97 protein-coding genes and 2 tRNA genes (1 of these 99 cut by a window edge) are annotated in these 115343 nt (G+C 72.1%); 37 read left to right on the plus strand and 62 right to left on the minus strand.

Annotated elements, in window-relative coordinates; all coding sequences use genetic code 11:
• Positions 1-47 precede the first annotated feature (47 nt).
• From ACR3IO_RS12935 to ACR3IO_RS12975, 9 genes are all read left to right on the plus strand, one after another.
• A complete protein-coding gene (locus ACR3IO_RS12935) occupies positions 48-980 on the plus strand; it encodes an ABC transporter ATP-binding protein (protein ID WP_434071621.1) in 933 nt (310 codons plus the stop codon).
• Positions 977-1786, plus strand: a complete 810-nt coding sequence (locus ACR3IO_RS12940) for an ABC transporter permease (protein ID WP_434071622.1) — start codon at positions 977-979, stop codon at positions 1784-1786. The genes ACR3IO_RS12935 and ACR3IO_RS12940 overlap by 4 nt, the downstream gene beginning before the upstream one ends.
• A gap of 39 nt (positions 1787-1825) precedes the next feature.
• Positions 1826-2839, plus strand: a complete 1014-nt coding sequence (locus tag ACR3IO_RS12945; protein WP_434071623.1) for a sensor histidine kinase — start codon at positions 1826-1828, stop codon at positions 2837-2839.
• Positions 2840-2863: 24 nt separating this feature from the next.
• Entirely contained in the window at positions 2864-3064 is a 201-nt protein-coding gene (locus ACR3IO_RS12950) for a hypothetical protein (RefSeq protein ID WP_434071624.1), read from the plus strand.
• Positions 3061-3696: a response regulator gene (locus ACR3IO_RS12955; protein WP_434071625.1), complete on the plus strand. Its 636-nt coding sequence runs from the start codon at positions 3061-3063 to the stop codon at positions 3694-3696. The genes ACR3IO_RS12950 and ACR3IO_RS12955 overlap by 4 nt, the downstream gene beginning before the upstream one ends.
• Before the next feature lie 56 nt (positions 3697-3752).
• A complete protein-coding gene (locus tag ACR3IO_RS12960; protein ID WP_434071626.1) occupies positions 3753-4403 on the plus strand; it encodes a TetR/AcrR family transcriptional regulator in 651 nt (216 codons plus the stop codon).
• Complete coding sequence (locus ACR3IO_RS12965; protein WP_434071627.1) at positions 4400-6106, plus strand: MDR family MFS transporter; 1707 nt, start codon at positions 4400-4402, stop codon at positions 6104-6106. Before ACR3IO_RS12960 ends, ACR3IO_RS12965 begins: the two co-directional genes overlap by 4 nt.
• A 299-nt stretch (positions 6107-6405) precedes the next feature.
• Positions 6406-8103 (plus strand): long-chain-fatty-acid--CoA ligase, encoded by a 1698-nt coding sequence (locus ACR3IO_RS12970; protein ID WP_434071628.1) that lies wholly within the window; start codon positions 6406-6408, stop codon positions 8101-8103.
• 49 nt (positions 8104-8152) lie between these two features.
• Positions 8153-9784 (plus strand): bifunctional phosphatase PAP2/diacylglycerol kinase family protein, encoded by a 1632-nt coding sequence (locus tag ACR3IO_RS12975; RefSeq protein WP_434071629.1) that lies wholly within the window; start codon positions 8153-8155, stop codon positions 9782-9784.
• On the opposite strand, the gene ACR3IO_RS12980 is transcribed toward ACR3IO_RS12975, so the two are convergent.
• Positions 9750-10421, minus strand: a complete 672-nt coding sequence (locus ACR3IO_RS12980) for a LuxR C-terminal-related transcriptional regulator (protein ID WP_434071630.1) — start codon at positions 10419-10421, stop codon at positions 9750-9752. The two genes, ACR3IO_RS12975 and ACR3IO_RS12980, sit on opposite strands and share 35 nt — an antisense overlap.
• Positions 10414-11583: an ATP-binding protein gene (locus ACR3IO_RS12985; protein ID WP_434071631.1), complete on the minus strand. Its 1170-nt coding sequence runs from the start codon at positions 11581-11583 to the stop codon at positions 10414-10416. Before ACR3IO_RS12985 ends, ACR3IO_RS12980 begins: the two co-directional genes overlap by 8 nt.
• Before the next feature lie 127 nt (positions 11584-11710).
• On the opposite strand from ACR3IO_RS12985, the gene ACR3IO_RS12990 reads away from it, so the two are divergent.
• On the plus strand, positions 11711-13435 hold the full coding sequence (locus tag ACR3IO_RS12990) for a PspC domain-containing protein (RefSeq protein ID WP_434071632.1): 1725 nt from the start codon (positions 11711-11713) through the stop codon (positions 13433-13435).
• Between the two features lie 8 nt (positions 13436-13443).
• On the plus strand, positions 13444-13884 hold the full coding sequence (locus ACR3IO_RS12995; protein WP_434071633.1) for a hypothetical protein: 441 nt from the start codon (positions 13444-13446) through the stop codon (positions 13882-13884).
• A gap of 128 nt (positions 13885-14012) precedes the next feature.
• On the opposite strand, the gene ACR3IO_RS13000 is transcribed toward ACR3IO_RS12995, so the two are convergent.
• The 5 genes from ACR3IO_RS13000 to ACR3IO_RS13020 form a co-directional block, all read right to left on the minus strand.
• Entirely contained in the window at positions 14013-15275 is a 1263-nt protein-coding gene (locus ACR3IO_RS13000) for a UDP-N-acetylmuramate dehydrogenase (RefSeq protein ID WP_434071634.1), read from the minus strand.
• 1 nt (position 15276) lies between these two features.
• On the minus strand, positions 15277-15714 hold the full coding sequence (locus ACR3IO_RS13005) for a MaoC family dehydratase (protein ID WP_434071635.1): 438 nt from the start codon (positions 15712-15714) through the stop codon (positions 15277-15279).
• A complete protein-coding gene (locus ACR3IO_RS13010; protein WP_434071636.1) occupies positions 15714-16160 on the minus strand; it encodes an FAS1-like dehydratase domain-containing protein in 447 nt (148 codons plus the stop codon). The genes ACR3IO_RS13005 and ACR3IO_RS13010 overlap by 1 nt, the downstream gene beginning before the upstream one ends.
• Positions 16161-16344: 184 nt before the next feature.
• Entirely contained in the window at positions 16345-17787 is a 1443-nt protein-coding gene (locus ACR3IO_RS13015) for a basic amino acid/polyamine antiporter (RefSeq protein WP_434071637.1), read from the minus strand.
• Positions 17788-17967: 180 nt separating this feature from the next.
• A complete protein-coding gene (locus ACR3IO_RS13020; RefSeq protein WP_434071638.1) occupies positions 17968-18582 on the minus strand; it encodes a TetR/AcrR family transcriptional regulator in 615 nt (204 codons plus the stop codon).
• 232 nt (positions 18583-18814) lie between these two features.
• On the opposite strand from ACR3IO_RS13020, the gene ACR3IO_RS13025 reads away from it, so the two are divergent.
• Both ACR3IO_RS13025 and ACR3IO_RS13030 read left to right on the plus strand, forming a co-directional pair.
• The gene (locus tag ACR3IO_RS13025; RefSeq protein ID WP_434071639.1) at positions 18815-20092 is read left to right on the plus strand and encodes an MFS transporter; all 1278 of its coding nucleotides are present in this window, start codon (positions 18815-18817) and stop codon (positions 20090-20092) included.
• Entirely contained in the window at positions 20089-21744 is a 1656-nt protein-coding gene (locus ACR3IO_RS13030; RefSeq protein ID WP_434071640.1) for an amidohydrolase, read from the plus strand. The genes ACR3IO_RS13025 and ACR3IO_RS13030 overlap by 4 nt, the downstream gene beginning before the upstream one ends.
• A 191-nt stretch (positions 21745-21935) precedes the next feature.
• On the opposite strand, the gene ACR3IO_RS13035 is transcribed toward ACR3IO_RS13030, so the two are convergent.
• From ACR3IO_RS13035 to ACR3IO_RS13090, 12 genes are all read right to left on the minus strand, one after another.
• The gene (locus ACR3IO_RS13035) at positions 21936-23498 is read right to left on the minus strand and encodes an APC family permease (RefSeq protein ID WP_434071641.1); all 1563 of its coding nucleotides are present in this window, start codon (positions 23496-23498) and stop codon (positions 21936-21938) included.
• Complete coding sequence (locus ACR3IO_RS13040) at positions 23495-24382, minus strand: universal stress protein (protein ID WP_434071642.1); 888 nt, start codon at positions 24380-24382, stop codon at positions 23495-23497. Before ACR3IO_RS13040 ends, ACR3IO_RS13035 begins: the two co-directional genes overlap by 4 nt.
• A 3-nt stretch (positions 24383-24385) precedes the next feature.
• Positions 24386-25750 carry a flavin monoamine oxidase family protein gene (locus tag ACR3IO_RS13045; protein WP_434071643.1) on the minus strand — a complete coding sequence of 455 codons (1365 nt, stop codon included), beginning with the start codon at positions 25748-25750 and terminating at the stop codon, positions 24386-24388.
• A gap of 114 nt (positions 25751-25864) precedes the next feature.
• A complete protein-coding gene (locus ACR3IO_RS13050) occupies positions 25865-27337 on the minus strand; it encodes an NAD-dependent succinate-semialdehyde dehydrogenase (protein WP_434071644.1) in 1473 nt (490 codons plus the stop codon).
• A 55-nt stretch (positions 27338-27392) separates the two neighbouring features.
• Positions 27393-28694 (minus strand): Glu/Leu/Phe/Val family dehydrogenase, encoded by a 1302-nt coding sequence (locus tag ACR3IO_RS13055; RefSeq protein ID WP_434071645.1) that lies wholly within the window; start codon positions 28692-28694, stop codon positions 27393-27395.
• Positions 28691-30049, minus strand: coding sequence for a 4-aminobutyrate--2-oxoglutarate transaminase (gene gabT / locus ACR3IO_RS13060; RefSeq protein ID WP_434071646.1), 1359 nt, complete (start codon positions 30047-30049; stop codon positions 28691-28693). Before gabT ends, ACR3IO_RS13055 begins: the two co-directional genes overlap by 4 nt.
• Before the next feature lie 176 nt (positions 30050-30225).
• Positions 30226-32115 (minus strand): ABC transporter permease, encoded by a 1890-nt coding sequence (locus ACR3IO_RS13065; protein WP_434071647.1) that lies wholly within the window; start codon positions 32113-32115, stop codon positions 30226-30228.
• A 3-nt stretch (positions 32116-32118) separates the two neighbouring features.
• Positions 32119-33285 carry a hypothetical protein gene (locus tag ACR3IO_RS13070; RefSeq protein ID WP_434071648.1) on the minus strand — a complete coding sequence of 389 codons (1167 nt, stop codon included), beginning with the start codon at positions 33283-33285 and terminating at the stop codon, positions 32119-32121.
• Between the two features lie 147 nt (positions 33286-33432).
• On the minus strand, positions 33433-34557 hold the full coding sequence (locus tag ACR3IO_RS13075) for an ABC transporter ATP-binding protein (protein ID WP_434071649.1): 1125 nt from the start codon (positions 34555-34557) through the stop codon (positions 33433-33435).
• 86 nt (positions 34558-34643) lie between these two features.
• On the minus strand, positions 34644-36161 hold the full coding sequence (locus tag ACR3IO_RS13080) for a DHA2 family efflux MFS transporter permease subunit (protein ID WP_434071650.1): 1518 nt from the start codon (positions 36159-36161) through the stop codon (positions 34644-34646).
• Positions 36162-36196: 35 nt separating this feature from the next.
• Entirely contained in the window at positions 36197-37813 is a 1617-nt protein-coding gene (locus ACR3IO_RS13085) for an LVIVD repeat-containing protein (protein ID WP_434071651.1), read from the minus strand.
• Positions 37814-37938: 125 nt separating this feature from the next.
• On the minus strand, positions 37939-38904 hold the full coding sequence (locus ACR3IO_RS13090) for a LysR substrate-binding domain-containing protein (RefSeq protein WP_434071652.1): 966 nt from the start codon (positions 38902-38904) through the stop codon (positions 37939-37941).
• 84 nt (positions 38905-38988) lie between these two features.
• Here ACR3IO_RS13090 and ACR3IO_RS13095 point away from each other — a divergent pair, with 84 nt between their 5' ends.
• The 11 genes from ACR3IO_RS13095 to ACR3IO_RS13145 all read left to right on the plus strand — a co-directional run bounded on the left by ACR3IO_RS13095 (position 38989) and on the right by ACR3IO_RS13145 (position 50194).
• On the plus strand, positions 38989-40500 hold the full coding sequence (locus tag ACR3IO_RS13095) for a 2-hydroxymuconic semialdehyde dehydrogenase (RefSeq protein WP_434071653.1): 1512 nt from the start codon (positions 38989-38991) through the stop codon (positions 40498-40500).
• On the plus strand, positions 40497-41378 hold the full coding sequence (locus ACR3IO_RS13100) for a 2-keto-4-pentenoate hydratase (RefSeq protein ID WP_434071654.1): 882 nt from the start codon (positions 40497-40499) through the stop codon (positions 41376-41378). The genes ACR3IO_RS13095 and ACR3IO_RS13100 overlap by 4 nt, the downstream gene beginning before the upstream one ends.
• Complete coding sequence (locus tag ACR3IO_RS13105) at positions 41375-42376, plus strand: acetaldehyde dehydrogenase (acetylating) (protein WP_434071655.1); 1002 nt, start codon at positions 41375-41377, stop codon at positions 42374-42376. Before ACR3IO_RS13100 ends, ACR3IO_RS13105 begins: the two co-directional genes overlap by 4 nt.
• Positions 42373-43503 (plus strand): 4-hydroxy-2-oxovalerate aldolase, encoded by a 1131-nt coding sequence (gene dmpG / locus ACR3IO_RS13110; protein WP_434071656.1) that lies wholly within the window; start codon positions 42373-42375, stop codon positions 43501-43503. Before ACR3IO_RS13105 ends, dmpG begins: the two co-directional genes overlap by 4 nt.
• On the plus strand, positions 43500-44324 hold the full coding sequence (locus ACR3IO_RS13115) for a 2-keto-4-pentenoate hydratase (protein ID WP_434071657.1): 825 nt from the start codon (positions 43500-43502) through the stop codon (positions 44322-44324). Before dmpG ends, ACR3IO_RS13115 begins: the two co-directional genes overlap by 4 nt.
• Entirely contained in the window at positions 44321-44782 is a 462-nt protein-coding gene (locus ACR3IO_RS13120) for a RidA family protein (RefSeq protein WP_434071658.1), read from the plus strand. Before ACR3IO_RS13115 ends, ACR3IO_RS13120 begins: the two co-directional genes overlap by 4 nt.
• Positions 44779-45303, plus strand: coding sequence for a 3-hydroxyanthranilate 3,4-dioxygenase (locus tag ACR3IO_RS13125; RefSeq protein ID WP_434071659.1), 525 nt, complete (start codon positions 44779-44781; stop codon positions 45301-45303). Before ACR3IO_RS13120 ends, ACR3IO_RS13125 begins: the two co-directional genes overlap by 4 nt.
• Before the next feature lie 5 nt (positions 45304-45308).
• Positions 45309-46301: an amidohydrolase family protein gene (locus ACR3IO_RS13130; protein ID WP_434071660.1), complete on the plus strand. Its 993-nt coding sequence runs from the start codon at positions 45309-45311 to the stop codon at positions 46299-46301.
• Between the two features lie 85 nt (positions 46302-46386).
• Positions 46387-47661: a kynureninase gene (gene kynU / locus ACR3IO_RS13135; RefSeq protein WP_434071661.1), complete on the plus strand. Its 1275-nt coding sequence runs from the start codon at positions 46387-46389 to the stop codon at positions 47659-47661.
• A gap of 118 nt (positions 47662-47779) precedes the next feature.
• Entirely contained in the window at positions 47780-49372 is a 1593-nt protein-coding gene (locus tag ACR3IO_RS13140; RefSeq protein WP_434071662.1) for a PucR family transcriptional regulator ligand-binding domain-containing protein, read from the plus strand.
• Positions 49373-49423: 51 nt separating this feature from the next.
• Positions 49424-50194 (plus strand): SGNH/GDSL hydrolase family protein, encoded by a 771-nt coding sequence (locus ACR3IO_RS13145; RefSeq protein WP_434071663.1) that lies wholly within the window; start codon positions 49424-49426, stop codon positions 50192-50194.
• A 54-nt stretch (positions 50195-50248) separates the two neighbouring features.
• On the opposite strand, the gene ACR3IO_RS13150 is transcribed toward ACR3IO_RS13145, so the two are convergent.
• Positions 50249-50740: an FBP domain-containing protein gene (locus ACR3IO_RS13150; RefSeq protein ID WP_434071664.1), complete on the minus strand. Its 492-nt coding sequence runs from the start codon at positions 50738-50740 to the stop codon at positions 50249-50251.
• Between the two features lie 469 nt (positions 50741-51209).
• Between ACR3IO_RS13150 and ACR3IO_RS13155 the strand changes: the two genes are divergently transcribed.
• Complete coding sequence (locus tag ACR3IO_RS13155; RefSeq protein ID WP_434071665.1) at positions 51210-52373, plus strand: hypothetical protein; 1164 nt, start codon at positions 51210-51212, stop codon at positions 52371-52373.
• An 82-nt stretch (positions 52374-52455) separates the two neighbouring features.
• On the opposite strand, the gene ACR3IO_RS13160 is transcribed toward ACR3IO_RS13155, so the two are convergent.
• The 5 genes from ACR3IO_RS13160 to ACR3IO_RS13180 form a co-directional block, all read right to left on the minus strand.
• Complete coding sequence (locus ACR3IO_RS13160) at positions 52456-52953, minus strand: FBP domain-containing protein (protein WP_434071666.1); 498 nt, start codon at positions 52951-52953, stop codon at positions 52456-52458.
• A 34-nt stretch (positions 52954-52987) separates the two neighbouring features.
• Positions 52988-54061 carry a phosphate ABC transporter substrate-binding protein PstS gene (locus tag ACR3IO_RS13165; RefSeq protein WP_434071667.1) on the minus strand — a complete coding sequence of 358 codons (1074 nt, stop codon included), beginning with the start codon at positions 54059-54061 and terminating at the stop codon, positions 52988-52990.
• Between the two features lie 53 nt (positions 54062-54114).
• Complete coding sequence (locus tag ACR3IO_RS13170) at positions 54115-55473, minus strand: aminotransferase class V-fold PLP-dependent enzyme (RefSeq protein ID WP_434071668.1); 1359 nt, start codon at positions 55471-55473, stop codon at positions 54115-54117.
• A gap of 158 nt (positions 55474-55631) precedes the next feature.
• The gene (locus tag ACR3IO_RS13175) at positions 55632-57038 is read right to left on the minus strand and encodes an NtaA/DmoA family FMN-dependent monooxygenase (RefSeq protein ID WP_434071669.1); all 1407 of its coding nucleotides are present in this window, start codon (positions 57036-57038) and stop codon (positions 55632-55634) included.
• Positions 57039-57135: 97 nt separating this feature from the next.
• Positions 57136-58248: a fatty acid desaturase family protein gene (locus ACR3IO_RS13180; RefSeq protein WP_434071670.1), complete on the minus strand. Its 1113-nt coding sequence runs from the start codon at positions 58246-58248 to the stop codon at positions 57136-57138.
• Between the two features lie 451 nt (positions 58249-58699).
• Here ACR3IO_RS13180 and ACR3IO_RS13185 point away from each other — a divergent pair, with 451 nt between their 5' ends.
• Together ACR3IO_RS13185 and ACR3IO_RS13190 are read left to right on the plus strand one after the other, a co-directional pair.
• Complete coding sequence (locus ACR3IO_RS13185) at positions 58700-60307, plus strand: stealth family protein (RefSeq protein ID WP_434071816.1); 1608 nt, start codon at positions 58700-58702, stop codon at positions 60305-60307.
• Between the two features lie 296 nt (positions 60308-60603).
• Entirely contained in the window at positions 60604-61644 is a 1041-nt protein-coding gene (locus ACR3IO_RS13190; protein WP_434071671.1) for a hypothetical protein, read from the plus strand.
• 128 nt (positions 61645-61772) lie between these two features.
• On the opposite strand, the gene ACR3IO_RS13195 is transcribed toward ACR3IO_RS13190, so the two are convergent.
• Positions 61773-62717: a phosphodiesterase gene (locus tag ACR3IO_RS13195; protein WP_434071672.1), complete on the minus strand. Its 945-nt coding sequence runs from the start codon at positions 62715-62717 to the stop codon at positions 61773-61775.
• Positions 62718-62878: 161 nt separating this feature from the next.
• On the minus strand, positions 62879-63457 hold the full coding sequence (locus ACR3IO_RS13200; protein ID WP_434071673.1) for a hypothetical protein: 579 nt from the start codon (positions 63455-63457) through the stop codon (positions 62879-62881).
• Between the two features lie 266 nt (positions 63458-63723).
• Here ACR3IO_RS13200 and ACR3IO_RS13205 point away from each other — a divergent pair, with 266 nt between their 5' ends.
• Positions 63724-64008, plus strand: a complete 285-nt coding sequence (locus ACR3IO_RS13205; protein ID WP_434071674.1) for a hypothetical protein — start codon at positions 63724-63726, stop codon at positions 64006-64008.
• A gap of 134 nt (positions 64009-64142) precedes the next feature.
• On the opposite strand, the gene ACR3IO_RS13210 is transcribed toward ACR3IO_RS13205, so the two are convergent.
• Positions 64143-64526, minus strand: coding sequence for a DUF2809 domain-containing protein (locus ACR3IO_RS13210; protein WP_434071675.1), 384 nt, complete (start codon positions 64524-64526; stop codon positions 64143-64145).
• Positions 64527-64531: 5 nt separating this feature from the next.
• Positions 64532-66466, minus strand: coding sequence for a DEAD/DEAH box helicase (locus ACR3IO_RS13215; RefSeq protein ID WP_434071676.1), 1935 nt, complete (start codon positions 66464-66466; stop codon positions 64532-64534).
• Between the two features lie 181 nt (positions 66467-66647).
• Between ACR3IO_RS13215 and ACR3IO_RS13220 the strand changes: the two genes are divergently transcribed.
• Positions 66648-68333, plus strand: a complete 1686-nt coding sequence (locus ACR3IO_RS13220; protein ID WP_434071677.1) for a DHA2 family efflux MFS transporter permease subunit — start codon at positions 66648-66650, stop codon at positions 68331-68333.
• Positions 68334-68363: 30 nt separating this feature from the next.
• On the opposite strand, the gene ACR3IO_RS13225 is transcribed toward ACR3IO_RS13220, so the two are convergent.
• Entirely contained in the window at positions 68364-69389 is a 1026-nt protein-coding gene (locus ACR3IO_RS13225; protein ID WP_434071678.1) for a tocopherol cyclase family protein, read from the minus strand.
• Between the two features lie 125 nt (positions 69390-69514).
• Here ACR3IO_RS13225 and ACR3IO_RS13230 point away from each other — a divergent pair, with 125 nt between their 5' ends.
• Positions 69515-70525: a DUF2804 domain-containing protein gene (locus tag ACR3IO_RS13230; protein WP_434071679.1), complete on the plus strand. Its 1011-nt coding sequence runs from the start codon at positions 69515-69517 to the stop codon at positions 70523-70525.
• 51 nt (positions 70526-70576) lie between these two features.
• On the opposite strand, the gene ACR3IO_RS13235 is transcribed toward ACR3IO_RS13230, so the two are convergent.
• Positions 70577-73207 (minus strand): MMPL family transporter, encoded by a 2631-nt coding sequence (locus ACR3IO_RS13235; RefSeq protein WP_434071680.1) that lies wholly within the window; start codon positions 73205-73207, stop codon positions 70577-70579.
• Between the two features lie 107 nt (positions 73208-73314).
• On the opposite strand from ACR3IO_RS13235, the gene ACR3IO_RS13240 reads away from it, so the two are divergent.
• Positions 73315-73884, plus strand: coding sequence for a TetR/AcrR family transcriptional regulator (locus ACR3IO_RS13240; protein WP_434071681.1), 570 nt, complete (start codon positions 73315-73317; stop codon positions 73882-73884).
• Positions 73885-73960: 76 nt separating this feature from the next.
• Here the strand turns inward: ACR3IO_RS13240 and ACR3IO_RS13245 are convergent, their stop codons facing one another.
• Positions 73961-74482, minus strand: a complete 522-nt coding sequence (locus ACR3IO_RS13245) for a MarR family winged helix-turn-helix transcriptional regulator (protein ID WP_434071682.1) — start codon at positions 74480-74482, stop codon at positions 73961-73963.
• Positions 74483-74505: 23 nt separating this feature from the next.
• On the opposite strand from ACR3IO_RS13245, the gene ACR3IO_RS13250 reads away from it, so the two are divergent.
• The 4 genes from ACR3IO_RS13250 to ACR3IO_RS13265 all read left to right on the plus strand — a co-directional run bounded on the left by ACR3IO_RS13250 (position 74506) and on the right by ACR3IO_RS13265 (position 77415).
• On the plus strand, positions 74506-74793 hold the full coding sequence (locus ACR3IO_RS13250; protein ID WP_434071683.1) for a hypothetical protein: 288 nt from the start codon (positions 74506-74508) through the stop codon (positions 74791-74793).
• 162 nt (positions 74794-74955) lie between these two features.
• On the plus strand, positions 74956-75363 hold the full coding sequence (locus ACR3IO_RS13255; protein ID WP_434071684.1) for a group I truncated hemoglobin: 408 nt from the start codon (positions 74956-74958) through the stop codon (positions 75361-75363).
• A gap of 4 nt (positions 75364-75367) precedes the next feature.
• Positions 75368-76576: a globin domain-containing protein gene (locus ACR3IO_RS13260; RefSeq protein ID WP_434071685.1), complete on the plus strand. Its 1209-nt coding sequence runs from the start codon at positions 75368-75370 to the stop codon at positions 76574-76576.
• On the plus strand, positions 76573-77415 hold the full coding sequence (locus ACR3IO_RS13265) for a DivIVA domain-containing protein (RefSeq protein ID WP_434071686.1): 843 nt from the start codon (positions 76573-76575) through the stop codon (positions 77413-77415). Before ACR3IO_RS13260 ends, ACR3IO_RS13265 begins: the two co-directional genes overlap by 4 nt.
• 81 nt (positions 77416-77496) lie before the next feature.
• On the opposite strand, the gene ACR3IO_RS13270 is transcribed toward ACR3IO_RS13265, so the two are convergent.
• The 7 genes from ACR3IO_RS13270 to ACR3IO_RS13300 all read right to left on the minus strand — a co-directional run bounded on the left by ACR3IO_RS13270 (position 77497) and on the right by ACR3IO_RS13300 (position 85919).
• Positions 77497-78180, minus strand: a complete 684-nt coding sequence (locus tag ACR3IO_RS13270) for a ThuA domain-containing protein (protein WP_434071687.1) — start codon at positions 78178-78180, stop codon at positions 77497-77499.
• Between the two features lie 220 nt (positions 78181-78400).
• Complete coding sequence (locus tag ACR3IO_RS13275) at positions 78401-80437, minus strand: PQQ-binding-like beta-propeller repeat protein (RefSeq protein WP_434071688.1); 2037 nt, start codon at positions 80435-80437, stop codon at positions 78401-78403.
• Between the two features lie 35 nt (positions 80438-80472).
• On the minus strand, positions 80473-81480 hold the full coding sequence (locus ACR3IO_RS13280) for a hydroxyacid dehydrogenase (RefSeq protein WP_434071689.1): 1008 nt from the start codon (positions 81478-81480) through the stop codon (positions 80473-80475).
• A complete protein-coding gene (locus tag ACR3IO_RS13285) occupies positions 81477-82445 on the minus strand; it encodes a carbohydrate ABC transporter permease (protein WP_434071690.1) in 969 nt (322 codons plus the stop codon). Before ACR3IO_RS13285 ends, ACR3IO_RS13280 begins: the two co-directional genes overlap by 4 nt.
• Positions 82445-83374 (minus strand): carbohydrate ABC transporter permease, encoded by a 930-nt coding sequence (locus ACR3IO_RS13290; protein ID WP_434071691.1) that lies wholly within the window; start codon positions 83372-83374, stop codon positions 82445-82447. The genes ACR3IO_RS13285 and ACR3IO_RS13290 overlap by 1 nt, the downstream gene beginning before the upstream one ends.
• 56 nt (positions 83375-83430) lie before the next feature.
• Positions 83431-84729 carry an ABC transporter substrate-binding protein gene (locus ACR3IO_RS13295; RefSeq protein WP_434071692.1) on the minus strand — a complete coding sequence of 433 codons (1299 nt, stop codon included), beginning with the start codon at positions 84727-84729 and terminating at the stop codon, positions 83431-83433.
• A 101-nt stretch (positions 84730-84830) separates the two neighbouring features.
• Positions 84831-85919 carry a substrate-binding domain-containing protein gene (locus ACR3IO_RS13300; RefSeq protein ID WP_434071693.1) on the minus strand — a complete coding sequence of 363 codons (1089 nt, stop codon included), beginning with the start codon at positions 85917-85919 and terminating at the stop codon, positions 84831-84833.
• Positions 85920-86081: 162 nt separating this feature from the next.
• On the opposite strand from ACR3IO_RS13300, the gene poxB reads away from it, so the two are divergent.
• Positions 86082-87815 (plus strand): ubiquinone-dependent pyruvate dehydrogenase, encoded by a 1734-nt coding sequence (poxB, locus tag ACR3IO_RS13305; RefSeq protein ID WP_434071694.1) that lies wholly within the window; start codon positions 86082-86084, stop codon positions 87813-87815.
• A gap of 63 nt (positions 87816-87878) precedes the next feature.
• On the opposite strand, the gene ACR3IO_RS13310 is transcribed toward poxB, so the two are convergent.
• The 10 genes from ACR3IO_RS13310 to ACR3IO_RS13355 all read right to left on the minus strand — a co-directional run bounded on the left by ACR3IO_RS13310 (position 87879) and on the right by ACR3IO_RS13355 (position 100335).
• Positions 87879-88058 (minus strand): hypothetical protein, encoded by a 180-nt coding sequence (locus ACR3IO_RS13310; protein WP_434071695.1) that lies wholly within the window; start codon positions 88056-88058, stop codon positions 87879-87881.
• A gap of 110 nt (positions 88059-88168) precedes the next feature.
• Positions 88169-88975 carry a siderophore-interacting protein gene (locus tag ACR3IO_RS13315; RefSeq protein WP_434071696.1) on the minus strand — a complete coding sequence of 269 codons (807 nt, stop codon included), beginning with the start codon at positions 88973-88975 and terminating at the stop codon, positions 88169-88171.
• Positions 88976-89031: 56 nt separating this feature from the next.
• Complete coding sequence (locus tag ACR3IO_RS13320) at positions 89032-89487, minus strand: YdeI/OmpD-associated family protein (RefSeq protein WP_434071697.1); 456 nt, start codon at positions 89485-89487, stop codon at positions 89032-89034.
• The gene (locus tag ACR3IO_RS13325; RefSeq protein WP_434071698.1) at positions 89484-92879 is read right to left on the minus strand and encodes an ATP-binding protein; all 3396 of its coding nucleotides are present in this window, start codon (positions 92877-92879) and stop codon (positions 89484-89486) included. The genes ACR3IO_RS13320 and ACR3IO_RS13325 overlap by 4 nt, the downstream gene beginning before the upstream one ends.
• Before the next feature lie 83 nt (positions 92880-92962).
• Positions 92963-95884 carry an FG-GAP repeat domain-containing protein gene (locus tag ACR3IO_RS13330; RefSeq protein WP_434071699.1) on the minus strand — a complete coding sequence of 974 codons (2922 nt, stop codon included), beginning with the start codon at positions 95882-95884 and terminating at the stop codon, positions 92963-92965.
• Positions 95884-98442 (minus strand): S8 family serine peptidase, encoded by a 2559-nt coding sequence (locus ACR3IO_RS13335; RefSeq protein ID WP_434071700.1) that lies wholly within the window; start codon positions 98440-98442, stop codon positions 95884-95886. Before ACR3IO_RS13335 ends, ACR3IO_RS13330 begins: the two co-directional genes overlap by 1 nt.
• A gap of 228 nt (positions 98443-98670) precedes the next feature.
• The gene (locus tag ACR3IO_RS13340) at positions 98671-99456 is read right to left on the minus strand and encodes a hypothetical protein (protein ID WP_434071701.1); all 786 of its coding nucleotides are present in this window, start codon (positions 99454-99456) and stop codon (positions 98671-98673) included.
• Positions 99456-100004 (minus strand): hypothetical protein, encoded by a 549-nt coding sequence (locus tag ACR3IO_RS13345; RefSeq protein ID WP_434071702.1) that lies wholly within the window; start codon positions 100002-100004, stop codon positions 99456-99458. Before ACR3IO_RS13345 ends, ACR3IO_RS13340 begins: the two co-directional genes overlap by 1 nt.
• A 137-nt stretch (positions 100005-100141) precedes the next feature.
• Positions 100142-100215 (minus strand) — tRNA-Met (locus tag ACR3IO_RS13350).
• Between the two features lie 48 nt (positions 100216-100263).
• A tRNA-Thr gene (locus ACR3IO_RS13355) sits at positions 100264-100335 on the minus strand.
• A 270-nt stretch (positions 100336-100605) separates the two neighbouring features.
• Between ACR3IO_RS13355 and ACR3IO_RS13360 the strand changes: the two genes are divergently transcribed.
• Positions 100606-103392 (plus strand): BTAD domain-containing putative transcriptional regulator, encoded by a 2787-nt coding sequence (locus ACR3IO_RS13360; protein ID WP_434071703.1) that lies wholly within the window; start codon positions 100606-100608, stop codon positions 103390-103392.
• An 18-nt stretch (positions 103393-103410) separates the two neighbouring features.
• Here ACR3IO_RS13360 and ACR3IO_RS13365 read toward each other — a convergent pair whose 3' ends face one another.
• From ACR3IO_RS13365 to ACR3IO_RS13425, 13 genes are all read right to left on the minus strand, one after another.
• Positions 103411-104736 (minus strand): zinc ribbon domain-containing protein, encoded by a 1326-nt coding sequence (locus ACR3IO_RS13365; protein WP_434071704.1) that lies wholly within the window; start codon positions 104734-104736, stop codon positions 103411-103413.
• Positions 104733-105296, minus strand: a complete 564-nt coding sequence (locus tag ACR3IO_RS13370) for a phage tail protein (RefSeq protein WP_434071705.1) — start codon at positions 105294-105296, stop codon at positions 104733-104735. Before ACR3IO_RS13370 ends, ACR3IO_RS13365 begins: the two co-directional genes overlap by 4 nt.
• 1 nt (position 105297) lies before the next feature.
• A complete protein-coding gene (locus ACR3IO_RS13375; RefSeq protein WP_434071706.1) occupies positions 105298-107241 on the minus strand; it encodes a putative baseplate assembly protein in 1944 nt (647 codons plus the stop codon).
• On the minus strand, positions 107238-107651 hold the full coding sequence (locus ACR3IO_RS13380; RefSeq protein ID WP_434071707.1) for a GPW/gp25 family protein: 414 nt from the start codon (positions 107649-107651) through the stop codon (positions 107238-107240). Before ACR3IO_RS13380 ends, ACR3IO_RS13375 begins: the two co-directional genes overlap by 4 nt.
• A 10-nt stretch (positions 107652-107661) precedes the next feature.
• A complete protein-coding gene (locus ACR3IO_RS13385) occupies positions 107662-109524 on the minus strand; it encodes a VgrG-related protein (RefSeq protein WP_434071708.1) in 1863 nt (620 codons plus the stop codon).
• On the minus strand, positions 109511-110263 hold the full coding sequence (locus ACR3IO_RS13390; RefSeq protein ID WP_434071709.1) for a LysM peptidoglycan-binding domain-containing protein: 753 nt from the start codon (positions 110261-110263) through the stop codon (positions 109511-109513). The genes ACR3IO_RS13385 and ACR3IO_RS13390 overlap by 14 nt, the downstream gene beginning before the upstream one ends.
• Positions 110264-110287: 24 nt before the next feature.
• Positions 110288-110731, minus strand: coding sequence for a phage tail protein (locus ACR3IO_RS13395; protein ID WP_434071710.1), 444 nt, complete (start codon positions 110729-110731; stop codon positions 110288-110290).
• 63 nt (positions 110732-110794) lie between these two features.
• Positions 110795-110941 carry a hypothetical protein gene (locus ACR3IO_RS13400; RefSeq protein ID WP_434071711.1) on the minus strand — a complete coding sequence of 49 codons (147 nt, stop codon included), beginning with the start codon at positions 110939-110941 and terminating at the stop codon, positions 110795-110797.
• Between the two features lie 110 nt (positions 110942-111051).
• A complete protein-coding gene (locus ACR3IO_RS13405; protein WP_434071712.1) occupies positions 111052-113451 on the minus strand; it encodes a hypothetical protein in 2400 nt (799 codons plus the stop codon).
• A gap of 4 nt (positions 113452-113455) precedes the next feature.
• Positions 113456-113614 (minus strand): DUF6760 family protein, encoded by a 159-nt coding sequence (locus ACR3IO_RS13410; protein WP_434071713.1) that lies wholly within the window; start codon positions 113612-113614, stop codon positions 113456-113458.
• Positions 113611-114045: a hypothetical protein gene (locus ACR3IO_RS13415; RefSeq protein WP_434071714.1), complete on the minus strand. Its 435-nt coding sequence runs from the start codon at positions 114043-114045 to the stop codon at positions 113611-113613. The genes ACR3IO_RS13410 and ACR3IO_RS13415 overlap by 4 nt, the downstream gene beginning before the upstream one ends.
• Positions 114045-114491, minus strand: coding sequence for a phage tail protein (locus tag ACR3IO_RS13420; protein ID WP_434071715.1), 447 nt, complete (start codon positions 114489-114491; stop codon positions 114045-114047). The genes ACR3IO_RS13415 and ACR3IO_RS13420 overlap by 1 nt, the downstream gene beginning before the upstream one ends.
• Before the next feature lie 49 nt (positions 114492-114540).
• Positions 114541-115343, minus strand: partial view of a phage tail sheath family protein gene (locus tag ACR3IO_RS13425; RefSeq protein WP_434071716.1) — the 3' portion only. 766 nt of this gene lie beyond the right edge of the window; the window shows 803 of its 1569 coding nt (coding positions 767-1569); its start codon lies off the right edge, out of view — the gene reads right to left on this strand; it ends in the stop codon at positions 114541-114543.

The following is a 115343-nucleotide window of genomic DNA, read 5'->3' on the forward strand; positions in this document are numbered from 1 at the left end:
CCGGTCGAGGGCTGTTGCGCCGCCGCCGAAGAGGGCAGGCTCGAAGCATGGACACTCCACGTACCGACGACGCGGTCCGCATCCGCGGCCTCCGCAAGGTCTACGGCGGCGTCGCGGCGGTCGACGGCATCGACCTCGACATCCGCCACGGCGAGACCTTCGCGCTGCTCGGCCCGAACGGCGCCGGCAAGTCGACCACGGTCGAGATCCTCGAGGGCTATCGCTCCCGCACCGCGGGCGAGGTCAGCGTGCTCGGCGTCGACCCCGCGCACGGCGGCCTCGACTGGAAGTCCCGCATCGGCATCGTGCTGCAGACCGGCGGCGAGACGGGCCTCCTCACCGTGCGCGAGGTCCTGCGGCATTTCGCGGGGCTCTACCCGAACCCGCGCCGGGTCGACGACGTGATCGCGGCCGTCGGCCTCGAGGCCAAGGCGAACACGCGGGTCGCCAAGCTCTCGGGCGGGCAGCAGCGTCGCGTCGACGTCGCGCTCGGCATCGTCGGCCGCCCCGAACTGCTCTTCCTCGACGAGCCGACCACGGGCTTCGACCCCGAGGCGCGCCAGCAGTTCTGGGAGCTGATCCGGTCGCTGAAGGCCGAGGGCACGACGATCCTGCTCACCACGCACTACCTCGACGAGGCGGCGCGGCTCGCCGACCGGGCTGGGGTCATCGCAGCAGGGCGCCTGCTCGACGTCGGCGGCATCGACGAGATCGGCGGCGCCGAGGCCCGCGTGCCGTTCGTGCGCTGGAACGACGCCGCGGGGCGGCCGCACGAGGTGCGCACCCACGAACCCGGCCGCGTCGTGGCATCCGTCGTCGCGGCGATCGGCGCCGAACCGCAGGGCCTCGAGGTGATCCGCCCGACGCTCGAGGACGTGTACCTGGGGCTCGTGCGCAGCGCCGGACTCGACGCCGACGGCGATGCCGTCACCACCACCGCGGCCGGCACGGCCGCCGACGCCGAGGAGTCGGCCGCATGAGCACCAACGTGATGACCCAGGGCACCTCGCGCATCAGCGTCGAGACCAGGATGTACTTCCGCGCGCCCGACACGCTGTTCTTCACGTTCCTCTTCCCGTTCGTGATGCTCGCGATCTTCTCGGCCGCGTTCAGCGCCTCGGGCGAGGTCGGTCCGCCCGGGTCCGAGATCTCCGTGGCGGCCCTGTACCTGCCCGCGATGCTCGCGTCCGGCATCTTCCTCTCGGGCGTGCAGAACCTCGCCATCGACATCGCCCTCGAGAAGTCCAACGGCACCCTGAAGCGCCTGGGCGGCACCCCGCTCTCGCCCGTGGCGTACTTCCTCGGCAAGATCGGGCAGGTGTTCGTGACCGGAACGCTGCAGGCGGCGCTGCTCATCCTCGCCGGCTGGCTGGTGCTCGGCATCGCCCTGCCGACCGAGCCGTCGAAGTGGCTGACGTTCGCGTGGGTGTTCGTGCTGGGCCTCACGACCTGCGCCCTGATCGGCATCGCCCTGTCGGCCCTGCCCAGGTCGGGCAAGAGCGCCGCCGCCGTCGTGATCCCGATCGGCCTGATCCTGCAGTTCATCTCGGGCGTCTACCTGCAGTGGAACATGCTGCCCGACTGGCTGCAGAACATCGCGAGCATCTTCCCCCTCAAGTGGATCGCGCAGGGCATGCGCTCGGTGTTCCTGCCCGACGGCTGGGAGGCGCTCGAGCAGAACGAGTCGTGGAACCTAACGGGCGTCGCCATCGCGCTGCTCGTCTGGCTGGTGCTGGGGCTGGTGCTCAGCCGGCTCACGTTCCGCTGGATCCGCCGCGATGCCTGATGCCCTCCCCGTTCCGGAGCCGTGTGGGAGCCTGAGCGCATGGTGAACCGGCGATGGTGGGATGCCGCGGCGCTGGCGGTCGCGCTCGTCACGGTGCTCGTCGGGCTCGTCGACCCGCCGTACGGCGCCGACGACGCGGCCACGTGGGCGGTGACCGCGATGTTCCTCCTCGCCTACGCGTTCTACCTGCGGGGTCGCATCGGCGGTGACGACAGCCCCCGGCACTACGTCGCGATCGTCCTCGTGCTCACGGCGCTCTCCATCGCCGGCACGGCGGCGGAGCCCTCGTTCGCGATGCTGCAGGCCTTCGCGTACCCGTTCCTCTGGATCACGGCGCCCGACACCCGCCGGGCGATCATCGGCAACGGCGCCCTCGCGACGGGCATCGTCATCGGCTACGTGCTGCACTTCGGCGTCGCGGGCATCCCCACCGGGCTCACGGTCGGCGCCCTCTCCCTCGGCTTCAGCCTCGCCCTCGGCCTCTGGATCACGCGCATCGCCGAGTACGGCGACGAGCGCGCACGCCTGCTCGCCGACCTGCAGGCCACGCAGGGCGAGCTGGCCGCGCTGCACCGCGATGCCGGGGTCGCCGACGAGCGCGGTCGGCTGGCCCGGGAGATCCACGACACGATCGCCCAGAGCCTCACCGGCCTCGTGCTGGTCGCCCAGCGGGCCGAGAACCGGCTCGCCGACGTCGAGGGCGCCGCCGCGGCATCCGCTCGAACGGATGTCGAGCTCATCGAGCAGATGGCGCGCGAGGCACTGACCGAGGCGCGCGGCCTCGTCGCCACGCTCGCCCCCGTCGCGCCCGAGGGCGGGCTCGCCGACGCGCTCGACCGGCTCGGGGCCTCGTTCGAACGCGAGACCGGGGTCCGCGTGCACGTCCGGTCGACGGTCGCGGGGCTCGATCGCGAGCTCGAGGTCGTGCTCCTGCGCTGCGCCCAGGAGGGGCTGGCGAACGTGCGCAAGCACGCGCGCGCGGCGCACGCCTGGATCGGCGTGGACGACCCCCCCCGCGGCGCGGGGCTCAGCCCGTCTCTTCTACACCCCTGACGCTGCCCGGGCGGGTCGGGCGAGTTGGGCGGGTCGGGCGAGTTGGGCGGGTCGGGCGAGACCGGGACGGGCGGCCTCGGCGACGGCGGCTTCGGGCTCGGCGGGCTCCGCGACCGCGCCGCACTCGTCGGCGGCGACTTCGCGTTCGGTCCGGCCGACGGCGGCGGCGCGCTGCTCCGCGTCACGGTGCCGCGGAGGGCCGCTGCCGGAGGGGAGCCCGCGTGAACGAGATCCGCATCGTCGTCGCCGACGACCACCCCATCGTGCGCGCGGGCATCGTGGGGCTGCTCGAGTCCGCGCCCGACCTCGTCGTGGTCGGCGAGGCGGCCGACGGCGCCGAGGCCGTCGAGCTCACCCGTGCCCTGCGGCCCGACCTCGTGCTCATGGACCTGCGGATGCCGGTGGTCGACGGCGCCGCCGCCACGGCCCGCATCCTCGCGGAGGCGCCGGGCACGCGCGTGCTCGTGCTCACCACCTACGAGACCGACGAGCACATCCTCGGCGCGATCGAGGCGGGCGCGAGCGGCTACCTGCTGAAGGCCGCCCCGCAGGCGGAGATCCTGGCCGGCATCCGGGCCGTCGCCTCGGGCGAGACCGTGCTGGCGCCGTCGATCGCGGCGAAGCTCGTGTCGCGGGTGCGCGCCGATTCGTCGGCCGCGCCCGCGCCCGCCCTGTCGCCGCGCGAGCTCGACGTGCTGCGACTCGTCGCCGCGGGCCGCTCGAACCCCGAGATCGCGCGCACGCTCGTCATCGGCGAGGCGACCGTGAAGACGCACCTCGTGCACGCCTTCGAGAAGCTCGAGGTCGGCGATCGCACGCGAGCCGTGACGAAGGCGATGGAGCTCGGGTTGCTCTGAAACCCGGCTGTCGTTCGACTTTGCACTTTGCGCTGAATAGTGCAGAATTGCACTTCGTGACCGAAAGTGCAAAGACTCAACCCGGCCTGCGCGAGCAGCGCATGAGTCGCACCCGCCGCGACCTCTGCCATCGCGCTCGCCAGCTCACCGTCGAACGCGGCCTCTCGGGCTTCACGATCGAGGAGCTCTGCGCCGACGTCGGCGTCTCCCGCCGCACCTTCTTCAACTACTTCCCCAGCAAGGAGGACGCGGTCGTCGGCCACGACGCCGACGGCATCGACGAGGCCGCCCTCGCCGCCTTCACGCGCGGCGACGACGATGCGCCGACCCTGCTCGACGCGCTCGCCGAGCTCGCCATCGCGACCGTCGCGGCCTGGGACGACGAGCACGACGCCATCGATCCGCACGCCCTCATCGAGCGGGAGCCCCACCTGCTCCCGCACATGATCGGCGCGGGCCGACAGCTCGAGCAGCGCATCATCGCGGCGATCGAGGAGCGCGAGCACCTCCCGGCGGGCGACCCCGTCGCACGCACCGCCGCGGTCGTCATCGGCTCCCTCGTCGGCAACGCCGGGCAGCGGTTCTTCTCGAACCCCGCCACCGGCCGCGAGGACTTCGCCTCGATCCTCCGCGACTCCGTCGCCGCCACCCGTGCGGCCTGCACCCCGAACCCCGACTCGACCCGAACCCCCGAAAGCGCCCCATGACCACTGCACGGACCAAGCCGACGAGCGGCCCGCTCGTCCTCACCCAGCGACGGATCTGGATCATCTTCTCGGCGCTCATCGCCGGGATGCTGCTCTCCAGCCTCGACCAGACGATCGTCTCGACCGCCATGCCGACCATCGTCGGCGAGCTCGGCGGCGTCGAGTACCAGGCGTGGATCACCACGGCCTACCTGCTCGCGACCACCATCGTCATGCCCATCTACGGCAAGTTCGGCGACGTGCTCGGGCGGCGCAACCTCTTCCTCATCGCGATCGCGCTCTTCACCGTGGCATCCGTCGGCGCCGCGTTCGCCCCGACCTTCTGGGCCTTCGTCGCGTTCCGCGCCATGCAGGGCCTCGGCGGCGGCGGGCTCATGATCCTCTCGCAGGCGATCATCGCCGACATCGTGCCGGCTTCCGAGCGCGGCAAGTACATGGGCCCGCTCGGCGCCATCTTCGGTCTCTCGGCCGTCGCCGGCCCGCTGCTCGGCGGCTTCTTCGTCGACCACCTCACGTGGCAGTGGGCGTTCTACATCAACATCCCGATCGGCATCGCGGCCTTCACGATCGCCTGGTTCACGCTGACGCTGCCGAGCAAGAAGGCCGAGAAGAAGATCGACGTCCTGGGCGTCATGCTGCTCTCGGCCGCGACCGTCTGTCTCATCTTCTTCACCGACTTCGGCGGCAGCTCCGACCACGGCTGGGACGCCATGGAGACCTGGGCCTGGGGCGTCGGCCTGCTCGCCGCCGCGACCGCGTTCGTGGTCGTCGAGGCCCGCGCCGACGACCCGGTCATCCCGCTCTCGCTGTTCAAGAACCCGGTCTTCGTCAACGCGACCGCCATCGGCTTCACGCTCGGCATCGGCATGTTCTCGGCCATCGCGTTCGTGCCGACCTTCCTGCAGATGTCCTCGGGCGCCTCGGCGACCGCATCCGGCCTGCTGATGCTGCCGATGATGGCCGGCATGATGGGCACCTCGATCTGGTCGGGCATCGCGATCTCGAAGTCGGGCCGCTACCGCGCCTACCCGATCGCGGGCACGCTCGTGACCGCGGCGGCGATGCTCGCCATGACGACCCTCTCGGCCGACACTCCGATCTGGCTGATCTGCATCTACCTGTTCGTGTTCGGCGCCGGCCTCGGCCTCATCATGCAGGTCGTCGTGCTCGTGGTGCAGAACGCCGTGCCGCCGACCCAGGTCGGCACCGCGACCAGCACGAACAACTACTTCCGCGAGGTCGGCGCCTCGCTCGGCGTCGCGATCTTCGGTGCGATGTTCGCGACCCGCCTGTCGGAGAACCTCACGAAGATCTTCACGGATGCCGGCGCGAGCGCGGCCCAGGCCGGCGACGCCATGTCGACCCTCGACCCGCAGCGGCTCTCGGAGCTGCCCGACCCGGTGCGCGACTCGATCGTGACGGCCTACGCCGACTCGCTCGCCCCCGTGTTCTGGTACCTGATCCCGTTCATCCTCGCGGCGTTCGTGCTCGCGCTGTTCCTCAAGCAGATCCCGCTCTCCGACGAGGCGGGCATGGTCGCGCGCGGCGAGGCCATCACGGGTGACGAGGCGGATGCCGCGGAGCGCGCCCTGCGCGACGGCATCGTGGTGACCGGCCCGGCCGACGACGAGCCGGTCTCGACCGCGACCGGCAGCACGCCCGCGCAGGGCGGCACGCCCGGCACCGCGCCCCGCGAGGGCTGATCGCGGGCTGACGCCGGGCTGACGACTCCGGGCGCGCTCCGACACGGGCGCGCCCGGTCCCCGTTCGCGGTGCAGGAGATCGGGACCCATCCTCCGTGTGGAGCGGGACGGGGCCCGATCTCCTGCAGAATTGAGGGCTCGAACGACGGATGCGGGTGCGGGCGCGGATGCGGCCCCGCAGCTACGGATGCGGAGGCGGATGCGGATGCGCCTACGCTGGGAGGTGGCATCCGCATGCGCCGCGGCAACGACGGCTGCGACCGTGGTCGACGCGTGCAGGGTGGCCTCGAGAGGCTGGCATGACGTACGAACACCGCCCCTGGCTCGCGCACTACGCCGAGGGGGTGCCGCCCGAGATCGACGAACCGAGCGAGACCCTCGTCGACATGATCGACGCCGCCGTGAAGCGCTACCGGCGCAACACGGCGCTCGAGTTCTTCGGCGCCGAGACGAGCTACCGCGAACTCGGCGAGCAGATCGCCTCGGCGGCCGAGGGGCTGCGCCGGCTCGGCGTGAAGGCCGGCGACCGCGTCGCGCTCGTGCTGCCGAACTGCCCGCAGCACGTCGTCGCGTTCTACGCCGCACTGCGGCTCGGCGCGATCGTGGTCGAGCACAACCCGCTCTACACGCCGCCCGAACTGCGCCACCAGTTCGAGGACCACGGCGCCCGCGTCGCGATCGTCTGGAGCAACGTCGCCGACACGGTCGCCGAGTTCCCGAGCGACATCCGGCCCGACCACATCGTCGCGGTCGACGTGTCGAAGGCCCTGCCGTTCGGCAAGCGACTGGCGCTGCGCCTGCCGATCCCGAAGGCGAGGCGCTCGCGCGCCGCACTCGCGACCCAGCCGCGGGCTCGCGGACTCCTGGCCTGGGAGCACCTCACCTCGCGACGCGCGCTCGCCAAGCGGCATCCGCGCCCCTCCCTCGACGACACCGCCGTGCTGCAGTACACGAGCGGCACCACCGGAACGCCGAAGGGCGCCGTGCTCAGCCACCGCAACCTGCGGGCGAACGCGATGCAGAGCCGCGCGTGGGTGCCCGGTCTCGACCTCGGCGGCGAGACGTTCTACGGGGTGCTGCCGCTGTTCCACGCCTACGGCCTGACCCTCTGCCTCACGACCGCGATGAGCATCGGTGCCCGGCTCGTGCTCTTCCCGACGTTCGATCCGAAGCTCGTGCTCGACGCGGCGCGTCACTCGCCGCCGACGTTCCTCCCGGCGGTGCCGCCGATCTACGACCGGCTCGTGCGCGCCGCCGAGCGCCGGCCGCAGGCGCTGGCGAGCATCCGCTTCGCCATCTCGGGCGCCATGAGCCTGCCGATCGCGACCGTCGACCGGTGGGAGAGCGCGACCGGCGGGCTGCTCGTCGAGGGCTACGGCATGACCGAGAGCTCGCCGATCACGCTCGGCAACCCGATGGGTCCGACGCGTCGCCCAGGCACCGTCGGGGTGCCGTTCCCCAGCACGGAGATCCGCGTGGTCGACCCCGACCAGCCCGACGTCGACCGACCGGCGGGCGAGCCCGGCGAACTGCTCGTGCGCGGCCCGCAGGTCTTCCAGGGCTACTGGCGGCGGCCTGCCGAGACCGCCGAGACGCTGCTGCCCGGCGGATGGCTGCGCACCGGCGACATCGTGCACGTGTCCGACGAGGGGTTCGTCACGATCGTCGACCGCGTGAAGGAGCTCATCATCACGGGCGGCTTCAACGTCTCGCCGTCGGAGGTCGAGGCGGCCCTGCTCGCGCACCCCGACGTGCGCGGCGCCGCGGTCGTCGGCCTGCCCCGACCCGACGGCGGAGAGGCCGTCGCCGCGGGCGTCGAGCTCCGCGAGGGCGCGGTGTTCGAGGCATCCGCGCTCCGCGACTTCTGCCGTACGAGCCTCACGCCCTACAAGGTGCCGAAGCACATCGAGGAGTTCGACGAGCTGCCCCGATCGCTCATCGGCAAGGTGCTGCGCCGACAGGTGCGCGACGCGATGCTCGAGCGGCAGGATCGCTGACCTGCCGATCCCGCCGCTGGTGGGCCGTCGCCCCGCGTACGATGACGACGTGGTCTCCCAGAGCGCACGCGTCGCCGTCCAGCGCACGAGGATCCTGCCGGCGTGGGTTCGGCGAGCGGATGCCGCGACGACACGCGCCGTGAACGCCGGACCCAGCCACCCCGTGGCCGACCGGTTCTGGTCGCGCGTCTCGGGGTTCGCCGACCGCGGCGTGCTCTGGTGGACGATCGCGGGAGCGCTCGCCGTGACCGGTCGCCGCCGGGCAGCCGCGCGCGGGCTCGGTTCGCTGCTCGTCGCGAGCGCCCTCACCAACCTGATCGCCAAGCGGGTCTTCGGCGGCGACCGGCCGTTGCTCGCCGACGTGCCGATCGGGCGACGCCTTCCGAAGCCGCCCGTCACGCCCTCCTTCCCGTCGGGCCACTCGGCGAGCGCCGCGGCCTTCGCGACCGGCATCGCGGTCGAGTCGCCGCGCGTCGGCATCGCCCTGGCTCCGGTCGCCCTCGGCGTCGCCTACTCGCGCCTGCACACGGGGGCGCACTGGGTGTCCGATGTCGTCGGAGGGCTCGCGCTCGGCGCCGGGGTCGCCGCACTCGGCACCCTCGTCGCGCGTCCGGGCACCCCCCGCGAGCGCGACGGTGCCACCCCGACCGGCGCCGACCGCCGCCTGCCCGCCTCGCCCGAGGGGGCGGGCGCGTTCATCGTCGTGAACCGGTCCTCGGGCACGAGCGTGGTGCGCAGCGACCCGGTGCGGGTGCTCGAACGGCGGCTGCCGCTCGCCGAGCTGCACCTCCTCGACGACGGCGACGACCCGCGGACGGTCGTGCGCGCCGCGCTCGCCCGCGACGAGCCGCCCTCCATCCTCGGCGTCTGCGGCGGAGACGGGTCGGTCGCCGCCGTGGCCCACGAGGCCAGGACCGCCGGGGTGCCGCTCCTCGTCGTGCCCGGCGGCACGTTCAACCACTTCGCACGCACGGCGGGCGCGGCATCCGTCGACCTCGCCGTCGATGCGCTGCAGCGGGGCGAGGGCGTGCGAGCGGATGTCGCCGAGCTCCGCTTCGCCGGCGGTTCCCCGATCACCGTGCTGAACACCGCCTCGGTCGGCATCTACCCCGACTTCGTCGCCGAGCGCGAGCGCCTCGAGGGCAGGTGGGGCAAGTGGCCCGCCGCTCTCGTCGCCGCGGCGCGGGTGCTCCGGCATTCGGCTCCGGTGACCGTCGTCGTCGACGGTCGCCGGGCCCGCGTCTGGACGCTGTACGTGGGCGTCGGGCGGAACGAGCCCGGCATCGCGGCGCCGATGCAGCGCCGGCGCCTCGACGACGGCACGCTCGACGTGCGGGTGCTGCACGCCGGCACCCGGGCGCGGGCCGTCGGCTCGCTCGCGTTCGGCCGGCGCACGAGTGCGGTGCTCCGACGCCTGCGACTGCTGCCGGAGCGGCTCGAGTCGTTCACCACCGAGTCGATCGACGTGCTCGTGCGTCCGCGGCAGGGGCAGCCGCCCGGATTCGCGCACGACGGCGAGGTGTCGATCGCGGCGCCCGCCGAGGCATCCGCCCGCACCGCGGTGCCCGGATACCGCACGACCGTGCGCGTGCTGCCGGCGGCGCTCGACGTCTATCGGCCGGCCGGTGGCACCCCCGACACCGGCATCACAGCAGGCGGCGGGCGTTCGCCCACGCCGTGAGCTCGTGCCGGCTCGAGAGCTGCAGCTTGCGCAGCACCGCCGACACGTGGGTCTCGACCGTCTTCGTCGAGATGAAGAGCTCGGCCGCGACCTCCTTGTACGAGTACCCGCGGGCGATGAGGCGCATGACCTCCTGCTCGCGCGCCGAGAGGCGGTCGAGCTCGTCGCTCGCGGCGGCCGTCTCGCCGACCGCGGCGCCGAACGCGTCGAGCACGAACCCCGCGAGCTTGGGCGAGAAGACCGCGTCGCCGCCCGCGACCGCGTGCACGGCACGGCTCACGTCGGCCCCCGACGAGCCCTTCGTGATGTAGCCGCGGGCGCCGGCTCGGATCACGCCGACCACGTCTTCGGCCTTGTCCGAGACGCTGAGCGCCAGGAAGCGCGTGCCCGGCACGGATGCCGCCGCTCGGCGGATCACCTCGGCCCCGCCGCTCGTGCCCGCCGGCACGCCCACCCCGGGCAGGTGCACGTCGAGGAGCACGACGTCGGGCGCAGCATCCGTCACCGCCGCCACCGCGGACTCGACGTCGTGCGCCTCGCCGACGACCTCGATCGAGGCGTCGAGGTCGGCCTTCAGCCCCGAGCGGAAGATCGAGTGGTCGTCGACGATCACCACGCGGACTGGCGCGTCAGCCACGACCGGCCTCCGCCCCGACCCGCTCGGCGGGGTACCTCAGGCGCACCTCGGTGCCGACGCCCCCGGCGCCCCGACGCACCTCGGCCGAACCGCCGGCCCGGCGCATCCGCCCGATGATCGACTGGCGGACGCCCAGCCGATCGCCCGGCACGTCCTGCAACTCGAACCCCTCGCCGCGATCGCGCACGAACACCTCCACCGTCTCGGGCGACGACTCGACGTACACCGACACCTCTCCTCCAGCATGCCGTGCGGCGTTCAGCATCGCCTCGCGCGCGGCCGCCGCGACCTCGCCGCTCGCGCGCTCGCGCGGCTCCCCCACGACGACCACGTCGATGGTCACCGGGTAGTCGATCTCGAGCGCAGCGGCGAAGTCCCGGAGGTCGGTGCCGAGGTCGCTGTCGGCCGGCGCATCGCCGTCGAAGAGCCAGTCGCGGAGTTCGCGCTCCTGCGCGCGGGCAATGCGGGCGACCTCGCTCGACGCGCCGGCCCGGTTCTGGATGAGGGCGAGGGTCTGCAGCACCGAGTCGTGCAGGTGCGCGGCGATCTCGCTGCGCTGCTCCTCCCGGATGCGCTTGGTGCGCTCCTCCGCGAGGTCCTGCCAGGCCGTGACGAGGGTCGGCGCGTAGACGAGGCCGATGCCGAGCACCGCGGCGAGCGCGGCGGCGAAGGTCGGCACCGGATGCCAGTGCGCGTTCTGCCCGAAGACGAGCGCCACGGCCGTGACCAGCAGCAGCGCGGTCGCGACGAGCCGGATCGTGAGCTCGTGCCGGGGCCCGCGCTCGGGCTCGGGTCGGTCGATGAAGCTCGCCCACGCGCCGGATGCCACGGCGAGCACGACCCCGGCGAGCACGGCGCCGAACCACCAGCGGAGACCGGCGTCGTCGCTGTCGGCCACCCGGGCGCTGGTGACCCAGGCGGCGATCAGGCACACGGACGAGGCCACGACGAGGATCCACGCCACGGGCGCACGTCGGCTGGGCCGCTCGTCGCCCGGCGCCCACGGCGTCAACGCCCAGAGCCACAGGTAGAGGAGCAGGCCCGCACCGGCGGCGAGGCTCGTCGCCACGAACGCGGCGCGCACGAGCGGCACGGGCCAGCCGAGGTGCTCGGCCAGGCCCGCCGCGACCCCGGTGGCCACGCAGGCGCGCGGCCTGGTCATCCGTGGCTCCATGCCTGCCATCCAAGCAGACCCCGCGCGCGTCGCCGCGGCCCCGACGCCGGGATCAGGGTCGAATCAGGGACTCACCCCATGGCGGGGCATCCGTCGCCGCTGCCAGCATCGAGACATGGAGACGAACCAGACCGACCCGACGACCGACCCAGCGCCGGAAGACGTGCAGGGGGACTCCGCGCCCGCCGGCCCGCCGGCCGACGGTGCGGTCGGTTCGGCTCCGTCCACCGGTGGTCCCGGCGCGGCGACACCCGCGCCGGACACCGGCCCCGGCTTCTACGCGTGGCTGCGGCGCCTCGGCCTGCCGCGTCGCGCCGGCTGGCTCGGCGGCGTGTGCGCGGGCATCGGCGCCCGCCTCGGCATCGACCCGATCATCGTCCGCGGCATCGTCGTGGTCGTCGCGGTGCTCGGCGCCCCGCTCGTGCTGCTCTACGCGGTCGCCTGGCTGCTGCTGCCCGACAGCGAGGGCGAGATCCACCTCGAGCGCCTCACCCGCGGCATCGTCGACCCGGCCGTCGTGGGCATCGCCGTGATGGGCGTGCTCGGCTTCATCCCGCTCGTGCAGGGCGGATGGCTCGGCTGGCAGTGGTGGGACGAGTGGCCTTCCTTCGCCGACCCGATCTTCGGCTTCAACCTCATGGTTCCGCTGCGCATCCTCTGGACGCTGCTCGTCGTCGGCGGCATCGTCGCCCTCGTCATCTGGCTCGCCCGGCGAAGCTCCCAGAACCCCCCGGCCGGCAGCGGCGGCACGCGAACGGCTTCCGCGGCCGACGCTGCCCGGTCGGGGTCCGCGTTCGCCGCGACGGGCGGTGCGGGCCGGCCCGCCACCGATGCGGATGCCGCGCCAGGGCCACTCGCGACCGACGACGCCCTCGCGGGCGACGGGGCCGCCGCGGCATCCGGTGTCGCCGCGGCATCCGATGTCGCTGCGGCATCCGCCACGGGTGCGGCATCCTCCGGCCGGACCGAGGAACCGCCCGTGCCCGCGGTGGGCGCCGACGCCGCGGCGATCGCCGAGTGGCGCGAGCAGCACGAGGCGTGGCGTGTCGCCCACGGCGAGTGGAAGTCCGGTCAGGACGAGGCCGCCCGTGAGGCGAAGGCGCGCGCCGCGTCCGAGAACCGCGCGAAGGCCCAGGCGCTCGCCGCCGAGGCCGACGCGGCGAGGGCCGCCCGCCGCGCCGCCCGCCCCCGCGCGAGCGCCGCGTTCGTGTTCACCGTGCTCGGCCTCGGACTCGTCGCGGGTTCCATCGCCGCCCTGTGGGCGCTCGGCGACCCCGGCATCGCGGCCTTCGCCGTGCCCGTGGCACTCGCTGTGGCGACGCTCGCACTGGCGCTCGGCATGATCGTCGCGGCACTGCGTCGGCGACGCAGCGGGGCACTCGCGTTCTTCACGCTGACCACGCTGCTGGCGATGCTCGTCGGTGCGGGCGCCGCGTCCTTCGCCCAGCAGGGGCAGCTCATCCCGCCGAGCACGAGCATCGACGTCACCGAGTCGCAGCGCCTCGTGCAGCCCATCGGCGACGCCTACGTGACCGTGTACCCGACCGCCATCCGGCCCGCGCCGACCATCGAGCTCGACCAGGGCATCGGCGACACGTGGATCACCGTGCTCCCCGACGCCGTGCTGCTCCTCGACGCCTCCGAGGCCGACCGCATCGAGGTCACGGTCTTCAGCCAGGACGGCGCGGCGAGCTCACCGCAGCTCGAGGGACTCGACCGCGACGCCCTGCTCATCGGCGGCTCGAACGGGGTCGACGCACCCCGGAGCGGCGAGCAGGTCGACGCCCGCCTCGAGCTCGCGCAGCGCGCGGGCACCGTCCACGTCCAGATCCAGGAATGAGCGAGCCCATGTCAGATGCACGAGAGACCACCGGCCCGACCGAGCCCGTCACGCCGACCCCGCCCGCGTCTTCCGAGACCGTCGGCCTCGGGCCCACCGGTCCCGGGACCACTGGCTCCGATGACGCCCGCGCGACGGCGACGACCGCCCTGATCCCGCCCGCAGCGGAGACCCCGGCATACGCCGGGCCCGCGGCCCGCACGAGCCCGCGAGCATCGCGACCGACCGTGCGCTGGGGCGCCCTCGTCTGGGCCCTGATCTTCGCCTCGATCGCCGCCGTGACGCTGTGGCTCATCGTCGACGCCGAGCGCCGCGCCGATGCCGACGCCTGGCTCGCGGACCTGAACCCGTTCGCGGCCGGCCTCTACGCGCTCATCGTCGTGGGCGTCGTCGTCGCGCTCTTCGGCATCGTGGGGCTCATCCGTCGGGGCGAGCGCGCCCGCTCCTGACGCGCGCCTGACCGTCACCGACGGAGCGAAACGCCTCGAGACCCGGCAGGACGCTCTCGAGGGCCCGCCGACCGGTACGGCGGCGGCACTGCGAGCATCTCAGCCGAGGTGCCCGAGCGCGGTGGCGCCTAGAACTCGAGGCCGACGACGACCGGCTCGGGGTGCAGCAGGATCCCGAACTCGGACTGCACCCGCGACTGCACGAACCGGGCGAGCTGGGCGACCTCCTCGGCCGAGGCTCCGCCGCGGTTCGTCAGCGCGAGCGTGTGCTTGCTCGACACCGCGGCGCGGGATCCGGGCAGCCGGAACCCGCGCGAGATGCCCGCATGCTCGATGAGCCACGCGGCCGACAGCTTCACGAGCGTCGGCCGGGGCCCGGCATCCGTCGACGTGTCGGATGCCCCGAGCGAGGCCTGGAGGGCGAGGAACTGCTCGAGCGGCGACTCCTCGAGGGCGTTCGCGAGCGGCACGACCTCATCGCCGGGGTCGGCGTCGAGGTACCAGCGGGGCGCCTCGGCGGGGAGCGCGCGAGCCGTGTGCTCCCCCACGATCGGGTTCGTGAAGAACGAGCCCGCGCTGGCCGTGTCGGCGTCGGCCGGGTCGAGCACCATGCCCTTCGACGCGCGCAGGGCGAGCACGCTCTCGCGCACGCGGGCGAGCGGCACCCGGTCGCCGAGGTCGACGTGCAGCGCACCCGCGAGCTGCGGGTAGGCGACCGGCCGACTGAGCGTCTCGCCGAGCACCGCGCGCTCGGCGGCGGTGTCGTGCAGGTCGAGCTCGATCGAGACGACGATGCCGCGCAGGCCCTGCTTCAGCACCGAGGTGCGGTAGCCGAGCTCGAGCTCGTCGGCCCCCATGCGGCGAGGGGTCTCGGCCCCCTCCTCGAGGAACTCGATCGCGACGAGCGTGGACTCGAGCTCCTGCCCGTAGGCGCCGATGTTCTGCACGGGCGCGGCGCCGACGCATCCGGGGATGCCCGACAGCGCCTCGATGCCCCCAAGACCGCGTTCGACGGTCCAGGCGACGAGGTCGTCCCAGACCTCGCCCGCCTGGACGCGGATGCGAGCGGATGTCGCGCCCGAGCCCGCCGCCGCGCCGTCGCCATCGGAGCCGTCGCCGTCGGAGCCGTCGGAGTCCTCGGAGGGCAGCACCTCGATGCCCGTCGTGCGGATGCGGATGACCGTGCCGTCGAACCCCTCGTCGCCGACGAGGAGGTTGGATCCGCCGCCGAGCACCATCCACGGCTCGCCGTCGGCCCACGCCTCGACGGCCAGGTCGACGAGGTCGCGCTGGGTCGACGCGGTCACGAGACGTCGGATCGGGCCGCCGACCCGCAGCGTGGTGAGGTCGGCGAACGTCGGGTCGGGAGTCGTCGTCTCAGTCGCTGCCATGTCAGTCGAGGGCGACGCGGACCTGCGCCTTGCCGAGCACGGTGTCGTCGCCGAGCTTCACGGTGAGGTCGACGCGGGCGACGCGGGCCTCGGCGTCGAGCTGGCCGACCTTCGCGCTGACCGTGACGGTCGCGCCATCGGTCGGGTCGACCACGACGGGCCGCGTGAAGCGCACCTGGTAGTCGGCGACCCGGCCGGGGTCGCCGGCCCAGTCGACGACCGGCTGCACGGCGAAGCCCATGGTGAGCATGCCGTGCGCGAGCACGCCGGGCAGGCCCACGGATGCCGCGACGTCGTCGCGGTAGTGGATCGGGTTGAAGTCGCCGGAGGCCCCGGCGTAGCGCACGAGCGAGTCGCGCGTGAGCGGGAACTCGCGCTCGGCCACGACGTCGCCGACGGCGAGCTCATCGAACACCGGGGTCACGGACACGGGAGCCATCACTCATCACCTCGAACCACGAGCGTCGAGATCGCCGTGACGACGTGCTCGCCCGCCGCATCGGTCACGTCGGTCTGCGCGGTCACCATCGAGTGGGGGCCGAGCGTCTTCACGCTCGCGACCGTGAGGGTCGACGTGAGCAGGTCGCCCGCGACGATCGGCCGGGTCGACGTGAAGCGCTGGTCGCCGTGCACGACCCGCGAGAAGTCGATGCCCGCGTCGGGCTCGGAGAGCAGCTGCGCGAGCGTGTGCTCCTGCACGACGACCGCGAAGGTGGGCGGCGCCACGACGTCGGCGTAGCCCGCGGCCTGCGCGGCCTCGACGTCGAGGTTGATCGGATTCGTCGCGAACACGGCACGCGCGAACTCGCGCACCTTCTCACGACCGACGAGGTACGGCTCGGCCGGCGGGAAGACCCGCCCCTGCAGCTCGGGGTTCACTGGCACCCGGCCAGTCTATTCGGCGAGCGGATGCCGCACTCGGGCGACGGCTCGGCGCCGCCACGCCGTCACTCGACGCCGAGCGGTCACTTCCGGCTGGATCACGCAGGCCGGAAGCAGCCGAACGTGACCTCTCGCGTGCGGTGGACGGCGCGGCGCGGCGGCCGGGCCGGCGCGGCCGGCGCGGCGCTCAGATGCCGACCCAGCCGGTCGCGAGCGCGACCCCGGCCGCGATCGCACCGCCGAAGGCGACGACGAGCACGACGACGTCCCAGCCCGAGGCGATGAACGGCCGCCCGTTCTCGCGACGGGCGACGAAGTAGAGCACGGTCGCCGGGGCCTGCACGATGAGGGAGATGAAGAGCAGCTCGAGCCCGGCGCCGAGCAGCAGGAAGATCACGTAGCCGGTCGCGACCGCCCCGATGACGAGTTCGAGGGCGCGCGAGCGCCGGCCTGCGGCATCCGGCCCGTAGCCGTCGGAGCGGATCGCGATCTTCAGCAGGTAGCCGGCCGCGAACAGCAGCGGCAGCAGGGCCAGCGCGCTCGTGAGGTCGAGGGCGAACCCGAACGCGTCGGCCGAGAAGTACGCGACGGCGAGCACGACCTGGGCGAAGACCGTCGACCACAGCAGGGCGGTCGTGGGCACGTCGCGCGCGCTCTTGCGGGCGAAGGACTTCGGGAAGTCGCCGTCGCGCGCGGCCGTGAAGACCACCTCGGCGGCCATGAGCGTCCAGGCGAGGTAGGCGCCGAGCACCGCGATGATGAGCCCGACGCTCACGAACACCGCACCCCACGGGCCGACCGCCGCCTCGAGCACGCCGGCCATCGACGGCTGCCGCAGGTCGGCGATCTCGGCCGCGGGCAGCACGCCGTACGAGACGATCGTGACGGACGCGAACACGGCGAGCACCGAGAGGAATCCGAGCACGGTCGCGCGACCGACATCCGCTCGGCGCCTCGCGTGCCGGGAGTACACGCTGGCCCCCTCGACGCCGAGGAAGGCGAACACCGTCACGAGCATGGTGCCGCGCACCTGGTCGAAGAGCGGGCCGGCGTCGGGCGCGCCCAGCAGGTTGTCGACGAACACGTCGGGCTTCAGCACGGTGAGCGCGATCACGATGAACACGAGGATCGGCACGAGCTTGGCGATGGTCACGATGCGGTTGACGGCGGCGGCCTCGCGCACGCCCCGCCGCACGAGCAGGAACGTCACCCAGAGCCCCGCGGATGCCGCGAGCATGGCCGGGATCGTGTCGCCGTCGCCGAGCGCCGGGATCCACGCCCCGAGCGTCGACATGATGAGCACCCAGTACGTGACGTTGCCGACGCACGCGCTCGCCCAGTACCCGAAGGCGGAGAAGAAGCCGAGGAGGTCGCCGAACCCCGTCTTCGCGTACGAGTACACGCCCGCGTCGAGGTGCGGCTTGCGGTTGGCGAGGGCCTGGAACGCGAACGCGAGCATCAGCATGCCCGTGCCCGCGATGAGCCAGGCGATGAGGGCGCCGAGCACGCCCGTGTTCGCCGCGAACTGTCCGGGCAACGAGAACACGCCCGCGCCGACCATCGAGCCGACGACGACCGCGGCGAGGCTGCCCGTGCCGAGGTGCACCGTGGCCTGGCGCGTGCTCGTCATGGCTCTCCCCCGTTCGCCGTCCCCTCGGCCGACGTTACACCGCGGGCGCCCGCCGGCAACGGGTCGTCGGCGGGCCATCCGGCTTCGGCACGGACGCGAATCATCGTCATCTCGGCGCTGACGCGACCGTCTGCGTCCGCGGCGAGGAGTGCCGGCGCGGACGCGTCGCCGCGACGACGCTCAGTCGCCGCGGTGTCGTGCGAGCCGCAGGCGCAGCGAGTCGAGCAGGAGCTCGAGGCCGAGTTCGAACGCGCGGTCGGACCGCTCGTCGCCGTGCGGGGCCTCGGCGAGCAGGCGTCCGAGGGTCACGGTCTCGCCCTGGGGCTGCCAGACCTCCTCGGGCGAGGCGAGGTCGAGGCCCATGCCGATCGCGAAGGCGTCGATGATCGCGATGACGCCCAGCACCTCGTCGTCGGGGAACCCGGCCTCGAGCAGGGTCGTGGCGAGGCGGTCGTAGCTCGCGATGACGAACGGGTCGGTGATCGTCTTGCCGACGATGAGGGGCACGAGGTTCGGATGCCGCGCGTACATGCGCCGCTGCGCCCGGAGCGTCTCGGCGATGACCTCGTCCCAGGTGCCGTGCTGCAGCTGCGCGCCGGCGTCGACCGCGAAGCGCCCGCGCATGAGCTCGATGATGCCCTCGCGCCCGTCGACGTGGTTGTACAGCGACGACGCCGTGACGCCGAGCTTGCGGGCGAGGGCGTTGACCCCGAACGGCTCCCCCGAGTCGACGAGTTCGAGCGCGGCATCCGCGATGCGCTCGACCGAGAGCAGGGGCACCTTGGGCCTCGCCATGTCGGTTCCTCCCTCGTCGTCGCGGGTTCGTCTGGCCCGGCTCGACGCGCTGCCGGGTGGATGCTCCGGACGGCTGCCGCGAGCCGCATGTCCCGGATCAGGCTAGCCCTCTTCCCAGCGGCATCCCTCGTATGCATAATAAACGAACACCATTCGCTAACGCGTGGCGACACCCCGGCCGACGCGACCCCCATCCGGCACGATGACGTGTCCACCCCCACGGAGAACGAACATGACCGACCTCGACGTCAGCGCTCGGGTGCCCCTGCGGCTTCCCACTGCGACCGCCACCTTCACCATCGGCATCGCCGGCTACCTCGGCGTGAACCTGTCCCCCTACATGATCACCGCCCTGCAGGGCGCGCTCGGCAGCGACGTGCTCACCGCGAGCTGGATCGTCACCGGCGCCCTGCTCGCCACCGCGATCACGGGCCTCGCGATCGCCCCGCTCTGCGCCGGGCCCCGCCGCCTGCTCGTCGCGCGGGTCGGCCTCGCCCTGGCCGTCCTCGGCTTCGGCGCCGCGGCGCTCGTGGGCGTGCCCGCGGTCGTCGTCATCGGCCTCCTGGTCGGCGGGGCCGGCGCCGGCGGTGCGGTCGCCGCATCGGGCGCCGCGCTGGCGGCCTTCACGAACCCCGATCGCGTCGCGGGCTTCAACGGGCTCGCGAACCGCGCGATCGTCACCGTGATCCTCGCGGTCGTCCCCCTCATCGGCCTCGCCCCGATCGATGTCTTCGGCGCGCTCGCGCTGTTCGCCCTCATCGCCCTGGTCGTGAGCGGATGGCTCCCCGCCGCACCCGTGCTCGCCCCGAAGGCCGGTGCCGCGATCGCCGAGGCCGTGCCCGTCGAGGTGCCCGAGACCGCGGCCATCCCGGCGATGCGGGCCCGCGCCGCGGCATCCGCTCGCCCCGGTCGCCTCGCGACCATCGCCGGCTTCGTGCTGCTCGCGACCTTCGCCCTGTGGGCCGTCAGCGAGGACTCGCTCTGGGCCATGGCCGGCGTCATGGGCGCCGCGCAGGCCTCGCTCACGCCCGAGGGACTCGGACTCGCCCTGAGCGGCGCGACCGCTGGCGGACTCGTCGGATCGGTGCTGCTCATGATCGTCGGCAACCGGCTCGGCCGTGCCGTGCCGCTCGTCGTGCTGCTCGTGCTCGGCGGCGTGCTGAAGATCGTCGAGGGCTTCACGACCGACCAGACCTCGTTCATCGTCGTCTTCATCGCGTGGAACACCGTCTACGCGATCGCCTTCATGTACTTCGTGTCGACGTCGGCCGCGCTCGACGTCGACGGCCGTTGGTCGGGACCGCTGCTCGCGGTCTACCTGGTCGGCTCGGCGCTGACCCCCGTGATCGGCGCGGCCCTCGTGGAGGTCTTCGGCTTCCAGGGCTTCGCCGTCGTGCTCGGCATCGCGAGCTTCGTGCTGGCCGTGCCCGCCGCGTTCGCCGCCCACGTCTCCACCCTGCACGAACGCGCCGAACGCGCGACCGCCGAACCCGAGGAGGTGCTCGCATGAGCCCGACCGTCTACCGCAATGCCCGCGTCTTCACCGCCGAGCCCGGCTCCCCCTGGGCCGAGTCGCTCGTCGTCGACGGCGACGCGCTCGCCTACGTCGGCGACGAGGCCGGCGCCCTGCGGGCCGCGGGCGCGGATGCCGCGATCGTCGACCTCGACGGCCGCCTGGTGCTGCCCGGGTTCACCGACGCGCACACCCACCTCGTGATGATGGGCGAGGCGCTCGGCCGGGTCGGGCTCACCGACGCCCGCACGCTCGACGAGATCCAGTCGCGCCTCCGCGCCGCACGGGCCACCGAACCCGACGCGCCCCGCGTGCTCGGCCGCGGCTGGCTCTTCGACTCCGTGCCCGGCGCCCCGACCGCGGCCATGCTCGACGCCGCCGTCGCCGACGTGCCCGTCTACCTCGACGCGAACGACTACCACTCGTGCTGGGTGAACTCCGCGGCGCTCGCCGAGCTCGGCATCACGCGCGACACGGCCGATCCCATCGGCGGACGCATCAGCCGCGACGCCGACGGCGAGCCCGACGGCATGCTCTACGAGACGGCCGCACAGCAGTTCGTCTGGGACCACCTCGCGAACGCCGCGACCGACGCCGACCGCGACACGGCCGTCGAGCGCACCATCGACGCGTACCTCGCCACCGGGGTCACCGGCGTCGTCGACATGGCCTTCGACGAGCTCGGCCTCGCCGCGTTCCGGCGCGCGGCCGACCGCCGCGGCGGCACGCTGCCCATCCGCGTCGCGGCGCACTGGTTCGTCGCGAACACCGGCGAGGATGCCGCGAACCTCGCCCAGGTCGAGCACGCGGCGCGGCTCGCCGCCGAGACGGCCGACGCCCCGACCGCGCCCTGGCTGCGCATCGTCGGCATCAAGCTCGTGCTCGACGGCGTCATCGACGCGTGCACGGCCGCGATGCGGCATCCGTACGCCGACGGCTCGAACGCCGAGCCGATCTGGCCGCACGACGCGCTGAAGCCCGTGGTCGCGGCGGCGGATGCGGCCGGCCTCCAGGTCGCCCAGCACGCCATCGGCGACTACGCCAGCGAGATCGCCCTCGACGCGATCGAGCACGCGATCGCGGTGAACGGGGAACTCCCCCGCCGCCACCGCATCGAGCACCTCGAGTACGCGGCCCCGGGCACGGCCGAGCGGATGTCGCGCCTCGGCGTGACCGCGTCGATGCAGCCCGTGCACGCCGACCCCGCGATCTTCGACAACTGGGTCGCGATGCTCGGCGACGAGCGGGCCGACCGCGGCTTCGCCTGGCCGGAGTACGTCGACGCCGGCGCCCTGCTCGCCTTCTCGACGGATGCCCCGACGGCGCCGCACGAGGCCCTGCACAACATGTACGTGGCCGCCACGCGCAGGTCGGCGCTCGACGCGTCGTACCCGGCGAACCACCCGGCGTTCGCACTGCCGCTGGCCGACGCGATCGGGCACGCCACGCGCGACGCGGCGGCGTCCTGCGGCGACGGCGACGTTCGCGGGCGCCTCACGGCCGGACTCGCCGCCGACTTCGCCGTGCTCGACGTCGACCCGTTCACCGAGGGCGAGGAGTCGCTGCTCGGCGCACGGGTCATCCGCACGGTCGTCGCCGGCGCGACGGTGTTCGAGGCCGACGCGATCGAGGGCGACGCCGCGGCCTGACGCCCGCCGTGCGGCATCCGCTCGTCGAGGCGCCGCAGCGGACATGACGAGGCCGCCTCCCGGTGTCGCGGGAGGCGGCCTCGTGTCTCTTCGGAGGAACTCGCGAGATCGGGAGGATCGTTCGTCGGAAACCCTCCTCCCGAACCTGCGAACTCCTCCCGGCCGGGCGGGGCGTCGCGGGAGTACGCGGACTACGCGTCCGCGACCGCGCGCGACAGCGTCTCGCCGCGGAAGAACGCGGGGCGCTTGCGCCACTGCCAGAGCATCACCACGACGCCGCCGAGCAGCACGACCATGCCGAGCACGAAGACGAGCCCGACGCCGCCGACCGACGAGCCCGAGCCGTACTCGGGGTCCATCGAGTCGATGAGCGTCGTGAAGAAGAGCACCCCGAGGATGACGCCGCCGATGAGCGGCGCCAGCAGCGTGTAGAGCACGTTGCGGACCGAACGGAACCACACCTTGCGGAAGAACCACACGCACGCGAACGCCGTGATGCCGTAGTAGAAGCAGATCATCATGCCGAGGGCCGTGATCGTGTCCCAGAGCACGTTCTCGCTCAGCAGCCGCATCACGGCGTAGAACACCGACGCGACGATCGCCGACACGACGGTCGCGTACCCCGGCGTGAAGAAGCGCGGGCTGACGCTCGCGAACTTCTCGGGGATCGCGCCGTAATGGCCCATCGCGAGCAGGGTGCGCGCGGGCGACACGAACGTCGACTGCAGGCTCGAGGCCGAGCTGGTGAGCACCGCGAGCGAGACGAGCACCGCGAGCGGCCCGAGGATCGGCCCGGCGAGGTGGAAGAAGACGTTGTCCTGGATGTCGGGATTGCCGAGGCCGTACTCGCCCGTGCCGACACCGGCGAAGGCGATGAGCGAGACCGAGATGAGCAGGTAGAGCACCACGATCGTGACGACCGTGATCGTCGCCGCGCGACCGGGCGTCTTGTCGGAGCCCTTGGTCTCCTCGTTCATCGTCAGGGTGACGTCCCAGCCCCAGAAGATGAAGATCGAGAGCGAGAGGCCGGCGGCGAACGCCGAGAACGAGTCGATCTCGAACGGGTTGAACCACGACAGCTCGATGGGCGTCGCGTCGAACGCGTTGCCGTTGGCGGTCTCGACGAGCGCCGCGACCGAGAAGGTCACCAGCACGGCGATCTGGAACCCCACGAGCCAGTACTGCAGCTTCTGCGTGGTCTGCATGTCGCGGTACGAGATCCACGTCGCGCCCAGCATGAACAGCAGGCACACGGCCACGTTGATGAACGGGTTCGCGGCGAGGTCGGCGATCTCGGGGTTGCCGGAGATCTGCGCGATCAGGAGGAAGAGGAAGTCCACCGCGATGCCCGCGAGGTTGGACAGCACGAGGATCGTGGCCGCGATGAGCCCCCAGCCGGCCATCCAGCCCACCCACGGCCCGAACGCGCGCGTCGCCCACGTGAACGACGTGCCCGAGTCGGGCACGCGCTTGTTGAGTTCGCGGTAGCCGAGCGCGACGAGCAGCATCGGGATGAAGCCGACGAGGATGATCGCGGGGACCTGCACGCCCACCTCGGACACCGTCGGGCCGAGCGCCGCGGTCAGCGTGTACGCGGGCGCGATGCACGAGATGCCGATGACGATCGCGCCGATGAGGCCGACCGATCCGGCCGAGAGGCCCTTCTTCGAGATGCCGCCCTGCTCGGAGGCGTCGACGGCGGCGCTCGCGGACGTCAGCGGGGCGCCGGAGCCGGGCCCTGGTTCGTTCGTCATGATGGGGTCTTTCCGGTGGAGGTGCGCGGCACGACGATCATCGGTACCGGGAGCTCGCGGATCATCTTCGATGCCGTCGAGCCGAGGAACAGGTGGTGCGGCGTCGCGAGCCGGCTGGAGGCGACGAGCACGACCTCGCCCTGGTGCCAGTCGAGGCTGCGCACGGCGGCCTCGATGCTGTCGCCCGTCGCGACCGCGACGGAGACCTCGATGCCGGCCGGCAGCTCGCGCCGGGCCGCCGCGAGCACCTCGTCGGCGTGGGCGGTGCTCGTGAGCTCGGCGAGCCCCTCGTCCATGCCCGCGGGAAGGTCGATCGAGACCAGCGAGAGCAGTCGGAGTGGCGCGTGCATCGCCTTCGAGAGCCGCACGGCCGCATCGAGCAGGGCGCTCGCGCCCGGCCGTGAGCCCACGGCCGCCGTGATGCGGGAGATGCCGGCGGATGACGCGAGCTCGCGCGAGCCCGACGGCGCGAGCGCCACCGGGACATCCGACGAGTGCAGCAGCTCGTTCGCGACCGAGCCGATGCGCGAACGCCCGAGGATGCCGCCGCGCGCCGCGCCGACGATGATCAGCGACGCGCCGAACTCGTGCGCGGCGGAGATGAGCCCCTCGGCGAACGACTCGGCGTAGCGCACGTGCAGCGACTGCGCGACCTCGGGGTCGAGCCCCTTGGACGCCTCGGTCAGCCACGCGCGCGACCGCGCCTTGAGGTGGCGCTCGTACCCGACATCCGACGGCACGGTGCTGCTGCGCGCCTCGCTCGGCAGGACCATGACGACGTCGAGCTGGGCCTCGCTCGCGGTCGCGAGCCTGGTCGCGAAGGCGAGCGCATCGGCGCCGTGCTCGTTGGCCGTGTATCCGACGACGAAGCGCGCAGCAGCCACGGCTCAGCCCTCCTCGAGGATGGCCGCGGCGACCTCGCGGCCGACGCGGATCGCGCCGTCGACGTGCTGGTAGCCCTTGCCGGCCATGTCGCTGCACGAGAAGTGGATCGGGCCGACGGGGGTGCGCAGGTCCGCGCCGTAGCGGGCGAGGCCGCCCATGTCGAAGCTGGCCGCGTACGCGCCGCGGGTCCACTCCTCGGAGCCCCAGTCGCTCTCGTAGTAGACGACCGGGTTCTTCGCCTGCTCGCCGTAGTAGTGCGACAGCGACTCGAGGATGCGCGCCTTGCGCTCCTCGGCGCTGAGCGTGAAGACGCCGTCGGCCTCCTCGTCGGAGACGAAGCCGACGAGCGTGCCGCGCGGGTCGGCGTGGTTCGTGTTGTCGTAGGCCTCGTGCACGAGCTCGTAGGGACTGAAGGCCGTACCGCTGAGCCCGTCGGCGCGCCAGAACGGCGTCTCGTAGACCGCGTGCACCTTGATGACGAAGCCCATCGAGAGGTGCTGGTGCAGCTGGTGCTGGCGACGCGGCAGCGGCGGCTCGTACGAGATGCGACTGATGAGCACCGGGGCGAGGGCGAGGATGACGCGCTTCGCGTGCACCTCGAGGTCGTCGGTCACGGCCGTGACGCCGGCATCCGGGTGCTCGGGGTTCCAGCGGAGCTTGCGCACCGGCTGGCCGAGGCGCACCGCGCCGCCGAGCCGCTCGGCGAGGAGCAGCGGCACCTGCTGCAGGCCGCCGACGACGCGCTTGTCGAGGATGAAGTCGGCGTCGACCAGGTTCGAGAACGAACCGGCGGATGCCGCCATGAGCAGGGCCTGCAGCGCCGAGAACGCGTGGGCGGGCTTGGTGAGCATCGCCCCGGCGATGAACATGCCGATGTTGAGCTTGGCCTCCTCATCGTCGGTCTGCGTGCCGAGCCACTCGGCGAACGAGACCTCGTCGAGCTCCTTGGCGCGCGGGTGCGCCCACGGCGCGTCGGGGTCGATCTCGGCGACGAGGGCGTCGAGCTTCTCGATGAGGCCGAGGATCTCGCCCTCGGTCTTCGCCGGCACCGGGAAGATGTCCCCCTCGAAGAGGCGGCGTTCGCCGGTCTCGCCGATGTAGACGTTCTCGCCCTCGCGGTAGCGCGAGTAGGTCTCGAGGCCGAGCTCCTCGATGGTCTCGATGAGCGCGTCCTGGTCGGGCGAGACCCACTGGCCGCCGATCTCGAGCATGGCGCCGTCGATGTCGTCGGTCCAGAGTCGGCCGCCGATGCGGTCGCGCGCCTCGAGCACGACGACGGACGTGCCGGCCTCCTTCAGCTTGTTCGCGGCGGTGAGGCCCGAGGCCCCGGCGCCGACGATGACGACGTCGCAGTCGATGCGTTCCATGGTGCTTCTTTCGCTTTCGGTTCTCGTGCTTCGCGTTATTCGCGTGGTTCGGCCTCTGGGAGACCGGGGCGAGCGGATGCCGCGGCGCGGCGCTGCGACATCCGCTCGACGGGTTCAGTCGACCGGGATGAGGGTGTACTTCGTGTCGAGGTACTCGTGGATGCCCTCGAGCCCGCCCTCGCGGCCGATGCCCGACTGCTTCACCCCGCCGAACGGCGCGGCGGCGTTCGAGACGAGGCCCGTGTTCAGGCCCATCATGCCGGTGGCGAGGCGCTCGATCATGCGGTGCCCGCGCGCCAGGTCCTGCGTGAAGACGTACGAGATGAGCCCGTACTCGGTGTCGTTGGCGAGGCGGACGGCCTCATCCTCGTCGGCGAAGGTCGTGATGCCGAGCACCGGGCCGAAGATCTCCTCGGCGAGCAGGCGGCTGCCGGCTGCGACGCCCGCGAGCACGGTCGGCGCGTAGAACGTGCCGTCGCCGTCGACGATGCGGGTGCCGCCGGTGAGCACGCTGGCGCCGCGCGAGACGGCGTCCTGCACGAGCGCGTCGGTCGACTCGACCGCCTTGTCGTCGATGAGCGGGCCGATGTTGACGCCCTCCTCGGTGCCGCGGCCGACCTTCATGGCCTTGACGCGCTCGGCGACGCGGTTCGCGAACTCCTCGGCGACCGACTCGTGCACGATGAACCGGTTCGCGGCGGTGCACGCCTGGCCGATGTTGCGGAACTTCGCGACGAGGGCGCCCTCGACCGCCTTGTCGAGGTCGGCGTCGCCGAAGACCACGAACGGGGCGTTGCCGCCGAGCTCCATGCTCGTGCGCAGGATGCCGGTGGCGGCCTGCTTCATCAGGGCGCGGCCGACCTCGGTCGAGCCCGTGAAGCTCAGCTTGCGCAGGCGCGGGTCCTCGATGATCGGGCCCGAGACCTTCGACGAGGTCGACGTCGGGATGACGTTGACGACGCCCTTCGGCAGCCCGGCCTCCTCGAGCAGCTGCACGAAGGCGATCGTCGTGAGCGGCGTGAGCGCCGGCGGCTTGATGACGACCGTGCAGCCCGCGGCGAGCGCCGGGGCGATCTTGCGGGTCGCCATCGCGAGCGGGAAGTTCCACGGGGTGATGAAGAACGACGGGCCGACGGGGCGCTGCGAGACGATCATGCGCCCGGTGCCCTCGGGGTTCAGCCCGTAGCGGCCCGTGATGCGCACGGCCTCCTCGCTGAACCAGCGCAGGAACTCGCCGCCGTAGGCGACCTCGCCGCGCGCCTCGGCGAGCGGCTTGCCCATCTCGAGCGTCATGAGGAGCGCGAACTCCTCCTTGCGCTCCTGGAGCAGGTCGAACGCGCGGCGCAGCAGTTCGCCGCGGGCGCGGGGCGCGGTGGCCGCCCACTCGTCCTGCGCGGCCGCGGCCGCGTCGAGCGCCCGGATGCCGTCGGCGGGCGAGGCATCCGCGATCTCCTTGATCGTGCGGCCGGTCGCGGGGTCCTCGACGGCGAGGGTCCTGCCGCCCTCGGCGTCGACCCACTCGCCGCCGATGAAGAGACGGTGCTCGACGGCGTCGAGCACGGTGGATTCGAGCGTTGCAGTCGTCATGCGTGATTCCTGTTCGTGGTCGTGGGGCGGTGCGTCGGGTGGAGCGCTTCGAGGATCAGGGGTAGAGGCCGCGGAGGCGGTGCGCGTCGGCCACCCGTTCGACGGCGAGCGCCGTCGCGGCGGTGCGAAGTGAGAGCCCCCTGGTCTCCGCGTACCCCAGCACGTGCTGCCACGCGTTGAGCATCCGCTCCTCCAGTCTGGTCTCCACCTCGTCGGCGCGCCACCAGTAGGCCTGATTCGCCTGCACCCACTCGAAGTACGAGACGATGACGCCGCCCGCGTTCGCGAGGATGTCGGGCACCACGAGGATGCCACGCTCGCGCAGGATCGCGTCGGCCGTCGGCGTCGTGGGGCCGTTGGCGCCCTCGACGATGACGCGGGCGCGCACGGCGCCGGCGTTGGACTCGTGGAGCACGCCCTCGACCGCGGCCGGCACGAGCAGGTCGACGTCGAGGGTGAGCAGGTCGGCGCCGTCGATGGGCTCGGAGCCCGCGAACCCGATGACCGATCCGGTCTCGCGAACGTGGTCGTCGAGAGCCTCGATGTCGAGACCCGCCGCGTTGAACACGGCGCCGTACTGGTCGCTGACCCCGGCGACGCGCACGCCCGCCTCGGAGAGGAAGCGCGCGGCATCCGCACCGACCTTGCCAAAGCCCTGCACGGCGGCGGTCGAACGCGAGGGCTCGAGGCCGACGTGCCGGAGCGCGGCGAGCGCGATGTGGGTCACGCCACGGCTCGTCGCCGAGGCGCGACCCAGCGAACCGCCGAGCGCGATGGGCTTGCCGGTCACGATGCCGGGCACCGTGTAGCCGCTGGCGACGGAGTAGGTGTCCATCATCCAGGCCATCGTCTGCTCGTCGGTGCCGATGTCGGGCGCGGGGATGTCGCGCTCCGGGCCGATGATCGGCAGGATCTCGCTCGTGTAGCGGCGGGTCACGCGCTCGAGCTCGGCCTTGGAGTGCTCGCGGGGGTCGATCGCGATCCCGCCCTTGGCGCCGCCGTACGGCACGTCGAGCAGGGCGCACTTCCAGGTCATCCACATCGCGAGGGCTCGCACCTCGTCGATGTTGACGTTCGGCGCGTACCGCAGGCCGCCCTTGGCCGGGCCGCGCGAGAAGTTGTGCTGCACGCGGTGGCCCACGTACAGGCGGCTCTCGCCCGAGTCCATGCGCAGCGGCACGGCGACCGTGAGCTCGCGGCGCGGGGTCGCGAGCATCTGGTGCAGGCCGTCGTTGTAGCCGAGCAGGGCCACCGCCTCGGCGAGCTGGGAGCGCGCGTCGGTCAGCGGGGTGGCGATGTGATCCGAGGATGCCGCGGGGCGGGCGATCACGACGTCGTTGTCGGTGAGGGTGGTCATGCCTTCTTGAGTCCTTCCGCGACGACCTGCAGGCCCTCGATGAGGAGGTCGTCCGAGATGGTGAGCGGGGGGAGGAAGCGGATCACGTTGCCGTAGGTTCCGCAGGTGAGCACGAGCACGCCCTGCGAGGCGGCGTACGCGGCGATCTTGCCGGTGAGCGCGGCATCCGGCGCACCGGTGGCCGGGTCGACGATCTCGATGGCGACCATCGCGCCTCGGCCGCGGACGTCGCCGATGCGGGCGTCGGCGGTGCGCAGGGCGTTGAGGCGGCCGATGAGCACCGAGCCGATCTGCTTGGCGCGCTCGATGAGGCCGTCCTGCTCGTACGACTCGATCGAGGCGAGGGCGGCGACGCAGGCGAGCGGGTTGCCCGCGTAGGTGCCGCCGAGGCCGCCGGCGCCGGCGGCGTCCATCATCTCGGCGCGACCGGTGACCGCCGAGAGCGGCAGGCCGCCGGCGATGCCCTTGGCCGTGGTGATCAGGTCGGGCACGATGCCCTCGTGGTCGCTCGCGAACCAGGCGCCCGTGCGGCCGAAGCCGGACTGCACCTCGTCGGCGATGAAGACGACGTCGTTGGCGCGGCACCACTCGACGAGCGCCGGGAGGAAGCCGGCGGCCGGGACGATGAAGCCGCCCTCGCCCTGGATGGGCTCGATGATCATGGCGGCGAGGTTCTCGGCGCCGATCTGCTTCTCGATCTGCAGGATGGCGCGCGCGGCCGCCTCGGCGCCGCTGAGGCCGCCGTCGCGGTAGGGGTAGCTGAGCGGCACGCGGTACACCTCGGGCGCGAACGGGCCGAAGCCGTTCTTGTACGGGATGTTCTTCGCCGTGAGGCCCATGGTGAGGTTCGTGCGGCCGTGGTAGGCGTGGTCGAACGCGACGACGGCCTGCTTCTTCGTGTACGCGCGGGCGATCTTCACCGCGTTCTCGACGGCCTCGGCGCCGGAATTGAAGAGGGCCGAGCGCTTGGCGTGGTCGCCGGGGGTGAGCTCGTTGAGCTTCTCGGCGACGTCGACGTAGGAGTCGTACGGCGCGACGGTGAAGCAGGTGTGGGTGAACGCGTTGAGCTGGCGGGTCACGGCCTCGACGACGCGCGGGTTGGCGTTGCCGACGCCCGTGACGGCGATGCCGGAGCCGAGGTCGATGAGCGAGTTGCCGTCGGCGTCGACGAGCACTCCGCCGCCGCCCGCGACGACGGCGATCGGGATGGTGGTGCCGACGCCGGATGCCACGGCCTCGGCCTTGCGGGCCATGAGCTCCTGCGAGCGCGGGCCGGGGATGGCGGTGACGAGGCGTCGCTCCTGCGGGAGCGCGGGCCCTCCGGTGACGGCGGCCGGGGTGTCGACGAGAGTCATGGCGTGCTCCGATCAGGGGTGTGACGACGGTGGCTGATGCGGCCATGCTAGGTCCGCCGCGACGGATGCCACAGCGCCCCCGTGTACACCCAGCATCCGTTTCTTCGACGCCATGTACAACGCCATCGCCCACCCGACCGGTGCGGTCGGATGGGCGATGGCGTGCGGGTCCGAGCTCAGCGCTTCGCGAGCTCCCGCCGGTCCCGGAGGTCCTGGGCGGCGACGGCGCGGGTGTCGGGCGCATCCGGGACCACCGGGGGGATCGACGGGGTCGCCCCGACGCCGAGGATCGGGCGGCGGCGCCGGGTGCGCCCGATCGCCCGGAGCGACACGGCCCACTGCAGGCCGTAGCCGATCACGAAGACGAGCAGGGTGAAGATCAGCGCCATCGCCGCCCCTTGGTCGGGTGCGTAGAGCTGCGCCGAACGCGGGCTGATCATCGCGTACATGTACACCGACAGCGGCCGGGACTCGGGCGTCGCGAGGAACGCGGGCAGCGTGAACTCGTTGGTGCCGAGGATGAACATCTGGATCCACACCGCGAAGACCGTCGGCATCAGCAGCGGGACCACGATGCGCCGGAACCCCTCGAGCGGGCTGGCGCCGCTCACGAGGGCCGCCTCCTCCAGTTCCTTGCGGATCTGCAGCGTCGCGCTGTAGCCGGAGCGGTACGCGATCGACACGCGATACGAGTAGGCGATCACGAGTGCCGCGATCGTGCCGGCCAACGGGATCACGGGGTTGATCACCATGAAGGTCAGGAACATCGCGAATCCGGCGATGACCGCCGGGATCGCGACCGACGACGAGGCGAACAGGTCCATGCTCTTCGTCCAGCCGGTGCGCCGGGCGCGGGCGATGCCGTACGCGAGCACCGTCGCCGCGACGCACGCGATGGTCGCACTGCCGCCGGCGATGACCAGGGTGCGGCCGAGCGAGGCCCAGAACTCGGGGTCGGAGAGCACGGCCCCGAACGCGCCGAACTGCGTCTGCTCGGCGAGGGCCGTGAACGAGAACGCGATCGGGTACGGCGTGATGGAGGCCCAGAACAGCGCAAACAGCGGGAGGATCGCGGTGAGCAGCACGAAGACGAAGACCGCGATCATCACCGGGACGCGCCAGGCGCCGAGCTTCATGACCGTCGGCCGGAAGCCCTTGCCCGAGATCGACGCCCGACGCTCCGCGTTCCGCGTCGCACGGAGGTAGATCACGAACGCGATCGTCGTGATCACGAGGAACACGCACCCCCAGGCCGCGGCGAGGCCGTACTGGGGCAGCTGCCCCGCGCCCGCGCTGACGAGCGTCCAGAGCTTCAGCGCGAAGATCGACTTGCCCGACTCCTGGCCGAACAGCAGGGGCACCTCGAGGCTGCCGAGCCCGAGGATGAAGGTCAGCACCGCCACGCCCAGCAGGCCCGGCCAGAGCATGGGGAGCGTGACGCGGCGAAGGGTCTTCGGCCACGAGGCCCCCGAGACCCTGGCCGACTCCTCGAGCGAGCCGTCCATGCTGGTGAGGATCGGCACGATCATGAGGTACGGGAAGGTCACGTTCGTGAGCGCCTGGATCACGGTCATCGTGAGGAACGAGTACGGATCGATCACGAGGTCGCCGGGCAGCAGGCGCAGCAACTGGTTCAGCACGCCCGACTCGGGCGAGAGCATGAGCAGGTAGGCCTGCGCCTTGACGATCGGCGGGATGATGAACGGCACCACGATCAGCACCGAGATGACCCGCCGGAGCGGGGCGTCGGTGCGCACGGTCACCCACGCCAGCCCGAAGGCCATCAGGAGCGAGAGCACGGTCGACCCGCCCACGAACGCGGCCGTCGACCCGAGCACGTCCCAGAAGTCCTCGCGAAGGCTCCAGAGCGTGACGAAGTTCTCCGTCGACCACTTCGCGGACGAGACGCCGAACGGCAGGAACGGACCACGGAACGCCGTGATCACCTGTACGACCAGCGGGATCGCGAGGAGGAGGGAGATCACCGTTCCGGCGATGATCGTCGCGATCTTCAGCGTGGTGGGCCGCGTGCGCTCGGCCTTCGTGGTCCGTCCTGCCTGAGACACGTGCTATCCGTTCAGTGCCGCGTCGGCGGCGTTGATCATGGCGATCCACTCGTCGCGGGTGTCCACCGTCTCCGTGATCGATCCGCCCTGCAGGCCCGCCAGCAGCGCGTCGGCGTTGGTCTTCATGAGGCCGGTCGCCGAGTCGAAGAGCGAGGTGGGCAGGCCCGGGTAGGGCACCTGCGTGGTGGAGAACCGCTCGTCGGTCATGCGCAGCTCGAGCCAGTCGGGGTCGTAGGCGTTCCAGAGCGACCAGAGCATGGCGCCGGCCTGGTTCTTCGCATCGACGTTGACGCCGGAGAACTGGGCGAACACGCCGGAGTCCTCGTACGGCGACACCGAGAGGCTCGGGTTCGGGTTGAAGAGCGTCTGGCCGAGGGCGATCGGCACGTCGCCGCTCGACAGCGGCGAGTCCTGGTCCTCCAGCACCTGCAGGTTGCCCGAGGACTTCAGCTCGCCGATGAGGTCGACCATCGCGTCCTCGCCCTGGTCCATGCCGTAGCCGGCGAAGACGTTGGCGTTGTAGCTCGCCACCGAGACCTGGCCCTCGTACTTCGGGTCGAGGAGGCCGTCGAGCGTCGGCGGCGCCTCGGCCTTGTCGGTGTTGACCTGCATGAGGGAGCCGTTGACGCTGTCGGGCAGCATCTCGGGCGCCCCGATCGTGAAGAACTCGGCGGGCACGCCGAACTCCGTCCAGTCGACGTCGGCCCAGTAGCCCTCGTCGGTCATGGCGGCCGCCGAGACCAGCGAGCCCGAGATGACGTCGGTGTTGCGGGACCCGGTCGCCTTGGCCGAGATGATGGCCGACGACAGGTTGTAGGTGAGGCCGCGAGTCTCGATCTTCAGGTCGGGGTAGCGCGAGTTGAACTCGGCGATCACGTCGGGCGAGAGCTCGTACCAGTCCCAGATCACGAGCCGGCCGTCGTCGGTCTCCTTGGCCGTCTCGTAGAGGGCGTCCATCTGCTTCGAGATCTCGGGCCAGAAGTCGTCGTAGAAGTTCTCGCAGCGGGTGACCGCGCCGACCTCGACGGCGTCGCAGGCCGCGGCGTCGGCGGCGTCGCCGACCGGTTCGATCGCGCCCTGCGACGCGGCCGGCGAACTGCAGGAGCTGAGCAGCAGCAACCCTGCTGCGGCGAGGGCGATGGTTCCTATCCGTGCGGTACGTACGTGCATGATCGGGAGTTCCTCTCTGACGTGGATCCATTGGGTGGGGCGGGGTCGGGCTCGGGGTGGTGCGTTCGCCGGGGCGGGTTCGGGCGGTTCGGTCGGTTCTGCGGTTCGGGCGGGGTTCGGGTGCGCCCGTGCGCCGGGGCGGGTCGGCTACGTCGCGAGCACCCGGCAGGCGTGCGGCGCGAGCTCGATGACCACGTCGCTGCCGGTGGTCGGCGAGCTGGGCGGCGCCCCGCGGACGACGATGCTGCCGACCACGGTCTGCCCCGAGAGGATCTCGGCCTCGTACTCGACGATCTCGCCGAGGAACTCGACGCGCACGACGCGGGCGGGCAGCAGGTTCGGCCGGTCGGGGGCGACCTCGTGCCACCGCACGCTCTCTGGGCGGAAGGTGACGGTGACGTCGGCACCGGTGCCGACGCCGTCGGGGCACGGGGTGACGAGCCGGGTGCCGAACGCCTCGACGAGCGCGTCGCCGTCGGCGTCGCGGCCGCGGACGACGGCGGGGATCATGTTCACGCGCCCCACGAAGTCGGCGACGAACCGGTCGGCCGGCTGGTAGTAGAGATCCCTCGGCGCCGCCTCCTGCACGATGCGGCCCTGGTTCATGACGGCCACGCGATCGGACATCGACAGGGCCTCGGACTGGTCGTGCGTCACGTAGAGCGCGGTGATGCCGAGGCGCTGCTGGAGGCTGCGCAGCTCGTTGCGCATGGTGTCGCGGAGCTTCGCGTCGAGGTTGCTGAGCGGCTCGTCGAGCAGCAGCAGTCGGGGGCGGTGCGCCAGCGCCCGGGCGAGCGCGAGTCGTTGCTGCTGGCCGCCCGAGAGCGCCGTGGCGGGTCGGTGCGCGTACGCGTCGAGCTGCACGAGCTCGAGCGCCTCCATCGCGCGCTTCCTCGCCTCCTTCTTCGGCAGTTTCCCGGCCGAGACCTGGAGCGGGAAGATCGCGTTCGCGAACACCGACATGTGCGGCCAGATCGCGTAGTTCTGGAACACCATGCCCACATCGCGCTTGTCGGGCGGAACGTGCTGCGAACCCGTGGAGAGCACCTTGTCGTCGAGCGAGATCACGCCGCCGTTGCTGTTCTCGAGGCCCGCGACGCACCGGAGCGTGGTGGTCTTGCCGCACCCCGACGGGCCGAGGAGCGAGGTGAACGTGCCGGGCTCGATGGTGAAGGTGACACCCTTGACGACCGGCACCTCCGCTCCGTCGAGGAGGTACTGCTTCTCGAGGCCGTCGACGACGAGCCGGCCGCCGCCGCTTGCGTGGGTCATGTCCCTGCTCAACTTTCCGTGACGAGTTCTGTATTCTGGATCCGGTTCTACGGGGCGGAGGCCCCGACCGGGCGCGTCGACGACCATCAGCGCTCGGCGGCCGACGTCGTCATCGATCCGGCGGCGGATGCCCCGGACGCGGGCTTCTCGCCCCAGCCGACGGTGACCTTCGGCTTCGCGAAGAACGCCACCACGACCGCGCAGGCCGCGAACCCCGCCACGGCGAGCCAGAGCGACTGCGCCATCGCTGCGGAGAAGCCGGCGGCGACCTCGGCCGGCAGTGCCGCGCCGGCGCCCGGTCGGGCGTCCGCGGCGTCGAGACCCGGCAGTTGCACGGCGAGGGCGTAGCCCATGAGCGCCGCGATCGCCGCCGAGCCGAGCACCGACCCGACCTGGCGGGTCATCGTGTAGACGCCGGATCCGGCGCCGGCGAGGGCCGACGGGAGGTTCCTCGTCGCCGTCGACGCGAGCGGGGCGAAGACCCCCGAGATGCCGACCCCGAGCAGCGCGGACGGCAGGAGCAGCAGCCAGTACGCGACATCCGGCCCGAGGAGCACGGCATAGCCGGCGAGCGCGAGCGCCGACGTCGAGAGCCCGGCGAGCGCGACCCACTTCGGATCGACCCGGTCGCTGAACCGCCCGACGAGCGGCGAGAGCACGCCCGACACGACGGCCATCGGCACGAACATGAGCGCGGCCTGCGTCGGGGTCAGCCCCCGCGCCACCTGGAAGTAGTACGCGAGCGGCAGCGGCATGGCCGTGAGCGCGAGGCCGACGAGCGAGATCGCGACGGTCGAGAGGGCGAAGTTGCGGTCGCGGAACAGCACGAGCGGCAGCAGCGGCTCGGCACGGTTGAACGCCTGCCAGACCACGAACCCGGCCAGCACGACGAGGCCGGTGATGATGACGCCCCACACCGTGACGGGGCCGACGATCGTGCCCCAGTCGTAGGTCGCGCCCTCCTGGATGCCGAACACCACGAGGAACATGCCGACCGCGCTCAGCGCGACGCCGAGCCAGTCGAAGCGGTGCCCGTGGGTCTCGAGGTCGGGCACGAGCCGCCACGCCGCGACGAACGCGACGACGCCGACCGGCACGTTCACGAAGAACACCCACTCCCAGCCGAGCGAGTCGACGAGCACTCCGCCGAGGATCGGGCCGACGAGCGTCGCGACCCCCGCGACCGAGCCCCACAGTCCCATCGCCGCACCGCGCTGCTGCGGCGGGAACACGCGGGCGATCACGGCCATCGTCTGCGGCGTCATGAGCGCGGCGCCGAGGCCCTGCACCGCACGCGCGGCGATGAGCGTCTCGATGTCGCCCGACAGTCCGCACCAGAGCGACGCGAACGTGAAGACCACGAGCCCGACCAGGTAGACGCGCTTGGGGCCGAACCGGTCGCCGAGCCGGCCCGTGATGAGCAGCGGCACCGCATAGGCGAGCAGGTACGCGCTCGTCACCCAGATCACCGACGTGAGGTCGGTGTCGAGGTCGGCGAGGATCGCCGGGTTCGCGATCGACACGATCGTCGTGTCGACGAGGATCATGAAGAACCCGATGACGAGCGCCCAGAGGGCTGGCCACGGCCTGGATGTCTGGTTCATGGTCGACTTCCGCAGGGGGTCTCGGCTCGGCCCGGTCAGTCGCCGACCGACGGCGCAGACGGCAGCCCGACGACGGGCTCGCCGAGCAGCGGCGTCGAGACGGCGTAGATGCCGTGGTTCGCGAACAGCCAGATCAGGTTGCGATCCCACTCGACGAAGATGCCGTGCACGGGCGCCGCGAGGTCGTCGTCGTCCTTGAGGCCCATCGGCGGCACGAAGTACGCGCCGACCTTCGGGTCCTCGGGGTCGCGCACGTCGAAGATCTGGAGCCCGGCCGCGTAGAAGGCGTACGGGATGACGCCGCCGTGCGGCGTGCCGGTGTTCGTGAAGTAGCCCGAGCGCTTGGGCCCGAACGACCCGCGTCGCTGCGCCCAGTCCGTGAACGGCGCCTCGGCCGGCGGCATCGGCCGCGGCATGGTGCGGACGAACCTCGGCTGCGTCGGGTCGCTCACGTCGATCTGGTAGATCTCCTTGGCCGGCTCGTAGCAGTCGGTGTTCATCGGGTAGCCCGAGACGTAGACGTAGCCCGTCTCCTCCACCTGGGTGGTGTCGACGTTGTCGCCCTCGGTGCCCGCCACGCTCACGGGCAGGTCGCACCATCCGACGTGGTGGATGTTCGCGGGGTCCGAGACGTCGAGCACGAAGAAGCCCTGTCCGCCCTGCGCCGCGTAGCCGTACTGCCACCCGGACTCGACCGAGCGCGGCATGAAGATGCCCATGCGCGACCCGAACCACGAGGTCTTGTTGTTCCACCGCTCGTTGCCGGCGAGGTACTCGGAGTCGGCCTCCTCGCCGACGCGCGTGCCGGGCACCCACCAGGTCGAGAGGTGCACAGGGTTCGCCGGGTCGGACACGTCGTACGCGGCATGGCCCGCGGCCCAGAGCGTGGTCTTGTACGGCTGGTTCGTGAAGGTGTTGTCGGGCGCGGTCGCCACGAAGAGGTACTTGTCGCCGTAGTAGACGGGCAGGTCGAGCACGCCGTTGCCCTCCTGCACCTCGTCGGGCCCGTGGTTCGGGTCGGTCGAGACCTCGGTGAGCAGGGTCCAGTCGCGCGGGGTCGGACCGTTCACCTCGAACACGCGGAAGCCGCGCAGCCCCTCCCACTCGAGGAGCTGGCCCTCGACGGTGTCGTCGGTCCACTTGTTCGCGACGCGTCCGTTGAGGAAGTACCGCGGCGTCTCGTTCGCCTGGATCGCGATGTGCTTGCCGAGCTGCTCGTTCCACTGGATCGTCACCGCGCCGAAGCTCGGGCCGCTCCACGGCAGGGTCTCCTCGTCGACGATCACGAGCGCCCGCGGGTCGGTGATGTCGTAGACGTTCCAGCGGTTGCCGCCGCCGTAGTGCAGCATGTAGCGCCGGTCGTCCCAGTCGTAGATCGACTGCCACGAGTGGCTCGTGTTCACGACGATCGGGTAGAACGCCTCGGATGTCGCGTTCAGGCTGTAGGTCGCGGCGTCGCGGTACGGGAGCTGTCCGGGCCAATCGACGAAGACGTCGCGCGGCACCGAGGGCGTGGAGGCCGGCGGGAGGAAGGTGCCGTCGGGCTGCATGCCCCAGCTCGCGGGGTCGGGATCGCCCGGCTCGCCCTCGACGCGCTCGAAGTCGTCGGGGTTGTACTTCTTCGCGTCGGGCACGTACGGAGAGCCGGCCATGTCGCCTCCAGGTTGGGCAGTCGTTCGGATGTCGTGACGCGGGGGCGTCGTTCATCCCAGCGTCGCGAGGTCGACCGATGCTGTCCAATGACTTTCCGGCTCTGAGCCATGACCGTCAGGGCATATCAACCGTGCGGGAACGGCTCCGATTGCGCGTACTCGCGCTCGAGCTCGGCGAGACGGGCTCCCTCTTCGCGGAGGTGCCCGAGGAGGGCCGCCGCGGCCGCCGACGGCGCCCGGTCCTTCGGCATGGTGACCCCGACCGAGCGACGGATCGAGCTCAGCGGGGTGGGCAGGATGCGCAGCTCCCGGTCGTCGACCGCGATGAACATGGGCAGCGCGGCGATGACGTCGGTCGACACGAGGAGGTTGCGCAGGGTGAGCATCGACGTGCACTCCACCCGGTCGGCGGGCAGCGGAAGCCCCTCGTGGAAGAAGACGGCCTCGAGCTCGGCGCGGAGCGCGGTCTGGGCGACCGGGAAGATCCACGGGTACGCGATCAACTCGCCGAGCGACGTGCGGGCGAGGTCGTGCACGGGGTGCCCCGCCCTGGCCACGAGGCGGATGGGCTCCTGATGCAGGCGCTCCTGCTCGAGGCGCACCGGCACCGTCGACGAGAGCCGGCCGACCGTGAGGTCGAGGTCGCCTGCGAGCAGCAGCTGCTGGAGCATGTCGGGCGTGCCCTCGCGCACGACGACGGTCAACCGCGGATGCTCGGCCTTGAGCCCCGCGATGGCCCGTGGCAGCAGCAGGTTCGATCCGGCGAGGTGCGTGCCGACGGTCACGGTGCCGAGCTGGCCCGACTGCAGCAGGCGCACCTCCTCGCCGGCGATGCGCAGCTCGGCGAGCACGGACCGGGCCCGCTCGATGAACGCGTGGCCGTACTGGGTCGGGGTGACCCCTCGCGGCAGTCGCTCGAAGAGCGGGACGCCGAGCAGGTCCTCGACCTCGCGCAGTCCGCGCGTGACGACGGGCTGGGTGATGTGCAGCGATTCCGCGGCACGGACGAGCGTGCCCTCGTCCGCGATCGCGGTGACGAGGACGAGATGCCGGATCTTCAGCCGGCCGTCGAGGAGTCGGTCAGTGCCCACGATTCGGAACTATAGCCGTGGGGGCATGGCAACACCACAAGAGAGTATTTGTCGGCATCACCCCGAGTTCCTAGCCTGAACCACATGACCTCACAGACGACGTCGCTGCCGCTGACGGCCTCGAACCCGGCCCCGCAGGCGACGCGCCAACTGCGCAACTTCATCGGCGGCGAGCACGTCGACGGCGTGCGCACCTTCGACAAGCTGAACCCGGTCGACGGCTCCCTCATCGCCGAGGTCCACGAGTCGGGCCGGCACGAGGTCGACCGGGCCGTCGCCGCCGCCCGCGCCGCACTCGACGGCCCGTGGGGGCGCATGACCACCGGCGAGCGCGCGACCATCTTGCGGCGCATCGCCGACACGATCGAGCGCCGCTTCGACGACCTCGTCGCCGCCGAGGTCGGCGACACCGGCAAGCCAGAGACCCTCGCCCGCGACCTCGACGTCGCCAGGGCCGCCGCGAACTTCCGTGCCTTCGCCGATGTCGTCTCGGCCGCCGGACTCGACTCCTTCCTCACCGAACTGCCCGACGGACGGCGCGCCCTGAACTACGCGGTTCGCAAGCCGCTCGGGGTCGTCGCGGTGATCGTGCCCTGGAACCTCCCCCTCCTGCTGCTCACGTGGAAGCTCGCGCCGGCGCTGGCCGGCGGCAACACGGTGGTCGTCAAGCCCTCGGAGGAGACGCCGTCCTCGGCGACGCTGCTCGCCGAGATCCTCCTCGAGGCGGGGCTGCCGGCTGGGGTCGTGAACGTCGTGCACGGGTTCGGCGAAGACTCCGCGGGCGAGTTCCTCACGACGCATCCGGGCATCGACGGCGTGACCTTCACCGGGGAGTCCTCGACGGGCTCGGCGATCATGCGCGCGGTCGCCCCGCGGGTGCGTCCGGTGTCGTTCGAGCTCGGCGGCAAGAACGCCGCCGTCGTCTTCGCCGACGCCGATCTCGACACCGCGATCGCCGGGCTCGCGCGCTCCACCTACCTGAACACCGGGCAGGTGTGCCTCTGCACCGAGCGCATCTACGTCGAGCGGGCGATCTTCGACGACGTCGCCGCGGGCCTCGCCGAGCAGGCCGCGCGCCTCCGCCTCGGCCGCCCCGAGGACCCGGCGACCACCACCGGTCCGCTGATCTCGCAGGCCCACCGGGCGAAGGTGCTCTCCTACCTCGACCTCGCGCAGCAGGAGGGCGCCACGCTCCTCGCCGGCGGCGGCATCCCCTCACTCGGCCCCGGCCTCGACGGCGGCTCCTGGATCGAGCCCACCCTCTGGACGGGGCTCGACAACTCGCACCGCACCGTGCGCGAGGAGGTGTTCGGCCCGGTCGCCGCGCTCATCCCGTTCGACACCGAGGAGGAGGCGATCGCGCTCGCGAACGACACCGACTACGGCCTCGCCGCCGTCACCTGGACGCGCGACCTCAGCCGCGGGCACCGGGTCGCGCAGCGGATGCGGGTCGGCATGTCGTGGGTGAACACCTGGTACCTGCGCGACCTCCGCAGCCCCTTCGGCGGCGTCGGCCTCTCGGGCATCGGCCGCGAGGGCGGCCACCACTCGCTCGAGTTCTACACCGAGCCCACGAACGTGTGCGTGCAGCTGTGAGCGGGCAGACCTCGCCGGCGTGGCCGGGCGAATGGCCCGAGGCGGATGCCGCGACCGGCGCTTCCACGTCGACGACGACCGCCGCGCTGGCCGCCGACGAACGGCTCCGGATCGCCGCCCGGTCGCGCACCGCCTGCGCACCCGTGCGCGACCTCATCGGCGACCTCGACCAGGACGAGGCGTACGCCGTGCAGACGCTCGGCATCGACCGGCGCCTCGCCGAGGGGCGGCGCGTCATCGGCCGCAAAATCGGCCTCACCTCGCCGGCCGTGCAGTCGCAGTTCGGCGTCTTCACGCCCGACTACGGCGTACTGCTCGACGACATGATGGCGGCCGACCGCGAGCCGATCGAGCTCGCCCGCTTCCTCCAGCCGCGCGTCGAGGCCGAGGTCGCGTTCGTACTCGGCCGCGACCTCGAGTCCCCCACGACGCACGTGGCCGACGTGCTCCGCGCGACCGAGTTCGTGCTCCCCGCGATCGAGATCGTCGACTCGCGCATCGCCGGATGGGACATCCGCATCGCCGACACCATCGCCGACAACGCCTCGAGCGGCGCCGTCGTGCTCGGCACCACGCCGCGATCGCTCGACGGGCTCGACCTCGCCGCCGTCGGCATGAGCCTCGACCACGCCGACGAGATCGTCTCGAGCGGGTCGGGCGCCGCGTGCCTCGGCAGCCCGGTCATCGCGGTGGCCTGGCTCGCCCGGGCGGTCGCCCGCCACGGCCGACCCTTGCGTGCGGGCGAGGTGATCCTCTCCGGAGCACTCGGTCCCATGGTCGACGTGACCGGGCCGGGCGTGTACCGCGCCCGCCTCGACGGCCTCGGCGAGGTCCGCGCCGACTTCATCGATTCCCGCACGGAAGGAGCCGTCGCATGAGCGCGGGCGTCGCCATCATCGGCTCGGGCAACATCGGCACCGACCTGCTGATCAAGGTCAAGCGACTCTCGAGCACCCTCCGCGTCGTCGCGATGGTCGGCATCGACGAGCAGTCCGACGGACTCGCCCGTGCTCGCCGCCTCGGGGTCGCGACCACCCACGAGGGGGTCGACGGCCTCCTGCGCATGCCCGAGTTCGCCGACGTCGAGCTCGTGTTCGACGCGACCTCCGCCGGCGCCCACGCGCGCAACGACGCCCTGGTCCGCGATCGCGGGCGCATCATGGTCGACCTCACGCCCGCCGCGATCGGACCCTACGTCGTGCCGGTGGTGAACCTCGAGGAGCACCTCGGGGCCACGAACGTCAACATGGTCACGTGCGGCGGCCAGGCCACCGTGCCGATGGTCGCGGCGGTCTCCCGCGTGGCATCCGTCGCCTATGCCGAGATCGTCGCCTCGATCGCCTCGAAGTCGGCGGGCCCCGGCACGCGGGCGAACATCGACGAGTTCACCGAGACGACCTCGCGGGCCATCGAGCGCATCGGCGGCGCCGAGCGCGGCAAGGCGATCATCGTGCTGAACCCGGCCGACCCGCCGCTCATCATGCGCGACACGGTCTACTGCCTCGTCGAGGGCGAGGTCGACGAAGACGCCGTGCGCGCCTCGGTCGACGCCATGGTCGCCGAGGTCCAGGGGTACGTCGGCGGCTACCGCCTGAAGCAGCGCGTGCAGTTCGACGCCGTCGACGAGGCCTACGTGCCCGCCCTCGACCGGCCGTTCCACGGCACGCGGGTCACCGTGCTCCTCGAGGTCGCGGGCGCCGGCCACTACCTCCCCGAGTACGCCGGCAACCTCGACATCATGACCAGTGCGGCCCTGCGCACCGCCGAGCGCCTCGTCGCCGAGCGGCTCGCGAGCCGATCGCCCGCGGGCGAGCCGGATGCGGGCGATCTGGATACCGCCGTACACGCCGCAGACCGGACGGGAGCCACCGCATGACCCCGACGACGCAGTCCCCCTCACCGGCCAAGTCCCCATCGGCGCCCGCGACGGCGGCCGCCCCGCCCCGCGTCTACGTGCAGGACGTCACCCTCCGCGACGGCATGCACGCCATCGGTCACCAGTACACGGTCGAACAGGTGCGCGAGATCGCGGCGGCGCTCGACGCGGCGGGCGTCGACGCCGTCGAGGTCGCGCACGGCGACGGCCTCGGCGGCTCGAGCGTGGCCTACGGCCAGGGCGCGAGCACCGACGAACGGTGGATCGAGGCCGCGGCCGAGGTGCTGCAGCACGCGAAGCTGACCACGCTGATCCTGCCCGGCATCGGCACGATCGACCACCTCGCGCGGGCCCGCGACCTCGGCGTGCGGAGCGTGCGCGTCGCGACCCACTGCACCGAGGCCGACGTCGCCGCCCAGCACATCGGCTGGGCGCGCGACCACGGCATGGACGTCTCGGGCTTCCTCATGATGAGCCACCTCAACGACCCTCGCAGCCTCGCCGAGCAGGCCCGGCTCATGGAGTCGTACGGCGCGCAGTGCGTCTACGTCACCGACTCGGGCGGACGCCTGACCATGCGCGACGTCGCCGAGCGCGTCGACGCGTACCGCGAGGTGCTCGACGCCGACACCCAGATCGGCATCCACGCGCACGAGAACCTCTCGCTGAGCGTCGCGAACAGCATCACCGCGGTCGAGCACGGCGTGTTCCGCGTCGACGCCTCGCTCGCCGGCCAGGGCGCCGGGGCGGGCAACACCCCGATCGAGGCGTTCATCGCCGTCGCGAACCTGCTCGGCTGGGAGCACGGCTGCGACCTCTTCGCCCTGCAGGATGCCGCGGAGGAGCTCATCCGTCCGCTGCAGCGTCGCCCCGTGCGCGTGGACCGCGAGACCCTCACGCTCGGCTACGCCGGCGTGTACTCGAGCTTCCTGCTGCACGCCGAGCGCGCCGCGGACCGCCACGGGCTCGACGCCCGCGACATCCTCATCGAACTGGGTCGGCGCCGCATGGTGGGCGGCCAGGAGGACATGATCGTCGACGTGGCCCTCGACCTCGTCGCCGCGCGCGAGGCAGCCTCTCACGGCACCCACGGCGCCGCCGACGTCTCGATCGAGGGGGCCGCATGAGCGCCGTCGCGGCCGCGCACCCCGCACGCACAGGGGCGGATGTCGCGGCCCTCGCCGAGCTCCTCGACGAGGCGCAGCGCACAGCGACGCCCGTCGAGCAGCTCTCGGCCGGCGCGCCGCTCGCCCTCGCCGACGCCTACGCCGTACAGCACGCGCTCGTCGCACGCCGCATCGCCCGGGGCGACCGCGTCGCGGGCCTGAAGCTCGGCTTCACCAGCCGGGCGAAGGCCAGGCAGATGGGCGTCGACGACGTCATCCTCGGCACGCTCACCGAGGCGATGCGCGTCGAGGACGGCGGATGCTTCGACCCGGCGTCGTGCATCCACCCGCGCGTCGAACCGGAGGTCGCCTACCTGCTGGGCGCGGACGTCGACCCGGATGGCGGCGCGCATCCGTCGTCCATCGTCGCCGTCGCACCCGCGCTCGAGATCATCGACTCCAGGTACCGCGACTTCCGGTTCGACCTCGGCGACGTCGTCGCCGACGACACGTCCGCGGCCGCCTTCGCGATCGGCCCGTGGATCCGGCCCTCCGATGCCGTCGGCCTCGCCAACCGCGCCGTGCAGCTCGAGATCGACGGCCGCCTCGTGCAAACGGGGTCGACGGCCGCCATCCTCGGCGATCCGGCGCGCGCCCTCGCCGCGGCGGGTCGCCTGGCGAACGCGCACGGATTCACCCTGCGGGCGGGCACCGTGCTGCTCGCCGGCGCGGCGACCGTCGCCGTGCCCCTCCCCCGCCACGGCGTCGTCGAGGCGGGCATCCACGGCCTCGGCCGGGTGTCCGTGCGGCTCGGCGCGGACGCGCCGGAGGGCGACCGATGAGCGCGACGGGCGGCGTCACGGTCGCCGGCAAGGCCACCCCTCGCGGGCGATTCCCGCACGCGAAGGTCTCGGGCGACCTCGTCTTCGTGTCGGGCACGTCGAGCCGGCGCCCCGACAACTCGATCGCAGGCGCCGAGGTCGACGAGTTCGGCACCACGAGGCTCGACGTCGCGGTGCAGACGCGCGCCGTGCTCGAGAACATCCGCGAGGTGCTGGCGGCGTGCGGCTGCACGCTCGACGACCTCCTGCAGGCGACGACCTACCTCGTCGACATGAACGACTTCGGCGCCTACAACGCCGTCTGGGCGGAGACGTTCGACGAGACCGGCCCGGCGCGCACCACCGTCGCGGTGCACGCCCTGCCGCACCCGCACCTGCGCATCGAGATCCAAGCGATCGCGAGGCGCCGCGAACCGAACAGCACCACCGGCACCACCGCACTCAAGGAGGAATCATGACCACCATCCCACCCGTGATCGACTTCCCGGCCTGGATCCGCGAGCACGAGCACCTGCTGAAGCCGCCGGTCAACAACAAGGCGGCCTGGGAGCCGATGGGCGACTTCATCGTGCAGGTCGTCGGCGGCCCGAACCAGCGCACCGACTTCCACTTCGACCCGTACGAGGAGTGGTTCTACCAGTACCGCGGCAACATGCACGTCAACATCCAGACCGAGGACGGACCGCAGCGCATCGACATCCGCGAGGGCGAGATGTGGCTGCTCCCCGGCAACGTGTACCACTCCCCCCAGCGCCCCGAGGCCGGCTCGATCGGCATCGTCATCGAGCGCATCCGCGAGGAGGGCACGCTCGAGAAGTTCGCCTGGTTCTGCCCGAACTGCAACGAGAAGGTGCACGAGGTCGAACTGCAGGTCCGCGACATCGTCGAGGACCTCCCCCCGGTGTTCCGCGAGTTCTACGAGAGCGAAGAGGGCCGCACCTGCCCGAAGTGCGGCGCAGTCCACCCCGGCAAGGGCTGAACCGGGTGGGCACGATCGACGTCCACACGCACTACGTGCCCAAGGGCTGGCCCGACCTGTCGACGCAGGTCGGGCCGGGCTCCTGGCCGTGGTTCCGCGCGGACTCCGAGCGCGACGCCATGATCATGGTGGGCGAGACCGAGTTCCGCCGCATCGACGCGAGCTGCTGGGACGCCGAGGCGCGGATCGCCGACATGGACGCCGACGGCATCGACATCCAGGTCGTCTCGCCGACCCCCGTGTTCTTCTCCTACGAGATGCCCGGCGCCGAGGCCGCGAAGGTCTCGCGGATCTTCAACGACCTCGCGCTCGAGATCTGCGCACCGGCATCCGATCGCCTGCTGCCGTTCGCCCAGGTGCCCCTTCAGGACACGGATGCCGCGTGCAGGGAGCTCGACCGCGCGATCGACTCCGGGCACGTCGGCGTCGAGATCGGCAACCACGTCGGCGACCACGACCTCGATCACGAGGGCATCGTCACGTTCCTCCAGCACTGCGCCGACCGCGACGTGCCCGTGTTCGTGCACCCGTGGGATATGCCCGGCTCGCCGCGCCTCGACCGCTGGATGGCGCGGTGGCTGACCGGCATGCCCGCCGAGACGCACCTCTCGATCATCGCGCTGATGCTGGGCGGTGTGCTCGACCGCGTCCCGCCGACCCTGCGCCTCGCCTTCGCCCACGGCGGCGGTTCGTTCGCGTTCTGGCTCGGCCGCTTCGAGAACGCGTGGCACCGGCGACCCGACCTCATCGGCGTCAGCGAACGACCGCCATCGGGCTACCTCGACCGCTTCAGCGTCGACTCGGTGGTGTTCGACCCGGCGGCGCTGCGCCTGCTCGTCGACACGCTCGGCGCCGATCAGGTGATGCTCGGCAGCGACTACCCGTATCCGCTCGGCGAGCGCCCCGTCGGCGCCGTGGTCGAGCGCGCCGGGTTCCTCACCGACGAGCAGAAGGCGGCCATCCGGTACGGCAACGCCCGGCGCTTCCTGGCCCTCTGAACGATCGGATGCCTCGCCGCCCGCTCCGCCGCACGACTCCGACCATCTCCCGAGCCACGACCGAATCGAAGGAATCCACCCGGCCATGAGCACCGCGACCACCACCCAGCACGCGATCGACCGCGCGACGTGCGCGGCCCTCGACGCGGCCGACCCGCTCGCCCCGTACCGCGACCGATTCGCCCTGCCCGACGGGGTCGTCTACCTCGACGGCAACTCGCTCGGGGCGCTCCCGCGCGCGACGGCGGCCCACGTGGAGCGGGTGATCGCCGAGGAGTGGGGCGTCGGCCTCATCCGCAGCTGGAACGACGCGGGCTGGTTCGAGAAGCCGCTCGCGCTCGGCGACCGGATCGCGCCGCTCATCGGCGCGGGCCCCGGCGAGGTGGTGCTCGGCGACTCGACGTCGGCGAGCCTGTTCCAGGTGGCGATGGCCGCGGCCAGGCTCCGCCCCGACCGCACCGTCGTCATCTCCGAGCGCGGCAACTTCCCGACCGACCTCTACGTGCTCGAGAGCGTGCAGGAGCTCGTCGGCGGCGCGGCCCCGCTCGAGCGCCGGCTGATCGCCGACGACGGGCCCACCCTCGACGAGATGCTCGACGAGGACGTCGCGGTCGTCGTGCTCACCCACGTCGACTACCGCACGGGCCGCATGCACGACATGGGCGAGGTGACCCGCCGGGTGCACGCGGCCGGGGCGATCATGGTCTGGGACCTCTGCCACAGCGTCGGCGCCGTGCCCGTCGACCTCAACGCGGCCGGCGCGGACTTCGCGATCGGCTGCACGTACAAGTACCTCAACGGCGGTCCCGGCTCCCCGTCGTTCATCTGGGTCGCCGAACGCCACCACGAGGCCGCCCGCCCCGCACTGACGGGCTGGCACGGCCACGCGCGGCCGTTCGACTTCGACGTCGAGTACGCCCCCGCCGCGGGCATCGGCCGGTTCCGCGTCGGCACGCCGCAGCTGCTCTCGGTCGCGGCCCTCGAGGCGAGCCTCGACCTCTGGGCCGAGGTCGACCTCGACCAGCTGCGGGAGAAGAGCCTCCGCCTCACGGAGCTGTTCATCTCGCTCGTCGACACGAGGCTCGCGCCGTGGGGCGTCGAGGTGGTCACGCCCCGGCAGTCGGCCCGTCGCGGCAGCCAGGTCGCGGTGCGCGTCGAGGACGGCTACGCCGTGATGCAGGCCCTCATCGAGCGCGGCGTCATCGGCGACTTCCGCGCGCCCGACCTCATGCGCTTCGGCTTCGCGCCGCTCTACGTCTCGCACGCCGACGTCTGGGATGCGGTGGCCGCCCTCGAGGACATCCTCGCCACCGAGGTCTGGCGCGAGCCGAGGTTCGCCCGTCGCGGCACCGTGACCTGAGCCATCCGCTCGGCACCCGCAGGTACACTCAGGGCTGGATATTCGACGCCGTGTACATCGCTTCGGCGGTGACACGGCCCGCCGGGTCGTCGCTCGACCCGGAATCGCGAGGAGCCCCGTGAAGCCGACCGTGCAGACCCTGCTCGACCGCGGCGAGCTCGGCCTCGGCCTGCTCACGCCCGCCGCCGCCCTTCCCGACGCGGCGCTCGCCGCACCCGTGGTCTGGGCCCACGGCTCCGACCTGGCGGACCCCACTCCCTTCCTCGACGCGGGGCACGTGCTGCTCACGACCGGCACCCAGTTCGACGGCGCCGATGCGAGGGCGGATGCCGCGGGCTTCGCCCTCGACTACGTGCGGCGCCTGCGCGATCGCGACGTCGCCGCCCTCGGCTTCGGCACCGAGGTCATCCGCGACGGCACGCCGGCGACCCTCGTCGACGCCTGCGTCGAACTCGGCCTGCCGCTGTTCGAGGTGCCGTACCGGGTGCCGTTCATCGCGATCGCGAAGCTCGTCGCCGACCTGCACGCCGAGGACGAGTACGCGCGACAGGCGTGGGCGTTCTCCGCGCAGCGCGCGATCTCGCGCGCAGCGCTGCGGCCCGACGGCCTGTCGGCCACGCTCGGCGAGCTCTCCAAGCGGCTCGGCACGTGGGTGGGCCTCGTCGACGCGACCGGGGCCCTCGATCGCGAGGCGCCCGTGGGCGGGCTGGCCCAGCCCGCGCTCGGCGAGGTGGTCGGCGAGGCGAGGTCGATGCTGCGCCGCGGCCAACGGGCCGGACGCACCATGCTCGCGGGCGAGTCCGTCGGCGACGGGCAGCGCATCACCCTGCAGACGCTCGGCTCGGGCGGGGCGCTCCGCGGCGTGCTCGCCATCGGCGACTCCCCCGAACTCGACCAGGCCGGCCGCGAGGTCGTGACCTCGGTCATCGCCCTCGCCGGGCTCGCCCTCGAGCAGAACCGCAACCTCGACCGCGCCCGCGGACACCTGCGCACGGGCCTGCTGCGCAGCCTGCTCGCGGGCGACACCGCGCTCGCCGAGGGCGTCGCCACCGAGATGTGGGGGCCGCTCCCCGCCGCTCCGGTCCGCGTGGCGGTGACGGATGCCCCCACCCAGGCCTTCGATCGCATGACCGAGCTGCTCGAACTCCGCGTCGACGAGCGCGACGGCCGGCTGTTCTTCGCCCGCGACGACGACCGGGTCGTGCTCGTGCTCGAGGCCGCCGACGTCGCCCTCGCCGAGGAGCTCTCCGCGGAGTTCGACGTGCCGGTCGGCCTCTCCGACGCGGTCGCGCTCGACGCGCTCGCCCTCGCGCACGAGCAGGCGCTCCGGTCACTCGACCGTGCTCGCGAGGCGGGCACGCGCGGCTCCGGCGGCGCTGACGCCCCGCGCACGCACCGCGTCGTGGCCTTCGACGAGATCAGCCGGCAGGGTGTGCTCGCGTTCCTCGCGCGCACCGACGCGAGGGCGGTCGCGATCGCGACCCTCGCGCCGCTCGTCGAGCACGACGCGGCATCCGGCACCGCCCTCGTCGAGACCGTGCGCACGTGGCTCGAGCACGGCGGCCAGTTCGACGCGACCGCCCAGCAGCTCGGCGTGCACCGCCACACGATCCGCAGCCGCATCGCCCTCGCCGAGCGCCTGCTCGACCGCGACCTCTCGGGGTTCCATGCGCGGGCCGATCTCTGGGCCGCCCTCCTCGCGGTGCAGTAGCTGCGGGGCCCTGCGCGGCCGCCCGTCTTTCGGAAAGGTAGCGTTGAACCCATGTTCCATTCGTATGCCGCCATCGGCGACAGCTTCACCGAGGGTGTCGGCGACGAACTGCCCGACGGCAGCGTGCGCGGCTGGGCCGACTTCGTCGCCATGGGCCTCGCGCTCGCCGCCCGGGAGCCCATCGGCTACGCCAACCTCGCGATCCGCGGGCGCAAGCTCGGCCCGATCATCGAGGAGCAGCTCGAGGCGGCCATCGCGTTGAAGCCCGAGCTGCTGAGCTTCAACGGCGGCGGCAACGACATGCTGCGCCCCCGCATGGACGAGCAGGCCACGGCGACGAGCTTCCGCCAGGCGATCAACCGCATCCGCGACGAGGGCATCCACGTGCTCATGCTGAGCGGCGCGAACCCGACCGAGCACCTGCCGCTCGGCAAGGTGTTCGATGCGCGCGGCGCGCGGCTGACCACGGCGCTCGTCGACCTCGCCGACGTCCCCGGCGTCACGTTCGTCGACAATTTCAACGATCGCGGCCTCCGCGACATCCGCTACTGGTCGGCCGACAAGCTGCACCTCAACTCGCTCGGGCACGCGCGCGTGGCGAGCAACGTGCTCACCGCGATCGGCGTGCCCGTGCCCGAGGAGTGGGGCGTGGCCGAGGTCGCCGCGGCGCCGGCGGGTCCGCGCAGCCGCAACACGGCGGCCTACTACCGGGAGTTCGTGCTCCCCTGGATCGGGCGCCGCCTCACGGGTCGGTCCTCGGGCGACGGGCGCGAGCCCAAGCGCGCGACGCTCGAGCCGTTGACCCCGGATGCCGCGCGCTGACGCGCATCCGGAACGATCGACTCGGCCCGGCATCGAGCGCCGCGCACGACGGGCCTAGGACCCCTCGCGCACGGCCTGCACGAACCCGCCGATGTGCTTGCGCAGGGCGTCCATGCGCCTGATCCGGGCGGCCTCGACGTCGTACCCGAGGTAGGCGACCGGTGGCAGGCGTCGGACGTTCCGCGAGCACTCGAACCGCGAGCAGGCGAGCGTGCCGACGGTGTTGCCGTTGCGCCCTGAGGCCCCGGCGCGCTTCGCCGTGTAGAACACGACGTCGTTGGGCAGCGTCACGTCCTCGCACCAGGAGCACTGCGGCCTGGTGCGGATGCGGCCGTCGGCCTCGCGGAGCATGACGCCCACGAGCTCGCCGTCGACCTCCGCGATGACGTAGCCGACCTTCGGCAGCTTGGGGTCGCGCCAGCCGAGGAAGTCGAGCTGCGCCCAGTCGAGTTCGCCGAAGCCGACGGGGAGGGTGACCGAGGCGCGCTCGCGCTGGGTCGCGTTGATGAACGAGGCGCGGATGCGCTTGTCGTCGAGGGGAAGCATGTGAGACGTCCTTCGTCATGCCGGTTCGCTCGTGCGACCGGCAGGGTGATCAGTTCCAGAGGAGAGGTGCCCGCGCGGCGATCGCCGGTCGCGGGAAGAGGTGCGCCGAGGCGCGGGAGGTCACGGGCGCGACGGCCCTCTCCGGTCGGCATCGAGAACGCCGACGACCTCCTGACGCCCGAGGGGCCTGGGGAACGGAACGTGCTGACTCACGGTGGCGAGTGTACACAGCGGGCCTGAGCACGAGCTCGGCGCCGACGCGGTCGGTCGGCCGAGATAAACGCCAACTGCGCTGGCCCCCTGACTGGGGCCAGGATCTGGACTCGATGCCGATATTCCATGTGAATGAATGGGTAGGCCCCCCATTCGACGAGGCACACGACGTACCCGGTCGCCTCGCACGATCTTGCGCGCCGCGCCCGAATGCGCTGCGCGAGGGTGGGCGCACCCGAAAGAACCGAGGAGTTCAATGAAGATCGTTGCCAACCGCGCCACCCGTCGGTCGCGGACCACCCGGGTGGCCACCGCCGCCGTCGCCGTACTCGCGATCGCCGCGACGGGCCTCTCCGTGCAGGCCGCCAACGCGGCCGACGTCTCGTTCCCCGTGTACGACGAAACGGACTCCCCGAACCCGCACGGCCTCACGAACGCCCTCGTGTTCTACAAGGCGGCAGACCTCGGCTGGGTCGTGAACGCGCCCATCGCGGACGTCGACTCCCTCGCCTACACGGTTGCGCAGAGCACCTCCTACGCCCCGTCGTTCCAGCTCGTGACGAAGTCCGACCAGAAGTCGTACGCGCGCCTCGTCTGGGAGCCGTACGTCCAGGAGGACGAGCTCGACCCGAACGCCGGCGCGTACACGGACCTCGAGGACGGCCTCTGGTGGACGAACAAGATCGCGAGCGGACCGGGCAGCCAGGCGAGCCCGCAGCCGCTCTCGTTCTTCGGCGACCCGAATGGCGCCGGCTGGACGAACGTCGTCGTGGGTGCCATCGACATCCACCAGGGCAACTCCACCGAGAGCACGAGCACGGTCACGAAGGTCTCGTACAACGGCACCGACATCCCGCTCGGCACCACTGACACGACGCCGTTCGACCAGGCCGACCTCGACGCCGCCGTCGGCACCGCGACCGCTCCGCTCGCGACCGAGGTCACCGACCTCCAGGGTCAGGTCGAGACGAAGGACGCGACGATCGCCGCCCTCGAGGCCGACGCCGACGCCAAGGACGCGACGATCGCCGGCCTCCAGTCGCAGATCGCCGCGAAGAACGCGACCATCACCAGCCTCCAGTCGAAGGTCTCGACGCTCACGTCGCAGGTGTCGTCGCTGACGGCGTACAAGAACACCCACCACACGGCCGACGGAACCTTCATCGGCTGGTCGCGTGCGCTCCTCTCCACGACCCCGGTCGCCGGTCGCGCCGTCGGCGTGACCAAGCAGGGCACGATCGCCGACGCCACGTCGGTCAAGTACCAGTGGTACCTGAGCGGCAAGCCCGTGGCCGGTGCGACGAAGTCCACCTACACGGTGCCGTCCTCGGCCAAGGGCAAGTCGGTCTCGGTGAAGGTCTGGGGCACGGTCAAGTACGTCCAGTTCTCGATCCACTCGAACACGGCCGCCGCGAAGTAACGCAGGCGATCAGCGACGGGCGGCTCCCTCGGGTGCCGCCCGTCGTCGTCTCGGCGACGGCGTGCCCCGCGGCATCCGCTCGTCAGGCCGTGGAGACGACGTCCGCGACGAACGCGCGCGTGCGCCGCGCGAGGCCCTCGATGCGTTCCAGCTCTCGCAGGCTCGGCAGCACCTCCGACGGGCCGGCCGGGCGCCCCAGGCGCACGGTCTCCTGACAGGCGAGGTCGCTGCACATGTAGGTGCCGACGCTGTCGCCCCGCTCACCCGCCGTGCCCGCCTTGCGCGCGGAGATGATCGCCACCTGATCGGCGGGCTGCTGCGTGTGGCAGAGGTTGCATATGGCCGCCCGGTGATGCGAGCCGCTCGCGGCGGGCGTGCGCAGCAGCACCCCGACAGGCTCGCCCTCGAGCTCGGTCACGAGGTACCCGCGGGTCGGGATGCGCGGGTCGCGCCAGGCGAACGCGTCGAGGTGCGCCCACTCGGTCACGAAGAACGACACGGGCAGCGTGAGCTGCTCGAGCTCGGCCGCGGAGGCGTTGCGGATCGCCGCGTGCACCTCGGTCTCGCTCAACGCTCGCATGCAGTTCCCCTCCGCCCCTACGATCTCACCATCGTCAACCGATCGTGTCGACCACGGCCTCCACCCTGGCCCGCAGCTCGGGCGACATCGGCGCGGAGCCGGCGCCGACGGCCGCGGCGTCCTGTCCTTCGGCGCTCGTGATCCACGCGAGGTAGGCCTGCACGATCTCGCCCTCGTCGGGGTCCTCGTAGTCGCGGCAGGCGATCGCGTAGCTGACGAGCACGAGCGGATAGACGCCCTCGACGTCGCTCGCACGGTCGATGTCGATCACGAGGTCGTCGTCGGCGCGGCCGGGCTCCACGGGCGACACGTCGACGATCGCCGCCGCCGACGCGGCATCCGGTGCCACGAATCCGTCGCCGACCGCGAGCGAGGCGACGCCGAGCCCCTGGGCGCGCGAGGCGTCGAGGTAGCCGATCACGTTGACGCCCTCGCGGAGGACGCTCGCGATGCCCGAGCTGCCCTGCGCCGCCTCGCCCTCGAACGGGAACGCGTCGTCGGGCTCGTTCGGCCACTCGGCGGGTGCCGCCTCGTGCAGGTAGTCGGTGAAGTTCCAAGTGGTGCCGCTGTCGTCGGACCGGTGCACGGCGGTGATGCGCGCGTCGGGCAGTGCCGCGCCGGGGTTCAGCGCGACGAGCGCGGGGTCGTTCCACCGTTCGAGGTCGCCGCTGAAGATGCGAGCAGCGGATGCCGCGTCGAGGCGCAGTTCGTCGACCCCGTCGACGTTGAAGGCCAGCACGATGGGCGAGAGGTAGACGGGCAGGTCGACCGCGCCCGCGCCGGGGGCGCAGCGGCCGACGTCGCCGCTCGTCTGGTCGGCGGCGAGTGCCGCGTCGCTGCCGGCGAACGAGACCGCGCCCGCGAGGAACTGGTCGCGCCCGGCGCCGGACCCCGCGGGGTCGTAGTCGACGGTGACGCTGCCGTTGGCCTGCTGGAATCCGGCGATCCACACGTCTTGGGCGGCGCCCTGCGCCGAGGATCCGGCGCCGTCGATGGTTCCGGAGAGGTCGCTCTCGCCCTGGCCCTGCTCGTTCACGGCGCAGCCGGTGAGCAGGAGCGCGAGGGCGGCGAGGGCGCCGAGCAGTGGGCCGGTCGTGGTCGTGCGCATGACTCCATCGTATTGAGCCGTGCCGTGCGCGCCGTCGAGGCGGCGGCATCCGCTCAGTCGATGACGGGGCGCGGGCGGTCGTCGGTCACGGGACACCAGCCGCCGGGGGTGCGCGAGTACTCGAAGGCGGGGCCCTCGGCGATGAGCCGGCCGAGCGCGTCGAGGAACCGGTCGACGTCGTCGACGGTGGACCCGGCGCCGAGGCTCGCGCGGAGCCCGTTGGACCGGGTCGACACGCGATCGAAGAACGGGTGGGCGCAGAACCGGCCGGCCCGCACCGAGATGCCGTGCTCGGCGCCGAGCGCCGCGGCGACGAGCCCGACGGAACCGTGCTCGAGCTCGATGGTCGCGATGGCGAGGCGATCGTCGGCGTCGTCGAACCCGCGGATGACGCGAACGCCCGGGAGCGCCTCGAGGCCCTCGTGGAGTCGCTCGGTCAGCTGCGCCTCGTGCGCCTCTCGAGCCGCGTCGCCGAGGCGTTCGAGCTCGGCGAGTGCGCGGGCGAGCGCGAGGATGCCGACGACGTTCGGCGTGCCGGCCTCGTGACGGTCGGCGCCGGTCTTCCAGGCGACGTCGTCGACGGCCACGTGCTCGACGGCGCCGCCGCCGGCCAGGAACGCGGGCGCCGCGTCGAGCCAGTCCGCCCGGCCGACGAGCGCGCCGGAGCCGAACGGCGCGTAGGCCTTGTGGCCCGAGAATGCGACGTAGTCGAGGTCGGATGCCACGAGGTCGATGCGCCGGTGCGGCAGGAGCTGCGCGGCGTCGACCGCGATGCGGGCGCCGTACGCGTGCGCGATGCGGGCGAGCTCGGCGATGGGGAGCACCTCGCCGGTGACGTTGGAGGCGCCGGTCACCGAGAGCAGGGCGGCGGGCCGCGCGGCGAGCTCGGCCTCGAGGGCGGCGAGCGTGTCGGCGATGGAGCCGCGGGCGACGACGACCCGGCGATCGCGCCAGGGCAGCAGGTTGGCGTGGTGCTCGATGTCGAGCACCACGGTCTCGCCGGGCACCGCCGTGGCGAGCAGGTTCAGCGCCTCGGTGGTGTTGCGGGTGAAGACCACGAGGTCGCCGTCTCGGGCGCCGACGTGCCGGCCGACGCTCACGCGGGCCTCCTCGACGAGGGCCGTGGTGGCCTGCGACGGGTACCCGCTGCCGCGGTGCACGCTGGAGTAGTAGGGCAGCAGCTTGACGACGTGCGCGGCGACGACGGACAGCGCCGGCGCGGATGCCGCGAGGTCGAGGTTCACGTGCCGCACCGTGGCGCCGCCGAGCACCGGGATCTCGAGGCCGGCGTCCGCGAGCTCCGCGAGCGGTCGGGTGACCCCGGCACCCTGGACGACCGTCGTGCTGCCCGACATGCTCGCCGACTCCGTCGTTCGCGCTGCGCGGACGGCGGTGGACTCGGTGGCGATCACAGGGCTCTCCTCGGGGCGTGGTTCGTCGAGGCTACGGACGCCGGAACGGCGCCTCAACCCTCTGCCGACGCGCGCCGTCACAGCGTGAAACAAACGGCAACACTGGTGCGGGCTGCCCGAGCGGATGCCGCGCACCCGCCCTGCACGACCGCCCGGGGTCAGCGACGCGCGACGGCCAGGTTCGGATCACCACCGGTCACGTGCACGTTGTCGGGCCGCTCGAGGCCGAGGTGCTCGCGCAGCGTCGTGCCCTCGTACTCGGTCGGGAACACGCCGCGCCGCTGCAGCTCGGGAACGACCTGGAACGCGAACTCCTCGAACTGCGCCGGCTGCACCGCCGAGAGCACGTTGAACCCGTCGACCGCGCCGGCATCGGCCCAGGCCTCGAACTCGTCGGCGATCTCGGCCGCGGTGCCCACGATCATCGATGCGTTGACGGATGCCGCGACGAGCAGTTGCCGCAGCGACGGGGGTCGCTCCCCCGTGGGCGTGCGTCCGGTGCGCTCGGCGACGATCTCGACGAGCACCTGTCCGGCCTCGCCGAACCGGGCGACGAGGTCGGGTCCGACGAGGTCGTCGGGCGAGCGGCCGGAGAGGTCGACCCCGACGTGGGAGGCCAGCTGCGCCAGCGAGCGCTGGGCGGGGAACCCCGCGGGCGGTCCCTCGGGCCAGTCCTCGGCCACCTGCACGAGTTCCGCGAGGTCCTCGGCGAGCGCCTGCGCGTGCGCCCGGGTCTCCCCGACGATCGGCAGCACCGGGGCGATCACCTTGAGCGTGCGGTCGTCGCGACCCGACTCGAACGCGAGCGCCCGCAGCTCCTCGCGGATGGACACGGCGTGCGCGAGGTCGTTCACCGCGACGAGCGCGAGGTCGGCGCTCTGCGCCGCGAACAGCCGCGATCGGGGCGAGGTGCCCGAGTGCACGATCGGCAGGTGGCCCTGCACGGGACGCAGCACGTTGAGCGGCCCCGCGACGCTCAGGTGCTCGCCGTGGAAGTCGGTGGCGTGCAGGCGCGACGCGTCGAGGTACGTGCCGCTCGCGACATCCGCCACGACCGCGTCGTCCTCGAACGAGTCCCAGAGCCGGCGCAGCACCTGCTCGAGCTCGACCGCCCGGTCGTACCGCGACCCGTTCGTGGTGTGGAAGTCGCGCCCGTGGTTCGCGGCCGATCGCGGGTCGACGGCCGTGACGAGGTTCAGCCCCACCCGGCCGCCCGACAGGACGTCGGCCGAGGCCGTCGCCCGTGCGAGCGTGTAGGGATCGGCGAAGTTGGAATCGGCGGTCGCGATCAGGCCGATGCGGCTCGTGTGCCCCGCGAGGTAGGTGACCGCCGAGAGCGGGTCGATGCGGGCGACCAGGTACGGGTCGACGAACTCGAGGTCGTGCCCGGTGGCCAGCCAGTCGCCGAAGAACAGGTAGTCGAGCCGCGCCTCCTCGGCGATGGCGGCCGTGCGGCGCAGCGCGTCGGCGTCGAGACGGGGGTCGCGGTGCGCTCCCGGATACCGCCAGCCGGAGGGGTACGCCCCGATCGTCCTGACCATCGCGCCGAGGATGAGATGTGACATTGTGTGCCTCCCTGCTCCGACGCTAGGGAGGCCGATCGGATGTCGCGAGGCCCGCTGTCACACGGCGGAGCGCGGGGTCACACGACGTCAGCGAGCGTCATGTGACGGGCGGCCCGATGCTCGCCCGCGCCGCCACCAGGGGGCATTCGAACGGATCGCGTTCGCCGAGGCCCACGCGGTTGATGTACCGCAGCACGATCCCATACGAATGCCAGAGGCTCGTCTCGGTGTACGTGACGGTGTGATCGAGGCAGAAGGCGCGGATCAGTGGCGCGGCCCGACGCAGGTGCGGCCGCGGCATCGACGGGAAGAGGTGGTGCTCGATCTGGTAGTTGAGCCCGCCCATGAGCACGTCGATGAACCGGTTCCCACGGATGTTCCGGCTCATGAGCACCTGCCGGCGCAGGAAGTCGAGCTCGACGGACGCCGGCACGAGCGGCATCCCCTTGTGGTTCGGGGCGAACGCCATGCCCATGTAGAAGCCGAACAGCCCGAGCTCGACGGCGAGGAAGACGGCGGCCTTCTCCGGGGCGAGCACGAGGAACACGAGCGCGAGGAAGCCGAGGATGCGCACGGCGAGGAACGCGATCTCCACTGGCCTGCGGTCGACGTGCCGGCGCTGGAACACCCGGTGCACGCTGGAGGCGTGCAGCGAGAGCCCCTCCAGCAGCAGGATCGGGAAGAAGAACGCCCCCTGGTGCGCGATGAGCCAGCGGAGCAACGGCGGACGGGGTCGGTTCGCCTGGTCGGGCGTGAACGCGACGACGGGGAGGTCGATGTCGGGGTCCGCACCGATCCGGTTCGGATTCGCGTGGTGGCGCACGTGCTTGTGCTGCCACCAGCCGTAGCTCATGCCGATGAACAGGTCGCCGACGATGAGGCTGATCCAGTCGTTCCAGCGCCCCGACCGGAAGATCTGGCGGTGGGCGGCGTCGTGTCCGAGGAACGCGGTCTGCGTGAAGAGCACGGCGAAGCCGACGGCGGTGAACATCTGCCACCAGGTGTCGCCGATCCACACGAAGCACAGGATCGCGATCGCGAAGACGAGCGGGACGCAGAGCAGCTTGGTCCAGTAGTAGCCGTAGCGGCGGCGCATGAGCCCGGCGGTCTTCACGATCTTCGCCAGGTCGGCGAACTCGCTGGCGCCGTGTGGATTCGGGCCCCCGGTTCGCGCATGGGTCTTGCGGATGGATGCGACGTCGGGGTTCATGACCGCCTGCTTTCTCGCTGGCGCCGAGCCTACGCCGATCGGAGATCTACCTGAGGAATACTCATGACACTCGCAGGTCAGGACGAGGCCTCTCGTCGGTCGCAGATGCGCCGCCCGAGCGGCCCACCGCGAGCCCCGACCGACGTACGATGAGAGCATGGCGCGCACCGTCGGTGCACGCCCCGCGAATCTGACGCGATGGCGCACCCGCGCCGCACGATCATCCGCTGACCGCAGCCGATCGATCTCCTGATCGGCCCGGCCGACGCGAAGCCCTCCGCACCCATCCGACGAGAACCAGGAGCACCCCACCGACGTGACGACGAGCGACCACGACGACCGCACCCAGCCCGCCCGCGCGACCACCGACCACCCCCGCCCCGGCGAGGCCTTCCGTCGCCATGCGCCGCGATCCGAACCCGGCCTCCGCCTCAGCGACGTCCCCGAGCTCGTGCTCATCGACTCCCCCGCCGTGCACGCCCGGTTCGACCGCGACGACATCGTCCTGCGCAAGGGCATGTGGACGCTCCGCAACGGCCACGTCACCCCCCTCGCGTCGATGGTCGAGGACCTCCTGGCCGTGGCATCCGCCCTCGACGACGCCGGGGTCGAGCACCTGCTCGTGCGCCGCGACGACGGCCGTCCCGTGCTCGCGGTCGATCGCGCCCGACGCAAGCAGGTCACGACCGCCCTCGCGATCGCCTTCGCCGACGAGCCGTTCTACGCCGCCACGCTCGCGCCCGCGAAGGCCGCGGCCGCCTCGCCCGTGCTCGTCGCCGACGGGTCGCTCTCGGCGCACCGCAAGCCGCAGGCCGTGCGCCTCTACCGCCCCCGGATCGAACCCGTCGGCCGCCTGCGGTACGGTGCCGAGTCGGCCGTGCAGCTCGAGTTCTGGCGTTTCGGCGAGGACGACATCGAGGCCCCCCTCGAGAACGCCCTCATGCGTCGCACGCTCCCCCGCGGCGAGGCGGTCGACGACGTCGTGCACCTGCACGGCCGCGACTGGCAGACGCTCGAGCACATGTGGGCCCCGCTCGCGAGCGACGTCGACTTCGAGATCGACATGGTCTTCTCCTGGGTCGACGGCTCGAGCGACGAGTTCATCCGCGAACGCGCGAAGCGCATGCAGAGCTACGTCGTCGGCGAGGGCGACGACTCCGAGGCCCGCTACCGCCAGATCGACGAGCTGAAGTACGCGCTGCGATCGGTGCACATGTTCGCGCCGTGGGTGCGACGCATCTTCATCGCGACCGACTCGCCCGCCCCGGCCTGGCTCGCCAGGCACCCGAAGGTGACGATCGTGCCGAGCGAGGCGATGTTCGCCGACACCTCGGTGCTGCCCACGCACAACTCGCACGCCGTCGAGAGCCAGCTGCACAACATCGACGGACTCGCCGAGCACTTCCTCTACTCCAACGACGACATGTTCTTCGGGCGCCCGCTGAGCCCGTCGATGTTCTTCTCGCCGGGCGGCATCACGAAGTTCGTCGAGGCGTCGACCCGCATCGGCCTCGGCGAGACCCACCCCGGGCGCTCCGGGTTCGAGAACGCGGCCCGCGTCAACCGGGTCCTGCTGCGCGAGCGGTTCGGCAAGGTGACCACCCGGCACCTCGAGCACTCCGCGGCACCGCTGCGCAAGAGCGTGATGGCCGAGCTCGAGGCCGAGTTCCCCGAGGACTTCGCCCGAACGGCCGCGAGCCGGTTCCGCGCGGCGACCGACATCTCGGTGACGAACTCGCTCTACCACTACTACGCGCTGCTCACGGGCCGGGCTGTGGTGCAGACCGACGCCAGGGTGAAGTACGTCGAGACCACGCTGAAGCGATCGCTCCCCGCCATGGAGCGCCTGCTGAAGCGCCGCGACCACGACATGTTCTGCCTGAACGACGGCAGCTTCCCCGAGATCTCGGTCGAACGGCGCACCAGCGCCGTGATCGACTTCCTCGAGCGCTACTTCCCGTTCCCGGCCCCGTGGGAGAAGCCGGCGGATGCCGCGGGCACGGCCCCTGCGGCAGCACCCGTGGATGCCGTGACCGCCGCCCCCGACCTCACGGCCTGACCCGGCGGGCGCCCCCGCGCCGGTGCCGTGCGCACCCGCACGCGCGCGCCGCCCGCCGGCACGCCCAGCCCGCGCACCTCACGCCCGCACGCCCCGCACGCCATTCCGCCCGCCATTCCGCCGGAGTCCCGTCGTCGCGGTGGAGTCCCATTCGATGTGGACTCCACCGCAACAGCGGGACTCCACCGAGGGCGACGCGATCGCGACCGCTCCTGCACAGCTCGAAGCGCCCCCGAAGATCGCCGGATCGCACCTCGTGTGCACGACGGCGCGCGGACTGTACGCATGCTCGAGTGATGCCGCATCAGCTTCCGATCGATCGTTTCGGATTCATCCGCTTCTCCGACGTCAGGGCGCAGGGTCGACAGAACGAGCTCCGCGCAGCCGTCGCGCGCGGCGAGCTCGAGTCGGCGCGGCGGGGACTCTACCGCGCCACCCGACCGGCCGCCGACACCGTCGGCGCAGGACCCGGCAATGCCCGGGCCCATGCACTGGCCTACCTCTCGGATGTGCAGGCGGTTGCGATCGCGTTCGCAGCGCCGATCTTCACGAGCTACTCCGCCGCCGCCCTCCTCGGATTGCCCGTCATCGGAAGGTGGCCCGCAGAGGTCTTCGTCCTGTCCCGTGACGCCCACGGGCGCCGCAGGGCAGGCGTGGTCGAGGTCGCCCGCACATGCCAGGTCGAGGTGAGGACCGTCGACGGTCTCGCAGTGACCTCCGTCGAGCACACCCTCGTGCAGCTTGCACGGCATGCACCGCTCATCGCCGCACTCGCGGCGACGGATGCCGCATTGCACGTGCCGCGGTCGGGGCGGCCGCCCTTGACGACGCCCGAGTTACTCCGGGCCGAGCACGAAAGGCTCAAGCCCTACCCGCGGAGCCGTCGGGTCGACGCGGTCCTCGAGCGACTGACCACACTCGCCGAGACTCCGCTCGAAACGGGCAGCCGGCTCCTGATCGAGGAGACGGGCTTCGCCGTTCCCGAACTGCAGCACGAACTCTGGCTTCCCGAACTGGGTCGGAACGCGTACCTGGACTTCTTCTGGCCGAGCGTCGGCGTCGGAGCCGAGGCGGACGGTCGGGGCAAGTACCTCGGCGACGCGACGGCGCTCGACGCTCGGCGCCCATCCGATGGTTCGACGTTCGGCACCTCCGACGTCGCGCGCCGTGCGGCCGACGCGGTGATCGCGGAGAAGGACCGCGAGAACGCGATCCGTCGGCAGTTGCGCGGGTTCGACCGATGGGACTGGAACGACATGCTGCGGCGGCACCCGGTCGAGGCGAGGCTCACGCGGCTCGGCGTGCCGCGGGTGCGCCGGCCGGTCAAGCTGACCTGACGGCGCGATGCGGTTCGCGCCGGAGTCCCGCTGTTGCGGTGGAATCCCGATCGCCGCGGACTCGTCCGCAACAGCGGGACTCCACCGTGTGATCAGGGCAGCAGCCGACGAGTGATCAGGCGGCTGCGTCAGCCCGCGAGCACCTGGATCGGCATGGTGAACGGCGGCTCCTTCGGCACGGGCGTCGCCGCGGCATCCGCGATCACGATGCCGGCGGCCGCGAGCCGGCGCGCGCTCTCCTCGGCGTCGATCCAGTCGAGCGCGGGCGTCGCGCCGAGAGGCACGACCGAGTGCAGCACGGTCGACGGGTACACGTGCACGAGGTTGAATGCCCGGGCGCCGTCGCGACCCCGGGTGCCGCCGACGGGCACGTTGAGGTCCTGCGTGTAGCAGCTGGCCGACGCGACCGACACGGGCACCCCCGCGAACGTCGCCGTCGAGGAGTAGTGCAGGTGCCCGGCGATGATCGAGCGGATGTCGCTGCCCTCGACGACCTCGGCGAGTCCGCCCTGGTCGCGGAGCTCGACCGACACCGCGAGGTCGAGCACGCTCGGCACCGGCGGGTGGTGCATGGCGAGGATCGTGCCATGCGGCGCCGCGATGGAGAGCTCCTCGGCGAGCCAGTCGAGCTGCTCGGGCGCGATCTCGCCGTGGTGCCGGCCCGGCACGGTCGTGTCGAGCGTGATGACGCGGAGGCCGTTGACGTCGTCGACCCGGTCGACCGGACGGGACCCGCCGACCTCGTCGTCGAGCAGGCCGCGACGGAAGGCCGCCCGGTCGTCGTGATTGCCCATGACCCAGATGACCTGCGAGTCGAGGCGCTCGGCCACGGGCTCGACGATGCGGCGGATGCGATCGTAGGCGTCGGGCTCGCCCTTGTCGGCCAGGTCGCCCGTGAAGACGATCGCCTCGGGTCGCCCGCCGGATGCCTCGAACTCGTCGAACAGGCTGCGGAGGTGTCGCTCGCTGGCCACGCGATCGTAGAGGCTGCCGCCGGCGGCGAGCAGGTGCGTATCGCTGATGTGCAACAGGAAATGGAGCGGCCGAGGGTACTCGGCGATCCTGGTGTTCACGAGGGTGTCCCATCGATCGGCTGTGACGCACGACGGCGGGCGTCGGGCTCACACTAGCGGAACACGCGAATCTGAACGGTGCATGAAGGCGGAGTGTGACCGAGCTGAAACCTGCCGGCCGGGTCCGGGCGGGCACGCCCGGTCGCGGCATCCGCTCGCCGTCAGCCGGTGGGCTTGTCGGGCTTCTTCACCTGGCCGGGCGCGGTGTCGCGACCGGTGCCGGTCGTCGGCTCCGTCGTCGGCTCGGGGGACGGCTCGGGCTCGGCCGTCGGCTCCGCCTCGGGCTCGGGGTCTTCGACGGCGGCCGGCGGGTCGTCGACGGGATCGGGCGAGGGCGTCTCGGTGGTCGGCGGACCGGCTGTCTCCGGTGCGAGCGTGCTCGGGCCCGCGGGTTCGTCGGAGACCGGCCTCGTGGAGTCCACGGCGGGTGCGGCGTCATCGGTCGGGTTCGGCGTCACCGCGAATTGGAGCAGTGCGACCGTGCCGCCGAGCAGCGCCACCACCGCGACGGCCGCCGCGGCGACGAGCACCCGAAGCCGTCGCTCGCGCAGCCAGGTACCGGCGGCCGCGGCGCGCGGCTGGACGGCCGAGGCGACGCGCGATCGGACGGTCGCGAAGGTGGAGACCACCAGGCCTCGGACGAGGCGCGGGCTCAGTGCGGAGCGGTCGCCGGCGGGCGGAGCCGCATGGCGTCCGCGGCGTCGCACGGCGTCGGTACCGTCGTCGGACCTCCCGCTCATCGCGTCACCACCTCCGCTCCGTGGCGGGCCGTCGCAGCCCGCAGTCCCATACGAGGATAGGCGGTGAGGATGCGCCGAACCTGACGGAGGAGCGACGGCCCCCTGCGCCGACGCGGAGCGCGGCCGTGTGGACGGGCGTCGGCATCGGCGGCGGGCACCGGCGCGGGGCGCCCAGTGTGCGGCATCCGCTCCCCGAGTGCAAGGGGGTTGCGACAGGTCGCCGCGTTCGGAATGGTGGATCACTCGTGATCGCAGAGGAGGAGCACATGCTCACACTGACCGAGAACGCCAGCACCGTCGTGAAGGAGATCGTCTCCCGCAACGGTGCCCCTGAAGGATCCGGGCTGCGCATCAACGCGCAGGACACCGCGGCGACCGAGTTCGCCGTCGCGGTCGTGCCGACGCCCGACCCGACCGATTCGGTCGTCGAGCAGGACGGAGCCCGGGTCTACCTCGGCGAGGCCGCGGCCATCGCCCTCACGGACAAGACGCTCGACGCGAAGGTCGCCGACGACGGCCGCGTGTCGTTCGAGATCGGACTGCAGGGCTGACCGCCCTCAGCGGATGACGGCGGATGCCGCGGGGCGAGTGCTCCGCGGCATCCGTCGTTCCCGGGGCGTTCCCGCCACCGGCCGCACGGCGTCCGCGCGGCGGAGAGCGGTGCGCCCGAGGGCGGTGCGAGAGGTCAGGCGCGTCGCGCAGAGCGGAGCGCCGATCGCCGCGCCGCCGCGTGCACGAAGAACAGCAGCACGGCGCCGATCGCGTACCCGACCAGGTCGAGCGGGTCGAACGAGCTGCCGAACACGAGCCGCAGCGGCGGCACGGCCGACACGATGGCGGCGGGAACGCCGGTCAGCTGCAGCAGCTCGATGCCGGCCGAGACGGCGAACGCCGCTGTCGCGACGATCGCGCCGGACAGCCGGGGCCACGCGATCGCGACGAGCAGCCCGACGAGGCACGCATAGAGCGCGCTCCCGGCGAGGTCGATCGCGACCGTGCGGTCGAGCAGCTGCAGGCCGAGGCCCGCGAGCAGCACGACGACGGCCGCGATCGCGCACCGCGATCGCACGGCGCCTAGTCGTCGCGGCCGGGCTTGTGCCGCGGCTTGCGAGCCGGGGCGCCATCGTCGGCACCGGTCGCCGTGGCGTCGTCGTTCGAACGCGCGGGGCGGTCGTCGTGCGAGCGGGCCGGACGGTCGTCTCGGTCGTAGCGCTTCGCGGGACGGTCGCGGTCGTACCGGCCGCCGCGGTCGCCGCCGCGCGACGGGGCGCCGCGATCGGGCCGCAGCTCGATGAGGCGCCCGCTGATGCGGGTGCCGTCGAGGCGCTCGAGGGTCTCGCGGGGCAGGTCGGCGGGCAGCTCGACGAGCGAGAACTCGGGACGGATCTGGATCGCGCCGAAGTCCTCGCGGCGGAGGCCGCCCTCGTTCGCGAGCGCGCCGACGATCTGCCGGGGCTCCACCTTGTGGCGCCGTCCGACGGCGATGCGGTAGGTCGCGAGCTGCGGGCCGCCGCGGCCGCGACGGTCGCCGTGGTCCTCGTCGCGGTCGTAGCGCGAGCCGCGCGATCCGCCATCGCGGTCGCCACGACGGTCGTCGCGTGCGCCGCGGTCGTCGCGGTCCTTCCACTCGCGCGCGGGGCGCACGGGCTCGGGCTCGAGCAGCAGCGGGGACTCGCCCTGCGAGACCACGGCGAGCGCAGCGGCCACGTCGACCTCGGGCACGTCGTGGTGCTTCATGTAGTGGCCGATGATGTCGCGGAAGCCCGCGATGCGGTCGGTCTGCTCGAGGGCGGCGGTGATGCGGTCGTCGAAGCGGGAGAGACGCGTGACGTTGACGTCTTCGACGCTCGGGAGCTGCATCTGCGTGAGCTCCTGGCGGGTCGCCTTCTCGATCGCCGAGATGAGGCGGCGCTCGCGCGGCGTCGCGAAGCTGATCGCGTCGCCCGTGCGGCCGGCGCGGCCCGTGCGGCCGATGCGGTGCACGTACGACTCGGTGTCGGTCGGGATGTCGTAGTTGACCACGTGGCTGATGCGCTCGACGTCGAGGCCTCGCGCCGCGACATCCGTGGCGACCAGGATGTCGAGCTTGCCCGACTTCAACTGGTTGACGGTGCGCTCGCGCTGGGCCTGGGCGATGTCGCCGTTGATGGCCGCGGCGGAGTAACCACGGGCACGGAGCTTCTCGGCGAGCTCCTCGGTGACGCTCTTGGTGCGCACGAAGATGATCATGCCCTCGAAGTTCTCGACCTCGAGGATGCGCGTGAGGGCGTCGATCTTCTGCTGGTGCGCGACGACGAGGTAGCGCTGCGTGATGGTCGACGAGGTCGTCGTCTTGGTCTTGACCGTGATCTCTTCGGGGTCGTTCAGGTACTGCTTCGAGATGCGGCGGATCGCCGACGGCATGGTCGCCGAGAACAGGGCGACCTGCTTGTCGTCGGGCGTGTCGGCGAGGATCGTCTCGACGTCTTCTGCGAAGCCCATCTTGAGCATCTCGTCGGCCTCGTCGAGCACGAGGTACTTGAGCTGCGAGAGGTCGAGCGTGCCCTTGTCGAGGTGGTCCATGATGCGACCGGGCGTGCCGACGACGATGTGCACGCCGCGACGCAGGGCCGACAGCTGCACGCCGTAGCCCTGTCCGCCGTAGACGGGGAGGATGTGCACGCCGCGCATGCGGGACGCGTACTTCTCGAACGCCTCGCAGACCTGGAGGGCGAGCTCGCGCGTGGGGGCGAGCACGAGGGCCTGCGGGCTCTTCTGCGACTCGTCGAGTCGGGCGAGGATCGGCAGCGCGAAGGCGGCCGTCTTGCCGGTGCCGGTCTGGGCCAGGCCCACGACGTCGCGCCCCGCGAGGAGCGTGGGGATGGTGGCGGCCTGGATGGCCGAGGGGGTCTCATAGCCGACATCGGAGAGGGCCTTGAGCACGGCGCCGTCGAGTCCGAGGTCGGCGAAGCTGATCGCGGCGGGCTCTACGGGAGCCTCGGCCACGACGGGGTTTTCGCCGGAAGTCACATTTCAGCCTAGTCCTGCCGCCTGTGAGGCGTCCGGGTGCCAGCTGGGCGGGTTCGCGATGGGCGGATGCCGCGGCATCCGCCCATCGGCCATCGGTCCGCGCGTGTCAATCGAACGATCCATGAGCCGGCCCGGGCCCGGGCGTACGTTGGGATGGACAGGGAACACACGGGGGGCGCGCATGGACGACACGGCGACGGGTCCGGCGGCAACGGGGGCACGCCGATGGGTCGGGCTCGGCGTGCTCGCCGCCGCGCTCTCGATGATCGTGCTCGACGGCACGATCGTGAGCGTCGCACTGCCGACGATCATCACCGACCTGAAGCTCGACTTCAGCGAGGCGCAGTGGGTCAACGGCATCTACTCGGTCATCTTCGCCGCGCTCCTGCTCACCGCCGGACGCCTCGGCGATCGGCTCGGCCGGCGCCGCGCGATGGTCGCCGGCATCGTCGTCTTCATGGCCGGCAGCCTGCTCGCGGCGCTCGCGACCGGCGGTACCTCGCTCATCCTGGCCCGGTTCGTGCAGGGCGTCGGCGGCGCGTTCATCCTCCCGACGACGCTGTCGACCGTGAACGCCACGTTCCGCGGGCGCGACCGCGCGATCGCGTTCGGCGTCTGGGGCGCCGCGATCTCGGGCGTCGCCGCACTCGGCCCGCTCCTCGGCGGATGGCTCACCCAGTCGTTCGGCTGGGAGTGGATCTTCCTCGTCAACCTCCCGTTCGGTGCCGTCATCCTCGTCGCCGCGTTCCTCACCGTGCCCGAGACGCGCGCCGTCATCACCTCCCGCGGACTCGACGTCGACGGGCTGCTCCTGTCGGCCATCGGATTCGGCGCGCTCGTCTTCGGGCTCATCGAGGGCGGATCGCTCGGCTGGTGGGCGCCCGAGGAGCCGTTCGAGCTCTTCGGCTGGACCTGGCCGGCGTCGTGGCCGATCTCGCCGGTGCCCGTCGCCCTCGCGATCGGCGTCGTCGCCCTCGTGCTGTTCTTCTTCTGGGAGCGGCACCGCGCCCGCAACGGCCGGTCGGCGATCCTCGACGTGCGCCTGTTCTCGGTGCCGACGTTCACGTGGGGCAACCTCGTCGCGATGTGCGTGGCGATCGGCGAGTTCGGGTTCCTGTTCGTGCTCCCGCTGTTCACGATCAACGCCCTCGGCCTGTCGACGCTCGCCGCCGGGTGGGTGCTCGCCGCGATGGGACTCGGCGCGTTCGTGTCGGGCGCGATGGCCCGTCGCGTCTCCGACCGCTTCGGCGCGCCGACGGTCGTGGTCATCGGCCTCGCGCTCGAGGTCGTCGGCGCGGTGGCCGCCGCACTGCTGCTCTCTCCCGAGATGTCGGGCTGGCTGCTCGCCGCGGTGCTCGCCGTGTACGGCCTCGGCCTCGGCCTCGCGTCGGCCCAGCTGACCGGCACCGTGCTCGCCGACATCCCGCCCGAGCAGTCGGGTCAGGGCTCGGCGACGCAGAGCACCGGGCGCCAGGTCGGCTCCGCGCTCGGCACGGCGATCGTCGGGGCCGTGCTCGCTGCGGGGCTCGCCGTGGCCCTGCCCGCCCAGGTCGCGGAGGTGCCGGACGTGCCCCCGGCCGCCGCGGACCAGATCGTCTCGGCGACCGAGCAGTCGGCCGGCAGCACGATCCCGCAGGTGCGCGCCGAGGGCGACGACGGCGAGCTCGGCGCGGCCGGCCCGGCGATCGCCGACGCGCTCGCCACGGGCATGGCGGATGCCTCGCGCTGGGCGCTCTTCGCCGCGGCGGGCTTCCTCCTGCTCGGCGGCGCCTTCGCGCTCCGGCTCCGGGCGGTCGCGCGGCGCTCGGCCGCGGCCGCGACGCCCGACGGCGCCGCGCCGTCCGGGGTCTCGCCGCCGGTCGAGTAGGCGCGCGGCGCAGGCCCGGAGATCCGCGCGTCAGAGCGCGAGCAGGCGCTCGGTGTCGCCGAAGACCTCGAGCCCCGCGCAGGCCGCGACTCCCGAGAGCAGCACCCGGCCGTCGTGGTCGAGGTGGCGGAACGCGATGTTCGCGTCGAGCGTCTCTTCCACCCGCTGGTGCATGGCCGTGCGGAGCGGCGCGTGCAGCAGCCCGCCGCGCACCCGCTCGGCGTCGAGCTCGAGCACGCCGTCGGGGCCGGTGATGCTCCAGCGCACGTGCGTGTCGTCGATCGAGAGGCGGGTCTCCTTCGAGCGGTTGTAGGTGGTCCACCGGTGCAGGCGCCCACCGTGTCGCAGGCCGATGATCGACCCGCGGAACGCGCGCCCGAGCCACGGGATGATCGCGATCGAGGCGATGAGCGAGGCATCCGCCCCGTCGCCGACCTCGGTGTCGAGGTGGTTGCTCGCCATCCACACGTAGCCGGCCGGGAACGCCTTGCCCCAGTCCTTCTCGAGGTACCCGCGGCCGCCGTCGAAGCTCGTCGTGGCGCCCTCGACCTCGATCTCGCCCGCGAGGGCGTGCCCGAACGAGACGATGCCGTGGAAGCACTCCATGGCGGGCACGAGCCCGTACCAGCCCATGATGCCGGGCTCGCGCGCCGTCACCGGCCACGGCTCGAGCGGGCTCGCGTAGGCGATGGTGCCGCGCAACTGCGGCAGGTCGAGCGTCATGCCCTCGGGCGAGAACCGGTTGGGCCCGACCCGCACCTCGAACTCCCGGTCGGATGCCTCGAAGTCGGCGACGTCGAACCGGTGGTACCAGGAGCGCCCGGTGCGTCCGTCGAGCACCTGGACGAACGCCTCGTCGGTGGTGGCGGCGCCGTCGGTCGAGCCGCCACCGCCGCCGATGCCGCGGAACACGCCGGGGATCACGGCCCAGCGCTGCGTGCGGTCGGCCGACACGACCTTGTTGTACCAACCCTCGAAGTAGCCGCGCGTCACGCCGCGGCCGTGGAATGCCTCGGGATGCCGCACGCCTCGCACGTACGCCGCTGGGGTCCGCATGCGCCAACCCTAGGGGGACGCGAGCGGATGCGGCATCCGCCACTGCTACGCTCGCTGCGGATTTCACGTCGACGTGCCCGAGCGCCGACGCGTGGCCGCCCCGAACCCCGTGAGATCGGACCAGGATGCCCCGTACGATCACCGAGCGCGAGCTCACCTCCCCCGTCGCCCTCGTCGGCGCCGACGGCCGGCTGAACCCCGAGGCGGTCGGCTGGACGCGCACCCCGATGCACGACACGTCGGGCATCGACGGGCGCCGCGTCTGGGGCCGCAACAAGCGGTGGGAGTACTGGGCTGTCACCACCCCGACCCACGTGATCGCCCTCACGGTGTCCTCGCTCGACTACGCGGCCGTGCACGCCGTGCTCGTGCACGACCGGCGCACCGGGGCGACGATCGACCGGTCGGCGATCGCCCCGCTCGCGTCGAGCGCCGTGCTGCCCGCGTCGCTCGGCGACGGCCCAGCCCGGGCGGTCACGAAGTCGGTCTCGATCGACCTCGACGAGGTCGACGGGGGCACGCGGCTGCGGGCGACATCCGGAGACGTCAGGCTCGATGTCATCGCCCACCGGCCCGCCGGACACGAGAGCCTGGGCGTCGTCGTGCCCTGGTCGCCGACGCGGTTCCAGTACACGGTGAAGGATGTCGCGCGACCGGCGAGCGGATGGCTCGAGGTCGCCGGCGACCGTATCGAGCTGCCGACCGGCGAGAGCTGGGCCGTGCTCGATCACGGGCGGGGCCGATGGCCATACCGCATGACCTGGAACTGGGGCGCGGCCTCCGGGCGGGTCGGCGATCGCACGATCGGGCTCCAGCTCGGCGGCCGGTGGACCGACGGCACCGGATCGACCGAGAACGCCGTGCTCGTCGACGGGCGGCTCCACAAGATCGGCGACGAGCTCGCCTGGGAGTACGACGAGCACGACTGGCTCGCGCCGTGGCGCATCCACGGCGCATCCGTCGACCTGCGCTTCGAGCCGTTCTGGGACCGGGTGAGCTCGACCGAGCTGCTCGTCTTCGGCTCGCACGGCCACCAGTGCTTCGGCCACTACTCCGGCTGGGTGGATGCCTCGGGCGAGCGCATCCCGGTCGACGGACTCCTCGGCTGGGCCGAGGACGTGCGCAACCGCTGGTGAGGTGCGCGGCCGGGATGTCGTCCCATCCCGGCCGCGCGGCTCAGGGGCGCGTCACGCGCGCGTCGGCTCCGGGGCGACGTCGTCGTCGGCGGATCCGGTGACGACCAGGGGCTCGTCCGCGGCATCCGCGTCGGCTGCGGCATCCGCGTCGTCCTCGGTCGTGACGAGGTGGTGTCGACGCTCGAGCGCGGCACCCTCGACGTCGACGTCGGGCATGATGCGGTCGAGCCACTTCGGGATCCACCACGCCGACCGGCCGAGCAGGTGCATGATCGCGGGCATCAGCAGCATGCGAACGACGAAGGCGTCGACCAGCACGCCGAAGGCCAGGCCGAACCCGACCGAACGGATCATGGTCGAGTCCGAGAAGATGAAGCCGCCGAAGACCGAGACCATGATGAGCCCGGCCGCGATCACGACCGACCGACCGGCGCGCAGGCCCTGGGCCACGGCGAGCCGCGCGGGCGACCCGTGCACGTAGGCCTCGCGCATGCCGGTGGCGAGGAAGAGCTGGTAGTCCATCGCGAGGCCGAACAGGATGCCCACGAGGATCACCGGGAGGAAGCTCAGGATCGGCCCGGTGCTGATGCCGAGCGCGTCCGCACCCCAACCCCACTGGAACAGCGCGACGATCGCGCCGTAGGTGGCGAACAGCGACAGGATGAAGCCGCCGGTGGCGATGATCGGCACGAGCAGCGATCGGAACACGAGGATCATGATGAGCAGCGAGAGCCCGACCACGACGACGAGGTAGAGCGGCAGCACGTCCGCGAGGCCCTCGGAGATGTCGATGTTGATCGCCGCCTGGCCCGCCACGCCGAGCGTGATGTCGCCGTTCACCGGCGGCAGCGCCCGCAGGTCGCGCACGAGCTGCTCGGTCGAGGCCGCGTTCGGCCCCTCGGCCGGGATCACCTGGAACACGGCGAGCGAGTTGTCGTCGGAGACGTCGACCGCGGCGACCGAGACCACGTCGTCCTGCGCGGCGATCGTGGACGCGATGTCGACCTGGAGCTGCAGCACCTCGTCGTCGGTCGTGCCCTCGGGGAGCTCGGCCGTCACGAGGAGCGGGCTGTTCGCGCCGGCGCCGAACTGCTCCTCGGTCACGGTGAACGCCTCGTACGCGGCCGAGTCGTGCGGCTCGCTCGAGCCGTCGGGCAGGCCGACGCGCATCGAGAGCGCGGGGATCGCGACGATGAGCAGCGCGACGATCGTGACGAATCCGGTGAGCACCGCGCGCCAGGTGGGCATGGCCTTCACGACGGGCGGCTCGTGGCGGTTGCCCTCGCCGAGGTGGGCGCGCACCTTGCGGCGGAGGATGCGCATGCCGAGCAGGCCGAGCAGCGCCGGCGTGAGCGTCGTCGAGATCAGCACGGCGACGGCGACGGCGACCGCGCCCACCGTGCCCATGAGGCCGAGGAACGGCACGCCGGTGACGTTCAGCGCGAGCAGCGCCACGATGACGGTGGTGCCGGCGAACACCACGGCGTTGCCGGAGGTGCCGTTGGCGAGCCCGATCGACTCGACCACCTCGGCGCCCTGCAGCAGCTGCTTGCGGTGCCGGTTCACGACGAAGAGCGAGTAGTCGATGCCGACCGCGAGGCCGAGCATGACCGCGAGCATGGGCGTGACCGACGCCATGTCGACGACGCCCGAGAAGGCGAGCGAGCCGAGGATGCCGACGGCGACGCCGAAGATCGCGGTGACGAGCGGAAGGGATGCCGCGATGACCGATCCGAGCATCACGAGCAGCACGATCGCCGCGATGACGAGGCCGATCGCCTCGCCGATGCCGAACAGCTCGGGAACGCCCTGCGAGATGTCGGTCGAGAACGAGACCGAGACACCCTCGATGGGCTCGGCCGCGAAGTGGTCGATGACGGACTGCTTGGCGTCCTCGGAGAGCTCGAGGCGCGGCACGGTGAACGAGACGTTCGCGATCGCGGTCGAGCCGTCCTCGGAGACGAGGCGGATGCCGTCGGCGTAGCCGAGCAGTTCACCGCCGAGGGCGAGCTGCTCGGCGTTGGCCGCGAGCTCGTCGGCGCCGTCGTCGAGCTTGGCCTGCTCGCTCGCGAGCGCCTCGGTCTGGGCGTCGAGCTGCGCCTGCTGCGCGTCGAGCTGGGCCTGCTGGGCGTCGACCTCGTCGGTCGGCATGCCGGCGGCGACGAGCTGCTCGCGCGCGGCATCGAGCTGCGCCTGGCCCGCGTCGAGCTGCGCCTGCCCGGCCTCGAGCTGCGCGGTTCCGGCGTCGAGCTGCGCCTGGCCGTCCTCGAGCTGCGCCGTGCCGTCGTCGATCTGCTGCTGGCCGTCGGCCAACTGCTGCTGCTGGTCCTCGAGCTGCTGCTGCGCCTCGAACGGGTCGACCACGTCCTCGACGTCGACGAGGTCGCCCTGGTCGACGATGAGCGCACTGATCTCGGCCTGCTGCTCGGCGGTGAGCGCCGAGCCGTCGGTCGTGGTGAAGACCACGGTGCCGGCTCCGCCGCTGTACTGCGGCATCTCGTCCTGGAGCTCGGCGATGACCTCGCCCGACTCGGTGCCCGGCACGTCGAAGCTCGTCGTGAGGCCCTTGAACCCCACGAGGAATCCGGCGACCGCGATCGCCAGCACCACGGTCCAGGCGGCGATGACCACCCAGGCCCGTCGTGCCGAGAACTTGCCCAGTCGGTACAGCAGCTCAGCCACGTCGTGTCCTCTCATGCGCGATCGACGGCGCGATCGCCCGTGCGAGTATACGAGACGCACCGTCTCGTCTTTCTGTGAAACCGGTGAACGATGAGTACCATGTGCTGGTGTCCGAGCATCGACGGGGTCCGGTTCGCAGCGAAGCCGCGCGGGTCGCGATCCTCGACGCCACGGCCCGACTCTTCGAGAGCCGCGGATACGACAACCTCACGATGGAGGGCATCGCCGCCGAGGCGCACGTCGGCAAGCAGACGATCTACCGCTGGTGGCCGTCCAAGGGCGCGCTCGTCGCCGATTGCCTGCTCGAGGGCCTGTTGTTCCGCGAGGGGTTCAACCCGGCCGACACGGGCGACCTCCGGGCCGACCTCGTCGCCTGGCTCCGCGGCATCCTGAGCTTCGTCGATCGCGAGGGCGGCGACACGATGGTGCACTCGCTCATCGCGGCCGCGGGCGACCACCCGAGCGTCGGCCTGCGACTCTCCGAGGGCCTGGGGGCCAACCAGTTGCTCCGCGCCCGCTTCGAGTCGGCGGTCGCAGCCGGGCAGCTCTCACCCGATCGCCCGCTCGACGAGCTCGGCGACGCGTTCGTCGGCGCCGTGGTGCTTCGGGCGCTGAGCCGCACGCCGGCCGATGCCGCGACGGCCGCCCGGCTCGTCGACGCCGTGCTCGGCGTCTGACCGGTTCACGGCACGCGGCGATGCGGGCACAGAGGCCGCCGAGGCCGGCGAAGCGGCCGCCGAGGCCGCGTCGCGCTCAGGACGCGGCGACCGAGGACGCGTCGGGGCTGACGCGCTGGATCAGCGCCGAGAGCTCGCCGTGCAGGTGCATCAGGTCGTCGACCTCGACGCCGAGCGCCGCGACGACCTGCTCGGGCACCCGCTCGGCCCGCTCGCGCAGGCGGCGCCCCTCGGACGTCAGTCGCAGCTCCAACTGCCGCTCGTCGCGGCTGGAGCGTTCACGGGTCACGTAGCCCGCCGCCTCGAGGCGCTTCACGAGCGGCGACAGCGTCGCGGGCTCGAGCCGCACGAGGCGGGCGATCTCGTTCAGGGCGCGCGGCTCCTGCTCCCACAGCGCGAGCATCACGAGGTACTGCGGATGCGTCAGGCCCATCGGCTCGAGGATGGGCTTGTACGTGCCGATCACCAGACGGGAGGCGACGGCGAGCGCGAAGCAGAGCTGGCGCTCGAGCGCCAGCGGGTCGAGCGCGTCGGCCGCCGCGTCGGCGGCGGGCTCGGTCTCGACCTCGGTCGGTCGGTCTTCGCGGCGATTCGTCACAATTCGTTAGTATACTCATTGTTATGGCACGAAAGAAGACGGATGCCGCGAGCGAGCCCCAGGCCGCGCCGCGAACCCCGCGCACGCCCTCCCGGCTCAATCCGTTCCTCGGCAAGCCCGGCTTCTACAACCGCTTCAACGCCGTCATCTACAACTTCACCGGCCCCGCGCAGGTCGGCATCGGCCGCCCCGAGGCGCCGTACGTGCCGCCCGCCGACCCTCGCTGTCCGCTCTGCGGCCGGGCGATGGACCTGCACCGCATCGACCGCTCCGGCGAGCGCACGCAGGTGCACTGCCCGGCCGGCGCGTAACCCCCGAAGGGGGCACACGCCCACCCGGCGCGGCGGTTCGCCGTAACCCCCTCAGGTCGCCTCGTGGACAGGCCTGTCCGGGGCCCGAATCACATTGGCCACGCGGCGTCCGGGTCTGCTAGGAAGGGTAGCCACAAGCCCTACCTAGTGAACGGATGAAACGTGACGACTCCCAGCGTTGACCAGTCGGATGTGCTCGAAGTGAGCGACTACACGGCCGTCGGAGGGGCCCCCGCGATCACCGCCGTGGTGAACCGGTTCTACGACCTGGTCGTGGCCGACGAGCGACTCGCAGGCTACTTCGAGGGCGTCGAGATGGTCCGCCTCAAGCGCCACCAGGTCGCGCTCGTCTCCCAGGTCATGGGCGGACCGGTCGAGTACGAGGGCCGCGAACTGCGTGCGGCGCACGAGGGCATGGGCATCTCGAGCGACGACTTCGCGGTCGTCGTCGGCCACCTGGTCACCGCGCTGACCGAAGCCGGCGTGCCGTCCGAGATCATCGGCCGGGTCGGCGTCGCGCTCGGCGGCACGGAAGCCGACATCGTCGAGGTGTCCTCGACGCGAGGCTGATTCGGTGAACACTGCCGCACTGAAGGAGACGTGGGCGGCGGCCGAGACGCTCGGCGACGAGGTCCCGCTGTACTTCTACTCCCACCTGTTCCTCTCGCACCCCGACCTGCGGAGCATGTTCCCGGTCTCGATGGCGACCCAGCGCGACCGACTGGTCGGCGCGCTCGGTCGCATCGTGTCCCGAGTCGACGAGCTCGACGAGGTCACGGGGTTCATCCAGCAGCTCGGGCGCGATCACCGTCGCTTCGAGGTGATCGCTCAGCACTACGACGCCGTCGGAGTATCCCTGCTCGCCACGCTGAAGCACTTCCTCGGCGCCGCATGGACCGAGGAGCTCGCGGCCGACTGGGCCGCGGCATACGGCCTCATCGCCATGGTCATGGTCCAGGCGGCCGAGGAGTCCGAGGCGACGAGCCCGGCGGCCTGGGAGGGGCACGTGCTCTCGGTCGACCGGCGCAGCATCGACGTCGCGGTCATCCAGGTGATGCCCGACCCCGCCCTGCCCTTCGAACCGGGCCAGGCCATGGCGGTCGAGATCCCGGCCCGGCCCCGGCTCTGGCGCTACTTCAGCCCGGCCAACGCGCCGCGTGCCGACGGCACCCTCGAGTTCCACGTCCAGCTGGTTCCCGGCGGCCAGGTCAGCGGCCCGATGATCCGCTCGCTCGCCGTCGGCGACACGCTGCGCGTCGGCGCCCCGGTCGGCGAGGAGCTGACCCTCGGCGACCACGAGCGCACCCGCGAGCTCCTCATGATCGCGGGCGGCGCCGGTCTGGCGCCGATGCGAGCCCACCTCGAGCGCATCGACCAGCAGTGGCAGGCGACGGGCGAGGCCCCTCGGGTGCACCTGTTCCACGGGGCGCGCGTGCCGTGGAACCTCTACGAGGCGAAGCTGCTCCGCGACCTGACCGTCCGCCCCTGGTTCACCTACACGCCGGTGGTCTCGGGCGACTCGAGCTACCCCGGCCGCCAGGGCCTGGTGGGCGACGTCGCCGCCGACGAGGCCGCCCGACCCGGCCTGCTCGCGCTCGTGGCCGGATCGCCCGACATGGTGCGCCACACGGTGGCGCGACTCCGCGACGCCGGCTTGCCGTCGACCGACATCCGCTTCGAGCAGTTCGCGACGCTCGACGACGACAGCCACGCATCGCACCACCACACCCAGAATCCGCAGCCGGCCCGGGCTGCGGTAGAGCAGATGGGGGCCCGCGCATGACACCCGAACCGACCGACGACGGCGCTGTTCCCGACGCGCCTCCCACCGCGACGCCCGACGGGTCGCTGGCGAGCGCCGTGGCCCGCCTGCCCGAGGCCGGCAACGTTCGCTTCGGCATCAAGGGCTTCGGCGGCGGGTACGACCGCGCCGAGGTCGATGCGTTCATCCACCGGTTGTCGGAGGACGTGGCCCAGGTCCGCGTCGCCCTCGAGGGCGACCGGCTGGAGCTGACGAACCTGCGAGCCGAGAACGCCAGACTCCGCACGGAGGCGGGCACCGATGTCGAGCAGGAGATCGCCGCCGGAGCCGTCGGGCTGCTCTCCCAGGCGCAGCTCATCGCCGACCGGGCCGTGGCCGACGCCGAGCAGTACGCGCGCGATCTCGTCGTGGCCGCACGCGACCAGTACCGGGAGGTCCTGGAGCGCGCCGAACGCAGCGCGGGTCACGTGGTCGCGGGGCTGGCGACGGGGCCGGCCAAGCCCGAAGGCCCGACCCTCCCCGAGATCGAGTACGTGCGCACGTACGCGAAGGTCGCCCAGATCCAGTTGCGCTCCGTCCTCGACGCCCTGACCGAGCAGGTCGACCGCCTCGGAAACCTCCCCCAGGCCGATCCCGAAGCGGTGGCCGATCCATCGGTCGCCACGAGCGAGGTCGACGAGCCGATCGAGGAGCCGATCGAGGAGCCGGACTGGTCTCGTCCGGTCGCCACGCGAGGGTCCTTCGTCGAACCCGAGACCTTCACGATGCCCGGGTCGTTCTCCGAGTCATCCGTGTTCGCCGAATCGGAATCGACCGCCCCGCCCGCGTTCCCCGAGTCCCGAACCGCGACCCGGCGCTGACGGCCGGTCGCGCGGCGTCGACCGGCTCCGCGCGACGACGGCGTCCGCACCGGGTCGGCCGGGCCTGGCCGGGCCTGAGGGCTATGCCCCGACCGCGCCGCCCGGTCGGGACGCCGAGCTGAGCCAGGCGAGCGCCCGCGTGAGCAGCGCCCGGTGGCCGGCCGACTCGTACGATCGCGCATCGTGCCCGAGCGCGTCGTAGACGAGCCGCGAGCGGCCGAGCTCGCGCGCCCACACGATCGGATGCCGCGTGCCGTCCTCCTCGTGCTCGGCGATCGGCTCGATCGTGCCGAGCAGCCGCAGACCCGTGTAGCGCTCGTCGACGACCGTGAAGTCCTCGAGGCCCTGGGCGATGGCGTGGTTGCCGACGAGGTGCACCCGCGCCTCGCCGAGCGGCGGATGCCACGAGACGTCGCGCACCCAGCGCGCTCCGAGGGCCCGCTCGAACGCCGGGTACGCGCGGAGGCTCGACGCCGCGGCGTGCATCGCGAGGATCCCGACCCCGCGGTCCAACGCCCGGTCGAGGGCGGATGCCGCGGCCTCGGCCTGCGCGGGCGGCGGCGTGTCGACCGGGTCGCCCGCGTTGACCACGATGATGCGCACGTCGTCGTCGAGCGCCGCGAGCGCGGCATCCGCATCGTCGAGGACCTCGACCGTGAAGCCCGCCTCCCGCACGAGGTCGGCGATCGCCGCGCTCGTCTCGGCGAACGGATGCCACGGGTCGGCGTAGCGGCCTGCCCCACTGAGGATGACGACGTCGGTCACGATCGGCCTCCATGCCTGCGCCGACGACCAGCGGATCGGTCACGGCCGACCTCGCGACGCCGTTCAGGTCGGACACCGTCGAAGATACCCCCGTCACGTCGAGGCCGCACGGCGGACTCGATACTCGCGACGGGCGTCAGGCGCCGTCGCCCGCGGACGCGTGCCTGGGACGGCGTCGCGGCCGCCCCGCTCCGGACGACGACGACGACGACGGTCACGATCAGGCTCCCGACGAACGGGGACGGTCGACGACCTGCACCAGGTTGCGTCCGCGCAGCGTGTAGATGTTGCCGTCCTCGTCGACGTTCAGGTGCGAGCCGCTGTACCAGCCGCCGTTGATCGCGGGCACGACGACGGTCGCGGCGAAGGTCTTCGGATCGAAGCGCCACAGGGTCGTGTCGGAGACCGCGTAGACCACGCCCCGGTTCGACACCATCGCGGCGAAGCCCGGGCAGAGCGGGCGGTGGTCGGCCGTGTGCACGATGCGCCGGTCGCGCAGGTCGATCACGACGAATCCGCCCTTGATCGTGAGCGCGTAGAGGTGCGGCCCCTGAACGGCGAGCGCGGCGATGCCGTTGGGCAGGCCGGTCTCGAGGCGCCAGAGCTCCGCCCGGGCGACCGGATCCCACGCCACCACGGTGCCTCGCGGCCCCGTCTTCTGGGCGTTGTCGCCGCCGAGGTAGGCGATGCCCTCCCTCGTGACGACCGCGCGCACGAGCTGCTGGTCGTCGATGGGGTTCACGACGATGCTCGACTGCGATGTGAGCGGATCGTACGTCCAGAGCGACCCGCCGCCCTCCGTGTCGGACTGCACGGCGACCAGCAGCCGCAGGTTCACGGCGTCCCAGGCGGTGTCGAGCGGTCGGTTCTGCTCCGAGGCGAACGCGGCCACCTGCCGGATCGGGGCACCGCCGTTCGGGTCGTACGACCAGATGCCCTGCGCGTTGTACTGGCCCGTGTACAGCACGCCGTCGATCACCTCGGCGTCCTTGGCCTCGCCGGGCGCCCGCAGGTTGACCACCTCGCCGGTCGCGAGCGAGTGCCGGGCGATGACGCCGTTGCCGCCGACGTACACGTAGCCGGCGCCGGCCGCGAGGCCCATGCAGGTCTGGGGGCTCACCGGCGCGCCGGCCTCGCCGAGATCGGTGACGCTCGCCGCGCCCGTCGCGGGGTCGACCTCGGCCACGAAGCCGTACGCGGACACCACGGCGAGCACGCCTCCGTGGGCGTCGACGCCCCAGATCTCCCCGAGGTCGAGTCCGCCGAGCTCGAGCTGCGTGATCGTGCCATCGGTCGTGGAGTAGTCGAGGAGGCCGGTCTCGTTGGCGAGGTAGAGGTGGTCGCCGATGGCTGCCACGTTCTTCGCCGTCTTCCCGATCGAGGTCGCGACGGTGTACGACGAGAGGTCCGCCAGGTCGATCAGGGCGACCTTCGAGGGCTCCGTGGAGGCGGCCGTCGACGCGACGAGTCGATCGCCCACGATCGTGAGCTCGCGCACGCTCGGGTCGGCGGCGAACTCGGCCGGTGCGATCGACGAGAAGGTCGACGTCGCCCGGTCGTAGGCGAACAGGGTGGCCCGCCCGGCGCTGCCGCCGCCGCCCAGCGTGCTCCCCGCGCCGAAGAAGACGGCGGTGTCGGTGGCGGCCACCGCACGGGCCAGCGTGGAGGCGGCGTCGGGGATTCCGAGGTTCGCGACGCGGCCCGATGCGGGGTCGAACTGCCAGAGCGCCGGTGCTGTGGCGCTGCCGCCGCCGACCGCGAAGAGCGTGCCATCGGGCGCGACGGCGAGGTCGCGGACGTCGCGGTCGCCGATCGCGCCGATGGGGACCGCGGGCACCTCTGGCGTCTGCAGGTCCCACCGGTGCAGGTTCGGCTGCGGACCGCCGGACTTCTGGAGGATGCCGATGTACAGGTAGCGGCCGCTCGCGTCGGCGGCGAGGGCCTGGATGGCGTACCCGGTCGAGACCTCGGTGCTGACCGTCACGGTGCGGGTCGGCAGGTGGAAGCCGATGACCCCGGTGGGCTCGATGTTGCGCGATCCGATGTACACCGTGTCCCCTACGAGCAGCGCGCTCATCAGGCCGTACTGGCTCACCGCCGGGCCGAGGTCGGTGATGGTCGGACCCGTCGGCCGGCCGGCCGCACGGGAGGCGGCGAGCGCCGGGTCGGCGGCGACGAGCGCCGCGATCGCGGCCAAGCCCGCGGCACCGCCGGCCTGCAGCACCACGCGTCGGGAGAGCATCGGGGATTCGGACATCGGAACTCCTTCGTTCGGAGGGTGGAGGTGGGTCGTCAGGCCGTGATCGCGAGCAGTTCCGCGTCGACCTCGTGTGCGAGTGGAAGCCCCTGCGCGAACCGGTGCAGCTCGTCGAGCACGACGTCGGCGAGGCGCCCGAGCTCGCCGCCGAGGGACCCCGCGATGTGGGGCGTGAGCAGGGCGTGGTCGTGCCCGTAGAGCGGATGCTCGTGCTCGAGCACCCACGGCGTGGTGACGTCGAGGATCGCGTACAGCTCCCCCGCCGTCACGCGTGCGGTCAGCGCCGCCTGGTCGATGATCTCGCCGCGCGCCGTGTTCACGAGGGTCGACCCATGGCGCATGAGCCCGATGCCGCGCTCGTCGACGAGGTTCCGCGTGCTCGGCAGCGAAGGCGCATGGATCGACACGACGTCGGAGGTGGCGAGCAGTTCGTCGAGCGCGACCGATGCCACGCCGAGGCTCAGCGCCTCGGCGTCCGACAGGAACGGGTCGGAGACGACGACCTCGAGGTCGTAGCCGCGCAGCAACTCGATGACCCGGCGCCCGATCCTCGATGCGCCGACGATGCCCACGCGCTTGCCGAAGTTGCCGAGCCCGGGGAACGCCTGCTCGACGTCGAACTCCTGTCGCAGCATCCGGTACCGTGCCGCGATGGGCAGGACCTTCTTGTTGGCCAGGACGATCATCGCGACCGTGTACTCGGCCACGGGCGCGGCATTCGCCGCCGCCGCCGTGCTCACGCGGATGCCGCGGGCGAGCACGTCCTCGGACACGTACGGCTTCACCGTGCCCGCTGAATGCAGGACCGCGCGGAGGTGCGGCGCGAGGTCGAGCACGGCCGCGTCGAGGAACGGCGCACCCCAGCCGGTCACGAGCACCTCGGTCTCGAGGAGCGCCTGCTTCGCGGCATCCGACTCGAACTCGGTCAGGATGCCGGCGATGTCGGCGACCTCCTCGAACCGGGCGACCTGCTCCGCCGGGAAGATGCGCTCGCGCACGTCGGCCGCCATCGCGAACGTCACGCGCAGGCGGTCGCGGCTCACTTGACGGCCCCGGCGGACAGGCCCGAGCGCCAGAAGCGCTGGAGGCCGATGAAGGCGAGGAGCAGCGGCAGGATCGAGACGAACGACCCCGCGATCACGAGCGTCGAGAACTCCGGGTTCTGCTGCACCTGGCTCTGCCAGAGCGCGATTCCGACGCTCGACGGGAACAGGTCGCGGTCCTGCAGCATGATGAGCGGCAGCATGAAGTTGTTCCAGATCGCGACGAACTGGAACAGCACGATCGTGACGAACCCCGGCACGAGCATGGGCAGGCCGACGCTGAGGAAGCTGCGGATCGGGCCGGCGCCGTCGACGCGTGCGGCCTCGAGGGTCTCGTCCGGCAGGTAGCCGGCGCTGAACACCCGTGCGAGGTAGACGCTGAACGGGTTGCAGAACGCGGGGATGAGCACCGCCCAGATCGTGTTCGTCGCGCCGATCGACGCCGCGAGCAGGTAGAGCGGGATGACCGTCGCGGTGTTCGGGATGAGCACGCCGACGAGCACGAACCCGAACAGCCCGTTCTTGCCGCGGAACGTGAACTTGTCGAACGCGTACCCCGCCATGAGGGCGACGAAGCCGCAGACGAGGGCGCCGACGCCGGCGTAGAACACGCTGTTGCCCAACCAGCGCCAGAAGATGCCGTCGTCCTGGGTCATGAGCTGCTGCAGGTTCTCGAGGAACGCCCCGCCCGGCGAGAACGCGCTCGAGCCGTAGAGGCCCTTCGCGTCCTTGGTCACCGCGAAGACGAGCCACAGGAGGGGCAGCACCATGTACGCGACGCCGAGGAGCAGGATGCCGTTGACGGCGAGGCTCGCGGCCGGGCGTCGTGGGGCGCGACTCCCGGAACGGCGACGGCGGTCGCCGGCCGGCTCGTGCGGCGGCCTGCCGAGGCCGCCATCGTGGGCGACGGGGCCGGCCGGGCGGTCGGCAGCCGGGTGCGACGGGGCGTCGGTGGTCGCGATCATCAGGCACGTCCCTTCGAGGTGAATCGGGTGACGATCCACGAGAGCAGCCCGGCCACGAGGGCGAGGATGATCGACGCGGCCGCCGCCTGCGGCAGGTTGTTGCGGTTGAACGCCGCGTCGTAGGCCCACATGTTCGGCACCCAGGTGCTCGTGACCGCGGTGGTCACCGACGAGAGGATCTTCGGCTCGGTGAACAGCTGCAGCGAGCCGATCACCGTGAAGAGCAGGGCGATGCCGAGCGACGGGGCGATCAGCGGGGTCTTGATCGAGAGGGCGGTGCGGATCTCGCCCGCCCCGTCGACCCGGGCGGCCTCGAGGACCTCGCGGGGCACGGCCTGCAGGGCGGTGAACAGGATGATCATGTTGTAGCCCGCCCATTCCCAGACGGCGATGTTCACCATCGACGGGAGCACCATGTGCACCGAGAGGAAGTCGATCTGGATGCCGCCCGAGTCCAGCGCGGAGACGAACGGGCTGACGCCCGGGGTGTAGAGGTACGCCCAGATGAGCGCGGCGATGACCCCGGGTACGGCGTGCGGCAGGAACAGCAGCAGCTGGAACGCGCGCTTCGCCTTCGCGACCGCGGCGTCGAGCAGCAGGGCGAACAGCAGGGCGACGCCGAGCAGCGCCGGGATGTAGAGCAGGCAGTAGAGCGCGAGACGACCGAAGCCGGCGATGAAGGTCTCGCTCGAGAGCACGTCGAGGTAGTTGCCGAGACCGACGAACTCCGTCTCGGTGCCGCCGAAGCCGAGGCCGCTTCGCCGCTCGGCGAAGAGGCTCATCCCGATCGCGTAGGCCACGGGCGCCACCATGGCGACGAGGAAGAGCGCGAAGAACGGGGTGAGGAAGATCGCGGCGGTGCGGCCGCCGGTGCCGGCGATCGGATGCCGCGTGGTGCGCGGTGCCCGCTCGCTGAGTCGGACGCTCATGGGGTTGCCCTTCGGTGAGGCGGTGCCGGCGGGTCGTCCGCCGGCACCGCTCCGGTCTATTCGGAGATCTCGAGGCCGAGCTGCTCGAGCCCGGCCACGGTCTCGTCCTGCGTCTGCTCGACCGCATCGCCCAAGGTCGGCGCCGTCGTGACCGCGTCCTTCATCGCCGTGTTGGTGATGTCGTAGTTCGGACCCCACGACCATCCGTCGACGATCGAGGCGGATGCCTCGTCGAAGACCTCGTAGATGTCGTTCGCGAAGTAGTCGACGGGGGCGACCCGCTCGGCGACCTCGTTGAGTCCGGGGTAGGCGAGGTAGGCGGTGCCCACGTCTCCGCGGGCTTCGACAGCGGCGGGGTCCGTCGTGAGCCAGGTGAGGAAGGCGGCCGCCGCGGCCTGGTTCTCCGAGTTCTCGGTGAGCGCGAAGCTCGTGCCGCCGCTCAGCGCGCCGGTGGGCTCGCCGTCCCACGACGGCGGCGCCGCCGCGACCCACTTGCCGGCCTGGCCGGACGCCTCCGTGCGCGTCTTCAGGCCCGACGCGCTCCAGGATCCGCCGACCCAGCCGTTCACGACGCCGTTGTTGAGGTCGGCCGTCCACTCGTCGCTGAAGCCGAGCTGCGGCTTCACGAGGTCCTCGTCGATGAGCTTCTGCCAGTAGTCGGCGACCTCCTGCGTGCGGTCGTCGTCGATCGTGACCTTCCAGTGGTCCTCGTCGACGCCGAACCAGGTCGCGCCCGACTGCCAGGCGAGCGGGGCGAGTTGCGGCTCGTTCGTGAAGAAGCTCGTGAGGTAGGCCTCGGGGTTCGCGGTGTGCACGGCGCGGGCGGCCTCCTCGAACTCGTCCCAGGTCTTCGGCACGGCGACGCGGGCGGCGTCGAGCACGTCCTGGCGGTACCACATGACGAGCGGCGGCGCGTCGTAGGGCAGGGCGTAGGTCGCACCCTCGAAGCCGACGAGGCCGCGCACCTGGTCGCTGAACTCGCCGAGCGTCTCGCTCGGCACGAGGTCGTCGACCGGCACGACCTGGCCGGATCCGACGAAGCCGGGGAGGCGGTAGTACTCGATGCCGACGACGTCGGGCCCGGTGCCGGACTCGATCGCAGCGGCGAGCTTCGTGTACCCGCCGTTGGCGCCGTTCGCGATCTCCTCGAAGTTCACGGTGATGTCGTCCTGGCTCGCGTTGAACGCGGCGGCGACGTCGGCCATGCCGCTGAGCGAGGACCAGAACGTGATCTCGCCGGTGGCCGCTTCCGCGGCCTCGTCGGCCGGCGTCGAGGTCGCGGACGAGCATCCGGCCAGGAGGATGCCCGCGGCCAGCAACGCTGCCGCCGTGGATGAAGTGCGACGCAGGTTCATGACTGGATTCTCCTTTGAATGTGAAGCGTGCAACGGCCACTGAAGTCGACTTCGACGGGCGCCGCAAGAAATGCCGCACAAAGCGAACATTTCCGAACATCTCACGAGGCTCGAGTGGACTCCCGTTCGACGAGCGTCGGCAGGAGCGACATCCGGGTGACCGCGTGCCCGCCGCCGTCCTGCTGGCGGATGCGGTCGAAGCAGAGGCGCAGGGCGGCGTAGCCGAGGTCGTGCTTGGGCGGAGCGACGGCGGTCAGCGGCACGGCGGCGAACGCCGAGAACTCGTCGTCGTAGGCGACGAGCGCGAAGTCCTCGGGAATGCGGCGGCCGTGTTCAACGACGAGGTCGGCGAAGGCCATGGAGTCCACGTCGCCGAGCATCAGGGCGGCCGTGACGTCGTTCCTCACGCACTCGTCGTAGAACCGCTCGAGCGCGTCGATCGCCGAGTCCGCGCCGACCTCGGGCGTGGGCAGCGTGCGGAACAGCACATGCTCACCCAGCCCGAGCCTCGCCATGGTGCGCTCGTACCCGTCGAGGAGCCACGGCGTGGTCGCCGCCTCGCGCGCGGCGAGGGCGATCCGGCGGTGGCCGCGCTCGGCGAGGTGGCGGACGGCGAGCTCGGCGCCGTACGCGTGGTCGCTCCGCACTGATTCGATGCGGCCGGCGATGCGCTCGTCGACGCCGCGCTCGACGATCACGATCGGCACCGGCGCGTCGATGAGCAGCTCGTGCAACGCCGAGCCCTCGACGAGGCCGTTGTGCGGCGTGATCATCAGCGCGTCGACCCCGCCCGCGATGAGCCGCTCCGCCTGGCGCAGCTCCTCGCGCTCCGAGTAGTTCGTCGTGCCGAGCACGAGTCGGCAGTTGAGCTCGCGGGCGGCGTCGCTCGCGCCGCGCACGACCTGCGGGAAGTAGTAGTTCGCCGTGGGCGCGATCATCCCGATCGTCGCGACCGGGCGTCGCACCGACCCGCCGGCCTCCCCCGCGCCGCGCTCCTGCTGCTTCGCGACCGCCGTCGAGACCGCCCCACCGTGCACGCGCACGAGGAGGCCGCGTGACTCGAGCTCCGCGAGATCGCGGCGCAGGGTCATCGCGGAGACGTCCAGCCGTTTCGAGAGCTGGGTGATGGCGAGCGAGCCTCGCAGCTCGAGCTCGCGCAGGATGGTGTCATGACGGGCGACGGCGACCACGGAGCCTCCTGATGTGTGGGTTTGTTCGTTCACATGAACGAACATGACTCACGATACGCACTTCGCGCCCGACGCGCCTCGCCCTGACACGACCGCCCGGGAGCGACGTACGGTGGTGAGACGGCGTCGTCCGGCGCCGGGACCACGGGGGAAGGACGACGGATGTCGCAGACGATCGCCGAACTGTTCGTGACGACGCTCACCCGCGCGGGCGTGACGAGGGTGTGGGGCCTTCCGGGCGACTCGCTCAACGCGTTCACCGATGCGCTGCGCCGCGACGGCGGCATCCGATGGCTGCATGCGCGGCACGAGGAGACGGCCGCCTTCGCCGCCGCCGCCGATGCCGCCGTCACGGGCGAGCTCGCCGTCGTCGCCGGCAGCTGCGGACCCGGCAACCTGCACTTCATCAACGGGCTGTTCGACGCGCAGCGCAGCCGCGTGCCGGTGCTCGCGATCGCCTCGCACATCCCGTCGTCGGAGATCGGCAGCGGGTACTTCCAGGAGACGCACCCGCAGGAGCTGTTCCGCGAATGCAGCGTCTACTGCGAGCTCGTCGGCGATCCGTCGCAGCTGCCGTGGGTGCTCGAGACCGCCATGCGCACGGCCGTCGAGAAGCAGGGCGTCGCCGTCGTGGTCGTGCCGGCCGACGTGTTCTTCCGCGATGCGCCGGCGCGCAGGCCGAGCGCCCCCATCCGCGCCGCCCGCCCGCGCGTGCTGCCCTCCCCCGAGGAACTCACCGAGGCCGCGGGGATCCTGAACGCCGCGGCATCCGTCACGATCCTCGCCGGCGCCGGGGTGGCCGGCGCGCACGACGAGGTCCTCGCGCTCGCCGAACGCCTGCAGGCGCCGATCGTGCACGCCTTCCGCGGCAAGGAGCACATCGAGTACGACAACCCGTACGACGTCGGCATGACCGGACTGCTCGGGTTCGCCTCGGGCTATCGGGCCATGGAGAAGTGCGACGCGCTGCTCATCCTCGGCAGCGACTTCCCGTACCGGCAGTTCTATCCGTCGAAGGCGAAGATCGTGCAGGTCGACCTTCGCGGGGAGCAGCTCGGGCGTCGCACGCCCGTCGACCTCGGACTCGTCGGCGACGTGCGCGAGACCGCCGCGGCGCTGCTGCCCCTCATCGCGGAGGACCGCAGCGGCAAGCACCTCGAGTCGAGCGTGAAGCACTACGAGAAGACGCGACGCGAGCTCGACGGCCTCGCGAACGACGACGGCAAGCAGCCCATCCATCCCGAGTACCTCGCGAAGGTCATCGACCGGCTGGCCGATTCCGATGCGATCTTCACGGCGGATGTCGGTTCGCCCGTCGTCTGGACGGCGAGGTACCTGCGGATGACGCGCGACCGTCGCCTGATCGGCTCGTTCACGCACGGATCGATGGCCAATGCGATGCCGCACGCGCTCGGCGCGCAGGCGGCCGCCCCCGGGCGACAGGTCATCGCGCTGGCCGGCGACGGCGGCCTGGCGATGCTCATGGGCGACCTGCTCTCGATCCGGCAGAACGACCTGCCGATCAAGATCATCGTGTTCAACAACTCATCGCTGAACTTCGTCGAGGTCGAGATGAAGGCGGCCGGCATCGTGAACTTCGGCACCGAGCTCGTGAACCCCGACTTCGCGGCCGTCGCGGATTCGGTCGGCATCACCGGCATCCGGGTGGAGCAGGGCGCCGACCTCGAGGCGGCGCTGGCCAAGGCGTTCGCCGAACCGGGTGCGGCGCTCATCGACGTGGTCGTGGCACGCCAGGAGCTCTCGATCCCGCCGTCGATCACCGCCGAGCAGACGAAGGGCTTCGCGCTCTACGCGCTGCGCACGGTCATGTCGGGCCGTGGCGACGAACTGCTCGACCTCGCGGACACGAACGTCTGGCGGCGCATCTTCAAGTGAGGCGCACCGGCCGACGCGGCGATACGGCCGCCGCGGCACGGGGCGGGCGCACGGCCGCGCTCGTCAGGCGCCGTCGCCCGCGGGCTCGGGCGCGCCCCCGGAGGCGGTGTCGGCCTCGACGGTCTCGTCGCCTGCGGGAATCTCCTCGGGCAGCGTGATGTCGTCGCCGGACGGACGCCCACCGTCGGGGTTCTCGCCGGGGCCGTCCTCGGGCTCGGACGGCGTGATCTCGGGATCGGACATGGTGGCCCCTCTCGGTCGGTGCTCCGAACGTAGGCTCGTACGCCTGCGGCGTCGAGGCCTTGCGTGGGCGCGCGGCGTGCTCTAGGCGACCGCCCACGCGGCGCCGAGCGTCAGCGCTCCTCGCCCTCGGCCCGCGCGAAGTCGGCCTTCCACTGCCGGAAGGAGTCCTCGGTACGGCCGCGACGCCAGTATCCCGAGACCGAGAGCTGCTCCCGACCGAGCCCGCGCTCGGTGCGCAGGTAGGGCCGGACGCCCCGCATGACCTCCTCGGCCTCGCCGTGCACGAACGCGTGCACGCGTCCCTCCAGCCAGCCGACGGCACGCACGGCCTCGGCGAGCAGCCCTTCGCCGGATCCGCCGTCGCGGTGCACGAACACGGCGCTGCCGCCCTGCGGCAGGGCGAACCGCGGTTCGTGCTCGGCCGACTCGACGAGCACGACGACCCTGGCCACGGCCTCGACCGGCAGCGCCTCGAGCGCCGCCGCGATCGCGGGAACGGCGGACTCGTCGCCGGCGAGCAGGTGCCAGTCGGCCCCCGGGTCGGGTCGGTAGGCTCCGCCCGGGCCATTGGCGAGCAGGATGTCACCTGCCTCGGCGTTCGCCGCCCACGGCCCGGCGACCCCCTCGTCGCCGTGCACGACGAAGTCGATGTCGAGCGTGCCGGCCGCGACATCCGGATGCAGCGCCGTGTACGTGCGAACGACCGGCAGGTCCTCGGCGGGCATCGTCGCGCGCAGTTCGCGCACGTCGATCTGCTCGGGGTAGACGACTCCCGGCTTCGGGAAGACGAGTTTGAGGTATCGATCGGTGAACGTGCTCGCGGCGAACGCCGAGAGGTCGTCGCCGTGCAGGTGCAACCGGCGGAGGTTCGGCGTGATCCAGGTGGCGCCCGTCACGGCGAGGCGAATGGTCGGCATGCCCCCATCACATCACGCCGAAGCGGGCCGCCCGACCACGCGGACGCCAGGCCGGGTCACGCCGGTGCGGCGCCCCGGCCGCCGAGCTCCTCGACGAGCTTCGCGATGCGACGCTGCCTCGTCGGCGCCGTCTTGGCCTGGTCGATGACCCGCACGTGCTGGCGCCGTTGGCTGACGGTGAGGGCGTCGAACCGGCCGCGCACCGCTTGGTCCGCGTCCAACGCGGCCGCGACGTCGTCGGGCACGTCGGCATCGACGGGTTCCGTCGCGAGCTCGAGCCGCACGGTGACCTCGTCGCCGACCACGAGCCCGGCCGCCGCGCGGTTGGCGTTGCTCAGCCCGATGAGGTTGCGCCCGAGCATGATGGCCACGCGCGTCTCCCACGAATGGCCGTTGACGGTGACGGACACCCGCGGACGCCGGCCCCCGCCGAGCTCCTCGACCGCCGTCTCGGGGACCTCGAGCCCCCGCATCTTCTCCTGCGGCTCGACGACCGCCCGGAACTCCGTCATCGCGCTCCCCTCGACCCGGCCCGGTCACCGGCCGGCATCTCCGAGGGAAGCGTACTGTCATCGCCGGCGGGAGTGGCCGAGGCCGTGCGAGCGCGCATGATCCGCGTCGACCCGGCCGGATACGGCAGCCGCGTCGCGAGCTCATCGGCCGCGTCGAGCTCCTCATCGGCACGCCGCGACTCGCCCAGCTCGACGAGTGCGGCGGCGAGCGCGATCCGGGCGTCGACCTCGGTCAGCCGCTCGCCCCCGCGGGCCGCTCGGTCGACCTCGGCGCGGGCGATCCGCTCGGCCGTGACGGCGTCACCCAGGCCGAGCTGCGCCCACGCCATCGTCGTCGCCGAACCACGCGGCAGCGCCTCGAGCACGCGCCGCGCCGCGTCGTGCGCACCGCTCCCGACGAGCCACTCGGCCCTGGCTTGCCCGACCTCGTCGAGGGCCTGCCGGTCGGAGGACTCCTCGGCGACGCGCTGCGCCTCGTCGAGCTGCGGCAGGGGGTCTTCACGGCGCCGCATGCGCACCCGCGCCTGGGCCAGGAGCGCGTACGGCGTGGACAGCCCGGCCTGATCGACGGATGCCGCGACCGCCGCGTCGGCGAGCGCCGCCGCCTCCGCATCCTCCTCGACGAGGAGGAGCAGTTCGGCGAGGTTCGCCTGCTCGAAGGCCTGCGACAGCCGTTCGCCCGAACGAGCGGCCAGCTCGAGCGCGCGGCGGCCGGTCTCGAGTGCCTCGTGCAGTCGGCCCGACCGTCGAGCCTGCTCGCGCTGGACGGACAGCACGGAGGCCAGGATCTGCGGATCGCCGTAGGCCTCGGCGTGCGGGAGCGCCTCATCGGCGACGGGACCCGCCTCGGAGAAGCGCCCGTCGAGCGCGAGCGACACGGCCTGGTACTGGAGCGCGCGAGCGAGGAGTCCCCGCCGCTGAGGCTCGGTGCTGCGCTGCGCGAAGGCCTGCGCGAGGCCCGCCGACACGACGGCCTCGTCGTAGCGACCGGTCACGAGCATGGCGCGGGTGCGTGCGAGGTGGTGCGTCGTCGCGGCGAGCGGCCCGGTGTCGGGTTCGACCGCGTCGGCGTCGAGCACGGACAGCGCCTCCTGCGGCGTCGCGAGGCTCACGAGCACCTCCGCGATCCTGGCAGTGGCGAGCACGACGCCGTCTCGGTCACCGCGCCGGCGCAGGTCGCCGAGGGCCTCGGTCAGCACGACGCGCGCCTCGTCGAAGCGGGAGGTGCGCTGCAGCACGATGCTGCGATCGAGACGCACCCAGGCCGCTTCGGCGCTGACCGCGTCGAGGCGGCTGACGAGCTCGGCGTAGTACCGGTCGGCGGTCTCGTTCGCGCTGAGGGCGGCGGCGCGCTCGGCGGCCTGGCGCAGGTAGGTCGTCGAACGGGGGTCGTCGGCCCGCACGAGGTGCATCGCGAGGGCGTCGACCGCATGCGGACGTCGTCGCAGCACGACGTCGGCGTACGCGCTGTGCAGGACCTGTCGTCGCACGGCGGAGAGCTCGTCGTAGGCAGTGAGACGGACGAGCGGATGCTGGAACACCAGGCCCGGCACCGGGCGGCCGTCGATCACGACATCCCGCTCGAACAGCACCGAGGCGGCGAGCGCGGTGTCGACCGCCTCCGCCGCCTCCCCGGTCGACAGCGCGGGATGCAGTGCCTGCGTCGCGACGTCGATCACCTCGGAGGTCGCGGCCTCCCCTCCGGCGGTCGCGACCACCTCCGCGACTCGCCGGGCGGTGGAGGGAAGCCGAGCGAGACGTGCGGCGACCAGCTGACGGACGCCGGTCGAGTGCGGCGAGCGTTCGCCCAGCTCGCCCACCTCGCGCGCCAGCTCGACGGCGAAGAGCGGATGCCCGAGCGAGAGCTCCCACACCCGCTCCGGGGCATCCGCACCGGCGATGTCGGTCGCGAGCGCGAGGCAGTCCTCCCGTGCCAGTCGCGGCAGGGGCAGGGTCTCGGCGAGCGCCTCGCGCTGCAGGGCGTCGAGCACGGAGCGACGGGGGTCGTCCGTCGCGAGCTCGTCGTCGCGCAACGTCGCGAACATGCGCCACGGCCGACGCGAGACGGCGGAGCGTCGGGCGAGGCTGCTCAGCAGGCCCAGCGTGCCGAGATCGGCCGCGTGCAGGTCGTCGATCACGAGCAGCACGGGCGCCGACGCCGCGAGGTCCTCCAGCAGGCCCGCGACCGCCTGGAAGAGACGTCGGCGCTCGTCGTCGGGGCTGCGCTGCGACGGGGGCGCGGTGCTCCCGAGACTGGGAAGGAGCGCGGCCAGCTCGGGGTACTCGCCGCCGATGCGTGCGCGTTCGGTCGCCGATCGGCTCGAGAGGCAGCCGTCGAGCGCCTCGATGATCGCGCCGTACGGCGTCTGGCCCTCGGCGTCGTGACCTGCACCCCAGAGCACGATCGCACCGTCGTCGAGCGCGCGTCGGGCGTACTCGACGACGACCCGCGTCTTGCCGATCCCGGCCTCGCCCGTGACGAGCACGATGGCCGGCCCACCTCCGGCGGCGAGCCGCTCGACCGCGTCGGCCCGGCCGTGCAGCGGGGTCGCCGGTGCCACGCGGAGCGCGGGCGGCGGGAGCACGACATCGTCGAGACGCGCCGAGCCGGCATCGAGGTCGAGCGCCTCCAGGTGCAGGTGCTCGGTCTGCGGGCCGGGCCCCACGCCCAGTTCCTCGTCGAGCGCGGCGCGGCAGGCGTGGTACTGGTGGATGGCCTGCCGTCGGAGCCCGAGCGAGAGATGGGCGCGCATGATCGCGCGATGCGCGCGTTCCTCGGCCGGCTGCTCGGCGAGTACGTCCCGCGCGACGGAGATCGCATCCTCGGGCCGGCCGAGCTCGAACAGGGCATCGGCGAGCTGCAGCCGGACGCGGCCGCGCGCCTGCACCAGGCGATCGCGCCGTGCGTGCGCCCAGGGCGCGTATCGGTCCTCGGGCAGCAGGTCCGCGGCGAGGGCGGCGGCGGCGGCGCTCAGGTCGGGGAACCCGCCGGACTCGAGCGCCGCGGCGGCCAGCCGCTCGGCGTCGTCGGCGTCGACCTGCACCCTTGCGGGTTCGAGGCGCAGCAGGGCGCCGTCGCTGGTGAGGTAGCTCGACGGCTGTCGCGGGGCGAGTTCGGGTTCGAGTGCCCGACGGGCGGCGTGCAGCGCGACGCCGAGGCTGCGCGTCGCCGCCTCGGGATCGGCGTCGGGCCAGCAGACGGCGATGATCTCCTCGCGGTGCAACCGGTGGTCGGGGGCGACGGCGAGGAGCTTCACGAGGGTGCGGGCGCTCGGGCGCGTCCAGCGCTCGGGCGGCTGGGGTCCGCCGTCGCGGGTGACCTGGAACCCGCCGAGCAGCTGCACGAGAAGCCGCGGCGCACCCCCACTCCGGGGGGTGCGCGCGCTGGTCATGTGACGAGGCTAGTCGCCCGTCGGCATGCGACGGCCCCCGGCCCCGATCGGGCAGGGGGCCGCCGCGGCATCCGCCTAGACGGTCACTGCGCGTCGACCGTCGCGACCACGAACCGCTTCATGGTGGTGTTGCCCACCTGGTAGCCCGAGCCCATCAGGCCGGCCGTGCGGTCGGCGCCACGGGTGTTCAGGTTGAGCGACACGAGCTCGACCCGCCCGTCGGCGTCGAGGTCGGCCAGTTCCAGCTCGCCGCCGGCGAGCACGCTGACCGACGCGGTGGGCGCCTGGAACCCGCCCCCGTCGGTCGAGGTCAGGAGCGAGGCGGGGTAGGCACTCAGCCCGCCGTCGTTTCCCGCCACCAGGATCCGTTCTCCGCTCGGCGTCGACGCGAACCCGGCGTCCCGCAGGGTGGCGACGGTCCGGAGGATCGACTTCGCGCCGTCTGCGCCGAAGGTCGTGACGGCGCCCGTCGTCACGGCCATGAGCCCCTCGGGGCCGGTCATCCAGGCGCCCAGGTTGTGCGGGCCTCCGAGCCGGTCGCTGCGCAGCACCTCACCGGTCCGCCCGTCGCGGATCTCCATGAACATCGCGGGCGGGGTGGTCGCGGACACCCGGCCGAGCCACGTGTACACGACCGCGTGCCCGTCGGCGTACGGGATCTCCGGCGAGGCGAAGGTCGCCGCGCGCTGCCCCGAGCCGTAGACCGTGCCGTCCAGTCCGAGTCCGCTCGGTACCGTCGGCTCCGCCTGCCAGGCCACGGCGCCCGTGCCGGCGTCGAGGGCCACGCCTCCCAGGGCCACGTCCTCGGGAGCGAGCGCGAGCGCGCCGCGCGAGGAGTACTCGGCGTAGACCCGCCCGTCGCCGAAGGAGACGTCGCCGAACACGACGTCATCCGCCGGCTGGTAGGTCCACGCGAGCTTGCCGTCGCCGTGGAAGACCCGCACCGCATCGGTCGGGACCACGATCTCGGCCTTGCCGTCACCGTCGAGGTCGGGCGCGGCCACGGTACGGACGAACTGCCCGTCGCCGTCGAACGTGCGCAGCACCTTGGCGGTCCGCGCATCGACGACCGCCGCCGCCGTGTCGGCGGCGACGACGATCTCGTCGCGGCCGTCGCCGTTCACGTCGGCGAGCACCAGCTTCTGGACGGAGCCGGGAACCGTCGCCGTCCACAGCGGCACGCGCTGGCCGGCGACGAGCGCGCGGCCGTCGTACGCGAAGAGGCCCTGCGAGTCGCCGCCGACGATGAGGTCGTCGGCTCCGTCCCCGTTGACGTCGGTCGCCACGGCCGACGACGAGTTCGCCGGGAGCGGCGTCACGCCGACCTGCTTTCCGGAGCCCAGGTTGTAGGTGCGGACGTTCTGCAGCGTGTCCACCGTGCGGATCCGGACGTCCTTGCCGTTCACGATCGCCTGGGACCAGAGCTGCGAGGCGGCCGTGCCGGCGTGCTCCCACTTCACGGCACCGTTCTTGCCCGCCAGCACCGAGATACGGCCGAACCACGAGTTGCTGCTGTTCTCCGCCGTGTCGGACTTCGCGTCGTCGCGGTAGTTGACGATGACGCGCCCATCGGCGATCACGAGCCCCCAGCCGAGGCTCCCGTCGGCCGTGTTCGCCGGGTCGCGCTTGAGGGTGCGCGACCATCGCTGTGCGGCCGTGTCGCCGTCGAGTGCACGCACGGTCGAGGCATTGAACTTCAGTGCACCGTCCAGCGTCGCCTCACTGACGACGATCTCGGAGCCGCCGTCGCCGAGATCGCCGACCGCCGAGGCGAGCGGCACCGCGTTCACGCGGGTGTCGAGCACCGTGCGCTCACCGTCGGCCAGGTCGTACGAGACGACCTGGTACTCGATCCCCTCATTCGGGTCGGACTGCTCGAGGGCGACCAGGCGGCTGCGCGAGGCGTCCAGTCGGAGCTGCCGGGAGTAGAGGCGATCGGTCGCCGTCCACGCTGCTGCGCCGTCCTTCGTGTCGATGACGAGCGTGTTCCCGCTCGGGACCGTGGCCAGGGCGTCCTTGCGACGGTCCCAGGATGCCGCGAGCAGGCCGTCGCCGATCGGCTCGAGGTCCGCCCAACCCGACGCCGCCGGCGCACCGGGGTCGTACGACCATTCGGACGCGACCTCCAGCCCCGTACCGGACGGGGCGAACGTGAGACCGCGGAGCAGCAGCTTCGACCCCGCCGGAGCGTTGATGTTGAAGAACGGCGAATCGGCCACCACGAGGGTGCCGTCGACGAGCTGCAGGTTGTACACGCCCGAGTACAGCTTGTACCAGAGGGTGTGGCCGTCGGCGCCGTCGATGATCGTCACGAAGGTGCCGGTCGACGGCGTTCCGAGCATGGGCCGGTACGGGTTCGCGCCGACCGAGGCGGTGAACGCCAGGTCGTCGACGCCGTCGCCGGTCAGGTCGCCCGTCGCGTAGCCGCTCTCGGACGCGGGAGTGAAGGGGCTCACCGCGTTGAACCCCATGACGATGCGCGCCGGGAAGGGCTCGGTCTGGAACACGCGCGCGGGCTTCACGTTCCAGTCGACGTACCAGGAGCTGTTGTCGCGCTGCCAGACCTCGGCGCCCGCCGCGGTGCGGCGCTGCACGAGACCGAGCGAGTCGATCGCGAAGTAGTCGTCACCGCCGCCGGCGACCGGCACGGTCGCGACCATGCCGGCGCCGCCTTCCACGGAACCGTGCGCGGTGAGCTTCCACGACGCCGCGGCGGTCTCGGCGTCGAGGTGATTGCCGCCGTCCGCCTCCTCGGGGTCGGAGCCGGCCTCCGGGTCCGACCCCTCGTCCGCGGCATCCTCCGTATCGGGCTGCGAACCCTCGCGGTAGACGTCGACCTGGGCGCGAGCGCTCAGCTCCTCGACCTGATCGGGGGTGAGCACGAGCGGCTCCTGGCCGTCGCTGCCGTCGGCGGCGAACGCGGGCGACGCCATGCCGACCGCCATCGCGACCGCCGCGCACGTGGCGACGATGCCGAGACCTCGGCGCTGTCTACGGGTGAACATCATGCTCCCTTTCGGCTGAAGGTGATCGCCGAGCCGTCGGTGATGACGGACTCGTCGAAGGAGTACTGCAGGGCATCCGTCCCGGTGAGGTTCTCGATGCCGATGGTCGCCGAGGATCCGCGTTCGAGCGCAGTGCCTCCGACGTCCTTGTACTGGAGGGTGATGGCGCCGCTCTTCTCGTCGAAGACGACCTCGAACGAGAGGCGCACGTTCGGGGCATCGGCGATCGCGGCGTTGTTCCAGACGATCGCGAAGCGGCGCGAGCCGGCCGTGCCGGTGGTCGCCGTCTGGACGCTCGACTTCTTGTCGATCACGAGGTCGTCCCAGAACGCGGCGATGATGCCGTTCGGCGCCGTCGTGGTCGGCAGCGCGGAGTTGGCGTAGTCGCCCACGCGCGGAGCGGCGAAGTTCACCAGGCCGTTCGTGGTCACCGACGCCGACGTGTGGCTGGCGCCGGCGAACGAGACCGGGAACGGCAGCGCGATCGTCTCGGCGTCCTCGTCACCCGACACCGCGACCGTCGACGCGCCCTTCACCCAGGCGTAGGCCGAGGGCAGGCACGACGTCCCGGCCGCGTCGGTCCGGGCGGGCAGCGCGATGTCGTTCACGACCTCGGCATCGACCGTCACCGCGCCGCGCGCGATGCCGTTGCACCGGACCGGCGCCGCGGGCGAGGCCGCGATCGAGAACGAGCCCTCCGCGACATCCGGCAGGGTGTACCGACCCTGTGCGTCGGTGGTCACGGCGGGCACGGGGGTGTTCTCGAGGGTGACCGTGACGCCGGCCAGCGGCGCGCCGACCACGTCTCGCACGACGCCCGTCACGGCGTGGTGGCCGACCGCACTGAGCGCGAGGTCGTGTACCGCGTCGGCACCGGCGACGACGACGTACGCCTCGTCGACGAGGGCGGCGTAGCCGTACCCGCTCAGCTCGAACGTGAACGTGCCGGCGGGCAGGACGACGCGGTAGGCGCCGTTCTCGTCGGATCGCGTCGTGCGCTCGAACCCGGCGCCCTCGACGTGCACGGTGACGTTCGGGATCGCGACGCCCGTCGCGGCGTCGGTGGCCGTGCCCGTGATGATCGCCCGGGTGTGCGGTGCGGCGTCGACCGCCGCCAGGATGTCGAGCTTGCCCTCGCCCCACACGTTGTTGCGCTCGGGCGTGCCGCCGCAGTGCGTGTCGTCGACATCGTGCGCGGCGGCGTTCAGGAGCGCCTGCGTGGCGTCGATGTCGCCGATGAGCGAGGGCGCCTCGCTCCAGAGCAGGCCGACCGCACCCGCGAGGTGCGGAGTGGCCATCGAGGTTCCGTTCATCGCCTGGTAGCCGCTGCCGGCGACGGCCGAGCGCACGTTCACGCCGGGGGCGGCGATGTCGGGGCGGAGCGAGCCGTCGATGGGCGACGGACCGAAGCCCGAGAACGACGCGATCCTGCCGTTCACGTCGTAGGCGCCGACGCCGTACACGTCTTCGCGTCCGCCTGGGGGCGCGGTCGTCATGCAGGTCACGCCGTCGCCGTCGTTGCCGGCCGCGAACGCCTCGAAGATGCCCGCCGCGTTCCATGCCGCGACGATGTCGCTGTAGAACGACTGGTCGTCGCTGCCGCCCCACGAGTTGTTCACGATGTCGGGTGCGAGGTCGGGACGCGGGTTCTGGCCGTTGTGGTCGGTGGGCGCGAGCATCCACTGGCCTGCCGAGAGCAGGTACTCGTCGGTGCAGGTGCGGCCCTCGCAGCCCTTCGCCGCGATCCAGGTCGCGCCCGGCGCGACGCCGATGCCGCCCGCGCCGACCATCGTGCCCATGGTGTGCGTCCCGTGGTTGTTGTTGTCGCACGGCGCTCCGCCGGTGCAGATGCCGGTCGGGTCGTACCAGTTGTAGTCGTGCGAGAACGTGCCGTTGCCGAGGTTCCCGCGGTAGTTGCCGACCAGCGCCGGGTGGTCGTACTGCACGCCGCTGTCGACGTTGGCGATGACGATGCCCTCACCCGTGACGTCGTACTGCGACCAGACCTGATCGGCCTTGATGTCGGCGATGCCCCATTCGACGGATGTCGCGGCGGCGAGCGTCGCGGCATCGACGGCCGCTTCCGTCGAACCCTCGACGACGGTGTCGTCGAGGGCGTACGTGCGATCCGGGAGGATCTGCGCGACGTCCTTGCGCGCGGCGAGCTCCTCGATCAGGCCGGCGTCGGCCGACGTGGCGCGGATCGCGTTCGTGATCCAGTACGGCTGGTAGGCGACCTCGTGCCGGTCGAGGAAGTTCCGCAGCGGCCGTTGCGTGTTCGCGGCCGTGGTGCTCAACTCCTCGTAGGCGAGGGCGGCCTTTTTCCCGTGCCCCTTGGCCTTGTGCGCGCCCGACAGGTCGGCCTTCTCGGCGAGCACGATGTAGAACGCCGTCTCGTCGCCGTTCTCCGCGGCGGCGAGCACGGACGGCTCGATCTTGTCGGCTCCGTCGGACGCGGGCGCGGCGAACGCCGGCGGCGCCGCGACGAGGAGCGCCGCGGCCGCGGCTACGGCCGCCAGCGACGCCACCCACGTCGGGGTGGTTCTGGGCTTGTGCATGACGTGTTCCTTCGTGAGGGTTGAGAACTCGAACCCGCACGCACATGAGAGACTCGGCGGCTGCGGGGTGGCAGCACGCTATCGACGCGTCCTTACTGGCGAATTACCGTCGTGGTCGGCGGCCGCATCCACGATGAGCCGCGCGGCATCCGGTGCCCTCGCCTCGACGTCACCGGCTCGGGATCGCACGAGACGTCGGCTGGTCGAAGGGTGCCGTGGCGCGCTCCTTCAGTCACCGCCCGGCGCGATGATCAGAAACGCGTCCACAGTGTCGCCACGATGCCGGAACCGGATGATGCTTCCGTCCGGAAGCCCCTCCGCGAAGGCGAAGGCGGGGCCGCTGGCGGGCCATGCCGCGATGTCGGCTATCAGCTGCCCTTCTTCAGGCGTGCAGGCCGCCTCCAGCACGGCGTCCGCCGAGCGGTCGATGAGGACGAGGCACGGGTTGTCGAACTCATCCCGGGCGGACCACGGCTCCACCCCGCGGTAGGTCTCGTACGACGCCAACGTCGTCGTATCGATGTCGAGCAACGGGATGTACTCCGCCACGAGCGCGAGCACCTCCTCGTCGGCACGGTCCGCGGTCGATGCCAGTGCGGCCGTCGGACGAGGTTCGCGGAGCCACGACACCCCCCACACGATCGCGACGACGGCCACCCCGGCGCCGGCACCCAGCCAGATCGGACGAGATCGTTTCGAGGCCATTCGGCGCCGACACCACGTGGCGGAGGGTCCGCCGGTCGCCGGCGGTTCGGAGTCCCTCGAGCGCCCGGCGGTCGGGCGCTCGAGATGTGACGAGTCACCTGGCGGCTCGGCGTGCGGAGACGGCTCGACCTCGGTGGACGCCTCGCCTTCGACCCGGGAGGCGGCTTTCGCGACGCGCCTGTCCTCGAGTTCAGCGAGTCGTGCGAGCCCGACGGGATCGTCGAGGATGTCGGGCTCGCGACCGTAAGCCCGCGCACGCAGCTCTCGCAATTCGCGCTCGTCGTCGGGGACGATCGGAGGTCCGTCCATCAGTCCGGCCCCACCGGGCGCAAGAGGAAGGCTTCCACGGTGTCGTTTCGCAGCAGGAACCGCAGCTGCTCGCCCGGGGCGAGACCAGGCCAGCCGGCGTCGACGAACAGGTCGGTACCGGCCGGCACGCACGAGCGTGCGACGATGTCGTCGGTCGCCCGGTGGAACGCGATGAGGCACGGGGCCTCGAAGGCGTTCATCGCGGACCAGATCTCGAACCCTCGAAACGTGCCGTAGGCGGAGAGCGTGGAGAGGTCGATCTCCTGCTCGCCTCCGCCGTACCCCGGTCTGGGCGGGGCTCCCGATTCCTGCCCCTCCGACTCCATACGGAGGAGCAGTCGATCATCCGCGTCTGCACCGGTCTGGTGCAACGTCGCGTCAGGGCGCGGTACAGGCGCGATCAGGGCGGTCGCGTATACCGCGGCCAGGACCACCGCCGCCCCGACGCCGACCATGATCACGACCGACCGCATCCACGAAGCACGCCGTGCTCCCTCGTGGGCATCAGCCTCGGCTTCGGCCTTCGGGGGCGGTGAATCTCTCCCCATGCGGCGGAGAGTACACCCGCGACGAGGTGAAGCGCTATGCACGAGCAGCCCGACACGACTGACGCGGTGCCGGCTCGGCCCCTGCTCCCGCTTTGGTGACCGGAAACGAACCCACGATGCGCAGAGTTCTGCTGTTGTAGCGAGGGCGGGACTCGAACCCGCGACACCACGATTATGAGCCGTGTGCTCTAACCACCTGAGCTACCCCGCCGGGAAGGCTTCGCCGGTTCTGCCATGACGGCCGAACCGAGAGAACCAGAGCCCCGAGTCAGGATTGAACTGACGACCCCTTCCTTACCATGGAAGTGCTCTACCACTGAGCTATCGGGGCGTGTGCCGCAATCGGCAACCTGACGAGGATATCACCTCTCGGGCGATGATCCGAACCGGGGCGGACATCGCGCGGACACTCCCGGAGGACCGGCCGGAACGCCAACGCGCCGACGCTCCCGCCGCATCCGTCGGCGTCCGGCTCGGCTGGATGCCGCACCCGTAGCGAGCGCGGAGGAATTCTCGAATCCGCGTGCCCCCAGTTCGGGGTTAGCACCGATGACGCGGGCGTGCAGAAGGACTATCTTCGGCGGCAGCGCAAGATCTCGACGTGGGGTGGACGATGGAGCACGCGCAGGCAGTTCGGGGGGACGCCGTTCGAAACGGCGTCGACCGGCCGCACCTGCGCGCCAGGCTCACGGCCCGCCGGGTCTTCCTCATCGCGGGCACCGGCTCCGGGAAGTCGGCGCTGATCGAGCGCATGGCCGGCACCGATCCGGGTGCGTTCATGCTGCGCCTCGAAGCCGCCCATACGACCCCGAGCACGCTCGCGTCCGCACTGGAGGAGGCCCGGGACTCCGGCGCGACGACGGTGCTCGTCGACCACGCGGAATGGTGCGTGGGGTGCGAGGCATCCGATGTCCTCGAGCGCTTCGTCGCCGACGCCCCGATGCGGGTGGTGATCGCGTCGCGCGAACCGCTGCCGTATGCGGTCGCGCGCGCCGAGTACGGCGAGACGTCGGTGCTCGGCGTACGGGACCTCGCGATCAGGCTCGACGAGGTCGCCGATGTCTTCCGATCGGTCGGCGCCCGCATGCCGTCGCTGGCGCAGGCGTCGCGCCTGCTCGAGGAGACAGCCGGTTCGCCGATGCTCGTGGCGGGCATCGCCGCGGCCGTCGCGGCATCCGACCGCGACGACCTCGACACGTCCTTGCATGCCGCGACCGAAGGCGACGTGCTCGCATCGGCGCTCGAATCCATGCTGATCGAGGTCGCTCCCTCGACGCGTGCGGCGCTGGGCCGGGCCTGCGCCCTACCCCGAGTGCACCGTTCGGATGCCGTCGACCTGCTCGGCCCCGAACGCGGCGGTGCGGTCGTGCGCCTGCTCGAAGACGGTGCGATCCCTCATCGGCTGGGTCCTGACGGGGCCCGGCACCTGCCCCGGATGCTCCGCCGGCACCTCCTCGCCGAACTCGCGACCGACGAACGGAACGCGGCGATCGCGGCAGCCGCCCGACTCGTCCCACCCCATGAGTCGGTCAGGCTGCTCGCGGATCTCGGCGACGTCGACGGCGTGTCCGAACGGCTCCGGAGCATGCCGAGCCTCCTCATGGTGCCGGGTGTCGCCTCGTGGGCGGTTCCGCGGGCGATTCCGGGCGACGAACTGGCGGACCTCCTCAGGATCCGGGCCCTCCTCGACGACCGCGAGCCGGAGCCCTCGGGCCGGCGGCTCGACGCCATCGAGCCGCGAGTCGGGCGGGAGCACGCGCCGGTCGTGACGGCGCTGCGGACCACGCTCGACGAGCTCTGGCGACCCGTCTCGACGCGGAGCACCGTGCACGGAAGCACCGTGCACGGCAGCACCGTTCGAGGCAGCACCGTTCGAGGCAGCACGGTCGCGACGGGCCGGCTCACGCCCCTCGACGTGCGCGTCGCGGCGTATCGCCTGCTCGTCGGGGACGCGGTCGGCGCGATCGGCCTGCTGGCTCCCCGGCTGCATGCGGACCGCGATTCCGCGTCCGAACGCATCGGGGCACGACTCGTGCTCATCGTCGCCCGATCGGGCATCACCCCGCGCGTCGACACGGCCACGGCCCTCTGCTCCCTCGAGTTCGAGGCGTCGGCCCGCGGTCTCGCCGGCCTCGCACGCCTCGCACGGGGCCTCCTCGCCGCGCTCGCACCCGAGTCCTCGCCGCGCACGGTGCAGGAGGTGATCGACGAATGCGAGACCCGCAGCGACCTCGAGGGCGCCGCGTTCATCGACGCCGCATGGCTGCTCACGAGGATCAGAGCCGGCCGAGGCGAGTCGCGGCGAGCGACGAGGCTCGCCGAGCGCCTGCGAGCCCTCGGCGCGGCCGATGCCGCGGCGGTGGCGAGCGCCGCGGGGGCGTACCTCGCCGCAGTGCACCACGAGCCTCGAGCAGCCGCGGCATTGTCAGAGGCCGAGGCATCCGCCCTCGTCTCGCCGAGCCCCGCGGCCCGCAGTTGGCTCGATGCCGCGCACCTGCTCCACGACGGCGACGAGGATCATCGGCGCAGCGGCCGGACGGCGGCTCGCGACGCCGGCATGCCCAGGCTCCCCGTGGATCTGCCGAGTCGGCCGTCGAACACCACCGCGACACCGGATCGTTCCGAGGCCGCCCGCACGAGCGCCGGGCTGTTCGTCGGCGCACCGGTGCTGGTCGACCGGATCCCGCGGGTCACCGTCGGATGCTTCGGCGGCTTCCGCCTCGGGGTCGGCGGGCGCGACCTCGACCTCCACGGGGTGCGTCCGCAGGCACGGAGCGTCCTCCGCATGCTCGCCCTGCACGCGGGGTCGCCGGTGCACCGCGAACTCATCGCGGAGGTGATCTGGCGCGACCTCGGACCGACGTCGGCCATGCATGCCCTGCACGTGAGCGTCTCGAGCCTCCGTCGGGCGCTCGGCCTGGACACGGCCGACCGCATCGTCGTGCGAGACGGGGAGGCGTACCAGCTGCACCTGGCCGATCGACGCGACTGCGACCTGGCGGACTTCGACGCCAACCTCGAGGGCGCGTCCGCCGCCCGCCGACGCGGCGACGCCGCCGGCACCGCGGACGGCCTCCGGCTCGCCCTGCAGCGGTACACCGGCGATGTGCTGCCCGAGGACGGCCCCGCCGAATGGGCCGTGGGCGCCCGCGACCGCTACCGGATGCGTGCCACGGCGGCCGCATCCGCCCTCGCGCACCTCGAGCTGCGGGCCGGCGACCGCGGCGGCGCCCTCGACGCGGCGACGCGGGCGATCGAGATCGACCCCTGGCACGACGCGGCGTGGCGCGCACTGCTCGCCGTGCACCGCCAGTCCGGCGACGTCGCGGCGACGCAGCGCACCGAACAGGGCTACCGGCGCATGCGGGCGGCGCTCGGCGTCGACTGAGCGCGCCGCGGCATCCGATCACCGACCGCGGAACGCCAACTCCGCGATCGCGACGTGCGTCTGGTCGGTCGCACCGTGCGCGGTGCCGATCGTGAACCGGACGCCGACCACGTCGTCGACGCCGACATCCCACGACTGCGAGCCCGGCTGGTCGGCGACCGCGATGGTCCGTTCGACGACGGTCCCGTCCTCCTTCGTCAGCGTGACGAGCACCGTGTCGGGCCGTCCATCCGCCAGGAACGCGGCCGGGTCGTCGGATGCCCCGGGCACCATCTGCATCGACACCAGGCGGAAGGGTTCGTCGAACGCCACCTCGAGGTGTTCCCCCGCGGCCGCACCCGGCGGTGCCGGGGCCCACGACGTGTTCGAGAACCCGTCGTAGGCGGACTCGGGCGGACGACCCTCGGCCGACGACGAGGCAACGATCGAGACCGGGCTCACCGGGGTCGCCGCAGCGACCCGATCGACGAACGCCGCCGCGGTCTCCGAGATCCAGCCGCGAGCGAACCACGCGGTACCGCCGAGGACGAGGAGCACGAGCGGCAGGATCACCCACCAGGCACGGAACCGGCGGGTCCGCACGAGCGGCCTGGAGCCCGCCTCCGGCTGCGCGGAGGCCCCGAGCACGGGCAGCGCAGCCTCGTCGAGCTGCGTCGCGCACCGGCGGCAGAAGTGGCGGTCGGGCGCGTTGCCCGCGCCGCAGTTCGGGCAGACGCGCTCGCCGGGACGCGGGGCGTCCTCCGGGCGTGCCGTGCGCCGCTTCGACGGCTGGCGGCGCGGCGCCTCGGTCGGCTTGCGCGCGGCCGGCTGCGCCGACGGACGCTGCGCCGGCGGCTGCACGGGCGGTGCGACGACCGGGACGGATGCCGCGACCGGGTCAGATGCCGTGACCGGGTCGGGCTCCGGCTCGGGCTTCGGCTCCGGTTCGGGCTCGGGCTCGGGCTCGGGCTCGGGCTCGGGAGTGAGCTTCGGCTCTGACTCTGGCTCCGGTTCGGCCTCGGGCTCCGGCTCGGCCTCGGGCTCCGGCTCGGGAACAGGCGCGAGTGCTGACGCAGGTCCTGGCTCAAGTTCTGGCTCCGGCTGCGGTTGCGGTTGCGGTTGCGGTTGCGGTTGCGGCATTGGCTCCCGCACTGCCTCCGGAACAGGCACTGCCTCCGGAACAGGCACTGCCTCCGGAACAGGCTCGGGCTCGGGCTCGGGCTCGGGCTCGGGCTCGGGCTCGGGCTCCGGCGCCTTCGCCGCCTCCTCCCAACCGAGGTACTCCCCGCAGGCGCCGCAGAAGTCGTCGTCCGGCGTGTTCAGTGCCCCGCAGTTCGGACAGGCCAGGGTTCTCGTCTCGGTCATGCCGCACCGTCCTTCGCCGCGCGCAGGCGCATCGAGCAGGGGACGTGCGCGGGCACGAGCGATCGGACGACGCGCGTCAGCCTCGCCTCGAGGCCGTCGATCGAGGCATCCGGTACCGTCACCGTGACCGTGACGCCGGGGTCGTCCCGTCCGGGCAGCGCGGCGCCCGGCGTCGAGGACCACGCGGTCGCGCCCGACTCGTCGACCTCCACGGCCGACTCCGGACCGGCCGCGAGCCGCACGGCGTCGGCGATGCCTCCCGCCGTGCCGGTGCGCCGGTGCAGTGCGACGGCGCCCGCGACGATGTCGCGACGCTGCTGCACCGACCAGGCCTGGTCGACGCGGATGTCGACCCACGTCGCGAGCCAGTCGAGGTGGTCCTCGGGCGCGAGATGCGGGTCGAGGTAGGCGTCGAGGTTGTCGAGCACCCCGAGCACCGGGGCGATCGCATCGTCGAAGGCGGGCAGCATCCGCTGCAGGAAGTCGTCCTCCTGCAGGATGGCGGGGAGGCGGGTGATGAACGGGACGGACGACGCCAGTCCGGGAATCGATCCGCGCATCTCACACCCCCGAGACCACGCGGACCTTGTGCTCGAAGCTGAACGCGAGCGCGTCCGGATCGAGCGCGATGCGCTGGGTCGGTTCGCCGCGCTTGCCGGTGACCGGGTCGGCACCGAAGAGCAGCACGTCGTCCACGAGTTCCGTCCCGGGCAGCGCCTGCAGCACCGAGTACACCTCGCCCGCCAGCACCGGGCGCCCGAAGGGCCATCCCGTGCCGTCGGCACCGCCGACGATGGGGTCGAAGTGCCGGTACAGCGCGGCGATCGCCTGCGTGCGCAGCGCCTCGACGGCGGCGCGCGGGCGGGCGACCAGCTTCGCGACGACGGTGACGCCCTGGTACGCCGGCGGTTCGATCACGAGGCGCGATCCGACCGGCCGCCGCGTGTCGAGGTCGTCGGCGATCGCCTGCAGCAGCTCGTCCGACGGCAGCAGGTCGGCGAACGCGAGCCGCCCCTCCACGCCGGGCGCGACGGACGGCACGATGAGCAGCCGCGCGCCGTTCGCGGCATCCGTCGCCGGCACGCAGTGCGCCCGCGCGATGCCTGGAGCTGCGCCCCTCGCAAGGTGCTCGTAGTCGTCGGCGGTGACGGCACGGTCGCGGGTCCGCACGGCGAGCGGGCCGCGCACCTTCGCCTCGTCGATGGTCTCCCCGTCGCGGCCGTCGTGCGCGGCGCGCCGGTTGACGGTACCGCTCACGAACGGAACCGTGGAGCGCAGCACGCTGAGCGCGCCCGCGGACACGTTGCCCGCGGCGCCGCCGCCGAGCCGGTAGCCCGGGACCCGCATCGGCGCGCCCTTCGCCGGCACCGCGCCGAACCGGCGCAACGATCCGTCGACCTCGCGCACCGCCGGCGGGAACGACACCGTCCCGCGCGTGCGGTCGACCCGGATGACCCGGTCGTCCGGGCCGCACCCGGCGAACGTGTCGACCTCGGTCCACGTATCCCAGTCGCCGCCACCGCCGACCTCGACGACGAACGGCGCGCCGTCGTCGAGCACCGGACGCCCCTCGAGGAGGAACTCCTGCCCGGGCACGCCCTCGGAGAGCCCGAGGATCTCGTCGGCGACCGTGGCCGCGTGCACTGCGGCGACGACCCCGCCGACCGTCTCGACGGCGGCCGATCGCACGACGGGCGACGCCGAATACGTGGGCGTGCCCTCGGGCACCTCGATCACCCGGCAGCGCAGCCAGGCGGCGCGTTCGCCGGCGATGACGGATGCCTCGTGCCCGCGCGGCACGAGGAGCACGACCTCGCCCGGACGATTGAGCCCGCCCGTGCCGTCGGACACGACGTCGCACGCCGACCAATCCGACCCGGTCCACGCCTCCCAGCGGATCGGCGGATCGAGCGGGTCGACGCCGACGCCGCGCACGGTGCTGTCGATGCGGATCGACAGGGCGAGCCCGCCCGACGGCTCCGAGACGCCGACGATGAGGGCGTCGCCGATCCGCGGATGCTCCGAGAAGGGGTCGAGCGGGCCGTCCTTGAGGCTCGACCGACCAGCCCACGGCTCGCCCTCGGCGGGCGCCGTGCCGACGAGGTCCGCCGTGCGCGGCGGGATCACGAGCTCCTCCGTCGTCGAGAACACGATCGAGGCACGATCCTCGGCGCGCGGCGTTCCGACCTCGGTCCGCGCGGGCACGACGATCGGATCGGGCATGGGCGCAGACAGCCACATCACGACGTCCGCGGTCGCCGCGGTCGGCGGGAACAGCTCGACGCCCAGCAGTTCCAGGAAGCTCAGGTAGAGCTTGTCTGGCACCCGGTTGAGCCGGTACAGCAGCTCGTCGGTCATGAACGCGAACGCCTCGATCAGGGTCACGCCCGGGTCGGACACGTTGTGGTCCGTCCATTCCGGGCAGCGCAGCGCGATGAGCCGCTTCGCATCGTCCACCAGGTCCTGGAACCTGCGGTCGTCCAGGTTGGGCACTGGCAGGGTCATGACGACACCTCCGACTCCTCGCGGGGAATGACGTAGAACGGGAAGACGAGGTTGCGCGGATCGTTCGTGCCGAGGATCACGTAGCCGATGTCGATCAGGAGGCAGCCGTCGTCGGCGCGGTCGAACGACACGGAGACGTCGGCGACCTCGATCCGCGGTTCCCAGAACCGCAGGGCGGAGCGGACCGCCGCGCCGATGGCGCCCGCCGTCGCGGCATCCGCGGGTGCGAAGACGTACTCGTGCACGGCGCACCCGAACTCCGGGCGCATGGGCCGTTCGCCCGGCGCGGTCGCGAGGATGAGCCGGATGCTCTCCTCGATCTCGCGCTCGTTCGACGAGAGGGCGATCCGACCGGTGTCGTCCGCATGCACGGGGAACGCCCAGCCCCGACCGACGAACTCCTGTGCCATCCGCTCCCCCTCAGTTGATCTTCACCATCGAGCCGCGAACCGTGGTGACGCCGGTCGACGACAGCTCGGCGGTCGCCTGGCCCTTGACCGCCACGGTCGAGCCCGAGAACTCGGCGCTCGCGTCGGCCTTCACCTTGACGTTCGGCGCCGAGAGCTCGGCGCTCGAGCCGCCCTTGAGCTTGAGGTCGGTCGTCGCCTCGATCTCCACGGACTTGCCGGTGAGCTTGATCGCCCCGGATGCCGCCTCGACCGTGGCGTCCTTCTTCGCGACCACCTTGACCGGCCCCTCGGAGATGATCTCGATGCCCTTGTCGGCATTCTGCGTGAGCGTGATGCGTTGCGCGCGTTCGTTGGTCGAGATCTGCACGAACTCCTTGGAGCCGTCTTCCATGAACTCCACGACCATCCCGGTGCGCGACGCGAAGACGCGTCGGGACACCTTGCCCTGCTTGACGATCTCCTTCCACGGATCGAGCGGCTGATCACTGCCGTTGTACAGTCCGCCGAGCACGAACGGCCGATCGAGGTCGCCGTTCTCGAAGGCGACGAGCACCTCGTCGCCGACCTCGGGCAGCACGGTCAGCCCGTACTTCGGCCCCGCGCCGAGCGAGAGCACCCTCGCCCAACTGCTCTCGTACTCCTCGGAGAGCGCGGGGATCTTGACCGCGATCATGCCCTCCGCCTTGGTGCGTCCCGTCGCGTCGCCGTGCTTGGTGACGATCGCGGGCAGCACGCCGGCGAACCGGGCGCCGCCCGAGCCGCCGCCGTTCACCGCGGCCCCGCTCGTCGCGACGCCGAGCAGCGAGCGGTCGGACGTGTTGGTCACGTGCACCTTGGTGGTGTAGCCGAGGTCGGACGAGAACTCGTGGACCGTCTCGGTCACGGTGTACCGGCCGTCGAACGGCTTGCCGAAGCCGCGGACGCTCACGGCGGTGCCCGACCGGATCTTCGGCGTGCCGAGCACGACCGCCTCGAGTTCGGCGAACCCGCCGGCGATGCGCTCGGCGTAGGCCTTCGCGAGCGCGTCCTGCGACGCGACCACGCCGTCACCCGCGGGGACCATGAAGGCCGGACTGCCGAACTCCTTGGCCAGCTTGTCGGGCATCACGTCGATCTGGGCGCTGCGCGTCTTCGCGGGCGCCTTCGAGATCACCGACTTCTTCGCCGCCTGGTCCCAGCCGCGCACCTCGACTTCGGGCACCTGCTCGCTGCTGGTCACGGTGGATCGCAGGTACAGGGTGTTCAGGCCGTGCTCGATCACGACGGCGTCGCTCCGCGCCGACGTCGAGCCACCCGCTGCGGTGCCGGCCTCGGTCGGCGCCTCGAAGACGAGCTGACCGCGTTCGACCGAGAAGGAGTACCCGACCCGGTCGGCGAGGCGCTTCAGGAACACCCAGTCGGCCACGTTGTCCTGGCTGATCTTGGGATGCACGCTGCGGGTCTCGCTCACCCGCGCGGTCAGCCCCGCCGAGGTGGCGACCTTGGTCACGACATCCGAGATCTTCGAGTCGACGAAGGCGCGAACCCGTCGGCCGCGGAACAGCCGATGCGACCGGTCGAGGCCGCGCACGCGCGTGATGAGGCTGCCGCCGAGGTCCTCGCGTTCCAGCGCGGTGACCTCGCCCTCGACGAGCACGACCGTCGGCTCCGGTCCGTTCTGCGAGACCGCGACGGACAGCTTCGCCCCGATCCGGATGCGCGCCTTCTCGAGCAGGTCGCCGGCGGTGTCGGCGAACTCGAGCTCGATCGAATCCGGCAGGCTCGCGGCATCCGTCACCCGACCGTGGATGAGCAGCGCCGACTGCTCCGCGGCGAGCGGCGAACCCTCGACGGAGACGACCAGTTCGTTCGTGAAGACGTCAACCGAAGGCACGGGCCACCTCCTTGCGGATGGGTTCACGCGGCTGGTCGAACTCCTCGGCGACAGGCAGCAGGATGCTCCGCCCCGGGCGGAGCCGCATCGGGTCGTCGATGCCGTTCACGTCGGCGAGCGCGCGCCACAGAACGGAGCGACCGTACTCGCGGTAGGCGATGCCGGCGAGCGTGTCCCCCTCGCGCACCACGTGCAGCCGACGGGGTTGGAGTCCGCCGGACGTGGGGTTCTGCTTGCCCTGCTCGGTCGCGAGCTCGGTCATCGACACGGTGCAGACGGCCCGGATCGGCATCCCCGACGGCGCGAACAGCGTGTACTTCGCCGACACGCTCGTGATGTACCCGACGAACCCCGAGAGCCCGCCCCACATGAACCTCACCCATGGCGGCGAGGGCGTCTTGGTGCCCTTCGACTTCTCGGTCGGCGCGGTCGCCTTGAAGAGGTCCTCGACGTGCTCGACCACGCTCGAGTTGCGGGAGAGCGACGCGTCGAAGTACATCTCCACGGTGAGCTTCTGCGGTTCCGGCCCCTGATAGCTCGCCGGCGGCGCCGACGACGCCTTCTTCTGGTTCTTCGTCTCCCACTTCGCCGTCTTCGCCATGGTGAGCTCCTTCGGGTTGAGCTGGAAGGCGATCTCCCGGATGAGCGGACCCGGCCGGCCGGCCGCCTGGCCTGGCTCGAGCAGTTCGATCTTCGCCGGCGTGAGCTTGCGCGTGTCGGCGGTGTGGGTGAGCGGCATGGCGTCCTCCTCGTCCTTCGGGCGTCAGTACTTCGCGCCGGTGGAGATGAATCCGTGGTGGGCGATCTCGAGGGTCTCGGTGAGCACCTTCGGCTGGTCGGGGCTGAACCCCGGTCCCGTCCAGCGCACCGGGATCACGTCGTTGATCGACCACGTCGCGACGACGGCACCCTTCGAGTTCTTCGCGATGATCGTGCCGGTGCTGCGCTTCATACCGCTCGTCGTCGAGAGGATCCAGTTCAGGACCTTGTCGCTCGATCCTTCGTAGACGGGCCTGGAGAGCTTGATGTTCGGGTACTTGAGCCTCGTCGGGAACTGCCAGACGAACGTGTTGTTGCCGCCCTCCTCACGGGTCTCGAGCACGACCTCGACGCCGAGGCCCTCGCAACCGGTGAACTCCCCGAGGTTCGACTCGTCGAGTTGCACCACGTAGCGCACGCTGACCGCGGTCTTCAGGTCGTCGATCATCTCGTCACCCCGCCTTCCTCATGTTCGGTTCGTCCGGTGTCTCGGCAACCGGCTGCCTCTCGATCACAGTCCGTCGATGCGGATGCCCCTTCGCTCGCGGTCGAGCAGCAACTCGGACTTGAGCCGACGCACGAGGGGCGCGTAGAGCCGGGCCGCGAGCTTCTCGACGTCGGCCTGCGAGGTCGGTCCGGCGCCGGGAACGCCGCCCACGGCACCGGCCGTCGCAGCGGAGGCGGCCTCGACTGCCGTCGTGGCGGATCCCGCGACCGCATCGGTCGCCTGACCCGCGAGGTCGGATGCCGCGGCGCCGAGCCCGCCCGTCAGTGCCGCCGCCGCGGAACCGGCCGACTCGGCGAGCCCCCCGAGCGCGGACGCGTCGGGGACAGCCTGCGGGAGTCGACGCAGCGGCAGCGCATCGGCCCCCGGGAGGAGGGCAGCGCGGGCAGCCCCTGCGGGAGGGATGGGAGTGCGGGCACCCCCTGCGGAAGGGACGGGAGTGACGGGAGGCCACGCGGGATCGTCTGCGGAATCGCCGGCAACGGCGGCATCGCGGGGTATCCCTGCGGCATCGCGGGCAACCCTTCCGGCAGGGCGGGCAACCCCTGCGGGATGGCGGGCAACGCCGGCATCGACGACGGGATGGGGAGGTCGTCCGCCCCCGGCAACGCCGGCAAGGGCGGCATCGACGATGGCATCGGCAGGTCATCCATGCCCGGGGCGGACGGCAGCTCCGGAACGGACGGCATCGCCGGTGCCGACGGCATGGCGGGCATCGCCGGTGCCGACGGCATCGCGGGCATCGCCGGCGCCGAGTCGAACGGGTTCCACCGTTGCACGGCCGCCCACAGCCCGCGTCGCCGTTCCGTGACGGGCGCTTCAGCGGCGACCGCCGTGCCGGCCGAACCGGACGTGCCGCCGTGCGCCGCGTCGACCCCGGCGCGGTCGCGCTGCACCGGCCGATCGCCCGCTCCGGCCGAGCCGGCCGAGCCGGCCGGTGGGCGGGACTCGACGGACGGCCTCGGCCGAACCGGCTCGGCGGTGCCGGGCGCGACGACCCGCGCGGCGACCATGGTCCCGATCGGCCCGGCGCCGGGCCGCGGCGACCGGGGCAGGGCTCCGATCGCCGGTCCGATCGCCGGCTCCAGGGTCCGCGAGGCGACCAACGGCACGCTCACGGCCTGCGGCGCGTTCCGTTCCCCGATCGACGGCCGGGCGCCTCCATCCGCTCGGGCGGTGTCCGCGGCATCCGCCTCGACGCCGTGCCCGAGCCCGGTCATCTCCGCGGATGCCGACGACGGGTCTCCCGGGACGGGTGGGTCGACTGGCGAGTCGACTGGCGCGTCCGTTGCGGCCGACGACGCGCTCGGGGCTCGTTGGAGGGGCAGCGCGAGGTCTGGCGACGCCGACTCGACGGGCATCCCGCCGACCTCCGGCGCGGACGCGTCGCCGAGGGCGGTGGCACCGGGGCGGTCGCCGAGCAGCGGCGCACTCGACGGTTCGGATGGCGTCAGGGCGGCCGTGCCCGCGAGCTCGGCCGGCTCGAATCCGCCGGGGTCCGGGGCGGTGCGCGTCGGCGACCGGTCCGCGTCGGGGCCGGATGCGTCCAGCGGTGCGCCGAGCCCTGGAGCACCGCGGTCGGTCGGGGGCTCGGGCGCCGACCGCGCGGACGGCTCCGGGACGGTGTTCTGCGGCGTCCGCTGCGCCGTCGGCATCGGGGCCCCGAGTCCGACGCGCCGCTGCGGGCGCGGTGCCTCCTGCTCCGGCGGAAGAGCGCGCTGGAGTGCCGGCGCCGCCTCTTCGCCGGACCCGCCGGACGTGCTGGACCCGCCGGACGCGCTGGACGCGACGGCCGCCTCGGCCGGCGCCACGGGCTCGCGGTGCGATGCGGGTGCCGGGCCGAGCGGGAGGGATGGCGGGTCCGTCGGCCGTGGCCCGGTGACGGGCCCCGCCGGCGTCGCGAGCGATGACGCGCCGACGGGTCCCGCACTCGCGGGCTCGGCCCCGATCGTGGAGCGCTGCACCGGCGACCGGGGAGGCTCCGCGGCTTCGGCTTCGGCTTCGGCGATCGGCTCGGACGGCGCCTGTTGCTCGGCATCGTCGACCACCGCGGCATCCGAGGCGGGCGCCTGGGGGATGTCGACGGATGCGACGTCCACGACGGATGCCTCGGACCCATCGTGCGATGCTCCGGAAGCGTCCGTCGGGTCGACTGCTCGGGAGGGTGCCTCGTCGGCAGGCGCCTCGTGACCCGCTCGAGCGGGCGCCGGGTCGGCCGTGCGAGCGGGACCCGCGGTCGCCGACCGCGACGCCGACGCCGTCGCCGTCGCGGCATCCGCCGTCACCGCTCGCTGCGCGGTCGTGCGCGACGTCGGCGGGATCGACGTGTCCGGCGCACGCAGCGCGAGGTCGGCCGCCCCGGCCGTCGCGACGGGCCGCCCGAGTGCTCCGGTCTCGGCCGCGACCGTGCCCGCCGGGGCATCCGCATCGAGCAGGTGCCCCATCGAGCCGATGAAGGACGGGTCGACGCGCGTCGGCAGCCCGGCGACGAACCCGCCTGAGGCGGAGGTCGCGGTCGCGAGCGACGAGGGCGCGGAGAGGGTCCGCTGCAGCGGCGGCAGGAACGCCCACCCGGCGGGACTCGGCGCAGGCGCGGGCGCAGGCTCGACGGATCGGGCCGGCTCCGACGCCGGCCCGCGATCCTGTTGCCACGGCCAGCGCATCGCCTCAGCGCTCCTCGCTCATCCGGGTGTTGATCGCCGCGATCTCCCGCACGTACCGCAGACGCTGCGGATGCTCCAGGTCGAGGATCTCCTCGAGCGACCAGTGGAAGTGGTAGGCGACGTACGCGACCTCCTCGTGGAGCCGGTCGGCCGCGTACGTCATGATTCCCCCAGGCGCCCACCCGCGAGGTCGGCCGTGAACTGGTGGGAGCAGGCGGGGCAGGTCACCGCGATGCGCGTGTGCCCCTCGGCGTTGATGCGACGGTAGAAGTCCTGCAGGAACGCGACATCCGACGCGAACATGTTCTCGACGACCGTGCTGTCGACGCTCGGCAGGTCGCCGAGCGACGAGATCACGCGACCGAGCAGCACGACCGTCGTGTACGCGGGGTTCTCCTGCACTCGCGCGTCGTACAGCGGCAGCAGCTCGTCCCGCGCCGTGGCGAGGCGCATCACCCCCCGGCGGTGCACCCGACCCTCGGCATCGACGAAGCCGCGCGGGAGTTCGAACGCGAACTCCGTGCGCATCGGCTCGTCGACCCCGGCACGACCCTCGTCGTCGGTGCTCGCGCGCGTGGAGATGACGCGCTGCATCAGCTCACGCTCGACTCGTCGTAGCAGACGGTGAACTTCTCGGTCGCCTGCTCGGCCGCGCCCGCCTTCAGCGAGTTCAGCTCGACGCTGCGCACCCAGCAGTTCAGGAACGAGTACGTCTTGATGGTCTCGCCCTTGTAGTCGAGGAGCTCGACCGACGCGGTCTTGCGGGAGCCGGCGACATCGCCGTCCATGACCATCTTGAGCCAGTCGGTGACGGTCTTCGAGTCGGTGAGGCCACGCGTGATGGTGAACTCCCCCGCCTTCGGGCGGCCGATCAACTGGCGCACGACGTACTTGCCGTCGTTCGTGTTCTGCTTCAGCTCGATCTTGTCGACCTCGGACTTGAGGCCGGAGACCTCGATCACCTTCGGGATCTCGATGCCGTCGACGACGACCTTGAATCCGTTGGCCGGAGATGAATCGAGCGGGTCGGCGAGTCCCATGGTTTCCTCCTGTGTTCGATGTGGGATGGCTCAGCGAGCGGATGCGCCGCTACTCGGCGACGAGGCTCGTACCGCCGGAGAACTGCGACAGCTGGAAGATGACGAACTCCGCGGGCTTCACGGGGGCGACGCCGATCTGGCAGACGACCTGGCCCGCATCGATCACGTCGGCCGGGTTGGTCTCGTCGTCGCACTTGACGAAGAAGGCCTGCTCGGGCGTGTTGCCGAACAGGGCGCCCTTGCGCCATTCGCCGATGAGGAACGCCGAGATGGAACGCCGCAGCTTGCCCCACAGTGCGGGGTCGTTCGGCTCGAAGACGGCGAACTGCGTCGCATTCAGGATCGACTTCTCGAGGTAGTTGAACAGTCGACGCACGTTCACGTACCGCCATGCCGCGTCGCTCGAGAGGGTGCGTGCTCCCCAGACGCGGATGCCGCGTCCCGGGAAGTTGCGGATCGCGTTGATGCCGATCGGGTTCAACAGCTCCTGCTCGATGCGCGTGAGCTGCGTCTGCACGGCGACCGCACCGCGGATCACCTCGTTCGCGGGAGCCTTGTGCACACCGCGCTCGCTGTCGTTGCGCGCCCACACGCCGGCCATGTGCCCCGACGGCGGGACGAAGCGGTTCGTGCCGGTCAGCGGGTCCATCACCTGGAACCAGGGGTAGTAGAGCGTCGCGAACTTCGAGTCGTACCCGGCCTGGTTGCGTCGCCAGTCGACGACCTCCTGCGCGTTCAACGCCGGCGGCGAGTCGAGGATCGCCATCCGGTCGCCCATGAGCTCGCAGTGCGCGATGATCGCGAGCTGCACCGCCTTGACGGTGTCGAGGTCGATCGCGCCCTGCTCGTACG

Source organism: Agromyces sp. Marseille-Q5079 (assembly GCF_051016555.1).
Lineage (GTDB): Bacteria > Actinomycetota > Actinomycetes > Actinomycetales > Microbacteriaceae > Agromyces.

Bases quoted from the DNA above. Each gene is read 5' to 3' on its own strand.
- ACR3IO_RS12935 (WP_434071621.1), top strand. From the start codon at position 48: ATGGACACTCCACGTACCGACGACGCGGTCCGCATCCGCGGCCTCCGC.
- ACR3IO_RS12940 (WP_434071622.1), top strand. From the start codon at position 977: ATGAGCACCAACGTGATGACCCAGGGCACCTCGCGCATCAGCGTCGAG.
- ACR3IO_RS12945 (WP_434071623.1), top strand. From the start codon at position 1,826: ATGGTGAACCGGCGATGGTGGGATGCCGCGGCGCTGGCGGTCGCGCTC.
- ACR3IO_RS12965 (WP_434071627.1), top strand. From the start codon at position 4,400: ATGACCACTGCACGGACCAAGCCGACGAGCGGCCCGCTCGTCCTCACC.
- ACR3IO_RS12970 (WP_434071628.1), top strand. From the start codon at position 6,406: ATGACGTACGAACACCGCCCCTGGCTCGCGCACTACGCCGAGGGGGTG.
- ACR3IO_RS12985 (WP_434071631.1), bottom strand. From the start codon at position 11,583: ATGACCAGGCCGCGCGCCTGCGTGGCCACCGGGGTCGCGGCGGGCCTG.
- ACR3IO_RS12990 (WP_434071632.1), top strand. From the start codon at position 11,711: ATGGAGACGAACCAGACCGACCCGACGACCGACCCAGCGCCGGAAGAC.
- ACR3IO_RS12995 (WP_434071633.1), top strand. From the start codon at position 13,444: ATGTCAGATGCACGAGAGACCACCGGCCCGACCGAGCCCGTCACGCCG.
- ACR3IO_RS13000 (WP_434071634.1), bottom strand. From the start codon at position 15,275: ATGGCAGCGACTGAGACGACGACTCCCGACCCGACGTTCGCCGACCTC.
- ACR3IO_RS13005 (WP_434071635.1), bottom strand. From the start codon at position 15,714: ATGGCTCCCGTGTCCGTGACCCCGGTGTTCGATGAGCTCGCCGTCGGC.
- ACR3IO_RS13015 (WP_434071637.1), bottom strand. From the start codon at position 17,787: ATGACGAGCACGCGCCAGGCCACGGTGCACCTCGGCACGGGCAGCCTC.
- ACR3IO_RS13020 (WP_434071638.1), bottom strand. From the start codon at position 18,582: ATGGCGAGGCCCAAGGTGCCCCTGCTCTCGGTCGAGCGCATCGCGGAT.
- ACR3IO_RS13025 (WP_434071639.1), top strand. From the start codon at position 18,815: ATGACCGACCTCGACGTCAGCGCTCGGGTGCCCCTGCGGCTTCCCACT.
- ACR3IO_RS13030 (WP_434071640.1), top strand. From the start codon at position 20,089: ATGAGCCCGACCGTCTACCGCAATGCCCGCGTCTTCACCGCCGAGCCC.
- ACR3IO_RS13035 (WP_434071641.1), bottom strand. From the start codon at position 23,498: ATGACGAACGAACCAGGGCCCGGCTCCGGCGCCCCGCTGACGTCCGCG.
- ACR3IO_RS13045 (WP_434071643.1), bottom strand. From the start codon at position 25,750: ATGGAACGCATCGACTGCGACGTCGTCATCGTCGGCGCCGGGGCCTCG.
- ACR3IO_RS13050 (WP_434071644.1), bottom strand. From the start codon at position 27,337: ATGACGACTGCAACGCTCGAATCCACCGTGCTCGACGCCGTCGAGCAC.
- ACR3IO_RS13055 (WP_434071645.1), bottom strand. From the start codon at position 28,694: ATGACCACCCTCACCGACAACGACGTCGTGATCGCCCGCCCCGCGGCA.
- gabT (WP_434071646.1), bottom strand. From the start codon at position 30,049: ATGACTCTCGTCGACACCCCGGCCGCCGTCACCGGAGGGCCCGCGCTC.
- ACR3IO_RS13070 (WP_434071648.1), bottom strand. From the start codon at position 33,285: ATGCACGTACGTACCGCACGGATAGGAACCATCGCCCTCGCCGCAGCA.
- ACR3IO_RS13075 (WP_434071649.1), bottom strand. From the start codon at position 34,557: ATGACCCACGCAAGCGGCGGCGGCCGGCTCGTCGTCGACGGCCTCGAG.
- ACR3IO_RS13080 (WP_434071650.1), bottom strand. From the start codon at position 36,161: ATGAACCAGACATCCAGGCCGTGGCCAGCCCTCTGGGCGCTCGTCATC.
- ACR3IO_RS13085 (WP_434071651.1), bottom strand. From the start codon at position 37,813: ATGGCCGGCTCTCCGTACGTGCCCGACGCGAAGAAGTACAACCCCGAC.
- ACR3IO_RS13095 (WP_434071653.1), top strand. From the start codon at position 38,989: ATGACCTCACAGACGACGTCGCTGCCGCTGACGGCCTCGAACCCGGCC.
- ACR3IO_RS13105 (WP_434071655.1), top strand. From the start codon at position 41,375: ATGAGCGCGGGCGTCGCCATCATCGGCTCGGGCAACATCGGCACCGAC.
- dmpG (WP_434071656.1), top strand. From the start codon at position 42,373: ATGACCCCGACGACGCAGTCCCCCTCACCGGCCAAGTCCCCATCGGCG.
- ACR3IO_RS13115 (WP_434071657.1), top strand. From the start codon at position 43,500: ATGAGCGCCGTCGCGGCCGCGCACCCCGCACGCACAGGGGCGGATGTC.
- ACR3IO_RS13120 (WP_434071658.1), top strand. From the start codon at position 44,321: ATGAGCGCGACGGGCGGCGTCACGGTCGCCGGCAAGGCCACCCCTCGC.
- ACR3IO_RS13125 (WP_434071659.1), top strand. From the start codon at position 44,779: ATGACCACCATCCCACCCGTGATCGACTTCCCGGCCTGGATCCGCGAG.
- kynU (WP_434071661.1), top strand. From the start codon at position 46,387: ATGAGCACCGCGACCACCACCCAGCACGCGATCGACCGCGCGACGTGC.
- ACR3IO_RS13145 (WP_434071663.1), top strand. From the start codon at position 49,424: ATGTTCCATTCGTATGCCGCCATCGGCGACAGCTTCACCGAGGGTGTC.
- ACR3IO_RS13150 (WP_434071664.1), bottom strand. From the start codon at position 50,740: ATGCTTCCCCTCGACGACAAGCGCATCCGCGCCTCGTTCATCAACGCG.
- ACR3IO_RS13155 (WP_434071665.1), top strand. From the start codon at position 51,210: ATGAAGATCGTTGCCAACCGCGCCACCCGTCGGTCGCGGACCACCCGG.
- ACR3IO_RS13160 (WP_434071666.1), bottom strand. From the start codon at position 52,953: ATGCGAGCGTTGAGCGAGACCGAGGTGCACGCGGCGATCCGCAACGCC.
- ACR3IO_RS13165 (WP_434071667.1), bottom strand. From the start codon at position 54,061: ATGCGCACGACCACGACCGGCCCACTGCTCGGCGCCCTCGCCGCCCTC.
- ACR3IO_RS13175 (WP_434071669.1), bottom strand. From the start codon at position 57,038: ATGTCACATCTCATCCTCGGCGCGATGGTCAGGACGATCGGGGCGTAC.
- ACR3IO_RS13180 (WP_434071670.1), bottom strand. From the start codon at position 58,248: ATGAACCCCGACGTCGCATCCATCCGCAAGACCCATGCGCGAACCGGG.
- ACR3IO_RS13190 (WP_434071671.1), top strand. From the start codon at position 60,604: ATGCCGCATCAGCTTCCGATCGATCGTTTCGGATTCATCCGCTTCTCC.
- ACR3IO_RS13200 (WP_434071673.1), bottom strand. From the start codon at position 63,457: ATGAGCGGGAGGTCCGACGACGGTACCGACGCCGTGCGACGCCGCGGA.
- ACR3IO_RS13205 (WP_434071674.1), top strand. From the start codon at position 63,724: ATGCTCACACTGACCGAGAACGCCAGCACCGTCGTGAAGGAGATCGTC.
- ACR3IO_RS13220 (WP_434071677.1), top strand. From the start codon at position 66,648: ATGGACGACACGGCGACGGGTCCGGCGGCAACGGGGGCACGCCGATGG.
- ACR3IO_RS13225 (WP_434071678.1), bottom strand. From the start codon at position 69,389: ATGCGGACCCCAGCGGCGTACGTGCGAGGCGTGCGGCATCCCGAGGCA.
- ACR3IO_RS13230 (WP_434071679.1), top strand. From the start codon at position 69,515: ATGCCCCGTACGATCACCGAGCGCGAGCTCACCTCCCCCGTCGCCCTC.
- ACR3IO_RS13250 (WP_434071683.1), top strand. From the start codon at position 74,506: ATGGCACGAAAGAAGACGGATGCCGCGAGCGAGCCCCAGGCCGCGCCG.
- ACR3IO_RS13265 (WP_434071686.1), top strand. From the start codon at position 76,573: ATGACACCCGAACCGACCGACGACGGCGCTGTTCCCGACGCGCCTCCC.
- ACR3IO_RS13275 (WP_434071688.1), bottom strand. From the start codon at position 80,437: ATGTCCGAATCCCCGATGCTCTCCCGACGCGTGGTGCTGCAGGCCGGC.
- ACR3IO_RS13285 (WP_434071690.1), bottom strand. From the start codon at position 82,445: ATGATCGCGACCACCGACGCCCCGTCGCACCCGGCTGCCGACCGCCCG.
- ACR3IO_RS13290 (WP_434071691.1), bottom strand. From the start codon at position 83,374: ATGAGCGTCCGACTCAGCGAGCGGGCACCGCGCACCACGCGGCATCCG.
- ACR3IO_RS13295 (WP_434071692.1), bottom strand. From the start codon at position 84,729: ATGAACCTGCGTCGCACTTCATCCACGGCGGCAGCGTTGCTGGCCGCG.
- poxB (WP_434071694.1), top strand. From the start codon at position 86,082: ATGTCGCAGACGATCGCCGAACTGTTCGTGACGACGCTCACCCGCGCG.
- ACR3IO_RS13310 (WP_434071695.1), bottom strand. From the start codon at position 88,058: ATGTCCGATCCCGAGATCACGCCGTCCGAGCCCGAGGACGGCCCCGGC.
- ACR3IO_RS13315 (WP_434071696.1), bottom strand. From the start codon at position 88,975: ATGCCGACCATTCGCCTCGCCGTGACGGGCGCCACCTGGATCACGCCG.
- ACR3IO_RS13320 (WP_434071697.1), bottom strand. From the start codon at position 89,487: ATGACGGAGTTCCGGGCGGTCGTCGAGCCGCAGGAGAAGATGCGGGGG.
- ACR3IO_RS13325 (WP_434071698.1), bottom strand. From the start codon at position 92,879: ATGACCAGCGCGCGCACCCCCCGGAGTGGGGGTGCGCCGCGGCTTCTC.
- ACR3IO_RS13330 (WP_434071699.1), bottom strand. From the start codon at position 95,884: ATGTTCACCCGTAGACAGCGCCGAGGTCTCGGCATCGTCGCCACGTGC.
- ACR3IO_RS13335 (WP_434071700.1), bottom strand. From the start codon at position 98,442: ATGCACAAGCCCAGAACCACCCCGACGTGGGTGGCGTCGCTGGCGGCC.
- ACR3IO_RS13340 (WP_434071701.1), bottom strand. From the start codon at position 99,456: ATGGACGGACCTCCGATCGTCCCCGACGACGAGCGCGAATTGCGAGAG.
- ACR3IO_RS13345 (WP_434071702.1), bottom strand. From the start codon at position 100,004: ATGGGGAGAGATTCACCGCCCCCGAAGGCCGAAGCCGAGGCTGATGCC.
- ACR3IO_RS13365 (WP_434071704.1), bottom strand. From the start codon at position 104,736: ATGACCGAGACGAGAACCCTGGCCTGTCCGAACTGCGGGGCACTGAAC.
- ACR3IO_RS13370 (WP_434071705.1), bottom strand. From the start codon at position 105,296: ATGCGCGGATCGATTCCCGGACTGGCGTCGTCCGTCCCGTTCATCACC.
- ACR3IO_RS13375 (WP_434071706.1), bottom strand. From the start codon at position 107,241: ATGACCCTGCCAGTGCCCAACCTGGACGACCGCAGGTTCCAGGACCTG.
- ACR3IO_RS13380 (WP_434071707.1), bottom strand. From the start codon at position 107,651: ATGGCACAGGAGTTCGTCGGTCGGGGCTGGGCGTTCCCCGTGCATGCG.
- ACR3IO_RS13390 (WP_434071709.1), bottom strand. From the start codon at position 110,263: ATGCCGCTCACCCACACCGCCGACACGCGCAAGCTCACGCCGGCGAAG.
- ACR3IO_RS13395 (WP_434071710.1), bottom strand. From the start codon at position 110,731: ATGATCGACGACCTGAAGACCGCGGTCAGCGTGCGCTACGTGGTGCAA.
- ACR3IO_RS13405 (WP_434071712.1), bottom strand. From the start codon at position 113,451: ATGCGCTGGCCGTGGCAACAGGATCGCGGGCCGGCGTCGGAGCCGGCC.
- ACR3IO_RS13410 (WP_434071713.1), bottom strand. From the start codon at position 113,614: ATGACGTACGCGGCCGACCGGCTCCACGAGGAGGTCGCGTACGTCGCC.
- ACR3IO_RS13415 (WP_434071714.1), bottom strand. From the start codon at position 114,045: ATGCAGCGCGTCATCTCCACGCGCGCGAGCACCGACGACGAGGGTCGT.
- ACR3IO_RS13420 (WP_434071715.1), bottom strand. From the start codon at position 114,491: ATGGGACTCGCCGACCCGCTCGATTCATCTCCGGCCAACGGATTCAAG.